This is a genomic window from Cohnella baijiui (genome assembly GCF_020731285.1).
In the GTDB taxonomy this organism is placed as follows: domain Bacteria; phylum Bacillota; class Bacilli; order Paenibacillales; family Paenibacillaceae; genus Cohnella.
This window is the reverse complement of record NZ_JAJFOW010000030.1, coordinates 1-85,801: the sequence shown is the minus strand read 5'-3', so window position 1 is coordinate 85,801 and position 85,801 is coordinate 1. Positions and strand designations below refer to the sequence as shown.

70 protein-coding genes, 1 tRNA gene and 1 pseudogene are annotated in these 85,801 nt (G+C 60.2%); 51 read left to right on the top strand and 21 right to left on the bottom strand.

Annotation, left to right across the window (positions count from 1 at the left end):
* Nucleotides 1-277: 277 nt before the first annotated feature.
* On the top strand, nt 278-865 hold the full coding sequence (locus LKX83_RS22845) for a hypothetical protein (protein ID WP_227885144.1): 588 nt from the start codon (nt 278-280) through the stop codon (nt 863-865).
* Nucleotides 866-927: 62 nt separating this feature from the next.
* Here the strand turns inward: LKX83_RS22845 and LKX83_RS22840 are convergent, their stop codons facing one another.
* Nucleotides 928-1,386 (bottom strand): hypothetical protein, encoded by a 459-nt coding sequence (locus LKX83_RS22840; RefSeq protein WP_227885143.1) that lies wholly within the window; start codon nt 1,384-1,386, stop codon nt 928-930.
* A gap of 268 nt (nt 1,387-1,654) precedes the next feature.
* On the opposite strand from LKX83_RS22840, the gene LKX83_RS22835 reads away from it, so the two are divergent.
* Nucleotides 1,655-2,998: a DRTGG domain-containing protein gene (locus LKX83_RS22835; RefSeq protein WP_227885142.1), complete on the top strand. Its 1,344-nt coding sequence runs from the start codon at nt 1,655-1,657 to the stop codon at nt 2,996-2,998.
* On the opposite strand, the gene LKX83_RS22830 is transcribed toward LKX83_RS22835, so the two are convergent.
* The 3 genes from LKX83_RS22830 to LKX83_RS22820 form a co-directional block, all read right to left on the bottom strand.
* Nucleotides 2,970-3,284, bottom strand: a complete 315-nt coding sequence (locus LKX83_RS22830; RefSeq protein WP_370639113.1) for a YtpI family protein — start codon at nt 3,282-3,284, stop codon at nt 2,970-2,972. The genes LKX83_RS22835 and LKX83_RS22830 overlap by 29 nt on opposite strands.
* A gap of 72 nt (nt 3,285-3,356) precedes the next feature.
* Nucleotides 3,357-3,857, bottom strand: a complete 501-nt coding sequence (locus LKX83_RS22825) for a hypothetical protein (RefSeq protein WP_227885140.1) — start codon at nt 3,855-3,857, stop codon at nt 3,357-3,359.
* A gap of 6 nt (nt 3,858-3,863) precedes the next feature.
* Nucleotides 3,864-4,193 carry a YtrH family sporulation protein gene (locus LKX83_RS22820; RefSeq protein WP_227885139.1) on the bottom strand — a complete coding sequence of 110 codons (330 nt, stop codon included), beginning with the start codon at nt 4,191-4,193 and terminating at the stop codon, nt 3,864-3,866.
* Between the two features lie 95 nt (nt 4,194-4,288).
* Between LKX83_RS22820 and LKX83_RS22815 the strand changes: the two genes are divergently transcribed.
* From LKX83_RS22815 to LKX83_RS22785, 7 genes are all read left to right on the top strand, one after another.
* Nucleotides 4,289-7,885: a DNA polymerase III subunit alpha gene (locus LKX83_RS22815; protein WP_227885138.1), complete on the top strand. Its 3,597-nt coding sequence runs from the start codon at nt 4,289-4,291 to the stop codon at nt 7,883-7,885.
* A gap of 236 nt (nt 7,886-8,121) precedes the next feature.
* Entirely contained in the window at nt 8,122-8,310 is a 189-nt protein-coding gene (locus tag LKX83_RS22810) for a glutamate decarboxylase (protein WP_080833869.1), read from the top strand.
* A 138-nt stretch (nt 8,311-8,448) separates the two neighbouring features.
* On the top strand, nt 8,449-9,336 hold the full coding sequence (gene accD, locus LKX83_RS22805; protein WP_227885137.1) for an acetyl-CoA carboxylase, carboxyltransferase subunit beta: 888 nt from the start codon (nt 8,449-8,451) through the stop codon (nt 9,334-9,336).
* Nucleotides 9,329-10,303: an acetyl-CoA carboxylase carboxyltransferase subunit alpha gene (locus LKX83_RS22800; RefSeq protein ID WP_227885136.1), complete on the top strand. Its 975-nt coding sequence runs from the start codon at nt 9,329-9,331 to the stop codon at nt 10,301-10,303. The genes accD and LKX83_RS22800 overlap by 8 nt, the downstream gene beginning before the upstream one ends.
* Before the next feature lie 120 nt (nt 10,304-10,423).
* The gene (gene pyk / locus LKX83_RS22795; protein WP_227885135.1) at nt 10,424-12,178 is read left to right on the top strand and encodes a pyruvate kinase; all 1,755 of its coding nucleotides are present in this window, start codon (nt 10,424-10,426) and stop codon (nt 12,176-12,178) included.
* Nucleotides 12,179-12,371: 193 nt separating this feature from the next.
* Nucleotides 12,372-12,854, top strand: a complete 483-nt coding sequence (locus LKX83_RS22790) for an acyl-CoA thioesterase (RefSeq protein WP_227885134.1) — start codon at nt 12,372-12,374, stop codon at nt 12,852-12,854.
* Nucleotides 12,855-12,905: 51 nt separating this feature from the next.
* Nucleotides 12,906-13,307, top strand: a complete 402-nt coding sequence (locus LKX83_RS22785; protein WP_227885133.1) for an FxsA family protein — start codon at nt 12,906-12,908, stop codon at nt 13,305-13,307.
* A gap of 14 nt (nt 13,308-13,321) precedes the next feature.
* Here LKX83_RS22785 and ytvI read toward each other — a convergent pair whose 3' ends face one another.
* A complete protein-coding gene (gene ytvI / locus LKX83_RS22780) occupies nt 13,322-14,437 on the bottom strand; it encodes a sporulation integral membrane protein YtvI (protein WP_227885132.1) in 1,116 nt (371 codons plus the stop codon).
* A gap of 237 nt (nt 14,438-14,674) precedes the next feature.
* On the opposite strand from ytvI, the gene ppk1 reads away from it, so the two are divergent.
* The 3 genes from ppk1 (at nt 14,675) to LKX83_RS22765 (ending at nt 17,575) form a co-directional block, all read left to right on the top strand.
* Nucleotides 14,675-16,762, top strand: a complete 2,088-nt coding sequence (gene ppk1, locus LKX83_RS22775; protein ID WP_227885131.1) for a polyphosphate kinase 1 — start codon at nt 14,675-14,677, stop codon at nt 16,760-16,762.
* A gap of 199 nt (nt 16,763-16,961) precedes the next feature.
* Entirely contained in the window at nt 16,962-17,123 is a 162-nt protein-coding gene (locus LKX83_RS22770) for a mechanosensitive ion channel protein MscL (protein WP_227885130.1), read from the top strand.
* A 92-nt stretch (nt 17,124-17,215) separates the two neighbouring features.
* A complete protein-coding gene (locus LKX83_RS22765) occupies nt 17,216-17,575 on the top strand; it encodes a hypothetical protein (RefSeq protein ID WP_227885129.1) in 360 nt (119 codons plus the stop codon).
* A 23-nt stretch (nt 17,576-17,598) separates the two neighbouring features.
* Here the strand turns inward: LKX83_RS22765 and LKX83_RS22760 are convergent, their stop codons facing one another.
* Complete coding sequence (locus tag LKX83_RS22760) at nt 17,599-19,134, bottom strand: Ppx/GppA phosphatase family protein (protein ID WP_227885128.1); 1,536 nt, start codon at nt 19,132-19,134, stop codon at nt 17,599-17,601.
* A 317-nt stretch (nt 19,135-19,451) separates the two neighbouring features.
* Between LKX83_RS22760 and citZ the strand changes: the two genes are divergently transcribed.
* The 6 genes and pseudogenes from citZ (at nt 19,452) to LKX83_RS22725 (ending at nt 26,090) form a co-directional block, all read left to right on the top strand.
* The gene (gene citZ, locus LKX83_RS22755) at nt 19,452-20,564 is read left to right on the top strand and encodes a citrate synthase (protein ID WP_227885127.1); all 1,113 of its coding nucleotides are present in this window, start codon (nt 19,452-19,454) and stop codon (nt 20,562-20,564) included.
* A gap of 121 nt (nt 20,565-20,685) precedes the next feature.
* Nucleotides 20,686-21,978 carry an NADP-dependent isocitrate dehydrogenase gene (gene icd / locus LKX83_RS22750; protein WP_227885126.1) on the top strand — a complete coding sequence of 431 codons (1,293 nt, stop codon included), beginning with the start codon at nt 20,686-20,688 and terminating at the stop codon, nt 21,976-21,978.
* A gap of 105 nt (nt 21,979-22,083) precedes the next feature.
* A complete protein-coding gene (gene mdh / locus LKX83_RS22745) occupies nt 22,084-23,028 on the top strand; it encodes a malate dehydrogenase (protein WP_227885125.1) in 945 nt (314 codons plus the stop codon).
* A 102-nt stretch (nt 23,029-23,130) separates the two neighbouring features.
* A pseudogene (locus tag LKX83_RS22740) lies at nt 23,131-24,193 on the top strand (M24 family metallopeptidase).
* 68 nt (nt 24,194-24,261) lie between these two features.
* The gene (locus tag LKX83_RS22730; protein WP_227885122.1) at nt 24,262-25,494 is read left to right on the top strand and encodes an aminopeptidase; all 1,233 of its coding nucleotides are present in this window, start codon (nt 24,262-24,264) and stop codon (nt 25,492-25,494) included.
* A gap of 182 nt (nt 25,495-25,676) precedes the next feature.
* Nucleotides 25,677-26,090: a hypothetical protein gene (locus LKX83_RS22725; protein ID WP_373238442.1), complete on the top strand. Its 414-nt coding sequence runs from the start codon at nt 25,677-25,679 to the stop codon at nt 26,088-26,090.
* Nucleotides 26,091-26,238: 148 nt separating this feature from the next.
* Here the strand turns inward: LKX83_RS22725 and yfbR are convergent, their stop codons facing one another.
* Nucleotides 26,239-26,826, bottom strand: a complete 588-nt coding sequence (yfbR, locus tag LKX83_RS22720) for a 5'-deoxynucleotidase (protein WP_227885120.1) — start codon at nt 26,824-26,826, stop codon at nt 26,239-26,241.
* A 275-nt stretch (nt 26,827-27,101) separates the two neighbouring features.
* On the opposite strand from yfbR, the gene LKX83_RS22715 reads away from it, so the two are divergent.
* The 4 genes from LKX83_RS22715 (at nt 27,102) to rsgA (ending at nt 32,832) form a co-directional block, all read left to right on the top strand.
* Entirely contained in the window at nt 27,102-28,640 is a 1,539-nt protein-coding gene (locus LKX83_RS22715; RefSeq protein ID WP_227885119.1) for a fumarate hydratase, read from the top strand.
* 37 nt (nt 28,641-28,677) lie between these two features.
* On the top strand, nt 28,678-30,480 hold the full coding sequence (gene pnpS / locus LKX83_RS22710) for a two-component system histidine kinase PnpS (RefSeq protein WP_227885118.1): 1,803 nt from the start codon (nt 28,678-28,680) through the stop codon (nt 30,478-30,480).
* 120 nt (nt 30,481-30,600) lie between these two features.
* Nucleotides 30,601-31,329 carry a response regulator transcription factor gene (locus LKX83_RS22705; RefSeq protein ID WP_227885117.1) on the top strand — a complete coding sequence of 243 codons (729 nt, stop codon included), beginning with the start codon at nt 30,601-30,603 and terminating at the stop codon, nt 31,327-31,329.
* A 390-nt stretch (nt 31,330-31,719) separates the two neighbouring features.
* Nucleotides 31,720-32,832, top strand: a complete 1,113-nt coding sequence (gene rsgA, locus LKX83_RS22700) for a ribosome small subunit-dependent GTPase A (RefSeq protein ID WP_370639114.1) — start codon at nt 31,720-31,722, stop codon at nt 32,830-32,832.
* Nucleotides 32,833-32,990: 158 nt separating this feature from the next.
* On the opposite strand, the gene LKX83_RS22695 is transcribed toward rsgA, so the two are convergent.
* From LKX83_RS22695 to LKX83_RS22685, 3 genes are all read right to left on the bottom strand, one after another.
* Nucleotides 32,991-33,713, bottom strand: a complete 723-nt coding sequence (locus LKX83_RS22695) for an amino acid ABC transporter ATP-binding protein (protein ID WP_227885115.1) — start codon at nt 33,711-33,713, stop codon at nt 32,991-32,993.
* Nucleotides 33,706-35,172 (bottom strand): ABC transporter substrate-binding protein/permease, encoded by a 1,467-nt coding sequence (locus LKX83_RS22690; RefSeq protein WP_227885114.1) that lies wholly within the window; start codon nt 35,170-35,172, stop codon nt 33,706-33,708. Before LKX83_RS22690 ends, LKX83_RS22695 begins: the two co-directional genes overlap by 8 nt.
* Nucleotides 35,173-35,546: 374 nt before the next feature.
* Complete coding sequence (locus tag LKX83_RS22685) at nt 35,547-36,416, bottom strand: AraC family transcriptional regulator (RefSeq protein WP_227885113.1); 870 nt, start codon at nt 36,414-36,416, stop codon at nt 35,547-35,549.
* Between the two features lie 129 nt (nt 36,417-36,545).
* On the opposite strand from LKX83_RS22685, the gene LKX83_RS22680 reads away from it, so the two are divergent.
* The 3 genes from LKX83_RS22680 to LKX83_RS22670 all read left to right on the top strand — a co-directional run bounded on the left by LKX83_RS22680 (nt 36,546) and on the right by LKX83_RS22670 (nt 39,899).
* A complete protein-coding gene (locus LKX83_RS22680; protein ID WP_227885112.1) occupies nt 36,546-37,616 on the top strand; it encodes a Gfo/Idh/MocA family protein in 1,071 nt (356 codons plus the stop codon).
* 166 nt (nt 37,617-37,782) lie between these two features.
* Complete coding sequence (locus LKX83_RS22675; RefSeq protein ID WP_227885111.1) at nt 37,783-38,745, top strand: sugar phosphate isomerase/epimerase family protein; 963 nt, start codon at nt 37,783-37,785, stop codon at nt 38,743-38,745.
* A 20-nt stretch (nt 38,746-38,765) separates the two neighbouring features.
* Nucleotides 38,766-39,899 (top strand): Gfo/Idh/MocA family protein, encoded by a 1,134-nt coding sequence (locus LKX83_RS22670; RefSeq protein ID WP_227885146.1) that lies wholly within the window; start codon nt 38,766-38,768, stop codon nt 39,897-39,899.
* 149 nt (nt 39,900-40,048) lie between these two features.
* Here the strand turns inward: LKX83_RS22670 and LKX83_RS22665 are convergent, their stop codons facing one another.
* Both LKX83_RS22665 and LKX83_RS22660 read right to left on the bottom strand, forming a co-directional pair.
* On the bottom strand, nt 40,049-40,729 hold the full coding sequence (locus LKX83_RS22665) for a DNA-binding response regulator (protein ID WP_227885110.1): 681 nt from the start codon (nt 40,727-40,729) through the stop codon (nt 40,049-40,051).
* Nucleotides 40,730-41,980: 1,251 nt separating this feature from the next.
* Nucleotides 41,981-42,397, bottom strand: a complete 417-nt coding sequence (locus tag LKX83_RS22660; RefSeq protein ID WP_227885109.1) for a cupredoxin domain-containing protein — start codon at nt 42,395-42,397, stop codon at nt 41,981-41,983.
* A 403-nt stretch (nt 42,398-42,800) separates the two neighbouring features.
* On the opposite strand from LKX83_RS22660, the gene LKX83_RS22655 reads away from it, so the two are divergent.
* From LKX83_RS22655 to LKX83_RS22605, 11 genes are all read left to right on the top strand, one after another.
* Complete coding sequence (locus LKX83_RS22655) at nt 42,801-44,543, top strand: pyrroloquinoline quinone-dependent dehydrogenase (RefSeq protein WP_227885108.1); 1,743 nt, start codon at nt 42,801-42,803, stop codon at nt 44,541-44,543.
* Between the two features lie 98 nt (nt 44,544-44,641).
* Nucleotides 44,642-45,814 (top strand): carboxypeptidase-like regulatory domain-containing protein, encoded by a 1,173-nt coding sequence (locus tag LKX83_RS22650; protein WP_227885107.1) that lies wholly within the window; start codon nt 44,642-44,644, stop codon nt 45,812-45,814.
* Nucleotides 45,815-46,044: 230 nt separating this feature from the next.
* The gene (locus LKX83_RS22645; protein WP_227885106.1) at nt 46,045-47,301 is read left to right on the top strand and encodes a methyl-accepting chemotaxis protein; all 1,257 of its coding nucleotides are present in this window, start codon (nt 46,045-46,047) and stop codon (nt 47,299-47,301) included.
* 180 nt (nt 47,302-47,481) lie between these two features.
* Nucleotides 47,482-48,420 carry a phosphate ABC transporter substrate-binding protein gene (locus LKX83_RS22640; RefSeq protein ID WP_227885105.1) on the top strand — a complete coding sequence of 313 codons (939 nt, stop codon included), beginning with the start codon at nt 47,482-47,484 and terminating at the stop codon, nt 48,418-48,420.
* A 154-nt stretch (nt 48,421-48,574) separates the two neighbouring features.
* Nucleotides 48,575-49,549, top strand: coding sequence for a phosphate ABC transporter permease subunit PstC (gene pstC, locus LKX83_RS22635; protein WP_227885104.1), 975 nt, complete (start codon nt 48,575-48,577; stop codon nt 49,547-49,549).
* A complete protein-coding gene (pstA, locus tag LKX83_RS22630; protein ID WP_227885103.1) occupies nt 49,546-50,433 on the top strand; it encodes a phosphate ABC transporter permease PstA in 888 nt (295 codons plus the stop codon). The genes pstC and pstA overlap by 4 nt, the downstream gene beginning before the upstream one ends.
* A gap of 13 nt (nt 50,434-50,446) precedes the next feature.
* Nucleotides 50,447-51,217, top strand: coding sequence for a phosphate ABC transporter ATP-binding protein PstB (gene pstB, locus LKX83_RS22625; protein WP_227885102.1), 771 nt, complete (start codon nt 50,447-50,449; stop codon nt 51,215-51,217).
* A 25-nt stretch (nt 51,218-51,242) separates the two neighbouring features.
* A complete protein-coding gene (gene pstB / locus LKX83_RS22620; protein WP_227885101.1) occupies nt 51,243-51,992 on the top strand; it encodes a phosphate ABC transporter ATP-binding protein PstB in 750 nt (249 codons plus the stop codon).
* A gap of 126 nt (nt 51,993-52,118) precedes the next feature.
* A complete protein-coding gene (phoU, locus tag LKX83_RS22615) occupies nt 52,119-52,778 on the top strand; it encodes a phosphate signaling complex protein PhoU (RefSeq protein WP_227885100.1) in 660 nt (219 codons plus the stop codon).
* Between the two features lie 186 nt (nt 52,779-52,964).
* Nucleotides 52,965-54,842, top strand: coding sequence for a GGDEF domain-containing protein (locus LKX83_RS22610; protein WP_227885099.1), 1,878 nt, complete (start codon nt 52,965-52,967; stop codon nt 54,840-54,842).
* Between the two features lie 68 nt (nt 54,843-54,910).
* Nucleotides 54,911-56,167 carry an EAL domain-containing protein gene (locus LKX83_RS22605; protein WP_227885098.1) on the top strand — a complete coding sequence of 419 codons (1,257 nt, stop codon included), beginning with the start codon at nt 54,911-54,913 and terminating at the stop codon, nt 56,165-56,167.
* Between the two features lie 22 nt (nt 56,168-56,189).
* On the opposite strand, the gene LKX83_RS22600 is transcribed toward LKX83_RS22605, so the two are convergent.
* The 8 genes from LKX83_RS22600 to LKX83_RS22565 all read right to left on the bottom strand — a co-directional run bounded on the left by LKX83_RS22600 (nt 56,190) and on the right by LKX83_RS22565 (nt 64,149).
* The gene (locus LKX83_RS22600; RefSeq protein ID WP_227885097.1) at nt 56,190-58,481 is read right to left on the bottom strand and encodes a stalk domain-containing protein; all 2,292 of its coding nucleotides are present in this window, start codon (nt 58,479-58,481) and stop codon (nt 56,190-56,192) included.
* Between the two features lie 22 nt (nt 58,482-58,503).
* The gene (locus LKX83_RS22595) at nt 58,504-58,854 is read right to left on the bottom strand and encodes an EamA family transporter (protein WP_227885096.1); all 351 of its coding nucleotides are present in this window, start codon (nt 58,852-58,854) and stop codon (nt 58,504-58,506) included.
* Nucleotides 58,851-59,255, bottom strand: coding sequence for a DUF2304 domain-containing protein (locus tag LKX83_RS22590; protein ID WP_227885095.1), 405 nt, complete (start codon nt 59,253-59,255; stop codon nt 58,851-58,853). The genes LKX83_RS22595 and LKX83_RS22590 overlap by 4 nt, the downstream gene beginning before the upstream one ends.
* Nucleotides 59,245-59,967, bottom strand: a complete 723-nt coding sequence (locus tag LKX83_RS22585; protein WP_227885094.1) for a glycosyltransferase family 2 protein — start codon at nt 59,965-59,967, stop codon at nt 59,245-59,247. Before LKX83_RS22585 ends, LKX83_RS22590 begins: the two co-directional genes overlap by 11 nt.
* The gene (locus LKX83_RS22580) at nt 59,964-61,220 is read right to left on the bottom strand and encodes an ArnT family glycosyltransferase (protein ID WP_227885093.1); all 1,257 of its coding nucleotides are present in this window, start codon (nt 61,218-61,220) and stop codon (nt 59,964-59,966) included. Before LKX83_RS22580 ends, LKX83_RS22585 begins: the two co-directional genes overlap by 4 nt.
* A 379-nt stretch (nt 61,221-61,599) precedes the next feature.
* On the bottom strand, nt 61,600-62,829 hold the full coding sequence (locus tag LKX83_RS22575) for a sensor histidine kinase (RefSeq protein WP_227885092.1): 1,230 nt from the start codon (nt 62,827-62,829) through the stop codon (nt 61,600-61,602).
* Between the two features lie 18 nt (nt 62,830-62,847).
* A complete protein-coding gene (locus tag LKX83_RS22570; protein WP_227885091.1) occupies nt 62,848-63,549 on the bottom strand; it encodes a response regulator transcription factor in 702 nt (233 codons plus the stop codon).
* A 117-nt stretch (nt 63,550-63,666) separates the two neighbouring features.
* On the bottom strand, nt 63,667-64,149 hold the full coding sequence (locus LKX83_RS22565) for a hypothetical protein (RefSeq protein WP_227885090.1): 483 nt from the start codon (nt 64,147-64,149) through the stop codon (nt 63,667-63,669).
* Nucleotides 64,150-64,421: 272 nt separating this feature from the next.
* Here LKX83_RS22565 and polA point away from each other — a divergent pair, with 272 nt between their 5' ends.
* The 5 genes from polA (at nt 64,422) to LKX83_RS22540 (ending at nt 70,331) form a co-directional block, all read left to right on the top strand.
* Nucleotides 64,422-67,115 carry a DNA polymerase I gene (gene polA, locus LKX83_RS22560; RefSeq protein ID WP_227885089.1) on the top strand — a complete coding sequence of 898 codons (2,694 nt, stop codon included), beginning with the start codon at nt 64,422-64,424 and terminating at the stop codon, nt 67,113-67,115.
* Between the two features lie 246 nt (nt 67,116-67,361).
* Nucleotides 67,362-68,315 (top strand): DNA-formamidopyrimidine glycosylase, encoded by a 954-nt coding sequence (mutM, locus tag LKX83_RS22555; RefSeq protein ID WP_227885145.1) that lies wholly within the window; start codon nt 67,362-67,364, stop codon nt 68,313-68,315.
* A 102-nt stretch (nt 68,316-68,417) separates the two neighbouring features.
* Nucleotides 68,418-69,113: a sporulation membrane protein YtaF gene (ytaF, locus tag LKX83_RS22550; protein WP_227885088.1), complete on the top strand. Its 696-nt coding sequence runs from the start codon at nt 68,418-68,420 to the stop codon at nt 69,111-69,113.
* Nucleotides 69,114-69,138: 25 nt separating this feature from the next.
* On the top strand, nt 69,139-69,735 hold the full coding sequence (coaE, locus tag LKX83_RS22545) for a dephospho-CoA kinase (RefSeq protein WP_227885087.1): 597 nt from the start codon (nt 69,139-69,141) through the stop codon (nt 69,733-69,735).
* Nucleotides 69,732-70,331 (top strand): lytic transglycosylase domain-containing protein, encoded by a 600-nt coding sequence (locus LKX83_RS22540; protein ID WP_227885086.1) that lies wholly within the window; start codon nt 69,732-69,734, stop codon nt 70,329-70,331. The genes coaE and LKX83_RS22540 overlap by 4 nt, the downstream gene beginning before the upstream one ends.
* 57 nt (nt 70,332-70,388) lie before the next feature.
* Here the strand turns inward: LKX83_RS22540 and LKX83_RS22535 are convergent, their stop codons facing one another.
* Nucleotides 70,389-70,604 carry an alpha/beta-type small acid-soluble spore protein gene (locus LKX83_RS22535; RefSeq protein WP_227885085.1) on the bottom strand — a complete coding sequence of 72 codons (216 nt, stop codon included), beginning with the start codon at nt 70,602-70,604 and terminating at the stop codon, nt 70,389-70,391.
* Between the two features lie 112 nt (nt 70,605-70,716).
* Here LKX83_RS22535 and nrdR point away from each other — a divergent pair, with 112 nt between their 5' ends.
* The 10 genes from nrdR (at nt 70,717) to LKX83_RS22485 (ending at nt 85,300) form a co-directional block, all read left to right on the top strand.
* Complete coding sequence (gene nrdR / locus LKX83_RS22530; RefSeq protein ID WP_227885084.1) at nt 70,717-71,178, top strand: transcriptional regulator NrdR; 462 nt, start codon at nt 70,717-70,719, stop codon at nt 71,176-71,178.
* A gap of 95 nt (nt 71,179-71,273) precedes the next feature.
* Nucleotides 71,274-71,349, top strand: a tRNA-Ala gene (locus tag LKX83_RS22525).
* Nucleotides 71,350-72,059: 710 nt separating this feature from the next.
* Complete coding sequence (locus LKX83_RS22520) at nt 72,060-72,323, top strand: hypothetical protein (RefSeq protein ID WP_227885083.1); 264 nt, start codon at nt 72,060-72,062, stop codon at nt 72,321-72,323.
* A 307-nt stretch (nt 72,324-72,630) separates the two neighbouring features.
* Nucleotides 72,631-76,653 (top strand): hypothetical protein, encoded by a 4,023-nt coding sequence (locus LKX83_RS22515; protein WP_227885082.1) that lies wholly within the window; start codon nt 72,631-72,633, stop codon nt 76,651-76,653.
* A 150-nt stretch (nt 76,654-76,803) separates the two neighbouring features.
* Nucleotides 76,804-77,823 (top strand): LacI family DNA-binding transcriptional regulator, encoded by a 1,020-nt coding sequence (locus tag LKX83_RS22510; RefSeq protein ID WP_227885081.1) that lies wholly within the window; start codon nt 76,804-76,806, stop codon nt 77,821-77,823.
* A 412-nt stretch (nt 77,824-78,235) separates the two neighbouring features.
* A complete protein-coding gene (locus tag LKX83_RS22505; RefSeq protein WP_227885080.1) occupies nt 78,236-79,261 on the top strand; it encodes a LacI family DNA-binding transcriptional regulator in 1,026 nt (341 codons plus the stop codon).
* A 20-nt stretch (nt 79,262-79,281) separates the two neighbouring features.
* The gene (locus LKX83_RS22500; protein ID WP_227885079.1) at nt 79,282-80,739 is read left to right on the top strand and encodes an ABC transporter substrate-binding protein; all 1,458 of its coding nucleotides are present in this window, start codon (nt 79,282-79,284) and stop codon (nt 80,737-80,739) included.
* A gap of 80 nt (nt 80,740-80,819) precedes the next feature.
* On the top strand, nt 80,820-81,710 hold the full coding sequence (locus tag LKX83_RS22495; protein WP_227885078.1) for a carbohydrate ABC transporter permease: 891 nt from the start codon (nt 80,820-80,822) through the stop codon (nt 81,708-81,710).
* Nucleotides 81,711-81,725: 15 nt separating this feature from the next.
* Nucleotides 81,726-82,550 carry a carbohydrate ABC transporter permease gene (locus LKX83_RS22490; protein WP_227885077.1) on the top strand — a complete coding sequence of 275 codons (825 nt, stop codon included), beginning with the start codon at nt 81,726-81,728 and terminating at the stop codon, nt 82,548-82,550.
* Nucleotides 82,551-82,576: 26 nt separating this feature from the next.
* Nucleotides 82,577-85,300, top strand: coding sequence for an alpha-mannosidase (locus LKX83_RS22485; RefSeq protein ID WP_227885076.1), 2,724 nt, complete (start codon nt 82,577-82,579; stop codon nt 85,298-85,300).
* Nucleotides 85,301-85,801: the final 501 nt, after the last annotated feature.

Below are 85,801 nucleotides of genomic sequence, written 5' to 3'. Positions count from 1 at the left end.
GCCGCTTCCGCGTGCCGATGTACGGTAAATGGGTCCGCACATGGCCGCTCTGCCGTTTCCGCAAACCGATGTACGGTAAATGGGTCCGCACATGGCCGCTCTGCCGCTTCCGCAAACCGATGAATGGCATATCTTCCTGCACATTTATCGCTTTTTTCTCAAATCTACTATTATATAGGCGAAAGCTAGCGAATGCCCTGACAGGAAAAAGAAGGGATTTGTCGAAAGGAAGTCGAATGGATAAGAAACCTTATCCTATCGTTGTGGAGGAACACCGATGCAGCGTAAAAGCTTATCTTTGGACATCCAGAAACTGCTTTCCCTTCTGCGCAATCCGTCGGCCGGACTGGCGCTGCGGGGCGTGGAAGATTTTCCGTACGGCGTTGCCGGCGCGGGGTTGTCGATCGTCGGATTTTTCTTGTGGGTGCTGTCCGTTCAGCATCAAATCAAACGGGCCATTTCCTTTTTGTACGATATCGCGGTTATTCCTATTGTGGGTTACGGAGCGGCGTTCAAATATTTGCTGCTGGCGATTCTCTCGCTCGCCGCGCTCGCGGCGTCCTTGTCGCTCGTCGGCAACCGCCTCGGGCGGCGCAAACGCGCCTGGATCAAAGTCGTCACCCATCAAGGCGCTTCCCAACTGCTTTTCGGAGCCGGCTATCTCGTGTCCGCGCTGGTCGCTTTTCTCTCCTTGAATCTTTCATTCGTGTTGACCGTCGGCCTGCTGCTGCTCAGTCTGATCATGCTGACCGTTCACGCGCTGGAGCTGCACGAAGTCGATCGACGTCAGACGTTCCCGGTCATCGCTTCGGCCATCGTGCTGTATGTCGTGCTGTTGTCGGTCGTGTGGATTCTTTTGTTCTAAAACAAAATCGCCCCCGCGGGGGCGATTTGTCAAGCTTATGCTTGGAAAACGAAAGCGCGACTTTAGGAAGTGGTCGTCCCGGCATCCGCGATGCCATTGAAGCTGACGGGGCCTAAGACGGTGACCGCCGTTGCGCCCGTTTTCGTGGCAAACATCGTATAGCGGATTTCCCGGTTGGCGACGAAGATCGACGGCGGGAAGTCGGCGGCCGTGAAAGAAATGAGCTCGTTGCCCGGGCCGTCCTTCAGGTCGATCGTCGCGGTGTAGAATAGAACGCCGGAGCCGAAGACGGCCGAGCCTCCGCGTTGCAAGGTGACCGTAACCGTGTTATCTGACGTCCCGCTTATGCCGATCGTGCCAAAAAGCTCGACCCGGACATCGCCTTGGTTAGCTGTGCCTACGACTGCGGCAGTCTGCAGACCGATGTCGCCAAGCAGGAGCGGCGTAGCCGACAGCGTCTCCGTTCCCGCGCTGTCATTGCGATGCTGGGACAGACGAGCATCAAGAAATTGGATGGTCAAGAGGGTACCTCCTTTCCGGAAGGATAATAATAGGATATGAAGTCGGGGGACTGTCGGACAGGATATCGGCGGACAAAGGTCACCCATTTTAAGGAAAGAGGCGTTTCCCGTTCGGGAAACGCCTCTTTTCCCGCGGCTGCGGCGACGACCGAAGCGTCCACAGCGACGTCGATCAGCTTCGTTTCCGCGCGCGCCGAACTCGACGCCGAAGATAGCGAGTGCTAAAGTAATCATAACTATACATTGAAGCGATCGGAGGCAGTCGAACATGGCGGGAAACGAAACGGCCGGCGGCGAATTAACGAAGCACGAGCAGCTGCTGCAGTACATCCGGGATCTGCCGGTCGGGACCCGCATCTCGGTGCGGCAAATGGCGAAGGAGCGGGAGGTGTCCGAAGGGACGGCCTATCGCGCGCTGAAGGAAGCGGAGCAGATCGGGTACGTGAGCACGAAGGAGCGGATCGGCACGGTGCGGGTGGACAAGCGGCGCCGCAGCCATCCGGAGCAGCTGACGTTCGCCGAAGTGCTGGAGATCGTGCAGGGGAGCTTGCTGGGCGGGGAGGAAGGGCTGTCGAAGACGCTGCACAAGTTCGTCATCGGCGCGATGGAGCTGGACGAGATGGCGGGCTACATCGATGCGGGCAGCCTGCTCATCGTCGGCAACCGGGAGAACGCCCACCGTCTGGCGCTGGCACACGGCGCGGGCGTGCTCGTGACGGGCGGCTTCGGGACGGGCGGGGACGTGAAGCAGCTGGCCGACGAGCGGAAGCTGCCGATCCTGACGTGCAGGCACGATACGTTCACGGTCGCCTCGATGATCAACCGGGCGATGTACGACCGGCTCATCAAGCGCAAGATCATGATGATCGCCGACCTCGTGGAGCCGTCGGCGCGCGCGGGCTCGCTGAAGCAGTCGGCGACGGTCGCCGACTTTCTGAAGACGAGCGCGGAGACGGGCTTCTCCCGGTTCCCCGTCGTCGACGAATGGAACCGCGTCGTCGGCATGATCACGTCGAAGGACGTCGTCGGCTCCGCCGCCGGCCAGTCGGTCGACAAGCTGATGACGCGCCGCCCGATGACGGTGACGATGAACACGCCGATCGCGTCGGCGGCGCACCGGATGGTGTCCGAAGGAATCGAGCTGCTGCCGGTCGTCGACCGCCAGCGCAAGCTTGCGGGCGTCGTCAGCCGCGCCGAGCTGCTGCGGGCGATGCAGTTCGCGAACCGTCCCCAGCAGCTCGGCGAGACGTTCGACGCCCTCGTATGGGCGGGCTTCTCCGAGCGTCGCGACGAGGCCGGACGCCTGCTGTTCACCGGCCTCGCCACGCCGCAAATGTCGGGTCCGCTCGGAACCCTCTCCGAAGGCGTGCTGACGATGCTCATGCAGCAAGCCGCCGCCAAAGCGACGGACGAGCTCGGACGCCGCGAGCATATGCTGGAGAACATGACGACGTATTTTCTGCGGACGATCGCCATCGACGCGACGCTGACGGTCCAGCCGCTGCTGATCGAGGCGAGCCGGCGGCACGTGAAGATGGAGGTTCAGGTGCTGCAGGAGGGAGACGTCATGGCCAAAGCCATGCTCACGGCGCAGACGATCGACGCCTCTTGAAGTAGGCGTGATTGCGGATGCCGGCGAACAGGTTGAAAATGCCGAGCACGAGGAACATCGCGCCCACGATGACGCGCAGGGTCGATCCGCTGTAAAGGAACATCTGAAGAATCGCGAGGAGGACCAGCATGAGCCCGATGCAGATGTTCATCCGGGCGCCGTACAGGCCGCGCATCGTCTGATCGGCGTGGCGGCGCGACCGGTAGCTGAACAGGACGGACAGAGACAGGCTGACGAGAATCGCGAGGAACAGCACCCATTCGAGGGTTGCTTCAAGCGTAGACAAGACGGGCATCTCCTTTTCGATAACGCGGCGCTAGCCGGAATTGCCCCCCATTGTACCACAATCCGCCCCCGATTACCTCACCATCGTACGGGCTTCGACCCACACCGTGAGCCGGCGGTCGACGGCCAGAACGGTGCGGATGCTGACGATATAATCCTTTTTCTCGATATCGGGATACACCCGGCCTTCGATCAGGCTGCGCGCGAGCTGCGCGTCCGAGCCGATGTCGTAGATTTTGCGGCCGAGAAAGATATGCAGGTCGTCTCGCAAGCGCTTCTTCAGTTCCTTTTCCGTCACCGTGTCGAGCGGAGGCTCTTCCTTCGACTTGTCTACCGGATCGACCAGGTAGAGGACGAGGCTGGTGAATGCGGCCTCCTGCGGCTTTTGCGGGCGCTCGAGCTCCTGCCGAATCAGCTCGACCTGTTCCTTCAGCTCGTAGTTTTGCTGCACGATCCGGTTGCTCTGGTCCAGCACCAGCGCGCTGTATACGGCGGCTCCGACGATCAGGCCGCACAGGAAAAACGCGATCGCCTGCATGCTCCCGCGATAGCGTTCGAAGGATGGCACCCGCACGGCGCGTCACCCCGCGTTCCGGCACATCCACACGACGAGCTCCGTCGCGAGATGGGCGCCGAGAAAGGCGCAGAGGATGTAGCCGATCTGCTGGACCGCCGGCGACAAGTACCCGACCATGACGTTGGCCTCGATGACCCGCAGCGGGTCGATCGAACCGCCGATCGCGACGACGACGGCCCAGATCTTAATGCGGCTTGCGATGTCCAGCACCGTCTCCGCCGGCGGACGCCAGAGGAACAGCGCGGCCATGCCCGCGAGCATCGATCCGCCGAGCACGACCCCGAACGCGATGAAGAAATCGAGAATCCCTTGCACGTAGAACTTGTTGCCCATGTCCCATCCCCTCCACTTCCATATGTATGGGACGTGCCCGGCGCCTTATGATACAATTAATAGACAGAGTACACGGGGAAAAAGAGGGATGCGGCATGTGCGGATTCGTCCATTTACACGTTCATAGCGAATACAGCCTGCTGGACGGCGCGTCGCGCATCAAAGAAATGACGGCGAAGGCCGCCGAGCTGGGGATGCGGGCGCTCGCGCTGACGGATCACGGCGTCATGTACGGAGCGATTCCGTTCTACAAGGCGTGCAAGGAGCGGGGCATCAAGCCGATCATCGGCATGGAAGCCTATATCACCGGAGGATCGCGCAGGGAGAAGGCGTCCCGGCGCGATCAGCCCATCTATCACCTCACCTTGCTGGCGAAAAACGAGACCGGCTACCGCAACCTGATGAAGCTGAGTTCGATCGGCCACCTCGAGGGCTTTCACTACAAGCCCCGCATCGACTTCGAGGTGCTCTCGCAGCATGCCGAAGGGCTCGTCTGCCTGAGCGGGTGCCTGAGCAGCGAGCTGTCGCAGCACCTGCTGCACGACCGCTACCCGGAGGCGCTCGCGACGGCTCGGCGCTATCGCGAGCTGTTCGGCGACGACTACTTCCTGGAAATCCAGGATCACGGCGTGCTCGAGCAGAAGAAGGTGAGCGCCGCCGTCATTCGGCTTGCCGACGAGACGGGCATCCCGCTCGTCGCGACGAACGATTCGCACTACCTGAACGAGGAAGACCACGCGCTTCAGGATGTGCTGATCTGCATCGGCACGGGCAAGACGCTGGAGGATGAGGACCGTCTCAAGATCGACACGACGCAGCTCTACCTGAAGAGCGGGGAGCAGATGGAGGCGCTGTTCCGCCATCGGCCGGAGGCCGTGTCGAATACGGTCAGGATCGCGGAGCGCTGCAATCTGGAGATCGACTTCGGCCGCCATATCCTGCCCCGGTTCGACCCGCTGCCGGAAGGGCTGACGGCCAGCGCCTATTTGGCCCGCCTGTGCGAGGAAGGGCTGAACGATCGGTTCGGCGCGACGGAGGACGAAGCGTTCCTGGCGGCCGCCGGGGAGCGGCTGCGCTACGAGCTCGACGTCATCGGTCGGATGGGCTTCGACGATTATTTCCTCGTCGTCTGGGACTTCATCCGATTCGCGCACGAGCACGGCATCAAGACCGGGCCCGGGCGGGGCTCCGCGGCGGGCAGCCTCGTCTCGTACGCGTTGCGCATCACCGACGTCGACCCGCTGAAGTACAAGCTGCTGTTCGAAAGGTTTCTCAATCCCGAGCGCGTCACGATGCCCGATATCGACATCGACTTCAGCGACGAGCGGCGCGACGAGGTCATCCGATACGTCGCGGACAAGTACGGTGCGGAACACGTTGCCCAGATCATCACGTTCGGGACGCTCGCGGCCCGGGCGGCGGTGCGCGACGTCGGACGCGTCATGAACATCCCTTACGGCGAGGTGGACAAGGCCGCGAAGCTCATCCCCGGCATGCCGGGGATGTCGATCGAGCGGGCGATGCGGGAAAACGCCGAGTTCCGCGCGCTCGCCGAAAAGGGCGGCACGTCGGCGTCGCTCATCGCGATGGCGCGGCGGGCCGAAGGGATGCCCCGGCACGCGTCGACGCACGCGGCCGGCGTCGTCATCTCCTCCGAGCCGCTAACCGACTACGTGCCGCTGCAGGAGGGCTCCGAAGGCGTTCCGCTCACGCAGTACTCGATGGAGCACCTTGAGGCCGTCGGCCTGCTCAAGATGGACTTCCTCGGCCTCCGCACGCTGTCGATCATCGAGCGCGCGATGGCCGCCGTACGGGAGGAGACGGGACGCGAGCTTCTCTGGGCGGACATCCCGGACGACGACCCGGCGACCTACGAGCTGATGGGCCGGGGCGACACGACGGGGATCTTCCAGCTCGAGTCGGCGGGCATGCGGCGCGTGCTGCGGGAGATGAAGCCGAGCTCGTTCGAGGACATCATCTCGGTCATCTCGCTTTACCGCCCAGGCCCGATGGAGTCTATCCCCCAGTTCATCAAGGCGATGCACGGCGAGGTGGCGGTCGAATACCCGCATCCGTCGCTCGCTCCGATCTTGGGCGACACTTACGGGATCATCGTCTACCAGGAACAGATCATGCAGATCGCGTCTACGATGGCCGGCTTTACGCTCGGAGAAGCCGATCTGCTCCGGCGCGCCGTCAGCAAAAAGAAGCGAGAGGTGCTGGATGAGCAGCGCGCGCACTTCGTACAGGGCAGCCTCGGACAGGGCTACACCGAGGACGAGGCGAACCGCGTCTACGACATGATCGTCCGATTCGCGGATTACGGCTATTGCCGGGCGCACGGTGCCGCCTATGCGGTGCTGGCCTTCCAGACGGCCTATCTGAAGGCGCACCACCCGGTCGCCTTCATGGCGTCGATGCTGACGGCCGTCATCGGCAACCAGCGCAAGACGGCGGAGTACGTCGACGAGTGCCGCCGCATGGGCATCGCCGTGCTGCCGCCCGACGTGGGCGAAAGCGGCGTGCTGTTCACGCCGGTCCGCCGAACGGAGGAAGGTCGCGAGTCGGCTCCCGGCGGCGCGATCCGCTTCGGGCTGGCGGCGGTGAAGAACGTCGGCACCCAGGCGATCGACTGCCTGCTGCGCGAGCGCGCCGAGCGGCCGTTCGACAGCCTGACGGACCTGTGCCGGCGCGTCGATCCGCGCGTGTGCAACAAGCGCGTTCTCGAGTCGCTGTTGCTCGCCGGGGCGATGGACTCGCTGCCCGGCCACCGCTCGCAGCTGCTCGCCGCGCTCGATGAATCGGTCGAGGCGGCCGCCGCGTGGCGCAAGGAGCGGGAGGAGCTGCAGCTCGAGCTGTTCGATCTCGGCGAGTCGCCGAACTGGAACGTCGACCTGCCCGAGGTGACGCCGTTCACCGCGACGCAGACGCTCGAGCTGGAGCGCGAGCTGCTCGGCCTCTACCTGTCCGGCCACCCGCTCGACGCCTACGACGAGATGTGGGACAAGCTGCGGCTCGACCGGATGGTGGATCTGGCCGAGGCGCCGGACGGCGCGACCGTGCTGACGGCCGGCATGGTCGTTTCGGTCAAGCCGATCGTAACGAAAAACGGCCAGGCGATGGCGTTCCTCGAGCTGGAGGATCGCATCATGGGGGCGGAGCTCGTCGTGTTCCCGTCCGTCTGGAAGACGGCGACGTCCTTTGCCGGCAAGGGCTCGCTCGTTCTCGTGCGGGCCAAGCTGCAGCAGGGCGACGAGGACTTCAAGCTGTTGGCGGACGATCTCGTGCCGCTTTCGGCCCCCGATCTGGAGCTGCAGGCCGCGCGTCTTCGCCGGGCGCCGTCCCGAGGCGCGCCAACGCAGCGCCGCGACGCGGCGGGCGGGAATCCCGCGCCCGTTCGGTCGGCGCCCCGCGAGGACCGGCAGGCGGCAGCCGCAGCCGGACCCGCCGCGGCCATCGCGCCGGCGCAGCGCGTCTACGTGCGCATCGACGCGCAGCACGAGCAGCCCGCCGTGCTGAAGCGGCTGCAGGCGCTGCTTGCGGCGCACCCCGGCAGCCATCCGACCGTGCTGTTCTACGAGCGGGAGCATCGCACGGTCGCCCTGAACGAGACGTATCGCGTCAAGCCCTCCCCTTCGCTGTTCGCCGCCGTGGAGCAGCTGCTGGGCGAAGGCGCCGCCCGGGTCAAATAAATCGGGCCTCCGCCCGGGCGCGGGTCCCGGCCGCAAGCCGTTCCGTAAGACTTTGCGCCTATCCGGCACCGCGTCCCGTCCGTCCTTCCGGCGGTCCCGAACGCGGCCGGGACAAGGCGCTTTTTCCTTTTTGCCTTGGAGGCTCTAGCGTTCGCTCGGTTGCTAGTCCTGCGTCTAGTGTGCTATCATTTCCTTATTGTAGACCTGATCAAGCTATTCATTGGGGGTACCGCTTCATGTGGACGGTCATTTACATTGCGCCGACCGCGAAGATTGCGGAACGGATCCAGAAGCGGCTGACCGAAGAAGGCTTCCTCGTTCAGGTCCGCCCGATCAACCTGACCAAGCCGCAATACGAGATTCTGGTGCCGTCCGGTGAAGTCCAGGAAGTACAAGAAGTGCTCGGCAGTATATTGCATATGTGACTAATGCGGCAGATTGCCGTCCTATTACGGGTCGGATCGTCCTATGCATGTCGCGCCTGATAGCTGCGGATTCCGCCTGCGGCGGGCTTGCCCCGTCCCCGGCCGAACCGCCATTTTTGCGCCTTGTGAGGTGTCGCTGTGTTCAAGGATTTATTTCAGAAGAAGAAATATGCTACCGTGCCGTCCTCGTCGTCCGCGAAGACGCAGGATGATCGTCCCAAACGCGAGATTCCCGAGGGCCTGATGAACCGATGCCCGAAGTGCGGAAACATACAATTCAGCAAGGAACTCGAGAAAAACCTGAAAGTGTGCTCCACGTGCGGGCATCACTTCCGTCTGAACGCCTTAGAGCGCATCGCGATGACGCTCGACGAAGGGCGTCTTTTTGAGATTGACGCGGATCTCGTCTCCGAGGACCCGCTCGAATTTCCGGGCTACAAGTCGAAGCTCGAGCAGCAGAAGATCAGCTCCGGCCTGAAAGACGCGGTCGTTACCGGGGAAGGCGCGATCGGCGGTATGGACGTCGTCATCGGCGTCATGAGCTTCGACTTCTTCAGCGGGAGCATGGGCTCCGTCGTTGGCGAGAAAGTGACGCGGGCGATCGAGCTGGCGCATGCCAAGCGGCTGCCGCTCCTCCTGTTCTCGACCTCGGGCGGCGCGCGGATGCAGGAGAGCATCCTGAGCCTCATGCAAATGGCCAAGACAAGCGCCGCGCTCGCCAAGTTCCAGCAGGACGGCGGGCTGTTCGTCTCGGTGTTCACCGATCCGACGCTCGGCGGCGTGTCTGCAAGCTTCGCGAGCCTCGGCGACTACATCCTCGCCGAACCCGGCGCGATCGTCGGCTTTGCCGGCCGCATCGTCATCGAACAGACGATCCGTCAGAAGCTGCCCGACAACTTCCAGACGGCGGAGTTCAACCTGCAGCACGGCCAGCTCGACAAGGTCGTGCACCGCAAGGACATGCGGACGTTCCTGATCAAGCTGCTGGACATGCACGTAGGGAAGGGAGAACAGACGGATGGATAACAAGCTGCCGTTCGAAGGCCCTCTCTCCGACCTGCGCCGGAAGATCGACCATCTGAAGAAGGTCGGCGTCGAGCAGCAGATCGACTTCACGGACGAGATCGGGCGTCTCGAAGAGAAGTACAAGGAACTGGAAGACGAGATTTACGCCAATCTGTCGGGCGCCCAGATCATGCATCTGGCTCGCGTGCACTCCCGTCCGACGACGCTCGATTACGTCAACGAGATTTTCACCGATTTTATCGAGCTGCACGGGGACCGGCTGTTCGCGGACGATCTGGCGATCGTCGGCGGCATCGCCAAGCTGAACGGCGTGCCGGTGACGGTGGTCGGCCATCAGCGGGGTAAAGATACGAAGGACAACATCCAGCGTTTCTTCGGCAGCCCCCATCCGGAGGGCTTCCGCAAGGCGCTGCGCTTCATGCAGCAGGCGGACAAGTTCGGCCGTCCGATCATCACCTTCATCGACACGAAGGGGGCTTACCCCGGCGATACGGCGGAGGCGAGAGGGCAGTCCGAGGCGATCGCCCGCAACCTGAAGGAGATGGCGCTCTTCAAGGTGCCGGTCATCTGCGTCGTCATCGGCGAAGGGGGCAGCGGCGGCGCGCTCGCGCTCGGCGTCGGCAACCGCGTGCTCATGCTCGAGAACGCGATCTACTCCGTCATCTCGCCGAACGGCGCCGCTTCGATCCTGTGGAAGGACGCCTCGAAGGCCGATCAAGCCGCCGAAGCGATGAAGATCACCGCCAAGGACCTGAAGGCGTTCGGCATCGTCGAGGAGATCATTCCGGAGCCGAAGGGCGGCGCCCACCGCGATCCGGCCTGGCAGGCCGAAGCGATCAAGCAAGTGCTCTGGCGGCACCTGGAGGAGCTCTCCGCCATGTCGCCAGAGGCGCTCATCGAAGATCGCTACCGCAAGTTCCGGGGCGTCGGCAAGTTCGTTTCGCCTGAGCTCGTCCAGCCCACCTAAATCAAACCGCAGCGTCCGCCTGCCGCACTTCGGCGGGCCGCCGCGGATGAGAATAGCTAGACAAACGGGTTCGGCCGCGGGCCGAACCTCACGCGACATTCACGGAGGAATATAGAACCCATGCGCAAAACGAAAATCGTCTGTACCATCGGCCCGTCCAGCGAATCGCTGGAAAACACCAAGAAGCTGATCGCCGCCGGCATGAACGTCGCCCGTCTGAACTTTTCCCACGGCGACTACGTCGAGCACGGCAACCGCATCAAGAACATCCGCGCGGCCTCCGCAGAGCTGGGCAAGACGGTCGCTATCCTGCTCGACACCAAAGGGCCGGAAATCCGTCTCGGCAAGCTGAAGGAAGAGCCGATCGAGCTCGTCCAAGGCGAATACGTCACGCTGACGACCGAAGAGATGCTCGGCGACAAGGACCGCGTTCCGGTCACCTACAAGGATCTGCCGGGCGACGTCCAAGTCGGTTCCACGGTCCTCATCGACGACGGCCTCATCGGCCTGACGGTTGTCGGCATCGACGGCACCGAGATCAAGTGCCAGATCGTCAACAGCGGTCCGATCAAGAGCAAGAAGGGCGTCAACGTCCCCGGCGTCGCCATTTCGATGCCCGGCATCACCGAGAAGGACGCGAACGACATCCGCTTCGGCATCGAGCAGGGCGTCGACTTCATCGCCGCGTCGTTCGTGCGCCGCGCGAGCGACGTGCTCGAAATCCGCGAGCTGCTCGAGCGTCATGAAGCCCGCCATATCCAGATCATCTCCAAGATCGAGAACCAGCAGGGCGTGGACAACCTCGACGAGATCCTCGAAGTGTCCGACGGCCTCATGGTCGCGCGCGGCGACCTTGGTGTCGAGATTCCGGCCGAGGAAGTGCCGCTCGTGCAAAAGAGCATGATCGAGAAGTGCAACCGCGCGGGCAAGCCGGTCATCACCGCGACGCAGATGCTCGATTCGATGCAGCGCAACCCGCGTCCGACGCGTGCCGAAGCGTCCGACGTCGCGAACGCGATCTTCGACGGCACCGACGCGATCATGCTGTCCGGCGAAACGGCGGCGGGCAAATACCCGACCGAATCCGTGCAGACGATGTCCCGCATCGCGGAGCGCGCCGAGTCCGCGCTGCGCTACCGCGAAATTTTCACCAAGCAGGCGCAAGCCCAGCAGACGACCGTGACCGAGGCGATCAGCCAGGCGGTCGCCAACTCCGCGCTCGACCTCGAAGCCAAGGCGATCGTCACCTCGACGGAGAGCGGCTATACGGCGCGCATGGTATCCAAGTACCGGCCGAAGTCGCCGATCATCGCCGTGACGCCGCAAGAGCAAGTGCTGCGCCGCCTGCAGCTCGTCTGGGGCGTCATCCCGGTGCAGGGCAAATCCGCCGAGACGACGGACGAGATGGTCGACATCGCCGTGAAGGGCGCCATGAGCTCCGGCCTGGTTCGCCTGGGCGATACGGTCATCATCACGGCCGGCGTGCCGGTCGGCCGCTCGGGCACGACGAATCTGATCAAGATCCACAACATCGGCGAACTCATCGCCAAAGGCCAAGGCATCGGCTCGCAGAGCGCGACCGGCCGCGTCGTGATCGCGCGCACCGCCGAGGAAGCGATCCGCAAAACGACGCAGGGCGCCATTCTGGTTGCGCCTTCGACGGACAAGGAGTACATGCCCGCCTTCGAAAAAGCGGGAGCCGTCATCACCGAATGCGGCGGCATCACCTGCCACGCCGCGGTCGTCGGCTTGAACCTGGGCATTCCGGTTATCGTCGGCGTCGCCGGCGCGCTGGAGCTGCTGAAGGACGACATGGAAGTGACGCTGTACGCCGAGCACGGCGTCATCTACTCCGGTCAGGCCAAAGTCCTGTAAATCGCATGAACGTCCCGGGAGACGGAAGCGCCAAGTCGCGGCCGCTTCCCGGCGCCAGGGTCCGGGATTCCGGGCCTTTTTTTGTACGCCGCGACCACCCGCGATAAGGTCGGATTGCCGGACTGGCGGAAAGGGCGAAACGGCGCAAGGGATGAGCCGATTGCGGACGCGGGTAAAAGGGAGGAAGAAAGATATGGGCAGCGTATGGCACCTGCATCCGCTGAGGGTACGCTATCAGGAGACGGACCGGATGGGCGTCGTCTACCACGCGAATTATGTGAACTGGTTCGAGATCGGACGGACCGAATGGGTGCGGCAGGCAGGATATACTTATAAGGAGATCGAAGCGAGGGGGCTGCTGCTTCCGGTTATCCATCTGGAGGCGTCGTTCGAGCAGCCGGCGCAATACGACGATTGGGTGACCGTGTGCACCCGCGTAGCCGAGATGACGCCGATTCGCGTACGCTTCGAGTCGCGGATCGTGCGGGGCGATCGGTCGGATGTCGGGCTGAAGGCGCGCGCGGCGGAGGAGCCGCCGGGTGAGACGCTCGTCCAAGGCGGGACGAAGCATGTGTGGCTGAACGCCGCTTGGAAGCCCGCCCGCCTCGACCGGGAGGCGCCGGACGTCTGGGCGGCGATGCGGGCGCTCGTGGAGGCGCCGGGCGGCCGCGGGTGAAACCGGGCGGCGGCTGGACCGTATAACCCAGGAACAAAGGAGGGACGGCCGATGCTGCGCAAATTCGGCATTTTGATCGTGATTGGGGCGTTGATCGAAGTCTGGGGGATATATATGATGAGCCGGTGGATCGGAGGCTGGCCGACGTTCGTCCTGCTCCTGGCCGGGGCGCTGCTCGGCGGCTGGTTCGCCCGCGCCGAGGGACGCAAGGTGTGGGCCGAGGCGCAGCGCCAGCTGGCTCAAGGCCAAATGCCGGGCCACTCGCTGCTCGACGGCATCTGCGTGCTCGTCGGGGGACTGCTGCTCGTCGTGCCCGGCTTCCTCTCCGACATTGTCGGGATTACGATGCTTCTGCCGGCGACGCGGCCGATGTACAGGCTCGCGATGTACGGCTGGCTCGCGAACAAGGTTCGCTCCGGCTCCTTCCGCATCTACGGCGGACCCCGCCGCTAAGCGGGATTCACGCTTTACTTCGCGCCGTTCGCGATATAGCGGCCGAGGTCGCGGAACACGCCCGCGCGATGGCAGGCCGTCAGCACGACGAGGACGAGCGGACCGAAGACGAGGCCCGCGATGCCGAACATTTTGAGCCCGACGAACAGGAAGATCAGCGTTGGGAGCGGATCGAGCCCGATGCTGGAGGAGAGCACCTTGGGCTCGATGATCTGCCGGGCAACGAGCACAACCCCGTACAGAACCGCAAGCGCCGTGCCGAGCCGCCAGTCGCCGACAAGATACTGGTACGCGATCCACGGAATCATCGCCGCGCCGACGCCCAAATAGGGCAGCAGGTCGACCAGCCCGATGATCAGCCCGATCGTGACCGCATTTTCCACGCCGATGATTAATAATCCTAGAGTGACCGCCACCGCGGTGATGGAGATAAGGAGAAATTGGGCGCGCGCGTAGCCGAATAGCGCATGGCGCAGGTCGCGCAGGACGGCGCTCGTGCGTTTTCGCAGGGAGAGGGGGAACCAGCCGTCGATGCGGCTGCTGTAAGTTCGCCAGTCCTTGCTGATAAAGAAGGAGGCGATCAGAATGACGCCCGCGAGCGTCGCTATTTCCGGGAGGGAGGCGAGCACGGTCACGATGCCGTTCAGGATACCCTTGAGCAGATCGGTGCCGGCTTGGGCGAGCGCTTGGCCGGTCTCGGAGATGCGGCTTTCGATCGGCGCCTGATAGCTCGGATTTTGCCGGTAAAAGGAGTTGAGACGTTCCGTCAGGTTCTGCCATTCGGGGCGCGCGAGCAGGCGGTTCAGCGTCGTCTCGACCCAGGCGACGAGATCCTGGAGCGAGCCGGACAGCGTCATGATCTCGTTGATCAGCCGCACGACGAGGGCCGAAACGACGGTCAGCATGGACGCCGCGAAGACGATCAGCGTCAGGACGACGGCCAGCCAGCGGGGGGTGCGGACCTGCTGTTGCAGGAAGTCCACTACGGGGTTCAGCGCGTAAGCGAGCAGCCAGCCAAGCAGGAATGGATAGACGTAAGGCAGCGCCCGTCCGACCAGCCAGCAGCCGCCCGCGAGCCCGGCCGCTACTAGCACGAGACGCCCCCATTGACCCAAGATCTTTCGATCCACGCCGCTTCCCCCTTTTGCCGCTCCCCATCTCCGCCGCCGACAAGCGGACTCCATTATAACCTGCCGTCGATCCGCCGCGCGACGGTCTTCCCGCTCATTCCGTCGACAGCGGCACCCGACGCGTTTTGCGCCTTTTACATTGCGTTAATGTAGAATTAACGCTGCGTTTACATCGCCCAAACATAATGAAGGGAACAAGCTTTTCTACTATCGAAGCTATACGAGGGGGACATAAGGATGTCGGCGTCCAAAAAATACATTAACCGGGATCTGAGCTGGACGGAGTTCAACCGGAGAGTATTGGAGGAAGCGGAGGATCCGCGAACGCCGCTGCTGGATCGGTTCCAGTTCCTGTCGATCGTCTCCAGCAATCTGGACGAATTCATGAGCGTGCGCGTCGCCGGCCTGCAGGATCAGCTCAAGGCCGGATTCAACAAGGCGGACTTCACGGGCTATACGCCGCAAGGGCTGCTGAGGCGGCTCGCTAAGCGGGTCGATCGGCTCGTCCGCCAACAATACAAGACGTACCGCGAGCTGATGCGCTCGCTGTCCAAGGAAGGCGTCGTGCTGTCGGCGTGGGAAGACCTGAACGCGGAACAGCAGGAGGCGCTGATCGACTATTTCCAGGAGATCGTCTATCCGGTGCTGACGCCGATGGCCGTCGACGTGAGCCGCCCCTTCCCGCTGCTGCACAGCAAGGAGTTGTATTTGGCCGTCGTGCTTCGTCCGGACGCGTCGGCCGACCGTCAGGCGGAGGCGAAGCCCTACTGTGCCATCGTGCAGGTGCCCTCCATCCTGTCGCGGACGGTCGCCGTGCCGGGGCGGAGGAACAGCCGGAAACAGGCGTACATTCGGCTGGAAGACCTCATCAAGGAGCGGATCGGCCAGCTGTTCAGCGGCTACGCGACCGAAGCGGTGCACGCATTCCGAGTGACGCGCAATTCGGACCTCGCGCTGAACGAGGAGGCCGCCGAGGACCTGCTTCAGGAGATCGAGAAGGAGCTGCGCCGGCGCCGCCGGGGCTTTCCCGTCCGGATGGAAATCGAGAAGGGCATGCATCCGCACGCCCGCGAGCTGCTGCTCGACGAGCTGGAGCTCGACGAGGAGGACGTCACGGAGATCGACGGCCCGCTCGATCTGACCTTCCTCTCCCGGTTCGCCGGGTCGCTGCCGGGCATGGACCATCTCCGGTACCCGGCGATCGAACCGGCCTACCCGGCCGAATTCGAGGAGGCGGACGACATGCTGTCGGTGCTCCGGGAGCGCGACGTGCTCGTCTACCATCCGTACGAATCGTTCGAGGCGGTGAACGACTTTATTTGCGAAGCGGCGGAAGATCCCGAGGTGCTGGCGATTAAGATGACGCTGTACCGGGTCAGCGTGAACTCGGTGCTCGTGCAGGCGCTGGCCAAGGCGGCCGAGTCCGGCAAGCAGGTGACGGTCGTGGTCGAGATCAAGGCGCGGTTCGACGAGGAGCGGAACATCGCGTGGGCAAGACAGCTCGAGAAGGCGGGCTGCCACGTCGTGTACGGACTCGTCGGGCTTAAGACGCACGCCAAGATCACGCTTGTCGTCCGGCGCGAAGCGGGCGCCCTGCGCCGCTACGTGCACGTGGGTACCGGCAACTACAACGAAAACACCGCGAAGCTGTATACCGACGCCGGCTTGTTTACCTGCCATCCGGATATCGGGGCGGACGCTTCGGCGCTCTTCAACGAGATGACCGGCTATTCGACGCCGCACGATTGGCGCGCCTTCGCCGTCGCGCCGACGGGACTGAAGCCCAAGCTATTCGATCTGATCGACCGGCAGATCGGCTTGGCCAAAGCCGGCAAGCCGGCGCGAATTCTGGCCAAGATGAACTCGCTGTCCAACCAGTCGATGATCGACAAGCTGTACGAAGCGTCCCAAGCCGGCGTTCGGATCGAGCTCATCGTGCGCGGGGTCTGCTGCCTGCGTCCCGGCGTACCGGGCCTCAGCGAAAACGTGCGAATCGTCAGCATCGTCGACCGCTTTTTGGAGCATGCGCGCATGTTGGCCGTCTCCGGCGGCGAGGAGGACGAGGTCTACATCTCCAGCGCGGACTGGATGACGCGCAACCTGAGCCGGCGGGTCGAGCTGCTGTGTCCGGTTTACGACCGGGGGCTGCGGCAGACGCTGCTGAATCTGTTGGAAATGAACTTGCAAGACAACGTCAAGGCACGCGAGCTTCAGTCGAACGGCAGCTATCTGCGCGTGACCAATGCGGAGCCCCCGCTGCGAAGCCAGCTTTACGCGGGGGATATTCCGCTCTGGAAGACGGCGGCCGCGGCGTTGGAGGAGTAGGCGGCGGCTGCGCCTCTGCGGCTACACGCCGGCGCGTGCGGAGGCGTCCCGGAAAGAAGTAAGCGGCACCCGAGTTTTCGGGCGCCGCTTACTTTTTTGTCAAAATTCACAAAATCGACCCATTCCGCTAATCTGCCTCTAACATTCCCCGCATACGATGAGAGAGTGAGTAACGCAATCAAAGACTGGGAGGTTAAGCATGATCGTATTCGACGTGATCGTCGGCGGAGAGGTCAAGGAGACCATCCGGCCGAAAACCGCGAAGCTAAAGGAAATCTACGTCATCGTGGGCGAACAGATGAAGCAGATGAAGCGCAAATACGGCCCGGATGTCGACGTAAAGAGAAGAATGATCTATTAGCAAATAAGGCGGTCATGAGGCCACCTTATTTTTTTTGATCGGAATGCAATTCGCAGGGGCCATTGTGACCGGCCGGGGCGGCGGTTTCCGCGATGCCGGATTCGGCGAATGTATGCGAAAAATCGAATACATTTTCGGCGCAGACGCTGGATTCGGCGAATGTATGCGAAAAATCGAATACATTCTTGGCGCAGACGCTGGATTCGGCGAATGTATGCGAAAAATCGAATACATTTTCGGCGCAGACGCTGGATTCGGCGAATGTATGCGAAAAATCGAATACATTCTTGGCGCAGACGCTGGATTCGGATCATTGTGTTCGAAAAATCGAGTACCCGCGAGCCCCGACTCGTACCGCCGTGCGCGCTGGGGCCGCCAAACTCGCCAATGTCACCAAACTAGCCAAATCCGCCGAACTCGCCAAATCTGCCGATCTCGCCAAATCCGCCTAACGAACCAATGCCGCCAAAGGCCGTCAGCGGACCTTCAGCGAGGGCGTCAGCCCCCAGCTTTTTTTGAAGAGCTTGGCGAGGGCATCGACCTCCATGCGTTCCATCGGGAGCGGATGGTTCGCGGACGCCTCCAGGCGAAGCCGGTTGCCCTTGGCGACGGAGACGTCGAGGGCGTCGATGGCCTGGGCCTCGCTTCGGTCCAGCGCCGCCGCGAGCTGCAGCAGCGAGCCGAGCCGCACGACCGTCTCGAGGTCCCCCTCCCGAAGCAGGGAGCGATAGGGCGTCAGCTTGCGCCGGAGCGGAATCGGCCCCCGGTAGGAAGCGATCGCGGCCGTCAACAGCTTTTCCCGGTGGGACAAGCCGTTCCAATGGGCATGCATGAGCATGTAGAACGTATGGTCCGCGCTGTCGTTAAAGTCGATGACCGCCCCGATGCGGCACAGCCGGGCCGCCGCGTCCAGCAGCCGGCGGACGGAGGCGGGAATGCCCGCGCCGGGCGCCAGCCGATCGAAGAGCGCGAGCGCCAGCCGACGGATCTGATTCAGATGGCCTTCGGTCGCCCCCGGATATAATGCGGTCAAATTGCGTATGCTTTCTTCCAGCACTTGGTGTGCGCCCGGGGTCTCCGGAAGCGGCAGGCAAGTCTCGTAAAACAAGCCGTCGCGCAAGCCGGCCCCGCAGACGACGAGACGGGACGACTTGCTCGCGCGGGCCACCGAGGACAGGATGGCGAGGCCGGGAACGATGACGTCGGCCCGATCCTTGGACAAGCCGGGGAATTTGCGGCGTTTGTCCAGCGGCATGGCGGAGAGCAGCTCGAGCGAAGCGTCGACTACGCGCGTCGACAGCTCGTATCCGTGCAGATGGGCGTACGGATACTCGTCCGTTCGTTGGCGCAGCTTCGCCAGGGCGCGGACGGTGCCGCCGAGGCCGACGAGCGGAAGGCCGGGATGCCGCGACAGCCACTCGCTTCGCAGGAGCTTGTCCCGGATGTCGGACATCATCGCTTCAAGGGCGGACGGAGACAGCGGACCGCCGCTCAAGCCGAAGCGGGAGGCGGTATTGACGCAGCCGATCGGATAGGAGACGGCGGCGACGATTTCGCGTCCGCGGAGCAGCGTGATCTCGGTGCTTCCCCCGCCGATATCGACGACAAAAGCGTCCTGCAGGTCCATCGTCCGCATCACGGCGGCGCTGCCGAGGCGGGCTTCGTCTTCGCCGGACAGCAGCTCGATCTCGAGGCCGGTCTCTTCGTAGAGCGTCTGCAGCACTTGATGGCGATTGGCGGCTTGGCGGATCGCGGCGGTCGCCACCGCGCGGACCCGATCGGCGCCGTGCATTCGGCAGATGCGTCGAAAGTGGCGCAGCACCTCGCCGAGCTCGGCGACGGTTTCGACCGGCAGGCGGCCGTCGGCTCCGAGCTTTTGGCTCAGCCTGGCCGGCCAGCGACCCTGGTCGATAACGCGGAAGGCGCCGTTGTCCTGAAGCTGAAACACCGCGAGCCGAACGGTGTTGGACCCGATATCGATGACGCCGGTCACTTGCGATGAAGATTGCACGCGATTGCCCCTTCCTGCATAGCCGTATCGTGGGCGGCGCTTGCCGCGCCGTATTCTACCTATATTACCATCCGCGGCGCTTCGGCAAAAGAACCTTTATGATGTCGATAAAGACATTTTATGCCGCCTTCGGTTCCATTCGCCGAGCAAATCGTTTATCATGAAAAATAGGTCCGAAAAACCGTAAGAACCACGAGTTTCCACGTTGTAGCTAGCCGGGATTCCCTCCCGCTCGCCCGGAGCCTCCATCGAACAGCCCGGCCGGCGGTTTTTGCCGCGCCCGGACTCGACATTTTGCTTACAAAGGAGAGAAAACCATGACAGCTACCAAAGGCCTGGAAGGCATCGTCGCCGCGGCCTCGTCGATCAGCTCCATCATCGACGGCGTGCTGACGTACCGCGGGTACGACATCGATGAATTGGCTGAAAAGGCGAGCTTCGAAGAGGTCGCTTATTTGCTGTGGCACGGTAAGCTCCCCAATACGTCCGAGCTGGACGCGCTGCAAGCGCAGCTAGATGAATATTCGGCCGTCGCGGCCGATGTGATTTCCGGCATTCGCCTTTATCCGAAGGACACGAATTCGATGGCCGCGCTGCGCACGGCGGTGTCGAGCCTCGCGCTCTACGACGCGGAAGCGGGCGATATGAGCCGCGAAGCGAACATCCGCAAAGCGGTCAAGCTGCAAGCCCAGCTCCCGGCGGTGGTCGCCGCGTTCGCGCGCATCCGCCAGGGCCAGGAGCCGGTCGCCCCGAAGAAGGGCGTCGGCATCGCGCACAACTTCCTGTATATGCTGACCGGCGAAGAACCGGCCGAAGTGGCCGTTCAAGCGTTGGACAAGGCTCTTGTCCTGCATGCGGACCATGAGCTGAACGCGTCTACCTTCGCGGCCCGCGTCACGGTTGCGACGCTGTCCGACATTTACTCCGGCGTCACGTCCGCCATAGGCGCGCTGAAGGGGCCGCTGCACGGCGGCGCGAACGAAGCCGTCATGGTCATGCTGGACGAGATCGGAACGGTCGAGAACGTCGAACCGTACATCCAGAACAAGCTGGGCAACAAAGAGAAAATTATGGGTTTCGGCCATCGCGTCTACAAGAACGGCGACCCGCGCGCCAAGCACCTGCAGCAAATGTCCCGCCAGCTCGGCGAGCTGAAAGGCGACATGCGCCTGTACGAAATGTCCGTCAAGATCGAGGACCTCGTCACCGGCCAGAAGGGACTGAAGCCGAACGTCGACTTCTACTCCGCTTCCTGCTACACGATGCTCGGCATTCCGCGCGACCTGTTCACGCCGATCTTCGCGATCAGCCGCGTATCCGGCTGGACGGCGCACATCCTCGAGCAGTACGAAGACAACCGCCTGATCCGCCCGCGCGCGGAATACGTCGGTCCGGTCAACCAACATTACGTGCCGATCGCCTCGCGCTGACGCGCGAATCCGGCCGATCCGGCGGGCCGCTCCCTTTGCCGTACGTGAGGAGGGGCGGTGCGCCGGTTTGGCGCGATTGAAATCCGACAACAGACAAACCCTATAGGAGGCTATACCCGATATGAAATTGGAGAAATTCGCTCTGCCGACTTCCGGCCAACCGATCACCGTCAACGAAGGCGTCCTGAACGTTCCTAACAACCCGATCATTCCGTTCATCGAAGGCGACGGCACGGGCCGCGACATTTGGCGCGCTTCCCAGCGCGTGCTGGACGCAGCCGTCGAGAAAGCTTATAACGGCGAAAAGAAAATCGCCTGGTACGAAGTGTTCGCCGGCGAAAAGGCGTTCAATACTTACGGCGAGTGGCTCCCGGCCGACACGCTGACGGCTATCCGCGAATACATCATCGCCATCAAGGGTCCGCTGACGACGCCGATCGGCGGCGGCATTCGCTCCCTGAACGTGGCACTCCGTCAAGAGCTTGACCTGTATACCTGCTTGCGCCCGGTCCGCTACTTCAACGGCGTGCCTTCCCCGGTGAAGCGTCCGGAGCTCGTCGACATGGTTATCTTCCGCGAGAACACCGAGGACATCTACGCCGGCATCGAGTACCAAGCTGAAACCGCCGACGCGAAGAAAGTCATCGAATTCCTGCAAAAGGAAATGGGCGTCAAGAAGATCCGCTTCCCGGAAACGTCCGGTATCGGCATCAAGCCGGTGTCGTCCGAAGGCTCCAAGCGCCTCGCACGCGCGGCGATCGAATACGCGATCAAGCACAAGCGCAAATCCGTTACGCTCGTCCACAAAGGCAACATCATGAAATTCACGGAAGGCGCGTTCAAGAACTGGGGCTACGAAGTGGCTGAAACCGAGTTCGCCGACAAGACCTTCACGTGGGGCCAATACGACGCCATCAAGGCGGAGAAAGGCGAAGAGGCGGCTAACGCGGCTCAGAAAGCAGCGCTCGCCGAAGGCAAGCTCCTCGTGAAGGACGCCATCGCCGACATCGCCCTGCAGCAAGTGCTGACCCGTCCGACGGACTTCGACGTCATCGCGACGCTGAACCTGAACGGCGACTATCTGTCCGACGCCCTCGCCGCGCAAGTCGGCGGCATCGGCATCGCGCCGGGCGCGAACATCAACTACCTGACCGGCCACGCCATCTTCGAAGCGACTCACGGCACGGCGCCGAAGTACGCGGACAAAGACGTCGTCAACCCGGGCTCCGTCATCCTGTCCGGCGTCATGCTCTTCGAGCACCTGGGCTGGCTGGAAGCGGCCGACCTGGTTTACAAGGGCCTCGAAAAGTCCATCAACAGCAAGATCGTCACGTACGACTTCGCCCGTCTGATGGAAGGCGCAACCGAAGTGAAATGCTCCGAGTTCGCGAACGAAATCATCAAAAACATGTAAGTGCGTTTATCGCGGGGAGAAGCCGGCTAGGATAGAGCTACACCGCAGGATGCGACGCCCGTAGGGCGAATCGCATCCTGTAGCTGAATGAAGGAGGCTATCCGAATGGCCATCAAACGCGCGAAAATCACCGTCGTGGGCGCCGGCTTTACCGGCGCGACCACGGCGCTGATGCTGGCTCAAAAAGAGCTCGGCGACATCGTCCTGCTCGATATTCCTCAGCTCGAGAATCCGACCAAGGGCAAAGCGCTCGACATGCTGGAGTCCACGCCGGTCCAAGGCATCGACGCCAGAATCGTCGGCACGGCGAACGATCAGGATTCCGCGGGCTCCGACGTCGTCATCATCACGGCCGGCATCGCCCGCAAGCCGGGCATGAGCCGCGACGACCTCGTGAACACGAACGCGGGCATCGTGAAGTCCGTCTGCGAGAACGTGAAGGCCACCAGCCCGAACGCTTACGTCATCATCCTGTCCAACCCGGTCGACGCCATGACCTACGTAGCCAACAAGGCGTTGGGCTTCCCGAAAAACCGCGTCATCGGCCAATCGGGCGTCCTCGATACGGCGCGCTACAACACGTTCCTCGCGGAGGCGCTGAACGTTTCCGTCGAAGACGTGCGCGGCGTCGTGCTGGGCGGACACGGCGACGACATGGTCCCGCTCGTGCGGTACACGACGATCGGGGGCATTCCGGTCGAGAAGCTGCTCCCGAAGGATCAGATCGATGCCATCGTTGCGCGCACGCGCGTCGGCGGCGGCGAGATCGTCAATCTGCTGGGCAACGGCAGCGCCTACTACGCGCCTGCCGCCTCGCTCGTGCAGATGACCGAGGCGATCCTGAAGGACAAGAAGCGCATCCTGCCGGTCATCGCGCTGCTCGAGGGCGAATACGGCTACGACAACCTGTTCATGGGCGTCCTGGCCGTGCTGGGCGGCGACGGCATCGAGAAGATCATCGAGCTCGACCTGACGGCCGAGGAGAAGGCGTCGCTGGAGAAATCCGCCGAATCCGTCCGCGGCGTCATCCGGATCGTCGAGAACGCATAAACTCCGCTTAGAAGACGCCGAACAACTCCAGGGTCGACAGACCTTGGAGTTGTTTAACGTTTGGCGGAGACGAACAACGCGACAAGGAAAGGAGATGCTCTCATGGCATCCGTATGGAACACCCGAAAAAGCAGATTGCTGGCCGCATTGAAAGAACAAGGCGTCGATGTCGCGCTTGTGACGTCGCCGACGAACGTGAATTACTTGACGGGCTTCGCCTGCAATCCGCACGAGCGCTTCCTGGCGCTTGTCCTGGACGCGCGCGCGGAGACCGAATCGCTGTACGTGCCGCTGCTGGACGAGACGGCCGCGCGGGAAAGCGAAGGCGCTGCAGGCATCGTGCCCGTCGCCGATACCGAAGATCCGTACGCGATTCTGAAATCCCGGCTGCCCGAGGGCGCGCGCGTCATCGGCGTGGAGAAGGGGACGGTCAGCCTCGCGCAGGCCGAGCGCTTCGAGGCCGTCTTCCCGGGCGCGCGGTTCGCCGATCTGGAGGAGTCGCTGCTCGGCATGCGGCTGCGCAAATCCGAGGAAGAAGCCGCGAAAATCCAACGTGCCGTCGACCTGATCGAGGCCGTCGTTGCGCACGCGGCGGATTTCGCGAAGATGGGCATGACAGAGCTTGAGCTGGCGGCGGAGATCGAATATCAAATGCGCAAGCTTGGGGCCGATCGTCCGGCGTTTGAATCGATCGTGCTGACCGGGCCGCGGACGGCGCTGCCGCACGGCACGCCGGGACCTTATCCGATCCGCCGCGGCGACTTCGTGCTGATCGACATCGGCGTTCAGATGGACGGCTACTGCTCCGACATCACCCGCACGTTCGTGATGGGCGAGCCGTCCGAAGCGCAGCGCCGCCGCCCGCGCTGGCGAGCCCGCAGGAGCCGTCGACCGGGCGGCGCGCCGGGTGATCGAGGACGCGGGCTACGGGCCGCTGTTCACCCACCGGGTCGGCCACGGCTTCGGCATGGACGTGCATGAGCGGCCGTCGATGTCCGGCCAAAACGAGATGATCATGGAGCCGGGACTCGTATTCACGGTCGAACCGGGCATTTATGATCCCGTCATCGGCGGGGTTCGCATCGAAGACGACATTTACTTGAACGAAGACGGAACGGCCCGGGTAATGACCCGCTATCCGAAGGAGCTCATCCAACTCGGATAGGTATCCCTGCACGGGGAATGCGGAACGGAACAAAACGAGAACGACGACGAGAAAGAGGGGCAGGTCCCATGAGCGGTTTTCAAGTCAAACTGGAGCGGTACGCGGAGCTGATCGTCCGGATCGGGGCGAACGTGCAGCCGGGTCAGACGGTTGTCGTCAACGCCGCGGTCGACTCCGCGGCGCTCGTCCGTCTCGTCGTGCGCAAGGCTTACGAGGCGGGCGCGTACCAGGTCAAGGTCGTCTGGTCGGACGAGACGGTCACCCGGCTGCGCTACGACATGGCACACGGGGACGCGTTCCTCGAGGAGCCCAAGTGGGCCGCGGGCGAAAAGCTCGAGCTGGCGCAAGCCGGCGCCGCGTCCATTACGATCATGTCCGAGGATCCCGATCTGCTGAAGGGCGTCTCGGGCACCCGCATCGCCAACAACCAGAAGACCGCCAGCAAGGCGCTTAAGACGTACCGCGAGCTGTCGCGGGCGTTCAAGTTCAGCTGGAGCCTGTCGACGGCGCCGTCGCAGGGCTGGGCGGACAAAGTGTTCCCGGACGCGCCGCCCGAAGACCGGATCGGCCTGCTCTGGGACGCGATCTTCAAGATGGTGCGCGCGGACCGGGAAGATCCGATCGCCGCGTGGGAGGAGCACCTCGGCCAGCTGAAGCGCCGCGCCGACTCGCTGAACGCGAAGCAGTACCGGCAGCTGCGCTACGTCGGACCGGGCACGAATCTGACGATCGCGCTGCCGAAGGACCATATTTGGCTCGGCGGGCGCAAGCAAAACGCACAGGGCGTCTGGTTCGTGCCGAACCTGCCAACGGAGGAAGTGTACACGGCTCCGCATCGCGGCGGCGTCAACGGCACCGTGACGAGTACGAAGCCGCTCAGCTATGCCGGCAAGATCATCGACGGCTTCACCCTGACCTTCGAGCAAGGCCGCGTCGTGCAGGTGTCCGCCGCACAGAACGAGGAGACGCTGTCCGCCCTCGTCGCGATGGACGAGGGAGCGGCTTACCTGGGCGAAGTCGCGTTGGTGCCGCATCGGTCGCCGATCTCCGATTCGAACCTGCTGTTCTTCAAGACGATCTTCGACGAGAATGCGTCGTGCCATCTGGCGGTCGGGGGCGCTTACTCCTCGTGCATCAGCGGGGGTCCCGACATGACCCAGGATGAGCTGCTCGCGCGCGGGCTCAACACGAGCATCGTCCACACGGACTTCATGGTCGGTTCGGGCGAGCTCGACATCTTCGGCACGACGGAGGACGGCGCAGAGGAGCCGGTGTTCGTGAAGGGCAACTGGGCGTTTTAATCTCGCGGTTCGTCGATGGCAAGACGCCGGACCGGGACGTTATGGCGATTCGTTAATCGAATCGCCCGTCCTGTTTGTTCACTTGTTCGAATAGGGCCGTTTTTACTTGGGCGCTTATTTTGTGTATACTTGTCGTAATCCGATGAAAAATTTGGCTGGGGGGTTCACTGGTGTATAACGTCATGATATTCCTACATATCGTTGGAGCCGTGGGGATGGGGATTTACGCGATTCTGCCGTTTCTGGCGAAGCGCTTCAGGCAGCTGTCCACGCCGGCGCAAGAAGGGCTCGCTAGCGGTCTCGTGTCCGCGGGACGCATCGGCCAGTACGCGCTTATCCTGCAGCTTCTCACGGGCGGTTACCTGATGTCGCAGAACGACTATACGGTCCCTTGGATGATCGTCATCGTCGTGCTGTTCGTCGCGATCGGCGCGCTGTCCGGTATCGTGCAGGCGCCGCTGAAGCGGATCGTCGCCGCCGCGGCGGGCGGACAGGACGCGTCGGGCAACGTCTCCCGCGTGCAGACGCTGAGCGCCATCATCCTGATCCTCTTCCTGGTCATCCTATGGCTGATGAAAAATCCGTGGTATCAATAATCGACGCGGAGCTCGCTCCGGCCTTGCCTTACGCACCTTCGGGCGTATAAGGCAAGGCTTTTTCCTTTTCCGGCGGCCCCGAACGCGAACAGCCCGCCCGCGGACGATGCGTCCGCAGGGCGGGTTGTTTCCGTTTGGGCGCGGACGGTCACTCCTCCGCCAGTTCGTCGATCGTCCGTTCGAAGCTGGGCGCGAGACGCTCGAGGAACCAGTCGACCTCGGGCATGCCCAGTCCCCGGAGCCGCTCCTCGAACTGCCTGCGCGCGGTGGCGAACTCGCGGTTGCCGGCGGACATCTCGCTGACGCATTTGAGATAAGCGTCCAGGACGTCGGCGGCCTTGACGTACTTGGCCAGCTCGGGGTCGGCCGTCTGGCGAGTCAGGAGCGGCCCGTAGGCGTCCTGCAGCTCCGTCGGCACCGTCGCGAGCAGCCGGTCGGCGGCGAGCTTCTCGATCTCCCGGAAGTTCGCCAGGATGACGGGGTTGTGGTGCTTGACGGGCGTCGGGATGTCGCCGGTGAACACTTCGGTCGCGTCGTGGAACAGCGCGTAGGAAGCCGCTTTGTCCGGATCGACGGGATGATCGAAGACGTCGCGGGCGATCGTGCCGAGCAGATGCGCGAGAAGGGCGGTATGGAACGAGTGCTCCGCGACGTTTTCCGTCATCGTGTTGCGCATCAGACTCCAGCGCTCGATGTAGCGGAGACGGTACAAATAAGCCAAAAAATGATGCGCCATCCTGCGCACGTCCTTTCTTCCGCGGAATTCCGGTCCTTTTTTCAACAGACAATATCTCACGATCCCGAGAATTGCGCAAGTCCGCAACGGGCCGCCGCTAGATTCGAGACGGAATCATCGGAGGCGGGATCCCGCTTCCGCGGGCGCGAACGGGTTTCTTTGCCGCGCCGCGAGAAGCGGTAGGATGCATTCCCGCCGCTTTGCCGTCTATGGTATGATAGAGCTATGAATGTTGGATTAATTTTTCCCGAATAGAGAGGAGCTTCCTACCCGCTATGTCCCTGTTTGAAGAGAGCATCTACCGCCTGATCGTCGAAACTTCCACCAATCTCCCGGCCGACGTGCGCCGCACGATCGCCGCCGCCCGCGAAGCGGAGGACAGCGCGACCCGCGCCGGATTATCTTTGTCCACGATTGCCCAAAATATTGAAATGGCGGAATGCAACGTCTCTCCGATCTGCCAGGACACGGGGATGCCGACGTTCGTCGTGCATACGCCCGTCGGCGCCAACCAGATCGTCATGAAGCGGGAAATCCAAAACGCCGTCGCCCGCGCGACCAAAGACGGCAAGCTGCGGACCAACTCCGTCGACTCGCTGACCGGCGCGAACACCGGCGACAACCTCGGCCCCGGCACGCCCGTCATCCATTTCGAACAGTGGGAGCGGGACGAGATCGACGCCCGCCTCATCCTGAAGGGCGGCGGCTGCGAGAACAAAAACATCCAGTATAGCCTACCGTGCGAACTCGAAGGGCTGGGCAAGGCCGGACGCGATCTCGACGGCATCCGCAAATGCATCCTGCACGCGGTCTATCAGGCGCAAGGCCAAGGCTGCAGCGCCGGCTTCATCGGCGTCGGCATCGGCGGCGACCGCACGACCGGCTACGAGCTGGCGAAGCAGCAGCTGTTCCGCCACGTCGAAGACGAGAATCCGATCCCGGAGCTGGGCCGGCTCGAGGAATACGTGTTGGACAAGGCGAACCAGCTCGGCATCGGCACAATGGGCTTCGGCGGCAACGTGACGCTGCTCGGCTGCAAGATCGGCGTCATGAACCGCCTGCCTGCGAGCTTCTTCGTATCCGTCGCCTACAATTGCTGGGCATATCGCCGTCAAGGCGTGCTGCTGGACGGCGGTACGCACGAGATCAAGGAATGGATCTACGAGAGCGGCTCGAACCATCCGATGCGGACGCAGGCCGATTCCGCAGCCGCGCCCGCCTCGGGCGGCGAGCGCCGCGAAGTCGTGCTGACGGCGCCGCTGACGGAAGAGCAGGTTCGCTCGCTGAAGGTGGGCGACGTCGTTATCCTGAACGGCGAAATGCACACCGGCCGCGATGCGCTGCACAAGCATCTCATGGACCACGACGCGCCGATCGACTTGAACGGCGGGGTCATCTACCATTGCGGACCGGTCATGCTGAAGGACGAAGCGGGCTGGCACGTCAAGGCGGCCGGTCCGACGACGAGCATCCGCGAGGAGCCGTACCAGGGCGACATTATGAAAAAGTTCGGCATCCGCGCCGTGATCGGCAAAGGCGGGATGGGGCCGAAAACGCTGGCCGCGCTCCAAGAGCACGGCGCCGTTTATCTGAACGCGGTCGGCGGAGCGGCGCAATACTACGCCGAATGCATCAAAAACGTGAACGGCGTGGACTTCATGGAATTCGGCATTCCGGAGGCGATGTGGCATCTGCAGGTCGAAGGATTCGCGGCCATCGTCACGATGGACGCGCACGGCAACAGCTTGCACGCCGACGTAGACAAGGACTCGAAGGCCAAGCTCGCCCAATTCAAAGACCCAGTATTCGCCTGATCGGGCGGAGCGGGGACGGACAGATATAGGTGCGTAAATGAGAAAACTTCGGTTTAAGCTGACCGCCCTGTTCATGCTGTTGATCGGACTGTCGGTCCTGGCCGCCGGCATTTTCACGGGCAAGTCCTACAAAGACAATCACCAAGACGCGCTCCGCGACCATATGGTCAAGGAGCTGCGCGTGTTGATCGCGGCCGCTCCCTGGCCGCTTGGCGAGACGGAGGCGGCGCAGCGGACGTATTTGCAGGAGCAGGCTGCCCATTTCAAGCAAATCGCCGACATGCGCGTAACCTATATCCGCACGGACGGCATTGTGCTCGGGGACTCGGACCACGCGCCCGAGACGATGGACAACCATTTGACTCGCAAAGAAGTGAAGCAGGCACTCGCGTCCGGGGTCGGCAGCAGCATCCGGCACAGCGACACGCTTGGGCAGAATATGCTTTACGTGGCGATGACGGTTCGGGATGGCGCAGGCCAGACCGAAGGCGTCATCCGGCTGGCGATGAGCCTGAAAGAAGTCGAGCGCAGCCTCGGCAACATGTGGCTCGCGCTGATCGCCGGCCTCGCCATCGTCTTCGCGATCGCCGCGCTCGTCAGCTACCGGGTGGCGCTCGGCGTGACGCGGCCGCTCGAACGCATGACCGATGCGGCCAAGCGGATGGCCGACATGGACTACGCCATTCGGATCCCGGCCGCCGGCAAGGACGAAGTGAGCGAGCTGGCCCGTGCCTTGAACGCGATGGCGGCCAGCCTCCAGGGACAGATGGACGAGCTCCGGCAGAACGAGACGCAGCTCCAGTCCGTGCTCGACAACATGATCAGCGGCGTCGTCATGATCGGCCAGGACGGCAAGATCCAGCTGTACAACCGGAGCGCCGAGCTGCTGCTCGGCAGCAGCGCGAAGGAACGCGTCGGCCGCAGCTACACGGAGGCCAAGCAGCAGTACGAGCTGCTGCAGATCATCCGCGAAGCTTTGGAGACCCACGAGCCACTGCACGAAGAGCTAACGGTTTATTACCCCGAAGAGCGGCTGCTCGAACTGAATCTCGTCCCGATGCGGATGGGCGAGGATACGGAGCCGGGGCTGCTGCTCGTCCTGCAGGACGTCACCGCCATCCGGCGGTTGGAGCGGATGCGCAGCGAGTTCGTCGCCAACGTCTCGCACGAGCTGAAGACGCCGGTCGCCGCCGTGAAGGGCTTTGCGGAGACGCTGCTAGCCGGCGCGGTGAACGATCCGGAGACGGCCCAGTCGTTCCTTACGATCATTCACGACGAGAGCGAGCGGCTCAACCGCTTGATCGGCGACATCCTCGAGCTTTCGAAGATCGAGTCGCGGCGTTCTCCGCTCCAGTTTTCCCCGGTCGACCTCAAAATTTTCCTGGAGCGGCTGATGGAGTTCATGCGGACCGAAGCCGCCAAGAAAAGCATCGAGATGGAGCTGCAGGTCGAGGAGGAGCTGTTTCTCGAAGCCGACGAGGACCGCCTGGGACAGATTCTGCTGAATCTGCTGCAGAACGGCATCAACTACACGCCGGACGGCGGACGGGTGAAGATCGTCGCGGAATACGTCGAGGGAGAAGCGGAAGCCGAGGGCGAGGATCGCGTGCGGATCACGGTTTCGGATACCGGCATCGGCATCCCGAAGAAGGACATTCCCCGCATTTTCGAGCGGTTTTACCGGGTAGACAAAGCGCGATCCCGCAGCTCGGGCGGCACGGGTCTTGGGCTTTCGATCGTCAAGCACCTCGTCGAGCTGCACCACGGCTCGATCCGGGTCGAGAGCACGGTCGGCGTCGGCACGCGCTTCATCATCGAGCTCCCGTTGTTGCAGCCTTGATCAAAAAACGGGTCATTTAACGCAGCGCTAACATTAGGATGACGTGCGTTTTACAGTGGCATGATAAATTGGGCAGAGAGCCCGATACGGGCGGGACTTCCTGCCGGACTGGAGGAGCACATGTCGGACAAGGTGCTGATTATCGAAGATGAACCGACGATCGCGCGTCTGGTGACGTACAACCTTTCGCAAGAGGGATACGAAACGGAAGTGGTCGGCAACGGCGCGGAAGGGCTGCACAACGCGATACACGAAGATTACGCCATTATTTTTCTAGATTTGATGCTGCCGGGAATGAACGGCTTCGAGGTGCTGCAAAAGCTTCGGCAGAACGGCGTCAAGACGCCCGTCATCATCCTCACGGCGCGCAATGCCGAGGAGGAAGTCGTCCAGGGGCTGAAGCTGGGCGCCGACGACTACATCACCAAGCCGTTCGGCGTTGCCGAGCTGCTCGCCCGCACGTCGGCCGTACTCCGCAGGTCCCGCAACGAGGAGACCAAGGAAGCGGAGGCCAGCGGCGGCGAGAAGGTGATCGCGCTCGGGGACCTGCAGATCTTCCCGGACAAATACGAGGTGCTTCTGAACGGCCAATGGATTACGCTGCGGCCGAAGGAGTTCGAGGTGCTCTTGTACCTCGCGGAGCGGCCGGGCATCGTCATCACCCGGGACGACCTGATGAACGTCGTCTGGGGCTTCGACTATATCGGCGGGCAGCGAACCGTGGACGTCCACGTCAGCTCGCTCCGCAAGAAGCTGGAGCTGAACCAGCAGACGGTGCAGATCGAATCGATCCGCGGCGTCGGCTACAAGCTCATGGTAAGCCGCAAGGCGGGCCTGGCCGGCAGATGACGCCGGCTGGGCTTTTTTTTTCTTGGGCGGGGAGCTTGGCGTCCAGATGTTGACAGCAGTGGGATCGTCGCTCTATAATGGACACACTATCGACAAGGAGGCTGATGAATATGAGCAACGTTACGACGATGGACGTTCGGAAGGCTGTCACTTATGCATCGGTCTCGGCGGATCGCGGATAGCGGACGACTTCGGTTGTTCGTAGATCTAGCGTGCCGTGGGAGACCGTAAAGGTCTCCTGCGGTTTTTTTGTGTCTATGGCCGCAGGGGAACCTGCGGTTTTTTTGTGTTTCCATGAATGTCCAAAAAATGAAAACAAGGGGTTATCGAATGAACGAAAAGCAAACTGGCGAGAAGCAAACGAGCGAAAGGCAAACGGCCGAAAAGCAAATGAACGAAAGATTGATGGCTTGGGGCTGGAACGAGTCGTGGGCCGAAGCGTTCGAAGGAGTCGTGCATCCCGGCGGGCGGAAGCTGGTGCCGGCGCGGGTGACGGCGCAGTTCTCCCATCTGTATCAGGTCGTGACGGAAACGGGAGAGCGGCACGCCGAGGTGACGGGGAAATTCGAGTATGAAGCGGAGTCGCGCGGCGACTTTCCGGCCGTAGGCGACTGGGTCGCCGCCGAGCTGCTTGACGGAGAGGCAAAGGCGGTCATTCATGCGCTGCTGCCCCGGCGGAGCGCGATGAGCCGAAAGGTGGCGGGAAACGTCCTGGACGAACAGATCATCGGGGCGAATCTGGACGTCGTCTTCCTCACCAGCTCGTTGAACGAGGACTGGAACGTCCGGCGTCTCGAGCGCTACCTCATCGTCGCGCGGGAGGCGGGCATCCGCCCGGTCGTCCTGCTGACGAAGGCGGACCTGTGCGACGACCCGCAGGCGTACGTAGACGAGGCGGAGCGGGCGGCGCCCGATGTCCCCGTCATCGCCGTCAGCGCGGTGACGGATGTGGGCAAAGAGGCGCTCGCGGCTTATTTGCAGCCGGGCATGACGGTGGCGGCGGCCGGGTCGTCCGGCGTCGGCAAGTCCACGCTGCTCAATTGGCTGGCGGGCGACGCGCTGCAGGAGGTGCAAGGCATCCGAGAGGACGATGCCAGGGGACGCCACACGACGACGCACCGCGAGCTGTTCATCCTGCCGGGCGGCGCCGTCTGGCTCGATACACCGGGCATGCGGGAACTGCAGCTGTGGGACTCGCAGAGCGGCTGGCAGGAGACGTTCGCGGACATCGAGGCGCTCGCCGCGTCCTGCCGGTTCACCGACTGCCGGCACGAGTCGGAGCTGGGCTGCGCCGTTCGCGCCGCCTTGGCGGAGGGGACGCTAGACGCGTCGCGTTACGCGAACTATCGCAAGACGGAGCGGGAGCTGGCGCGGATCGCGCGCAAGGAGCAGTCCGTCAGCAAGCGGCAGCAGAAGCAGGCGGCGTCCCGCGGCGGGCGCCACGGGGCCAAGAGAGCCGAGCTGAGCAAGCGCGACTATCTTGCGGCCTACGACGACGAGTGAAGCGGACCAGTAGGCGTCTCGAGCCGTAACCCGAAAAAGTCGGGTTACAGCCCGCCGAAGGCGCCGCAAGCGCGCTGGCCGCTCAACGGCCCTCGCCGCCAAAATCCAAAACGGCCCGGCCCCTTTCGGGAACCGGACCGTTTTCGTTTCGCAGGCCGTTACAGCACCTGCTCCAGGAACCGTGCCGCGCGCTCGGACTGCGGCCGCGCGAAGAAGCGTTCGGGCTCGGCCTTCTCGACGAGCAGCCCGCCGTCCAGGAAGTAGATCGTGTCCGCCGCCTCGCGGGCGAACTTCATCTCGTGGGTGACGATGAGCATCGTCATCCCCGTAGACGCGAGGTCGCGGATGACCGCGAGCACCTCCTTGACCATCTCGGGATCGAGCGCGGAGGTCGGCTCGTCGAAGAGCATGATCTCCGGATCCATCGCGAGGCTCCGGGCGATCGCGACGCGCTGTTTTTGGCCGCCGGACAGCTTGGACGGGTAGACGTCCGCTTTGTCCTTCAAGCCGACGCGCTCGAGCAGCATGTAGCCCTTGGCGCGCGCCTCCTCCTTGGACAACCCTTTGACGCGCATCAGCGCAAACGTCAGATTGTCCATGACCGTCATGTGCGGGAAGAGATGAAAGTGCTGGAAAACCATGCCGATCCGTTGACGGATGCGGGTGATGTCGGTCTTCGGATCGGTGAGCTCGACGCCGTCGATGACGATGCGGCCCCCGGTCGGGACCTCGAGCAGGTTTAGGCACCGAAGGAAGGTGGACTTGCCGGAGCCCGACGGCCCGATGATCGCGACGACCTCCCCTTGCTCCACCGTTGTCGAGATGCCCTTCAGCACCTCGAGCTTGCCGTACGTTTTCGTGAGCGCTTCGACGTTAATCACTGCGGCGCATCCTCCTTTCAAGCAGTCTGGCGAGCGACGTCAGGATCAGGACGAGCACGTAGTAGATCGCGCCGGCCGCGATCAGCGGCTCGAAGGCGAGGAACGTGTTCGCCCGAATGACCGAAGCCCGGAACAGCAGATCCGCGACGGCGATGACGGAGACGAGCGAAGACTCCTTGAGGAGCGCGACGCATTCGTTCACGAGCGCGGGCAAAATGTTCTTGATCGCCTGCGGCAAAATGATGCTCGCCATCATCGTGCGGTAGGGGATGCCAAGCGCCAGTGCGGCTTCGCGCTGCCCTTTGTCGACGGCCAAAATGCCGCCCCGGATCGTCTCGGACAAGTAAGCCGCCGAGTTGAGGCCGAAGGCGAGGCCGGCCGCAAGGAGCGCCGGGATGGTGTAGCCGAACAGCTGCGGCACCGCGTAGTAGATGAGCAGCAGCTGGAGCAGCAGCGGCGTTCCGCGGAAGACCGACGTATAGACGGTCGAGAACCAGCGCAGCGGCGCGACGTTCGAAATTTTGAAGAGCGACAGGATGGCGCCCCAGACGAAGCCGAACAGCGCCGACACGAAGGTGAACAGCAGCGTCACGTACGTGCCCCGCAGCAGGTAGCCGGCGTACGGCTCGAGACGCTTGAAGTTGAGGCCGCTCGTTGCGGCCGACGGCTCGGCGTCCTTCTCGGTGCCGAACCATTTGTCGATGATCGCCTGGAGCGTGCCGTCCGACTTCATGTCGCGGAGGACGCCGTTGAACTCGGCGGTGAGCGGCGAGCCTTTCGGAAACGCGATGGCGTACCCTTCGCCGCCGACCTCCGCCGGGATCATCTCGAAGTGAAGATCGGCATTCGTTCCGACGTAGCCTGCGGCAACGGCGTCTTCGACAATGGCCGCGTCGATGCGGTCGGCCTTCAGCGACTGCATCAGATCGGGGATCTTGCTCAGCTTGGTGATCTGGGTGTCCTTCATGTCCGCCACGACGGACTCCTGGGTCGAGCCGAGCTGGACGCCGATCCGCTTGCCCTTCAGCTCGTCCAGCGACGCGTAGCTGAATTTTTCCAATGAAACGATCGTATTTCTCGCGTTGTAGTAAATATCGGAGAAATCGACGCTTTTTCGGCGCTCCTCGGTGGCGGACATGCCCGACATGACGAAGTCGACGCGCCGCGACTGCAGCGCCGCGATCAAGCCGTCGAAGTCGGAGCCCGCGATCTGGAGCTTGTAGCCCAGCTTGTCCGCGATATGCTTCGCGATATCGATGTCGAGCCCGACGATCTCGCCGCCCCCCGCGGCATCGACACTTTCGTAAGGGGGATAGTCCGGGGAGGTCCCCATGACGATCGTCTTCCCGGGGCCAGGCTCGGCTGCCTCCGTCCGTTCGGCGAACGCGAGCCAGCAGCCCGCCAGCAGTACCGCGCAGACGAGCGAGACGATCAGGCGTCTTGCGAATTGGTTCCTCATAATGTCCTCTCTCGCTATCTGGATGATGGGATGTCGGCGCTTTCCAATCGGCCGCAACGGAAAATCGCCTTCCGGCGCAGAAGGCGAATTCGGCTGGGCTCCAAAAGCACCTATGTTACTATACCCAAAAGAAAACAATGCCTCAATGTTGAAAAGTTCCCTGATGTGGCGAAGAGAGGGGAGCCGCACAAAAAATGGGGAAGATGGGACGGGAAACGGGAGTCAAAAGGTGCCGGCAACCGTCTGTGCTAACGAATAAGAGCCGCCGGCATGTTGCCGTGCGGCCGTAATGTTGCTTGAACGGGCGCCCGATGCGCGATTCGCCGGCTTGCAGGCGGCGGCCATCGCTATCCAGGCTGACGGACGGTCGGGCGTTACTTGCGTCCCCAGGCCAGCATCTTGCGCTGAAAGTCCTTGGGCGAGCACTGGTTGAACCGTTTGAACATTTTGTAGAAATGGGCCATGTTCGGCATCCCGATCTGGTCGCCGACTTCGCTGACGCTGAGGTCGCGGGTAAGAAGCAGCTGCTCGGCGCGTTTGATTTTGCGAAAGTTCACATACTCCGTAAAGGAGAGGCCCATCGACTTTTTGAAAAACTTGACGAAGTAATAATAACTCATATTGGCGAGACGGCAGGCGTCTTCGACGGTGACGCGTCCCGTGATGCCTTCCTCGACGTAATCGAGCACCGGCTTCAGGCGGATGCGCTCGACGCGGTCCTGGCCTGCCAGAAAGCCCATCGTATCGTTGCGGATCAGCAGGAGGAGGATTTTTTTGATGAGCAAATTGACGGCCAGCTCGTAACCGCTTTCCTTGCGGAGCGCCTCTTCGTAAATGTCCCGGATGCAGTCGGCCACCTGGCGGCGGGCTTCGGCGTTGTCCCGGAAAATATAGTTCATCGCGCTGAGCGGCACCTTGGTCTCGTTGAAATATTGCAGGTAGGGAATGGTGCTCTGGTCGAAAAAGGTCTGGAGGTCGAACTGCAGCACGAGGTACTCGAGCGGACCGGCATGGCTGCGGTCGCGATGCAGCTGCGAGCTGCCAAGCACGACGACGTCGCCTTCCTTCATCGTATGCGTCTCTCCCGCGACGTCCACGTCGAGCTGGCCTTTCAACACGAGCAGGAGCTCGCATTCGGGATGATGGTGCCAGTTGAAGGTACCCTCCCTGTCGCGTCTGGCCAGCCATACCTTGATGGATAGCAGGGGATTCTCGTATTCGACTTTCTCCTGATAGGCCTGCATGCCGCGCGACCCTCCCTATTGCCAAAATCGCATAATGACCGCCCATCATCGCACATGGGAATTCCAATGACAAGTGATATACTTGAATTGTAGATGGATTCTAGCGATCACGCAAGGAGGACACCCCACTTGAGTCATGTTCACGTTGGTATGATCGGCTGCGGCGGCATTGCGCACGGCAAGCACCTGCCGTCGCTCGCCAAAATCCCGGAAGTGAAAATCACCGCTTTCTTCGACGTGTCGGAAGAACGCGCGCAAGAAGCCAAAGCCAAATACGGCACGCCCGACGCCCGCGTCTACGGTAACGTCCAGGAGCTGCTGAGCGACCCGAACGTGCATGTCGTGCACGTGTGCACGCCTAACGATACGCATGCCGAGATCTCGATCGCCGCGCTCGAAGCCGGCAAGCACGTCCTGTGCGAAAAGCCGATGGCGAAAACGTCCGCCGACGCGCTTCGGATGCTGGAGACGGCCGAGCGTACGGGGCGCAAGCTGAGCATCGCCTACCAGAACCGCTTCCGCGCCGACAGCCGCTGGCTGCACGCGGCCTGCCGCAACGGCGATCTGGGCGAAGTATATCTGGCCAAAGCGCATGCGGTACGCCGCCGCGCCGTGCCGACGTGGGGCGTCTTCCTCGACCTGGACAAGCAGGGCGGAGGTCCGCTGATCGATATCGGCACGCACGCGCTGGATTTGGCGCTTTGGATGATGGACAACTACGAGCCGAAGACCGTTCTCGGCACCACGTACCGCAAGCTCGCCGAGCAGGGCAGCCCCGCGAACGCTTGGGGCAATTGGGATCCGGCCAAGTTCACGGTCGAGGATTCGGCGTTCGCGATGATCACGATGAAGAACGGCGCAACCGTATGGCTCGAGTCGAGCTGGGCGCTCAACACGCTCGACGTCGACGAGGCGAAGGTGACGCTGTGCGGCTCCAAAGCGGGCGCCGACATGAAGCAGGGCCTGCGCGTGAACGGCGAAGAGCACGGCAACCTGTATACGAAGGAAATCAGCTTCGGCAACCAATTCGACCCGACGATGCCGAACGATTCGGCCGAGCGCGAAGCGCGCGCCTGGATCGACGCGATTCTGAACGATCAATCGCCGGTCGTCACCGCAAGACAGGGCTATGTCGTACAGCAGATTCTCGAAGCGATTTACGAGTCCGCCGCCAAGGGACAAGCAATTTCCTTCCAATAAAACGCATACGCAAGCATCAACTAGAGGCGCTCCAACGTCATTCGGCAAATTCCGATGCAAATTCGGCAAAATCGGCGGATGACTTCTGGCGGCGCTTCTAGTAAACTATGTTTGATGAATAAACAAAGGCTTGGCCTTCACTCCTGCGAAAGGTAAGGTGAACTTCGTGAAATTAGGCGTATTTCTCGTCTTGTTCGGTCAGCAATCGTTCGAAGAAGCGCTGGACACCGCCAAAGCGGCGGGACTGCAAGCGGTGGAGATCGGCACGGGCGCTTTTCCAGGCACCGCCCATGTGAACGCAGCCACCATCCTGAACGACGAAGCGGCGATCGCCAAGATTAAGTCCGCGGTCGAATCGCGCGGCTTGACGATCAGCGCGCTGAGCTGCCACGGTAATCCGTTGCACCCTGATGAAAGCGTCGCCAAAGCGCATCACGACGACTTCGTCGCGACCGTGCAGCTGGCGGAGAAACTGGGCGTCGAAACGGTCATCACGTTCTCGGGCTGCCCTGGCGAGTCTCCGAACTCGAAATATCCGTCCTGGGTAACCTGCCCGTGGCCGCCGGACTTCCTGACGGTCCTCGAATGGCAGTGGAACGAAGTCGCCATTCCCTACTGGAAGGAACAATCCGCCTTCTGCCGCAAGCACGGCGTCCGCGTCGCGATCGAATCCCATCCGGGCTTCCTCGTGTACAACACGGAAACCGCGCTGCGCCTACGCCGCGAAGCCGGCGACAATATCGGCGTCAACTTCGACCCGTCGCACCTGTTCTGGCAGGGGATGGATCCGATCGAGTGCATCAAAGCGCTCGGGGACTCCATCTTCCACGTCCATGCGAAGGATACGAAGATCGACGCGCGCAATACGGCGATCAACGGCGTTCTCGACGTGAAGCCGTACAGCGACGAAATCAACCGCTCCTGGATCTTCCGAACGGTCGGCTACGGCCATGACGACGACTTCTGGAAGCACATGGTCAGCACGCTGCGCCTCGTCGGCTACGACGGCGCGATCAGCATCGAGCACGAGGACAGCCTGATGTCCGTCGGCGAAGGGTTCCGCAAAGCGGCGAACTTCCTGAACGGCCTCATCCTCGGCGAGAAAGCGGGTGAAATGTGGTGGGCGTAAAGAAAACGTTAAACGTCGGCATGGTGGGCTACAAGTTCATGGGGAAAGCCCACAGCCATGCGTATAAAGACGTAGGCATGTTCTTCGATCTCGAAGCGGGCGTCGCCATGAAGGCGATTTGCGGACGCGACGAGCAAGGCGTCAAGGAAGCGGCCGAGAAGTTCGGCTGGGAGAGCTACGAGACCGACTGGCGCAAGCTGGTCGAGCGCGAAGACATCGACTTCATCGACATCAACGCGCCGAGCGACGCGCACAAGGAGATCGCCCTCGCGGCGATCGCCAACGGCAAGCACGTCTTCTGCGAAAAGCCGCTCGCCCTGAACCTGCAGGACGCGCGCGAGATGCTCGCGGCCGCCGAGCAAGCGGGCGTGAAGCATGCCATCTGCTTCAACTACCGCTTCCTGCCCGCCGTGCAGCTGGCGAAGCAGATCATCGACAGCGGCAAGCTGGGCGATATCCACCACTACCGTGCGACGTACTTGCAGGACTGGCTCGTCGATCCGGAAGCGCCGCTCGCTTGGCGTCTCAAGAAAGAAGTAGCCGGTTCCGGCACGCACGGCGACTTGAACGCGCATAGCATCGATCTCGCCCGGTTCCTCATCGGCGAATTCGATCGGGTCGTCGGACACAGCCGCACGTTCGTGAAGGAGCGTCCCTTGCCGACGTCCACGTCCGGCCTGTCCGGCACGGGCTCGTCAGAGAAGGGCGAAGTCACCGTCGACGACGCGACCGGCTTTCTGGCCGACTTCAAAAACGGCGCGATGGGCGTCTTCATCGCGACGCGTTTTGCGAGCGGCCGCAAAAACGGCAATACGTTCGAAATCCACGGCAGCAAAGGCACGATCCGTTGGGATCTCGAGCGCTTGAACGAGCTCGAAGTCTACTTCCGCGAAGACGAGCCGGAGCTGGCGGGCTTCCGCCGCATCCTGGCAACCGAGCCGCAGCACAAGTACGCGGGCAACTGGTGGCCGGCCGGTCATATTATCGGCTACGAGCATGGCTTCGTCCATATCGTCTACGAATTCCTGCAGCACATGTCGACGGGCAGCCCGTTTGCGCCGACGTTCCTCGACGGCGTCCGCTGCCAAGAGGTGCTCGAAGCGGTGGACCTGTCCATCGAGCGCGGCGCTTGGGTAAGCGTAGAAGAGGTATAATCGCATCGTATCGTATGCCATGTGATCGCCGGCGGCCATTCCGCCGGCGGTTTTTTATGGAACCCTGAATAGCGACAATGCAAGGGATGATTCAACTGCCAAACGGGAGTTGCATTCTACGGCCGCTCCTCGTGCCGGTCATGTCCGTGTTACTCCGACCCCGGCAGCGGGAATCGGTAACGCATCGCTCTTCCGGACGGGGAGCGGCTGGCTTGACACAGTCCTTTGTCGGCGAGGGATTGGAGATGCTTGATGGTCGTCTTTAAGCAGATGCCCAGCTCGGAGCTTGCTTCTTGCGGCGAAAGCCAACCCGATTTCGCATATCCGATTTGAAGCAATGCCCGTTCGTAGACGTTTAAGACCGCTTTCGGCTTCGTGACGGAGCCTCCCCACCTGGCTAATCCCATGATGACGGTCTGTTGGCAGCGGCGCGGCTTCGCCACCAGATCATCATAGGAAAAACGAAGAAGATGCCATCCGTCGATCAAGAGATGATTCTGCCTGTCCAAATCGTCCCCGAATTGCCAGCGGCTAATATCCCGCCAGTGGGGGCCGAAGCCGTCGGATTCCAACGCGAGCCGAATAGGAAGCGGAGGCACGTACGCAAAGTCGGTAAACCTCGATCGGTCCTTGTAATCTTTCACCTCGTACTCCGGATGAATGTAATTCAAATGGCCGACGGCCGGCCACCAAGCGTTGGCCAGTAACGTTTTTTCACCATGACCGTGATTCTCCAACAGCCTTCGTTTTCGCTCCCCTCTGCTCGTCGAGATCGCCTTATCCATCATCTGCTGGTAAGCTGCTTCGAACGCGGCCGGTAGTTCCTCCATTTTTTCCACTCTCCAGGTCGAAATGGCAAACCAAAAAGCCGTCCGCGCGGATCGTCTCCGCGACAAACGGCCTGTTCTTCAGGACAGCAATTCGTTTAAGATGAGCATACCTGATTTTCTCGCGACCATCAAGAAGAAAATCCCAGTCTTCGATGGACGGCGTCCGGCCTTACGACCGGGTGCGGTAAAAAGTACCGTACATCGCGCCCCAGTACCAGTCAGACGCCGAAGAACAGTAAAAGGTACCATACATGGGCGCTCTGGTACCAGTCAGACGTCGAAGAGCAGTAAGAAGTACCATACATGGGTGCTCTGGCACCAGTCGGACGCCGAAGAGCAGTAAGAGGTACTATACATGGGCGCCCCAGCAACAGACAAACGCCGAAGAGTAGTAAGAAGTACCGTACATAGGCGCTCCGGCACCAGTCGGACGCCGAAGAGCAGTAAGAAGTACCGTACATAGGCGCTCTGGCACCAGTCGGACGCCGAAGAGCAGTAAGAAGTACCATACATAGGCGCCCCAGCACCAGACAGATGCCGAAGTGCAGTAAGAAGTACCATACATAGGCGCTCCGGCACCAGTCAAACGCCGAAGTGCAGTAAGAAGTACCATACATAGGCGCCCCAGCACCAGACAGACGCCGAAGAGCAGTAAGAAATACCATACATAGGCGCCTCAGCACCAGTCGGACGCCGAAGTGCAGTAAGAAGTACCGAACATACGCGCTCCGGCACCAGTCAGACGCCGAAGTGCAGTAAGAAGTACCATACATAGGCGCTCCGGCACCAGTCAGACGCCGAAGTGCAGTAAGAAGTACCGTACATACGCGCTCCGGCACCAGTCGGACGCCGAAGAGCAGTAAGAGGTACCATACAAAGGCGCTCCGGCACCAGTCGGACGCCGAAGTGCAGTAAGAAGTACCGTACATACGCGCTCCGGCACCAGTCGGACGCCGAAGTGCAGTAAGAGGTACCATACATAGGCGCTCCAGCACCAGTCGGACGCCGAAGTGCAGTAAGAAGTACCGTACATACGCGCTCCGGCACCAGTCAGACGCCGAAGTGCAGTAAGAAGTACCGTACATACGCGCTCCGGCACCAGTCGGACGCCGAAGTGCAGTAAGAAGTTCCGCACCCGTTGGGCGAATCCATATTACAGGGGAGACGAACTGAACGCTAGAAGGAAATGGACGCATTCCCCCCGAACGCAAAAAGACCGCTCCCGTAGAAGCGGTCTTTCTAAACTAATCCTTACTCGACCGTGATCGTGCCGGTCATGTTGTCGTGGCCGGAGCCGCATTGGATCGAGCAGTTGAAAGCATAGGTACCGGGCTTATCAGCCGTGAACGTAGCGGTTTCGCCATTCTTGAGGTTGATGTTCAGGTCCGGAACGGCAAGGCCGTGGTTGCCGTTTTCGTTTTTCAGCGTCAGCTTGACGGTGTCGCCGACTTTGACTTTGATGTCCGTTTGGTCGAATTCGAAGTTTTTCGCGCCGACGGTGATTTCTTTTGTTTCGCCGCCGCCTGCAGCAGGCGCGCTGGCCGTTCCGGCCGGTGCCGAAGCGGAAGGGCTCGACGCATTGTTGTTGGTTTTGCTGCCGCATGCGCTCAGGGCGAGGACGGCTGCCAGCGCGACCAGCGCCATGAAGAAGAACGATTTTTTGTTCATTTGCGATAGACCTCCTGTTTCTCTGTACAATAGTCGACTGCGTTTGTTGCCTTACTAGTAAGATTCCTGTCAACGAACGAGTATACGCCTGTTGCCGCTTGTTAGTCAACTTTAACATACCCGTGCAGTCATCGTTTTAACCCTTCTGCGCAACATCTTCATAGAAAATTCACAAAACCGGTTGACGATTCAATTAATCAGGAGTAATATACACATTGCTTAACGTCTTATTAGTAAGATGAATGAACAAGCCTGGTTCCTGTCCCGACGCTTGTTCGCCAAAGGAAGTGAAGATTTTCGGCTTTGAACCGCTGTTGCTTACGAAGGAGCAAGCGGTATTTTTGCCGCGTGGAAACGCGGAAACGCACGTAGGCTTCATCATCAACTAGGGGGGTAACACCAGATGAAAAAATCTTATGCGACCATTGGCGCGGTGCTCGCGGCCAGCTTGGCGTTAAGCGCATGCAATAGTGGCAATAGCAACAGCGACGCCGGCGCTTCTCCTTCGGGCAGCGCGAGCGCATCTCCGAGCGCTTCGGCTTCGCCGGCCAGCGTAACGGGCACGTCGTTCGAAAACTGGGGAACGTACGGCTACGATCTGAGCAACACGCGTCATGCGCCGTACAAGGAAATTACGGCCGACAACGTGAAAGACTTGGGCGTCATTTGGTCCGCGGATCTGAAGACGCTGGACAAAGACGTCAAAAACGGCAACCAATCGTACCCTGTCGTCATTGACGGCGTCATTTATATTACAACATCGGGCAACCAAGTATTCGCCTTCGATGCCGTTACCGGCAATCAAATCTGGCACTGGAAGCCTTCGGCCGAGCAAGCGGCCACCTTCAGCAAAGCAGGCATCATCGCTAACCGCGGCGTAGCGGTAGGCGATGGCAAAGTATTCATGCTGACGATCGACAACCAACTCGTTTCGCTCGATCAAAAAACCGGCGAGCTCGTGAAAATGGCGAAGCTGTCCGATTCGGTCGAAGGCGTCACGCTGGAAAACGGCTACTATGAAACGACCGCCCCGGTCTTCTATAACGGCAACGTCTACGTCGGCAGCAGCGGCGGCGACAACGGCGTCCGCGGCTTCGTGATGGCGTTCAAGGCGAGCGACCTGTCGCCGGCTTGGGACGCGCCGTTCTGGACCGTACCTCCGAAAGGCCAAGATTGGCTCGCCAACAGCAAATTCCAAGGCGGCGGCGCCGTCTGGAATCCGCCGGCGATCGACGAAGAGACGGGCATCATGTACTTCTCCGTAGGCAACCCGGCACCGGACTTCTACGGCGAAGATCGCCCCGGCGCGAACCCGTACACGGACTCGGTCGTCGCGGTCGAAGCCGCGACCGGCAAGCTGATCTGGGCGAAGCAAGAAATCAGCCACGACTTGTGGGATTATGACGCCGCAGCTTCTCCGATGATCCTGAACGCGACGGTTAAAGGCAAACAGCAAAAGATCGTCGTCGAAGGCGGCAAGTCGGGTCAGTGGTTCGCATGGGACGCCAAGACGGGCGACGTCGTCTGGGACGGCATCCCGTTCGCGAAGATCTCGCATCCGAAGCCGACGCCGGAAGGCGTGCTTGTCTACCCTGGCGTGCTTGGCGGCGAGAACTACGCTCCAGAAACGTACGATCCGGCTACGAATTACGTCTTGATCCCGGGTGTTGAACAACCTGCATTGATCAAATCGGCGAAAGACCAAGACGAAGCTTCCACGCCTGACATGCCGGGCGCCATGGCGTTCGGTACGACGATGGGCGAGCTTCCGGCCGACGTCGAAACGTACGGCACGATCACCGCGATGGACGTCAACACCGGCAAGCAAGCTTACCAAATCAAGACGAAGGATCCGCAGCGCGGCGGCTTGACGAGCACCGATGCGGGCATCGCCTTCTTCGGCGAGCTGGACGGCAAGATCAACGCCCTCGACATCAAGTCGGGCAAAGTGATCTGGACGTTCCAAACGCCTGGCGACAACATCCAAGCGGCTCCGGCCGTATTCACGGTCGACGGCAAGCAATATATCACCTTTACGTCCGGCGGTGCGAAGCCGAAGGTTTATGTCTTCGCATTGGGCGGCAACAAAACGCAAGGTTCGGAAGGCGCGGCCGATACGGGCAGCGCGCATGCCGAGAAAAAGTAAGACGGCCGAACACGCGCGCATAGCGTAACTCAAGCGATCAGGGCAGGCTTTCCGAAGCCTTGCCCTGATCGTCTACATGCGAAAGGGGATCTGCGCACATGAAGTCCATTTCCAAAGCGGCGGTCATGGCGCTGCTCGCTGCCGGATTGGCCGGATGTACGGGCAACGGGAACGATCAAGCCAGCCCGAGCTCCAACGCGTCGCCTACCGCGGCTTCGCCATCCGCCAGCGCTTCCTCCGTCCTAGGCCAAGAGGCGCGGATCGATATCGACCAAACGACCTTTTCCCTCATTCAATGGAAGATGGACGGGTCTCATAATACGAGCGTCAAAGGGAAGTTCCTGATCGGCGATCAGCCGGTGTCAAGCGCCGTCCTGCATGCCGGCACCAGCAAGAAAAACATCGTGACCGCCCAAGACGGCTCCTTTGAGCTGCTGGTCGACCAAAGCCTGCTGGCGGACGTTCAGGTCCGAATCGTATCGCTGGACGAAGCTAAGGTAAACGGCCAGCCGCTCAGCGCCGATGCGGCCGAACAAGTGAAAGAAACCTCGACTTATATTAGCGTGTATTATCCGATCGAGGTGTCGGATGTGAAGCCTTCTGCAGCCGATCCGAGCCAGGTGGAGGTACATGGCCAGATCAAAAGCGGCAAGGACGACGTCGTTTCGTTCTTCCAGATCGACAAATACCGGATCGGCGGCAAAATCGTCGATGCGGACGGCAAGCCGGTCAAGGATGCCGTCGTCTGGATCGACCGCGACGAGGGCGAAGGCTTCGCCAAGTCTACGCCGACCGATGAGAACGGCGAGTATCAGCTGTTCTATCTGCCGGAGGACGAAGAGACGAACCTCACCGTCACGATCGGAACGACGCGCTATACCCTGCCGGAAAACAAGGTGTACATCATACCCGAAGACACAAGCGTCGAAATCAACATCACGCTGCCGAAGGAAGGCACCGTGATCGATGACAAGCCGCCGACCCTCGTCAGCCACACGTCGAAAGGCGCGATGTACACCGGCGTGCTGGCGGGGCTTAACGTGCCGGCTGATGTGCAGTACACGATTACGATCCCGGATAAGGACGGCCGCTTTGTTCTGACCGTGCCGAAAGAGGTTTGGGATCGGCATCCGAGCTTCTTCGAAACGAAGATGACCAAGTTCGTGGACCAGGAGGAGCAGCTGACCTGGGGCGATACGCTGCCCTCCAGCTTCGTTCAGCCGGGCGCGAACGATCCGAAAAACATCGAAGCCGCCATCCAAGGCGCGTAACCGAACCGCATCCAGGCACCGCATGCTCATCGAGCGTGCGGTGTTTTTTTTACGTGTCGCCGTCTGGGAAGACGAAAAAGCCGTTTTTTCCTTGCGTCCAAACGCATCTTTTTGTTAATTCGCGTGAAAGTTTACAATCCGGCAACGTTCGCCGCATGCCGTCTTGACAAGCAGTTGGTAAGATGGAGCCAAATTCATCCTGGGACCAAAGACCAAGGAGGCCCTTCGATATGACGATATCTCTCCGAGCTCTAACGACGGTTGACCCCGAAGCGACCCGAGCGGCAAATGCGGCTATTTCAGCGGATGCGGGGGCGGACCGATTCGGCGTTCCCGAGCGCGTGATTCCCAGCGGTCCCGAGTCGCGAAATCGGGACAAAGGTCCCGGTTGGACCCGTCCTTTCCAGGCGATCTCGCTGGGAGACTGGCTGCGCGATTGCCCCATTCTGGCGCCGTCGCAAACGTGCGGCGAGCTGGTAGACCTGTTCCGGCATCGCCGGGAGCTCTCCAGCGTGGCCATCTGCGACGAAGCGGGACGGCCGCTGGGGCTCGTCATGAAGCACCGCTTCTTTCGCACCCTCGGCACGAGCTTCGGCATGTCTCTATATGCGGACAAGCCCGTCAGCAAGCTGATGGACGCCGAGGCGCTGACGGCGGAGACGGACCTGTCGCCGCAGGAGCTGATCGACCGGGCGATGGGGCGGGAAGACGAATTCCTCTACGATTCGGTCCTAATGACCCGGGGCGGCCGCTTCGTCGGATTGCTGGCGATCAGCGATCTGCTCCATATCTCCCGCTTGCTGCAGCGGGAGCTGGCCGAACGCCAGATCGCGACCGTACGGGGGACGGAGCGCATGCTTCGGCAGATCGACGAAGCGGTGAAGCGGCTGTCGGACACCGCCTCCGACTCGCGGGAGAGCAGCCTGCAAATCGCGGACATGACGGAGCACGGCCGCGAGGATTTGTCGGGGATGATGGCGCAGTTCCGCTTGTGGACGGCGACGGCGGACCGGCAAGAGCAGGCCGTGAACGAGCTGCTGAGCCGGGCCGCGGACACGCTCGGCATCACGAAGATCATCTCGGAGCTGGCGGACCGGTGCAATTTCCTCGCCATGAACGCCCAGATCGAGGCGGCGCGGGCCGGCGCGCACGGACGCGGCTTCGCCGTCGTGGCGCAGGAGGTGCGGGCGCTGGCCGATCAAACCAAGCGGCAAGCGGAGCAGATCAGCCGACAGCTGCACGGCATGTCCGATGCCGCAGTGGAGGCGGCCAAGCAGGTGAAGGAGGGCAAGCAAGGCGCGGATCAGGGCGTCCGTCGGGTCGAGCAAGCCGAGGGGACGTTCGCGAGGCTGTGGGAGCGCTCGACGGACAACGTCGCCGCCACCGAGCGGCTGGCCGCAGCCTCCCACGAAGCCGAGTCGACGTTCGGGGAGATTCGGCAGCAGATGGTCAAGCTCGTTTCTCAAATGAACGGAACGTCCGCTTGACCGCCATCGTCGAAGGTTAATGTTAAAATGCGCGATATTTTACATTGCGTTAACAAAACGAAAACACGTCTTTTACGAACGGGAAGTAGAATCGTAGATGTGCAAGGGACATGTCGCTAGAGTCGCCAAGTACAAGAAAAACAAAACCAAATGCAAGAAATGGAAGGGGAAACCATCAAGATGAAAAAATCGGTCGTACTGTTGATGACGTTTGTGCTCGCTCTGACCCTCGCCGCCTGCGGCAAGAACAACGACGGCGGGAACGCGGGCGCCAGCCCGAGCGCCAGCCCTAGCGGTTCGAGCGACGCCGGCGCAAGCGTAAGCGGATCGTTCATCGCCAGCGGCTCCACCGCGCTGCAGCCGCTCGTCCAACAAGTCTCCGAAAAATATATGGCCGCCAACGATCAAGTATCCATTCAAGTACAAGGCGGCGGCAGCGGCGCCGGCCTCTCCCAAGTCGCGGAAGGCACCGTGCAAATCGGCAACTCCGACGTCTTCGCGGAAGAGAAGCTGAAAGACGCGGACGCCGATAAGGCGAAGTCGCTCGTCGATCATCAAGTCGCGGTCGTCGCGATGGCAGCCGTCACGAACAAAGACGTAGGCGTCGACAACCTGACGAAGGACCAATTGGTCAGCATCTTCACCGGCAAAGTCACGAACTGGAAAGACGTAGGCGGCAAAGACGAAAAGATCGTTCTGGTCAACCGTCCGGCAAGCTCCGGTACCCGCGCTACGTTCGAGAAGTACGCACTCGGCACGAAGTCGCAAGACCTGCCGGGCGCTATCCAAGAAGACGCATCCGGCACGGTTCGCAAGCTCGTTTCCGAAACCCCGGGCGCAATCGGTTATCTGGCTCTGTCCTACCTGAACGACTCCGTGAAGGCAGTGCAATACGAAGGCGTAGAGGCGAATGCGGATAACGTCGCATCCGGCAAATATCCGGTTTGGGCTTACGAGCACATGTACACGAAGGGCGAGCCGGAAGGCGCGGTCAAAGCGTTCCTCGAGTATATGCTGAGCGACGAAGTACAAAACGGCGACGTAACGGATCTGGGCTACATCGCGATCAACAAAATGCAAGTAACGCGCGACGTAGAAGGCAAGGTTTCGAACAAGTAAGCCGACCATCCGTTCCGAGCGCGGTCCGTCCGCGCTCGGAATTGGCATGACGGGACGCGTTTTTCACCCATCTTCATAACACGGATCTTACGATCAGCGGCGAGAGGCGAACGCACAGTAGCGCCTCTTCCTTGCCGTTAAAGGAGAGGCTTGCATGAATCTACCAGAGACCCGGCCTTCGGCCGATCCGGCTACGCCGAGGAACGCCCCTGCCACGGCAGGCGCGCCCGCCCCGAAACCGGCAGGCAAAGCCGCCAAGCACCGCCTGGAGGAATGGCGGGGACAGGCTTTCGTCTACCTGTGCGTCCTGCTGCTGGTGGTCATTATTTTCTCGATCGTCGTTTTCATCGCCTCGCGCGGGTTGACGCCGTTCGTTTCCCAGGGCGTGAGCGTCAAGGAAATGCTCTTCGGCCTGGAGTGGGCACCGGAAGCGGACCATCCGATGTTCGGCGCGCTGCCGTTTCTCTTCGGCTCGTTCTCGACGTCGCTGCTCGCGGCGATCATCGCGGCGCCGCTCGGCATCTGTGCCGCGCTGTTCATGACCGAGATGATGCCGAAGCTCGGGAAAACGATCCTGCAGCCTGCGATCGAGCTGCTTGCCGGCATCCCGTCCGTCGTCTACGGCTTCGTGGGTCTCTCGGTTATCGTGCCCTTTTTGCGCCATACCTTTCCCGGTCAAGGGGTCGGCATCATGGCGGGAGCCATCGTGCTGTCCGTCATGATACTGCCGACGATCACGACGATCGCGACGGACGCGCTGCGCAGCTTGCCCGCCGGCTTGAAGGAAGGCTCCTATGCGCTTGGCGCCACTCGCTGGCAGACGATCGCCCGCATCATTTTGCCGACGACGCTGCCCGCGCTTCTCACCGGCGTCGTGCTCGGCATCGCCCGGGCGTTCGGCGAAGCGCTCGCCGTCCAGATGGTCATCGGCAACGCGCCGCACATCCCGCATTCGCTGTTCGAATCGGCGACGACGCTGACCAGCATCATCACGTTGTCGATGGGCAATACGACGACGGGTTCGCTGCATAACAACGCGCTGTGGAGCCTGGCGCTGATCCTGCTTCTGATGACGTTCCTGTTCGTCTTTATCGTCCGCATGCTGGAGAGGAGGTCGAAGCACGCGTGAAAGCCAAAACGGTCGACCGCATCATGACCGGCGTCATCGTCGGCGTAGCGGTTCTCATCATCGCGGTGCTCGCGGGATTGCTCGGGTACTTGCTCGTGCGCGGCCTGCGGCACATCAGCCTGGACTTCCTGCTCTCCCCGCCGCAGACGATCAAGGCGGGCGGCGGCATCGGCCCGCAGCTGTTCAACTCGTTGTTCCTGCTCGTGTTGACGATGATCATTACGATCCCGCTCGGCCTCGGCGCCGGTATCTATATGAGCGAATACGCCAAGCCGAACCGGCTGACCGCGTTTATCCGCCTGATCGTGGAAGTGCTGTCCTCGTTTCCGTCCATCGTCGTCGGCCTGTTCGGATTGCTCGTCATCGTGAACATGTTCGGCCTCGGCTTCTCGTTGTTCTCCGGCGCGCTTGCGCTGACGGTGTTCAACCTGCCGCTCATGGTGCGGATCACCGAGCAGTCGCTGCGCAGCGTGCCGCGGGAGCAGAAGGAAGCGGGACTCGCCCTCGGCCTTTCCCGCTGGCGGACGATCACGTCCGTTCTGCTGCCGGTCGCCATCCCGTCCATCGTGACGGGGACGATCCTCGCCGCGGGCCGCGTCTTCGGCGAAGCGGCGGCGCTGCTCTTCACGGCGGGCATGAGCTCGCCGCGCCTCGACTTTTCCGACTGGAATCCACTGCATCACACGTCGCCGCTCAATCCGTTCCGGCCGGCGGAGACGCTTGCGGTTCACATCTGGAAGATCAACAGCGAAGGGCTCGCGCCCGACGCCGCGCAGATCGCGGCTGGCGCATCCGCCGTTCTCGTCATTACCGTGCTGATCTTCAACCTGGGCGCCCGCTGGCTTGGCCGCGTCCTGTACCGCAAATTAACGGCTAGCAAGTAGGGAGGACGATAGCATGAGCACAGTAGCGACCCGCGCCGCGTTTTATACGAAGGATCTGTCGGTCTACTACGGCGAGAAGCAGGCGGTCAAAAAGATCGGCATGGAATTTCCGGACCGGGAGGTCGTCGCCTTGATCGGACCTTCGGGCTGCGGCAAATCGACGTTTCTCCGGTCGCTCAACCGGATGAACGATCTGATCCCCGGCGCCCGCATCGAAGGCGAAGTATGGATCAACGACCAGAACATCTGCGACCCGCGCACCGATGTCGTACAGCTGCGTCAGCAGATCGGCATGGTGTGGCAGCGGCCGAACCCGTTTCACAAGTCGATCTACGAAAATATCGCATTCGGCGCGCGTTATCACGGGATCAAGGACAAAAAAGCGCTCGACGCCATCGTGGAGCAGGCGCTCCGCAAGACGGCGCTGTGGGACGAGGTCAAGGACCGGCTGAACCAGTCGGCGCTCGCGCTGTCCGGCGGACAGCAGCAGCGTCTGTGCATCGCCCGTTCGGTCGCGGTGCGCCCGAGCATTCTGCTCATGGATGAACCGGCTTCGGCGCTCGATCCGGTCTCGACGGCCAAGATCGAAGAACTGATCGCGGAACTCAAAAAGGAATACACGATCGTCATCGTCACCCACAACATGCACCAGGCCGCTCGCGTGTCCGACCGGACGGCGTTCTTCTTCCTTGGCGATCTGGTCGAATACGACGATACCCGCACGATCTTTACGAACCCGTCGCGCAAGTCGACGGACGACTACATCTCCGGCCGGTTCGGCTGAGGCCCGCGCGCGAGGAGGAATCGCAATGATCATCGAGATAGAACGGCTTCAGCTCTACTATAGCGCCTTCCATGCGCTGAAAAACGTGAACCTGTCGATCCCCGAAAACCGCGTCACGGCTTTCATCGGCCCGTCCGGCTGCGGCAAGTCCACGCTGCTTCGGACGCTGAACCGGATGAACGACACGATCCCCGGCGTGCGGATCGAAGGGGAAGTGACGATCCAGGGGCGGAACATTTACGGTTCCGAGACGGAAGTCGAATTTTTGCGCAAGCGCGTGGGCATGGTGTTTCAGCAGCCGAACCCGTTCCCCAAGTCGATCTACGACAACGTGGCGTACGGCCCGCGTCTGCACGGCGTGACGAAGAAGGCGGAGCTGGACGGGATCGTCGAGCGGAGCCTGCGTTCGGCGTCTCTCTGGCAAGAGGTCAAGGACGTGCTGAAGAAATCGGCCTGGAGCCTGTCGGGCGGCCAGCAGCAGCGGCTGTGCATCGCGCGGGCGCTCGCCGTGGAGCCGGAAATTTTGCTCATGGACGAGTCGACGTCGGCGCTCGATCCGATCTCGACGACGAAGATCGAGGAGCTGACCCGCGAGCTGCGGGAAAAATACACGATCGTCATGGTAACGCACAACATGCACCAGGCGGCGCGGATTTCCGACCGGACGGTCTTTTTCCTGAACGGGGAAGTGGTGGAAGCGTCGGATACGGAGGCGCTGTTCCGCTCGCCGGTCGACCAGCGGACGGAGGACTATATTTCGGGCCGGTTCGGATAAGTCGGCGGAGCCGCATCCCGGAAGGCGTGCGTGTGATGAAAACGGACAATCGCTTGTTGCGATTGGACGGCAGGACACGGCCGGATGCTGGCCGACATGAGGATGAGACAAGGGGGACGCGGACAAATGGTCGTTCGCAAGGAGTTCGATATTGGCTTGGAGCAGCTGCAGCAAATGCTGGTGGAAATGGGCAATCACGTGGAGCGCGCGCTTGCCGAGTCGATGGAGGCGCTAGCCACCCTCGACGTAGAACGCGCCCGCGCGATCGTCAAGGAAGACCCGAAGCTGAATCAAATCGAAGAGAAGATTGCGGATCTCGGCGCCAAGCTGATCGCGACGCAGCAGCCGGTCGCGAAGGATCTGCGGCGGATTCTGATCGCGTTCAAGATCTCGTCGGATCTCGAGCGAATGGGCGATCTGTCGGTGGACATCGCCAAGGTCGTGCTGCGCCTCGAGGGCCAGACGCTGGTCAAGCCTCTGCTCGATCTGCCGCGCATGTCGGACATGGTGCGCGTCATGATCCAGGAGTCGATCCGATCCTATATAGACGAGAACGTCGACCTCGCCTACAAGATGGCCAAGGACGACGATCAAGTCGACGCGCTGTACTCGCAAATTTTGCGGGAGCTGTTCTCCCTGATGGCGGAAAATCCGAAAACGGTCGGGCAAGCGATGTATCTGTGCTTCGTCGGCCGCTATATCGAGCGGATCGCGGATCATGCGACCAATATCGGGGAAAACGTCGTCTACCTCGTGATCGGCAAACGGCCGGATCTGAATCAGTAGCTTCATCGTTTCGCTATCCACGCCAAGAAGGCCCCACGCGGGGCCTTTTCGTTATGTCGGCCGGAAATTGACACTGCGTTAACATGGCGAAAAACTTGTACAGATACGGACGTGCTACGTTTAAGACAACTAGGACGATTGGTCCAATACCTTCGTAGGAGCGGAACGTCGATCGGAGGCGGGACGATGGATAGCGACATCCGCGGGCGGCGCGCCCGGTTGAACGAAGCTGCACCCGATAAGAAGAAGCCGCCGGACGCGGCGAGGAGCGCGCGTTCGGCGGACATCGCGCTCGCGCGGGCCCCCGACGAGGAGAAAGCGAAGATGTGGGCGGAGGCCGAGGCGCGTTACGCGCCGATCGTGTCGCTGCTCGACGGCTCTACATACGGATACGAAGCGGTGCCTTACCGCAAGGATACGGGGACGAAATGGCCGGCGGAGGCGTTTTTCGCGGCCGCGGAGGCGGACGGCGCGCTCTATGCGTGCGATCGGCGGTTCCGCGAAGCGGCGATCCGGGGACTGCCGTCCGGACGGGGAGGGACGAAGCTGTTCCTGCCGGTGCCGGCGGGCATCGTGAACGAGGCCGGCATCGCTCCCGGATCTACGCTGCGCCGGATCGAGGCTGCGGGGCTTCGGCCCGAGCACGTCGTGCTCCAGTTCAGCTGCCGCTCCTTCGGGGAAATGGAGACGCTGCGGGCGGCGATGCGGCATTACCGGCTCCAGGGCTTCCGCATCTCGCTCTCGGGCATCGAGCCGGAGCGGGAGTCGCTGCGCCGAATGACGCTGCTGCGGCCGGATTACGCGCAGTTGGAGGGCGGCTGGATCGCGTCGGACGACGGCGCTTCGTCCCCGCCGGACGAACGCGTCTCGGCGGGCGCCGCCCTGGCGAGCCGCGCCGTGGACGAGAGTCTGCTGGGCGCGATCACGGCGCTCGCGCGCAAAGAGCAAATCGTCCTGATCGTGAACGGCATCTCGGACGAGGCGCAACTCGCGCCGCTCGTCGCGGCCGGCGTCGGCTACGGCCGCGGCCGCTGGATCGGCGACGCGCGCGCCGCTCCGGGCACGATCCCGGCCGACGTCGCGGCGCAGATCCGGCAGGAGGTCAGCCGACGCTACCGGGGCGCGGCGGGAACGCTGTCGGATTTGACGCTGTCCGTCGAGACGTTCCGCAGCGAGACGCCGGTGGCCGAGATCGCCCGCCATTTCGAGTACCAGCGCGAGGCGCACGGCTTTATCATCGCGGAGGAGGGACGCCCGGTCGGCCTCCTCATGAAGGACAAGCTCCATCAACTGTTGTCCGGCCAGTTCGGCCTCCCGTTGTACTGGAACCGCCCGGTCGGCAAGATCATGGATATGCAGCCGATGATCGCGGACGAATCGACGCCGATCGACCAGGTGTCCCAGATGGCAATGTCCCGGGAGCCCGACAAGCTGTATGACGCCGTCATCGTTACCCGGGAAGGGCGCGTCGCGGGCATCGCCTCGATCCGGGCGCTGCTCGAATGGGTCACCCATGCCCGCATGGCCGACGCCCAATGGGCGAATCCGCTCACGGGACTGCCCGGTAACGAGCCGATCCGGCGGGAGCTGATGCGCCGCGTCGCGGAGGGACGGCCGTTCGCGGTGCTGTACGCGGATCTGGACCATTTCAAATGGTTCAACGACCGCTTCGGCTTCCACCGGGGCGACGACGTCATCCGATACGCCGGCGAAACGATCGCCTCCTACGTCCGGGAGGCCGCGCCGGACGGGAGCTTCGTCGGCCATATCGGCGGAGACGACTTTATCGTTGTCCTGACTTCGCCCGATCCGGCCGCCCTCGCGCGCGGGCTGCTCGAGCGCTTCGCCCAAGGGATCGGCGCCTATGCCGACCCGGATGCCGGACCCGTCGTGGACCGGGAGGGACGGGTGGTGGACAGCGACGGCGTCTGCCTGTCGCTGGCTTTGCTCGCCTGCGAACGGACGGAGGGCTGGACGCCGGAGCGGCTGTCTGAACGGGCGGCGCTGCTGAAGAAAGAGGCCAAGCGGCAGAGCGGACATTCCCTCGCTTGGGAATCGGTGTAGCGGACGATCTTTCGGCAATCACATAGAGAATTGAATCAACATGGTGCGGAACGGTGGCGGAGCATATGATGAACGACAGATGGGAAGAGCGTCCGATGGCCGCAGCTTGGCAAGGCATGGACTTCGCGCGTTTCGGCGCGCGAATGGCCGAGTCGCCGGAGGGATCCGCGCGGCGCGAGGGAGGGTGCGGCTTTATCGCCATCGATCTCGCGGACCGTGAGGCATCGGCCGGCCCGGCGAGCGAAACGCCCGCCGAATGGAACGCCTGGCTGGCTTGGGCTTGTCCGAGCGAACGGCTCGAATATGCAGACCGCCTGGGCACGCACTTGTGGCTCTGCGCAGAAATCCCGCCGGACGGCCATGTCCCGGCGCACGAGTACTTGACCGGCATCGCCCGCGGCCTGCGCCGCCTGCTGACGGAGCATTGCGGCAGCACGCCTGGCCGATCTGGCGGGGCTTGGCTGCAGGACCGGGGCTTCGGTGTGGCGGCCTTGTCCGACAGAGACGGATTATCCGGCCGGGACGCCGTCTACGAGGCGCTATTCCACGCGGCCGGACAGCTCCGGCAATCCCTGCAGGAGCAGCCTCGGACCGAGCTGCGGGAGGAGATGGAGGAGCTGCTGCGGGCCGGCAGCCTCTACAGCGTCTATCAGCCGATTATCTGGCTCGGCGATCGTCGCGTGTTTGGCTACGAAGCGCTGTCTCGCTGTCCGGCCGGCAGCCGGTTCGGGAACCCGATGGCTTTGTTCGGCTACGCGGAGCGGGAGGGCTACGCCTTCGCCCTGGACCGGCTGGCGCGGGAAACCGCAATCCGCAGCAGCCCGCCGCTGAATCCGCTGCAGAAGATTTTCATCAACGTGACGATGGGCATCATGAACGACGACAGGTTCGTCTCGGGTCAGACGGTGCAATGGCTGCGCCAGCGCGGACTGCACCCGGGGCAGGTCGTGTTCGAGCTGACGGAGCGCAGCTCGATCGACGATTTTGCGGCAGCCAAAAAAATCCTTGGCCACTACCGTGGCCAAGGATACGAAATCGCGATCGACGATGCCGGGGCGGGGTATTCGTCGCTCCAGTCGATTGTCGAGCTTCGCCCCGACTATATCAAGATCGACAAGTCGCTTGTGCAGGATGCCGATCGGGACGAGATGAAAAAGCAAATGCTGCGGACGTTCGTGCGTTTCGCGAAGCGGATGAACATCAAGACGGTGGCCGAGGGCATCGAGCGACCGGAGGAGCTGCGCCTCGTCCGCTCGCTCGGGACCGATCTCGGCCAAGGCTACCTGCTCGGCCGGCCGCAGGAGCACGGGATGGCGAGCGGGTAAGCCGGGACCCGGCGCGGCCGGATCAGGACCGCAGCGGCGGGAGCGGCGTGAACAGGAAGCAGAACGGCAGGTTGCTGCCCGCGGCCGGGGTGATCTGGATCTCCACGGTCTCTTCGGCGTCTCCGGTCCGGTAAAGGACACTCGCCGAGTTGGTCGCTTCGCTCATGCCGAGATGCGCGAAGCTGACGGTTTTGCCGTTTACGAGCGCGGCTCCGCTGTACAGTCCGCCCCGCGGGTTAAACGAAATGAGCGTGCGGGGCGCCACGTGAAGGAGAACGACCTTGTAAAGGACGGCGTAGTTGCCGGAGTTCAAGGCTTCCGTCCCCTTGATGCCGTCCGTCCCTTGCTGGAACGGGTCCGCCGCGTTATCCGTGAGCGACAGCTTCGTCTGACGGGTGCCGACGACATCGCCGTAGGTGAACACCCGGGTCGCGTCCGCGAACGTCCCCCGGACAATGGACTGGTTCGGATCCAGCTTCGGCAGGTTCGGGAGCGAAGCGATCGGATCGCGGCTTGCCTCGACCAGGACGGCCGAATATTGGATCGACGCGTCGCTTTCGACTTCGCCGTGGAACGTGATGATGTCGTCCTGCCTCATCGGTTTGTCGCTCATATCGGCGAAGATCAGCTTGCTCTCGCCCGGCGCCAGCGTAATCCGCTGCCCCGTGCCGCCGCTCGCCTTGGAATCGAAGTAGCGCGCGACCGACATCCGGCCCGCCACTTCCGGGTACGGGGAAGGCCCCGCCATGCCGTCCGCGGTGATTTGCAGGTGCGCCTCCGTGGCGCCCGGATTTTTGGCGATGACGTAGAGCTTGGCGTTCCGGCCGGTTTTGTTTTTATGATGAAGCATGAACCGGGTGCTTCCCGCGATCGTGTCCTGGTACAGAATGCCGTCCGACGTCACCGACTCCGGTCCGCTGCTGCGGAACAGCGTCGTCGGCTCGGTCGTATACGCATAAGGCAGCGCCTCCAGATTCCGTACGGCTCCGCCGTCGATCGCATAGTTCGATCCGACCGGGGTGAACAGCTTGTAGAATTCGTCCGCCGCGTACAGCGTTTCGCTCGTGATCTGCAGCGTCTTGGCGTATTCGGCGGTACCTCCGCGATCGTCCGTCACGACAAGCGATACGGTCACCTGGCCGGGCTCGAAAAAGGCCATTTTATTGTTCGACCACTGACGGGCGACGATTTTCCCGTCGGGGTCGTAGCTCGTGTCGTTAAACGTGATCGGTTCGCCCATGCGGTACGTATCCTTGTCGGTCGTAAACTGAGCGACCGGCGGCAGATTCGGCGCGAGGACACGGATCGTCAGCGTGAAGGGATCGCTCCAAACGCCGGCGGCGTCTTGTACATAGTAGCTGACCTTGTAATCGCCCGGCAGGTCGAAGACGTCCCGCCGTCCTTCCCATCGGTCCGCAACGATCGGCAATCCGTTTGGCGATTTTGCCTGCGTCTCGTAGACGAGCTGGGTTTCGCCGGCGATGATCTCGCCTTTTTGCACGGAGAAGGAGGCGGTCGGCTTGCGCTGGGGCTTCAGCGCGATGGTCTTTTCCTGGTTATTGACGGTATAAGGTATTTTTAACGCTTGCGCGAACGAGACGAGCGGCACCATGAGCGCGCCGCGGTCATCGTAGGCGGCGCCCGCCAGCTTGCCTTGGACGCCGTTCAGCCGGTAGACGGCGCTGCCCGCCTTCAGGCGCAGCTCGGCCGAGCCGAAGCGGACGACCGTCTCTTTGGCTTTCGCGTCGTTCGCGATCGAGGCCCCGATCCGGTCGCTGAGGGCGCGGAGAGGGGCATAAGTGACGCCTTTCTTGACGACAAGGGGGCGGGCCGCTTTGTACGTGTTCCCGTTTTGCTCCATCACCGCGCTGTTCATATGTAGGATGAGATCTCCGATAACGGACGCGGCGAGTGAAGCGGGAGAAGCGGCATCGGCGGGCGGCTCCGCGGCCGGCGGCGTTTCCGTCGCCGCCGGGTCGGCGGGCGCGTTCGGATCGGTAGGCGCGTTCGGGTTTATTGGGGCGTTTGGATCGATCGGGGCATTCGGATCCGCGCGGGTGCCGGCATCCGAAGATGCGGGCGTCTGCGAAGCGGCAGGCGTCGCGTTCGGATCGGGCTGCGCCGCCACGGTAGGAGCGGCCGTCGCCCGCGGTTCGGCGGGTGTCGGCGTTGCGTTCGAGACCGCTCGGGACGGATCGTTCACGGTTTCGGTCGCGCCCGGAAGCGCGGATTCGGCAAAGGCAGGGACGGACGAAGAAAAGGTAGCGAGTGCAAGGGCGGCGGACAGGGCGGGTTTTTTCCAATTAAGCGACATGCTTCCTCCTAAGATGAAAAAGTTATTTGTAGGCGACGACGATAACACCGACGACGATGATAGCGGCTCCGATCCAGCGCGTAAGCGGCACCGTCTCCTGGAACACGCCCCAGGCGATCAAGATACCCAGTACGTAGGCGAGACTTTGCAGCGGGTACGCGGTGCTGAGCGGCAGACGCGAGAGAACGGCAAGCCACACGACCGTGGCTACGCCGTACAGCGCGACACCCAGCAAGATCAACGGAGACGTCAGCGTGGGCATCAGGTTTTGGAGCGTTAAACCGCCCGTCTTGTCCAGTCCCGTCTTCCAGACGAGCTGACCCAGGACGAGCAGCGCGATATTGAGCAGGAGCAGGCCGTAGGAGACGATCATTGGAGATCGCCGCCTTCCGCAGGCTGCGCAGCCGCTTCGATCTCCGCCGCCGTCTCGCGCTCGCCTTGCGACAGTCGCTGCTCCTGCAGCGCGACGGTCTGCGTCAGGACGACGATGCGATGGGTAAGCGAGGAGACGGCGATCGTCAGATGGAGCAGGATGAACAGTACCCCCGCGAGACCGAACAGGTACAACAGCGACGGCGCATAGGCGACGCCGATCAGCCGCGCGACCTTGTCGAGCAAGGAGGGGAAGAGCGAGAGCACCATCATGACGAGGCCGAGCAGCAGCCAGAGCATCGCGTACTGTTCCTTCAGCTTGCGCGCCCGGATCAGGTAGAGGATCCAGGCGGTAAAGCCGATGCTGAGAACGAAGCTGATCGTGAAGATGTCAAGCTTCATAACCCACGCTCCATTTCCGCTTCTTGGTCTTCGTGATCAAGACCGCCAGGATGACCTTGATCATGTAATAAACCGACTTCAGCGAAGAGATGCTGGAGGTGCCGGCCAGGCGTTCTTTCATGACGACCGGGACTTCCCGGAACGTCAAGCCGTGGTTGTCCAGCAAGACGAGCGCCTCCACCTCCGGGTAATCGGTCGGATAGTCCTGCGCGAACAGCGACAGGGCGCGGCGGCCGCAGAGCCGGTAGCCCGACGTCGGGTCGCTGACCTTGCGGCGGAGCAGGCCGGTGAGCAGGCGGGACAGCACCTCGATGCCGATGCGCCGGGCGAAGGTCGACTGAAATCCTTGCTTCGCCAGGAACCGCGAGCCGACGACCATGTCGGCCCCGCTCTCCTGCAGCGCCTTCAGCATATCGGCGAAGTCCGCGGGATTGTGCTGGCCGTCGCCGTCCATCTGCGCGGCATACGCATAGCCGTTCGCGGCCGCGTACCGATACCCCGTCTGCACGGCTCCCCCGATACCCAAATTGTTGCTCAGGTTCACGACCAGCGCGCCTTCCTCGGCGGCCAAGGCGCCCGTTTCGTCGGTGGACCCGTCGTTGACGACGAGGATGTCCGCGTACGGTACGGCATCTCGGATCCAGGCGATCACGCGGCGGATGCCGGCGGCTTCGTTGAAGGCGGGAACAATGATTAATACGTCGTTTCTCATCCGGCACTCCTCCTCGTCTCGGATGCGGCAGCCGGCTTCGGCCGCCGCAGGTTCGCCAGCGCCTTGGCCAGCGCAACGGCGATGAAGCTGTCGATGACGATGATCAGCGGCATGGCCGTAAAGTTGTAGCGGAATTCGGGCACGAAGGCAAGCCGCGTCACCGTGATGACGACCAGCAGCACCGCCAGCAGCGCGGCGGGCTGCCTCCACCGGTAGGCCAAGGCGAGGGTCGAGACGAGCCCCGTCCAAATGAGCAAGAGATGATAGCCGCCCCTCATCGGGATGACCGGATAGAGCGGACCGTGGCCGCTGCCGAAGAACATTGCGCCGTAAATGTATTTGAGCTTGCCGACCGTGTACCATTTGACGAACGTCCACGTATGCTCGGTAAAGCCGACGCGCAGCCGTTCCTTCGCGACTTCCATCTGCGTTTTGCCGTGCCGGTCGACGAGGCCGTCCTCGTAGTTCTTGTTCGGATACGTGCCGGCGGCGAACGGATTGACCTGCGTCGAGGCGACAACCAGTTCGTGCAGGCTGACGGCGTTGCGGATGACCCAAGGCGAGAGCACGATAGCCGTGCCCAGTACAGTCCAGGCGAGCAGCCTCAGCGTGCCGGCGAAGTCCCGTTTCCACAGCCACAAGAAGGCGTAGCTGGCTCCGATCAGGATCAGAAACTCGGAACGCGTCAGCACGGTCAGTCCCATCGCCACGCCGGCCAGCAGGGCGGACAGCTTCGTGCGCCGCTCGAAGGCGATCAATTGCAGGAAAACGTAAAGCGTAAAGAGCAGCGCCGCCATCGTTTCCGTCAGAATCGCGCCCGTCGTCCATACGAAGGGCGGATAGATAGCGGCTGCTAGGGCGGCGATCCACCCGACGGCCTGTCCGCCGAGCTTGCGTCCCAGCAGATAAATCAGGCAGATATTCGCCAGGCTCATGAGTACTTGCAGATAGCGGATGGCGGGATACGGATCGTGGTGACGATAATCGACCGCTTTGTAAACGGCGGCCATCAGGAGCGGGTAACCCGGCGTGACCTGGGCGTTCGGCTTCGTATCCTTGTAGGCGTAAACGCCTTGCTCGAGCAGTTGACGGACCATAATGTCGTAGTTGATCGTGTCGTGCGAAACTTTGTGAGAGACGGACGTGATAAAATCGAGCCTCAGGAATGCGGCCAGACAGATGATAGCGGCCAGAATGGCCAGCGACCAGCGGCCGTCGAGGCCGGCTCCGTCTTTTCTTGCAGCGATGCGCATGGCGGTGTCAAACTCCTCTCCGGGTCTTTGCGGGCGAAAACGGGCCGAGTGCGCCGTCCTCGCGAACAACCATTGCTTCGCATTATAGAAGCGAAAGCTTAACAACCGCCTTGGGCAGTTCTTAACAAATGCTTATCATTCTCTTAGAAATGGAGAGGGACGTTGGGCCCAAGCGCGGAGCCCTACCGAACTCTTACCCACTATGGCGGCGCTTGTCTCGTGGGGCAGGGAGGGGGCGTCAAAATGGCTTGGACCGGAAAATGGGGGACGGAGAAACGCTGCGTTACGATCATCTCTGTAAGCAAAAGGACCTCGTTTTCCGGTGGAAATGAGGTCCTTTTGCTTGTGGGGGGAAGTAGTTTGGCGTTGGGTGAAAATTTTAAGACGAGGGATCCGCGACGAGCGGGAAGCGCACCTCGAACGCGGTCCGTTCGCGGTCGCTCCGGGCAGAGATCCGCCCGCCGTGCACCTCGATGATGCTCTTGGCGATGGCCAGCCCGAGCCCGGTGCCGCCCGTCTCCTTCGAGCGGGACCGCTCGACGCGGTAGAACCGGTCGAAAATGAACGGCAGGTCGCGCTGCGGGATCGGCTCGCCGTAGTTGATGACCGAGACGACCGCCTGATCGTCTTCGGCCGCGATGGCGACGTCCACGAATTGGCCTTCGCGGCCGTATTGGATCGCGTTGGCGATCAGGTTGTCGAAGCTGCGGACGAGCAGGTCCCCGTCCGCGAGGATGTGGACGGTCTCCTGCGGAGCCGCGATCCGGCACGCCATCTCCGCCTGCTCCAGGCTCGGGACGAATTCCTCGGCAAGCTGGCGCAGGAAGTCGACGAGGTCGAGCTCCTCCAGCCGGAGAGGAAGGCCGTTGTTGATGCGCGTATATTCGAACAGGTCCTCGATCAGCTTTTTGAGGGTGATCGCCTTGCCGTAGGCGATATTGACATAGTGGCGCAGCTCCACCTCATCCTGGTAACGGTCCTGCTCGATGACCTCGAGGAAGCCGAGGATGGACGTGAGCGGGGTGCGCAGGTCGTGCGAGACGCCCGTGATCAGGTCGTTTTTCGTTTTCTCGGCGTTCCGTTCCTCCATGATGGACCGGTTGAGCTGCGCGGCCATCCGATTGATGCTTTCGGCCACCTTGGCGAGCTCGCCGGATTCGACGGGGATCGTCCGGTCAAATCGGCCTTCGGCGATCTCCTCGAGACCGCTCGTAATCCGCTTCAAGTATGTGGTGAGCTCGCCCGTCATCCGGTTGACGCTGCTCGCGATCTGCCCGAGCTCGTCCGATGTCTTGACGGGAATCTCGTAATCGAGCCGGCCGTCTCCGATTTCCCGCAGCGCGCCGTCGATCTCCTCCATGTAGCGGATCGTGCTCATGCTGAACGAGAAAAAAAGGAGGAAAAACACGGTCAACCCGATCACGACCATGGTGGGCAAGGAGCCGATGTTGTTGATGACCCAGCGCAGCGGTTGGATGAACGGGGGATACCCGATCAGGTAAGTGGCGAGCTGCCGGCCGATGAGCAGCAGGGCGATCGTAAGCGCCGCGCTGGACAAGCCGTACAGCAAAAACTTCGTGCGGATGGAATAGAGCCATTTCAGCCGCATGCGGAAGCCCTCCATTCCTCAATTTGCTTCCATCTTGTAGCCGATGCCCCAAACCGTCTTGATATATCGCGGATGCTGCGGATCCCGCTCGATTTTCTCGCGGATTTTCCGGATGTGCACCATGACCGTGTTTTTCGATTCCATGAACGGCTCGTTCCATACTTCCTCGTAAATCTTGTCCATGCTGAGCACGATGCCGCGGTTGACGGCGAGCAGCTTCAGGATGGCGAACTCGCGGGGCGTGAGCTTCACTTCCTGCTGATCTACGGTAACGGTATGGGTGGCGAAATTGATGACGAGGTCGTCGATCTGGATCTCGTCGCGGGATTCGGCGGGACGGTAGCTGAATTTCTTGTAGCGGCGAAGCTGCGACTTGACCCGGGCCATCAGCTCCAGCGGGTTGAACGGCTTGGTGACGTAATCGTCCGCGCCGATGCTGAGGCCGGCGATCTTGTCGATATCCTGGCTTTTCGCGGACAGCATGATGATCGGCATGTCCCGCGCCTCGCGGATTCGCATGCAGGCTTCAATCCCGTCCATGCGGGGCATCATGACGTCCAGGATGATCAGATCCACGTCGTGGGATTGCAGCAGTTCGAGCGCCTCCATGCCGTCGGAAGCTTGAAGGAGCCGGTATCCTTCGTTTTTGAAGTAAATTTCCATCAATTTGACGATCTCGCGCTCGTCGTCGACGAGCAGAATGGTCTCTCTGGCAGACATCGGTACCTCCCGTAAAGCTTTCAATCGATCGTTGCAAAGCCTTAAGCGCTGGCGCCCGGCCGTCAAGGCCAATATAGCATAACCCGTTCGGACCAGGGCTTAAATTCTTCTTAATATTCAAGACGTGGAAATGACGGCGGAGGGAACGCCTAGCAGCTCCAGCTTCCATTTCTCGTTCATCGCCAGGTATAGCCTGACGGTCGCCAGATTCATTTGCTGGGACCTGGTAACCGCTCCGCCGTCCATCTCGCTCAACAGCTGATCCAGCCGATGGGACAGCATGGCGATGTTGTTCTCGACTTGGCCCAACGTCAGGTTTTTGGGGCGCTGAATCGTCAGATTCGCCGCCTCCATCTTGACCGCGTCTATGCCGAAGTCGACGTTGAGCCCAAGCCGATCCGCCAACGTCCGCAGCGGAGCGAATGTCTTCCCGTCGATCACGACCGCGGTGCCGATGGCTTCTCCGCCGTACTGAAGCGTCCGCTCGCTCTGAACCCCCTTCCCGATCAGGCTGTCCAGCTTGCCCCGGCTGGCGCCGAGACCGAAGCTGATCATCGTGCCGATAATCATACCGATGAAGACGTAAAGCGCTTTTCTCATCCGAATCTTCCTTCCCATGGCAAGTCCATACTTATTTCAACGCGAAAAAGGTTCAAAGGTTCCGCGACTCGCGTCCCAGGCCGTCCGCCTTCGTGCGCCTCCCTCTCTCATCTTAGGTCCGAATGGCCGCGTTTAACCCCGGTTGCGAGCGTGCGCGCTGCAGCACCAAGCGCATGGCGCTGGATTTGTTTTCCAAACGTCGCTAGGGCATGTGCGAATATGGTATGATGTTTCTATTAAAAGAAGCTGCCGGATGGGGTGGATCGATAACGATGGCCAACGAAAAGACGACCGAGAACGGAACGGACAAGCTGCTGCTGATCGACGGCAACAGCATCATCAACCGCGCCTTTTACGCCATGCCTCCGCTTACGAACAGCAGCGGCATGCATACCAATGCCGTGTTCGGGTTTACGACGATGCTGCTGAAGGTGCTCGAGGAGGAGCGGCCGACGCATCTGCTCGTCGCTTTCGACGCGGGCAAGACGGTTTTCCGTCACGAAGGCTATGCGGATTACAAGGGCGGACGCCAGAAGACGCCGCCGGAGTTGTCCGAGCAGTTCCCGCTGCTCAAGGAGCTGCTGCAGGCATTTTCGATCCCGCAATTCGAGCTGGCGGGCTACGAGGCGGACGACATCATTGGCACGCTGACGCTGCGTGCGGAGGAGCAGGGGCAAACAGCCGTCGTCGTCTCCGGCGACAAGGACATGCTCCAGCTCGCCTCCGAACAGGTGACCGTGCTGCTCACCCGCAAGGGAGTCAGCGAGACGGAGCGCTACGCGCCGGACGAGATCGCGGAAAAATACGGCCTCACGCCGGCGCAGATCGTCGATCTGAAGGGCCTGATGGGCGATTCGTCCGATAATATTCCGGGCATCCCCGGCGTCGGCGAGAAGACGGCGCTGAAGCTGCTGGCCGAATATGGCACGGTCGAGGAAGTGCTCGCGCACGCCGGCGAGATCAAGGGCAAGCTGGGCGAGAACGTGAGGACGAATCAGGACTCCGCCCGCATGAGCAAAGAGCTGGCCACGATCTTCCGCGAAGTGCCGCTGGAGCAGCAATGGACGGAGCTGGCCTGGAAAGGCTACGAGGCCCCCACGCTCGCGGCGGCGCTGCGGAAGCTGGAGTTCAAGTCGCTCCTCGAACGGCTCGATCTGTCGGGCAGCACGGCGGGAGCCGATGCGGCCCAGGGCGCCCCCGCGCCCGCATTCGAGGCGGTGCTCGTGCGCGGCGCCGACGAATGGGCGGCGCTTTCCGATGCGTTGCCGCAGGCGGAAGCGCTGTTGGTCGAAGCCGGCGGGGACAACCCGCATCAGAGCGAAGGGATCGGACTGGCCGTCGTTTGCGGCGAGCGGGTGTTCGTCGTGCCCTATGCGCGTCTGGGCGAGCCCGATGCGGGACCGCTGAGAGCGTGGCTCGCGGACGAGAAGATCGACAAGCGCGGCTACGACCTGCATCGCGCCGAGCTCGTGCTCGCGCGGAGCGGCATCGCGCTGCGCGGCCAGACGTTCTGCATGCAGCTCGCGGCTTACTTGCTCGACCCGACGGAGGCCGATCCGTCGCTCACCGGCTTGCTGTCGCGGTATGGCCTGGCCGGCGTGCCGTCGGACGAGTCCGTCTACGGCAAGGGCGCGAAGTTCCGCGTCCCGGACGAAGAGACGTTGGCGACGCATCTGGCGGCCAAAGCCGACGCCGTCCGCCGGCTCGCCGACCCGCTCGCCGCGGCGTTGGAGGAGGCGGGCATGCAGCGGCTCTACTACGAGCTGGAGCAGCCGCTCGCCGTCATCCTGGCCGGCATGGAAAAGCAGGGCATCGTTGTGGAAGCGAGCGCGCTCGAAGAGCTGGGCAAGGAGTTCCAGAGCCGCATCGAGCAGACGACCGCGCAGATCTACCGGCTTGCGGGCTTTGAATTCAACATCGGCTCGACCAAACAGCTCGGGGACGTGCTGTTCGAGAAGCTCGGTCTCCCGGTCGTCAAAAAGACGAAGACCGGTTACTCGACCGATGCCGAAGTGCTGGAGAAGCTGGAGCCTTATCACGAAATCGTGCGGCTGATCCTTCATTATCGTCAGCTGACCAAGCTGCAGTCGACGTATATTGAAGGGCTGCTGAAGGAAATCCGTCCCGAGGACGGCAAAATCCACACGTATTACCGGCAGACGATCGCGGCGACGGGCCGGCTGAGCAGCCAGTACCCGAACCTGCAAAATATTCCGATCCGGATGGAGGAAGGCCGCCAGATCCGCAAGGCGTTCGTTCCTTCCGAGCCCGGCTGGCTTATCCTCGCGGCGGACTATTCGCAGATCGAGCTGCGCGTGCTCGCGCACATTTCCGGGGACGAGGGACTGAAGGAAGCGTTCCGCAAGGAGATGGACGTCCATACGAAGACGGCCATGGACGTGTTCGGCGTACCGGCCGATCAGGTGGACGCCAACATGCGCCGCCAGGCGAAGGCGGTCAACTTCGGCATCGTTTACGGCATTAGCGACTACGGCCTTTCGCAAAACCTGCACATCACGCGGAAGGAAGCCGCCGCGTTTATCGAGCAGTACTTCAACGCCTTCCCGGGCGTGCGCCGCTATATGGACGATATCGTCGAACAAGCCAAACGGGACGGCTACGTGAAGACGCTGCTGGAGCGCCGCCGCTACTTGCCGGACATCCGCTCGTCGAATTTCAATTTGCGCTCCTTTGCCGAGCGGACGGCGATGAATACGCCGATCCAGGGCACGGCCGCCGACATCATCAAGCTCGCGATGGTGCGGATGGACGAGGCGCTCCGCGAGCGCGGGCTGAAGAGCCGCATGCTCCTGCAGGTACACGACGAACTCGTGTTCGAGGTGCCGCCGGAGGAGCTGGAGACGATGCGCGAGCTCGTACCGACGGTGATGGCTCAGGCGCTGACGCTGGACGTGCCGCTGCTCGCCGAGGTGAGTGCGGGCGTCAATTGGTACGAAGCAAAATAAAGGGCGAAACGGAAGAAGGGCCGGCCAGCGCGTTTCAGGAAAAGGAGGCGTTTTTTGCCTTCAGATGGTACAATGGGTGGCAGGTCCTTTGACCGTTGCATTCTGCGGGAACGACGATACGAGTCATGGGGGCGGAGCAAGTCGGGCCGCCCCTGTTGCCTTTCGGATAGAACATTTAATGTCGTGAATCAAATCGATGATCTCCGCGTCAGCTCGTTGGCGGACAACAAGAAAGAGGTGAAGGAAATGCCTGAATTGCCGGAGGTCGAGACGGTGAGACGGACCCTCGAGCAGCTGATCGTCGGCAAGACGATCCGCGAGGTGACCGTTCGCCTGCCTCGCATCCTGCAGCGGCCGGACGATCCGTTCGCGTTTGCCGCGATGCTGGAAGGACGGACGTTCACGTCCGTCGAGCGCAGAGGAAAGTTTTTACGTCTCGTGATGGACGGGCTCGTGCTCGTGTCGCATCTGCGCATGGAAGGCCGGTACGGGCTGCATCACACGGACGACCCGCTGGGCAAGCATACGCACGTCATTTTTCATTTTACGGACGGGACGGAGCTGCGGTATACCGACGTGCGCCAGTTCGGGACGATGCATCTGTTTGCCCCCGGAGAAGAATTCGAAGCGCCGCCGCTGCGAAAGCTGGGCCTCGAGCCGTTGGACGAGACGTTTACGCCGGAGGCGTTCCGGCGGGCGCTCGGCAAGCGGACGACAAAGATCAAGCCGCTGCTGCTGAATCAGGAAATGATCGTGGGTTTGGGGAATATATATGTGGACGAAGCGCTGCATGTCGCCGGCATCCATCCCGAGCGGCGGGCGGATGCGCTTACGCGCGGAGACCTGAATCGGCTGCACGCCTCGATCGTCGCTACGCTGGCGGACGCCGTCGAAGCCGGCGGATCCTCGATCAAGTCGTACGTCAACGGACAAGGCGAAATGGGCATGTTCCAGCATCGACTCAAAGCCTACGGGCGTACCGGCGAGCCTTGCGAACGATGCGGCCAGCCAATCGTGAAGACGGTGGTCGGCGGCCGGGGGACGCATGCCTGCCTCCGCTGCCAAAAGCCGCCGAGAAGGGCGAGCCATCCCGCGAGCGCGTCGAGCGCCGCCGCGTCCAAACGCTATGGCCACGGGAGCGTCGCACCCGGCACGAACGCCGTCAAACGCCGGTTGGACGGAGATACGGCCGTAGAATAGAAGAATCCGGGGCATTCGCCCTCCTCCATGCATAGGATGAACGGAGCCGATCGCGGCAAGCCTGCGGTCGGCATCGCTTCTGCGTGCAGGAGGGATACGGAAATGCTGGCACACCTGGCATCATTGTTGATACTTGCATTCGCGGTTAGCCTGGACGGGTTCGGCGTCGGCATCACGTACGGCTTGCGCAAGATTCGCATTCCGCTCGCGTCGGCCGCGATCATCGCCGGCTGCTCCGGGATCGTCATTCTCGTTGCGATGCTGGTTGGCGTGTTTATCGCGCGGTGGCTGTCTCCGGACGGCGCGAGAGTGATCGGCGCGATCATCCTGATCGGCATCGGCGTATGGGCGCTGATCCAGTTCGCCCGCAATCGTCGCCGCGAAGCCGGCGCTGCTGATCGCGCAGATGACAGCAAGGCCGAAAGCAGCGCCTCCGAGGCCGCGGTGCAGATGAGATCCGCCGTATGGACGCTGGAGATTCGCCGTTTAGGCGTCATTATTCAAATTTTGCGGACGCCGTCCGCCGCCGATGTGGATCGTTCCGGAATCATTACGGCGGGGGAAGCCTTCTTGCTGGGCCTGGCGCTGTCGCTGGACGCGTTCGGCGCCGGCATCGGCGCCGCGCTTGTCGGGTTCTCTCCCGCGCCGACCGCGATTCTGATCGCGCTCGCGAGCGGCACGTTTTTGTGGGCAGGCATGCGCGTCGGATTTCTCGTTGCCGGGTTGCGATGGGTCCATCGCCTTACCGTATTGCCGGGCATCATACTCGTCCTCATGGGCATTTCTAAATTGTTTTAAGCGGAAGCAGAGAAGAGGTGGCCTATTGAACATCGGATTGACCGGGGGAATCGCCACCGGCAAAAGCACCGTCGCCCGCTTGCTCGTCGAGCGGGGGGCGGCGCTCGTCGACGCGGATCGCATTGCCCGGGAAATTGTCGAACCCGGACAAGCCCCTTTGGCCCAGATCGCCGACCGCTTCGGGCCCGAAGTCCTGCAAGCGGACGGTACGCTGGACCGACGGCGGCTGGGACAAATCGTCTTCGCAGATGCAGCGAAGCGCAAGGAATTGGAAGCGATCACGCACCCGGCGATTCGCGCCCTTATGCGCGAAAGGGTGGAGGCATTGGAGCGAGAGCGGCCGGATCGGCTCGTCGTCGCGGATATCCCATTGTTGTACGAATCCGGGCTCGCATCTCTATATGATGCTGTCTTGGTCGTCTATGTCCCAAGAGCACTCCAACGCCAGCGGTTGATGGCCCGCGACGGGCTGACCGCAGAGGAAGCGGACAAGCGGCTTTCCGCCCAGATGGACATCGAAGAAAAGAAAAGGCGCGCCGACTACGTAATCGACAACAGCTCAAGTCTGGACGATACGGCGAAGCAAGTGGAGCGTTTCTGCCTGGAAATGGGGTTGCGATGAAGCGGCGGCCCAGACGTAAACGTTGGTTCCTGCTCCTCTTGCTCATCGTTCTGGCGATTCTGTTTATCCGGTCGGACTGGATCGGCAAGATGATCTACCCGATCTCGTACAAGGAAGAGATCGCGCGCAGCGCCGAGCAGTACCGGATTGACCCGCTGCTGCTCGCGGCGATCATCCGGGTCGAGTCGAATTACAAGCCCAAGGCGGTATCGCCCAAAGGCGCGGTCGGCATCATGCAGATTATGCCGGATACGGCGAACTGGATTTTGAAGCAGGACAACTTCGGAGGCGTCACGGTGCAGCAAGCCGGAGAGCGGGCGGATGCCGGCATCCGCTTGGGCGCCTGGTACGTGCGGGAGCTTCAGAGGCAATTCAAGGGCGATCTCGTCCAGACGCTCGCTGCCTACAACGCGGGGCCAGGCAAAGTCCGGCAGTGGCTCGAGCGCCGCACCTGGGATGGCAAGGAAGAGACGCTGCGCGACATACCGTACGGGGAAACCCGACATTACGTACAGCGCGTGCTGTTTTATCATAAAAAATACAAGCAGTTATATGACGGAGAGCTCGAATCGGGTAAAATGGAGAAGAAGCCTTGAAGCGCTTCGTCTTCAAGGCCTCCGTTATTTAAGACTTGTGGAAAAATAGCATCGTACTTATTTGCCGGCAAGTTGCTGCTCGGCGATCTGAACCAGACGCTTCGTGATTTGACCCCCGATGGAGCCGGTCTCACGGGTAACCATATTGCCGTAGTATCCGTCCTGCGGGATCGCGATACCCAGCTCTTGGGCCACTTCGTACTTCAGTTGCTCCAGAGCACCGATCGCTTGAGGGACTACCAGCTGGTTGCTGCTGCGGTTACCTGCTGCCATTGTTGTTCACCTCCTTGCGGTTGGTATCCGTATTATGTGCGATCTGTGAGCGTTCAATGTAAGGGAAGGTCTGGCAAAATAAAAGCATACGCAAGAAAGGAGCGGTAGAAGCTTGAAATGCCCATTTTGTGATTACGGCGGCACGAAAGTGCTGGATTCGCGGCCCGCGAACGACAACAAGTCGATCCGCCGCCGCCGGGAGTGCGAACAGTGCAGCCGGCGGTTCACCACGTTCGAAATGGTCGAGGAGACGCCGTTGATCGTCATCAAGAAAGACGGAGGCCGCGAAGAATTCAGCCGGGATAAGGTGCTGAGAGGGCTGCTGCGCGCCTGCGAAAAGCGCCCGGTATCCGTTGGCCAGCTGGAGGTTATCGTGTCCAATGTCGAACGCGAGCTGCGCAACACGGCCCAAGCCGAGGTCGAGAGCCGCGTCATCGGCGAGATCTGCATGGAGGAGCTGTACCCGGTAGACGAGGTCGCGTACGTCCGGTTCGCCTCCGTTTACCGTCAATTCAAGGACATTAATATGTTTCTCAAGGAACTGAACAACCTGATCTCCAAGCACGGCATATAGCCGCGTCGATGCGCGAAAAATCTTCGAAAATCCCGTTGACATGCCCATGTTTCGTATGATACACTCATTCTTGTCGTCACGATCCAGTGACACTTGGGGCCATAGCTCAGCTGGGAGAGCGCATCGCTGGCAGCGATGAGGTCAGGGGTTCGATCCCCCTTGGCTCCACCAAATGCAACCTTCAGACACGCCAAATAAAGGCGTGTTTTTTGCATTTGGTGGAGCCCCGTAGGGGGCGAACCCCAGGGGTTCGTTCCACGCGCACGGAACGGAGTGGAGGAGCACGGCATCGATATTCACCGCTGCGCTCTGCTTCCTCGGATATACTTCGGCAGCAACTTTAATGAAGATATCGATATGCCCCGATTTGGCTCCACCAAACAAACGACCACCTACCACGTCCGTTCGGACGTGGTTTTTTTGTTGTTTGGTGGAACATGCCAAGGGGGTGATGAACCCCTAGATGGGGTTCGTTCCGCGCGCACGGAACGGAGTGGAGGAGCACGGCATCGATATTCACCGCTGCGCTCTGCTTCCTCGGATTTACTTCGGCAGCAACTTTAATGAAGATATCGATATGCCCCGATTTGGCTCCACCAAACAAACGACCACCTACCACGTCCGTTCGGACGTGGTTTTTTTGTTGTTTGGTGGAACATGCCAAGGGGGTGATGAACCCCGAATTAGGATTCGTTCCGCGCGCACGGAACGGAGTGGAGGAGCACGGCATCGATATTCACCGCTGCGCTCTGCTTCCTCGGATCGATTGTGTTTGGAAAGCACAAGCCTTCTGAAGTGAAGCAGTTGAGAACAAAGATCATGTAATAACGAAGGCTGACGATCTCGATACACTGGGCAGATCCGCCGCGGCAACGGATGGCTTGATTCATCTGGCGTTCGCCAACGATTTTTCCGGCTTTGAAGGCGCGCTGGCTCTGGATTTGCGGGCTGTTGAAGTCATAGGAGCGGCGCTCTATGATGATCAACATCGCCCGGCGAAGGTCTTCGCCGTCGGCGGCGGAACGAATCGCTGGCCGACGCTTCACCGCCCGAATGCGGCGGTTCTATACCGTCTGGCGCTGAAATCCGCCCCGGCGGGCTCGCGGCTGCTTGGCGCAGACGATGAAGGCATTTCCGTTTCATGAGATTGCCGCGGGAGGTGTACCCAAAGCCCATCCGGCAGCTCCCTTTATGAAGAGAGTTAAAAGGCGGATCCGGTTTTTCTTATTAAGAAGCCGTTTTTATTGTGAACGATATCATTGTGGGAAAATAATTTTATATCTAATAAATCTTATAAATTACAATTATTTTTGTAAATCGATTGACGCCGCTTTTAATAAATTTTATAAATAATGTGAACGCTCACATAAAAAAAGATTTAAGAAAGGAGCTGAAGACCCAGCGTTGATTTATTGCCATAATTAGATTCATCCATTTCAGAAGGGAGTGCTCATGTTGTTGAATACGAGTAAAAGGAGATTAACCGTTGTTTTGGCTGGAATCGCTTTATTTGCCTCTGCCGTTCCTGCTTACGGAGAAACGACGGCAAAGGTGGACGGTACTGCCGAGAATGCGGCGCAGACGGCCACGGTCCCAACGGCCTGGGATATGAGCGGAACACATTTCATCTTCGGCGATATTGTGGGCGAGAAGTTGAAGAGGCTGTCCGTGAAAGGAACTTCAAAAGTTGCAACCGTTTCCACCCAAGTCGGAGAACTGAAGAACGATTACCGTGTAAGAACGTTGGAGGGGAAAGGCAGCGAGCTCTCTTTTCAACTGTCGGATCTGACGCCGAACAAGACGCTTACACTGGAACTGGAAGAGATCCATACGCGAAGCGACGACACGATGTATTATTCGATTTACGTAAACGGACAGAAAGTGTATGTCAGAACTTACAGCGAGGTTTCGGAAGGGCCTAACCACTATTTCGTCCAAATACCGGCAAGCGTCGTTGGCAACCGTAACAGCGTCGCCGTCAAGCTTCATAACGAAGGCGGAGCGAGAATCAATTTCGGCAGAGTCTGGGCATACAGCGACTTCGAAAACATGCTGGCGAGCCAGCATGTTGGCGGCCAGATGGCGGTAGGCTTGTTCCAACCCAATCTGAAGTGGGACGATTACGCCTCCGATTTGGCCTTGCTGAAGCAGCTCAAGACGCAGTACTCGAATTACAGCATGTATAAGCCGAGCGTCGCGTTCGACATCTATTACATGCATTGGAGCGAGGAAAAGACGAAATCCCGTCTGAAATATTTGATGAACTTATCGCACGATTCCGGATTGGCGCTGAACTTGAGCATCAATTCTTGGTGGAGCGGGACGCCTGGCGGCCCCGACGGGAAAGGGGAGCTCTGGGGCGATATCCCCTATAATCAAGTAGTGTACGATCCTTTGAACGTCGACGGCCGAGGAAATTGGAAGCTGTCGACACCGAACATCTGGGGCAGCACGCCTTGGCTGACCATGAATGACGAGCATTACAATCAGGTGCGCGCGGACAAGGTGAAGGACATCACCAGTTATATTTCTACAAAATCTGCCGAGATGAAGCTGGAGGGCAAGCCGGTTCCGACCGTCTCGATCTTCACCGAGAACGAGCCGTTGTACTGGCCATACTTCGCCTTCAATGCTTCCCCGGATGCCGGAGCTGATTTCAGCCCGCTTGTCATTGCGGCAGCCGCGAAGGACGGAGTGACGTTGGACCCGGAGGATGGCCTTTCCGACAAAGAGAAAGATTGGCTGTCAAACCATTTGACCTCCTATATCTCCCAATTGTCACGTTCGATCGCGGACGGGTATGGCTATAACGCGGTAACGGTGGACAACGGAAACGTCTCGCTTCCGGACACACAGCTTGTCGAGAAAGCTTACACCCATATGTTCGTCATGCCGAACTACCCCAATTGGGACGAGAAGAAGGCTGCCTGGGAGACGCACATGGTGAACGGAATTCGCTACGGAGCGGAGTGGGCGGGGGATCTGGATCCCCGATATTTGGACTACATTATCGCCCGCGGCAAATTCTCGGACGTAAATGCGGAAAGAAGCTCCATATCGGACATGGCGACCCTGGAGAAGGCTTATATGGCCGGGGCCGACTATGTGAATATTTATAACTTCCGCGATGGGGACCAGCGGTTAATCCAATCTTTCGACGGGAAGTCGAACGAGCTCGTGCCGACAGCCTCCTATGGTCAGACGTTTCTCGATTACGATTTCGCGGGCGAAGATTCCTTGAACACGAATGCAACGTTGATCGGCGCAGAGCATGTCAAAAGAGATGCTTTAAACGGCTATCACATCGTGACAGCCGATAACGGCGATCCGGGAGGAGGGACGCTTACTTACAAGCTCGACCATCAAGGGATTCCGTTAACGAACGGAGCTGCAGTCGAAATCGAAGGTCGGGCACTCTCCGATTTGAATGCCAATTGCAAGGTGGAAGTATGGGCGGGCCCGAGCCCGGATCAATTGAAGCTGGTCAAGACGTTGAAGAACTTCAGCGACGAGAAGGTGGATATCACCGATGCGATCGACCGCGCCTCTGACACGGCCTATTTGCAACTGAAACTGTTTTCTACGGGATTGTCTAGCAGCTTGTATAGCTGGACGTCCGTCTGGAACGTGAAGGCTGAGTCCCTCTGGGATCAGAAAAGCGGGCATACGAACGGCTTCCAGTATACAGAAGCGCAAACACGGGAGAGAAACCAGTGGATTGCCTATCGGGCGGATGTGGAGAGAATGCTTGAAGATTACAAAGAACGTGCGGGTGCGGATGCAACCTATACTCGCATTCTTGCGCAGTATCTCGCCGACCGCTATGCTACCGCCTATGCCATGTTGACGCAGGAGCTTTCCCAGACGCTGCCCGCGAAATTTGCCGTCAAAGGAAACGGAGCGTTGGGACGGTATCCAGTCTCGCTGAAGGTTACAAACCCTGACGAAGTTGTGAACGCCGTGCTTTACGAAGCAGACGAAACAGTCAGTCTTAGCTTGAAGGCGGAAAACGCCACAGCGGTAACGGCAACCTTAACGGGACTGCGCGGAGCGTATTACAAGGCTGTCGACGAAGGCAACGGCAGCTTCTCGATCGTCCGCGCAACAGGGAAAGAGGCTACGGCCGTCAAGGTTCAGGGAGGCAGAGCGGCTTTCGTTCTGAACGCGGCGGACGAGACGGCGAAACGTTATCCGCAACATTTTGAAGCGTCTTACGTCAGCATCGATCAGGAAACGAAGCAGGCGGCGCCAGAAGGTTATCTGTATATTCGCTCTCAAGATCCGGCTGTTGGAGAATATGTGAATTTCGTTCAGCTCAAGCTTGCGGAAAACGCGGTTATTGTTCGCGGTTCAGACGGAGCGTCGGACGATAAACTCAAGGCTGTACCTGCCGCGATGCTGTTCGACGGGGATAAGCTCGACATTACGATGAACGACCGGAATGAGGCTGTGCTTGTTAAAGCTTATTATGGTAAAGAAGCTGGTAAAATTGCCTCCGTATCGCCAATCTCCATTCAAGGGAAACGGAGTGATGCTTTCATCCAACTGGAAGGCCAAGAGCCGCTGGAGATCGGTTCGGAGGCGGTATTCGATTCGCCGAAAGCGACCGGAACGAATATTTTTACGGCTCGAGTAGACGACTTGGGGTTCCGCCCGGGGGATGAAGTCACCGTTTATTACAGTCCTTATACGTACCAAGGAAGCTCCAAACGCGCGTTGAGGATCGCCGAAGTATTCGATACGCTGACATCGGAGACATTCGAAAACGACGATTGGTCCGATCGAATCTACCGAGCGGCGAATGTCAAAGTCGTTCCGCTCGACACCAATTATAAGAATAAAGTCGTGCGACCAGATGATATTTCTGCCCCCGGCGAGTTGGAATGGAAGTTGGACAGCGTGACGCCGTTTACCGACTTGACCATCCAGTATAGCGGAAGAGCCATTATGGGCAGCGATCAGAGCGTCAAGTGGTATGTCAGCGACAACGAGACGAATTGGAAAGAAGTGGGAGTCATCAATCAGCAGGACGGAAACGACGGTAATTTCAACTTGCTGAGAAGCATTGCGTTGCAAGACGAGGTGAAGGGACTCAACACGGTGTATGTGAAATGCGTGTTGAAGACATCCACGAACGACACATGGGCCAGCGTGAACGACGTGAAAATTGTTAAGAAAGCTTCGGCCCGGGACCTTTCATCCGCTACTCTGTCCCTGGGGGACGGCGCTTTGGCTGTCGGTCAGAGCGTTCCCTTGAACGTGGATGCCGTATTTGACAATGGAGACCAAGTCTCCGTCGGCGACGTTAAAACGGTTTACGTAATCGGTGATCCTTCGATCGCAACGATTGAAAATAGAAAAGTAAAGCTGCTCAAGCCGGGGGCGACGACGATCCAAGCTTATTTATCGGAAGGTGGAGTCGTTGTCCAATCGAATGTTCTTCCCATAGTCGTCACTGACGGCTCGGAAGGATAACAATCGGAGCTTCGAGGGAGAACCGCAATGGAAGTTCGAAAGCCAGCATTATCCGGGCCTATGCAAGCAGCCACAAATATTGACAAATGCGGCACGATAGGGCTACCCTGAAAAGGATAACAATCCGCTTAGGTTAAGGAGTCCTCTCTCGTGACCAGTACGATAAATGACGTGGCAAAGCTGGCCGGTGTGTCTCGGCAAACCGTGTCGAGGGCGGTAAACCAACCGGGCCTGCTTCATCCCGAAACGCTTGCTAAAGTCAAAAAAGCGATCGAATTGCTCGACTACCACCCCAATGTAACGGCACGAAATTTGGCCAACAATTCGGTGAGGTCGGTCGGTTTGTTTATGCCTTTCGGCGCGAGCCAAGTCAGGCAAAACTTGTTTTTCTCCACGTTGTCCGCGACGATCTGCCATTTCTGCGCGGAAAATGATTTTGTGCTGCAGCTCTTCACTTCCGTGCAAAAGGAAAGCTACAGCGACTTGTTTAAAAAGCTGTATCGGGAGAAGAGGGTGGGTGGGCTAATATTGACATGCCCTACTGTTAACAACAATGAGATCGTTGACCTGCTATCGGCCCACATTCCGTTTATTCTGGTTGGCCGCCCGGGGATCGATCTGGAGCAGATTCATTATGTGGATGTGGACAACGTGGATGCGGCTTATCAAGCCACAAGCTATTTGTTGCAGCTCGGACACCGCAGGATCGGTTTTCTCAATGCGCCGCCGTTCATGACGCTTTCTGAGGATTTGAGAAAAGGCATGCACCGTGCCTACCTCGAAATCGGACAGTCGCCTACCGATATTATAGAGATCCATACCGATCTGACGTTGGAGTCGGGCTTTGAAGAGTCCCTCAAGCTTCTATCTGATCCGCAGCGGCCGACCGCCATATTCACGACGGACGATCTGATGGCGATCGGCGTCTCCAAAGCGGCCGATCAGCTTAGCTTGGGAATCCCGAACGACCTATCCTTGGTGAGTGCCGCTAAGAACGGATGGGGCGAATTGATGCGGCCGGATCTGACCTATGTGGATACCGGATTCGAAAAGCTAGGTGTGCTGTCCGCTGCGTTTATGATGGAGTTGATCGAAGGGCGGACAGAGGCCGCATATAAGCAAGTGCTTCCCGTTCGGCTCGTACAAGGGGGCAGTTGCAAGGCATTGTAAAGGCGATGAGTCGGTATGTATTTCTAATGTCTTCATATTGGGATTCGGACCGCTTTTGCAGTACCCTTACAAACAATGGGTATTGCAAAGCGGTCTTATGTTTTCCAAACGATGAGGCACTCGCGCTCCATGAAGCGGCGATCGGATTGTGCCAAGATAAATGTGAACGGTAACTTGGCGTCGTCCGGCACAGTGGATTCCGCTCTTCTGTTCAGATGTATACATTCACCCGGCGAGCAAATCGCTGTATTAAGGAACAATAATGCAAAAAATTGTGCCCCCTATGGGTACTCTTTCTGCTGCGGGCGGCTTCCATCCAAAAAATGTCCCAAAATGTTGACAACAAGAAAGAGCTTTCATATACTCTAAATGTGAACGTTCACATGAATTCGCATAAAAAGGAATTTTTTTTATGGCAAGCACGATCAACGATGTCGGTAGGCTGGCAGGAGTTTCCCGGCAAACCGTATCCCGGGCGCTCAACGATCCTGACAGTCTGCATCCAACGACGCTGAAGAAGGTCATGAGAGCGATACGAATGCTGGACTATCACCCCAACATCACTGCAAGGAACTTGGCAAACCGGTCGGTACGAAGTATCGGTCTGTTCATGCCGTTTACAGTGGAGCAGATGCGTCACAATCTCTTCTTCCCTGTCATTTCAACTTCCATTTGCCAGCATTGCGCGGAAAACGACTTTATGTTCCAACTGTTTACGGCCGCACCGGAAGAAGAGGGCTTCAGCGGGTTGTTCAAAAAATTGTACTACCAGAAAAAGGTTGGCGGACTCATTCTTGCGCTGCCGTCCATTAAAACTCGAGACATCGTCGAGCTGATCGGATCCCGCATTCCATTCGTTCTAATCGGCAGGCCGGCGTTTGATCTGGAGCTTGTCCATTATGTCGATGTGGACAATGTTCAAGCTTCCTATATGGCTACCCGCCATTTGCTGGATTTGGGGCATCGATCCGTCGCCTTGCTGAGCGCTTCACCGTCCCTGACACTTTCCGAAGATCTTCTCGCCGGATTTCGGAAGGCTTACGAGGACAAAGGGATTCCGACGGGGAAGGCTTATGTCGCGCATACCGATTTGACCTTCGGTTCCGCACGTTGGGAGATGGAGAAGCTTCTGGATCTGACCGACCCGCCTACCGCAGTCGTGTCGGCGGATGATCTTCTTGCACTCGGTGCTGTCCGGGCGGCGGAAGAGCGAGGAATGTCGGTACCGGGAAATTTATCGATCGTCTGCGCTACCCACAATGGCTGGGGGGACATTGCCCATCCCAAATTTACTTACATCGCGACTGGCTACGAGCAATTAGGTCATTTGGCCTCTAATCACATGATCTCCAGCATTTTGAAGCAAGACATGCCAGCCCTGCGGCAGATTTTGCCTGTCCGGTTGGTTGAATGCAGCAGTACCGCGAAATGCAACTAATATTGAAAAGAGGTCACGCTATGAAAAGAGCTTGGTCAGCAGCACTGGTTCTAACGATGGCGCTTGGAACTGTAACCGCTTGCTCCAATAACGATTCAAGTAACGACTCGAATGCCGGAGCATCCTCTTCCTCCATGGACTCATCGGCTCCGTCCGCTTCGGAGTCGAAAAAACCCCAAACAATTACCGTTGCTTATAATCAAGGGGAGTTTTCGTGGCCAACCTATCAGAAGATGGCTGATGCTTACAAAGAGAAAACCGGGAATACAGTCGAATTCAAATATATTCCGGCCGGCCAATTCGACAATTGGGTTCAGACCCAATTCGTCGGTGGTACGGAGCCGGAAATCATTATGACATCGGATGGCAACAAAGCAGACTGGTTTAAGAATGGTTGGATCGTTGACCTCTTGCCTTCCTTGGAAGAGAATAGTCCGTTCACGGGCGGCATATGGAAGGATTCCTTTCTCGATGGCGTAATCGATTCCGCTCTCGACAAGACGGATGCCGCCAATCCGAAGCTTTACGGCGTGCCGGATCAATTGGTAACCGTAAATTTATACTACAATAAGGACATCTTCTCCAAGATCGGAGTTACGCAGCCGCCGGCCACGATTACCGACTTTTTCGAAGTTGCCAAAAAAGCGACAGATGCAGGCTATGTTGGCTTCAGTATTCAAAATTCGATGGACTGGAATCTCGGTTGGTTCGAGGACGATATCAACCAGACGATTTGGCGTTCCGAGTTGTCGAACCTGGATACGAACCAGTCCGGACAAATCGAGCTCAGCGAATGGGCTGCGGCAGTTAAGAACGGAAAGATTACTGCAGATACGCCGCAACTGAAATCGTTCCCGCAGTTCCTAAAAGATTTGGCCCCGTATTTAAACAAAGGGTTCAATACGGCAAGCTGGGAGTTTGAGGGGCTGTTCAACGACGGCAAGTCGGCCATGACCCTGAACGGCAGCTGGTATCCAAACCAGCATTTGCAAAGCAAATTCCCTGTTAATTACGGTATCGCTCCAATTCCTTACATGGATCAAGGCTATTCTTCTCTCGGCGATACCGAACGGCACAATTATGTTGTGGGCGGAACGCCGTCGCTGACCGTGACCCGCAATGCGAAAAACAACGGAAAGCTTGACGCCGCCATCGATTTTCTTCGATTCTGGACCGACCCGATTGGCGGAGCCAAAATCTTGACCGACGGGTTGTATCAAATACCGGTTGTCAAGAACGTTCCAGTTCCAGAGTTGTTGACGCCGATCATGGAAGGTTTTGGTTCGGATAAGAAGCCGCTTACCGATACGGTCGTCAACTTTACAGCCGAACAAAAGGACGGTTACTTTAAGATGAAGCAACAGTTGCTCGACGGCAAACTAACTCCCGATCAAGTTGTGAAATCCGAGTCCAAAGATATCGATAAGTACGTGAACGATGCGATAAAGGCACATCCGGAATGGAATTTGGATGGTTGACGGCAAATTTCTGTTGACAATCAGGCAAGGGTGCGAAAGCATCTCTGCCTGATCGTCGCAAAGACGGAGAGGTGAACGACATGCGTCTAGGATTGATCAGGAAAAATGGACTTGTCTACATGTGTTTATTGCCTGGATTTTTCTTTATCGGCCTGTTTCTCGTCTATCCTGCTTGGGAAGCGTTCCGCATGTCTTTCCTGGACTGGAATATGCGGAATTACTTGCATCCGGAGTACGTGGGATTTGCAAATTACGTACAGGTTCTCGGGGATCCGGTTTTCAGAAAATCATTTGCCGTGCTATTGGTGTTCGTGATGTGGGCACTCGTTATCTTTCAAGGCGCATCTATCATTGGTGCGTACCTTATTTATTTACTGGGAAACGGCAGAATCGGTGCGATCGCCAAGGCCGCGTTCACGGTGCCGATGGTCGTCCCCGGCATGGTGATAACGCTGTTCTGGCTGTTCTTCTATGAACCTAACTATGGGATGCTAAATCATATCTTAAGTTCAATCGGTCTGGAGAGTTGGACGATGGTGTGGCTTGGTCAGAACCAGGCCAGCGCAATCGGTTCCATCTTGATGAAGGGATTTCCTTGGATCAGCGGCATGGGTTTTCTGATTTATTTGGCGGGATTTCAGGCGATCGACGAATCGGTGAAGGAGGCCGCGGTTATGGATGGCGCCTCTCGTTGGAAGCTGTTTACGAAAGTGGATTTTCCGATGATCCTGCCTCAACTTCGGCTAACGACCATTCTTGTCTTGGTCGGCGGCATTCAGCAATTCAGCGACCAAATGATTATGACCAAAGGTGGACCGGGATACGATACGACGGTTCCAGGCCTGTTTATGTACAATAATGCGTTCAGTTACGGGCAACTCGGCATCGGTTCGGCGATTGGCGTTATCTTATTCTTGATCATTATGCTGCTTACGTTCTTAAATATGCGTTTTATGCGGGAACAGTCCTAGGGGGCGAGAACAACCATGAAAGCACAATCTGCAAGATTTCGTTACGCGCTTATTGTCGTACTCGCCATCTTATTATTTTTTACGATATTTCCGCTTTATTTCATGCTCGTCTCTTCGCTGAAGACGAACTTCGAACTACAAACGAACTTTTTCGGATTTCCGGGAGATCCGCAATTCGAATATTATTCGGAAGCTTTTGCCAAAGTAAAGACCTACTTGCTCAATTCTACCTACATTTCGGGAACGGCTGCGATCGGCGCCGTTTTCGTATCGTGCTTAAGCGCCTACGTCTACGCCCGGTTCCGATTTCCTTTTAAAAACTTGCTTTTTGGTATTAATCTGGCGTTTCTCATGATTCCAGGTGTACTCATGCTGGTTCCTCAGTTTGTTCTGGTGACGAAATTGGGCTTGATGAATAGCCCATGGGCGGCGATTCTTCCTTACATCGCGTCGGGGCAATTGGTCATCACCTTCGTGCTCCGTACCTTTTTCGAGGAAATTCCCAAGGAACTATTTGAAAGCATGCGAATCGACGGCAGCGGTGAAGTTCGGATGTTCTTCCAATTATGCGTGCCGTTTGCGCTACCGATCATTCTGTCGATGGCGCTCCTTAACATCTTGAATTCCTGGAACGATTTCATCTGGCCGCTGCTCGTATTGCCGGATCAGAAGCATATGACACTAACCGTTGGACTTTTTCGGTTCATGGATCAGCAGCAAATTTTATATGGCAAAATGTTTGCGGGAATGACGCTTGGTACGATTCCCCTCATGATTCTGTTCGGGTTCACGATGAAGTATTTCGTTCAAGGAATGACGTCTGGAGCAATCAAGGCCTAGGAGAGATAAATGGAGGGACTCGAAGGATGGGAGAAGGAAGATTGGACTACCTGAAGAAGCTGCATTTGGTGACGCACACCCATTGGGATAGGGAATGGTATCTCCCGTTTGAAGTGTTCCGCTACCGGCTGGTCGGTTTGATGGACCGTCTGGTCGAGACGATGGAGCGGGAACCCGACTATCGATTTCATCTGGACGGCCAGATGATCATCTTGGAAGATTATTTGGCCATTCGCCCGGAAAAAAAGGACCGTCTTGAACGACTCGTCCGCAGCGGCCGGCTTACCATTGGTCCTTGGTACGTGTTGGTGGACGAATATTTAGTTAGCGGCGAGTCGATCATCCGTAATCTGGAGGAAGGCAGCCGATTGGCTGCCGGCTTCGGAGAGACGATGAAAGTCGGCTATTTGCCGGATACGTTCGGCCACATCGGTCAAATGCCGCAAATCCTGAAGCAATATGGGTTGAACCACGCCTTGATCTGGAGAGGATTAAACGGCTCGCCGGGCAGCAATCCCTCCGAATTCTGGTGGGAAGCGCCGAGCGGAGACAAGGTGTTGACGATTCACCTCCCGCATCTATACGGTTATACGAGCGCGATGAGTCTGCCGGAAAATCCCTCCGAAGCAGCGGATCGCATTCGCGAATTGGCTGTGACAATCGGAGAGCGAACGATGACCGGCCACGTGTTGCTGATGAACGGATTCGATCACCTGGAGCCTCAACGAAACGTGCAGGCGATCGTCGATCACTGGAACCGGTCAGAGAACGTTCCGATCACTCAGACGACGATCGAGGACTACATTCGCGAATCGGTAGGAAACGAAAGTGCGGAAAAGTCAAGCCTTCCCGTTCTGGCGGGCGAGTTCCGCAGCACCAATCATCAGCCGGACGGATGCATCAACGCCATTTTGCCCGGGGTACTGTCATCGCGAGTCTATCTAAAGCAGCAGAACGCGGAAATGCAGACCCTACTGGAAAAAAGCGTGGAGCCTCTGCAAGCGATTACTTACTCGCTATGGGGCGAGAATGACGCCGCCTTCGTTCGCGAAGCGTGGCGGTTGATTCTGCAAAACCATCCTCACGACAGTATCTGCGGCTGCAGTGCCGACGAGGTGCACGACGAAATGGAAACTCGGTTCTTGAAAGCCGGACAAATCGGCCGCCAGCTTGTGCTGGAGAGCCTGCACAGGGTGGCCGGGCGCATAGAATTGTCATGGGTTCCGTCCGGGGCGATTCCCGTCATGGTGTACAACCCGCTGCCATGGCGCAGGGACGCGGTTGTCGATATTGAACTGGACAGCGACGATTTAACCGTGTACCGGTCGGTTCGCGTGCGGAACGAGGCAGGCGACGAGACAATTGGCGAAATCGTCTCGTTCAAGCCGGTCTGTCCGATTCAGCCCTACTCGGGTCGGTATCCGCTCGGCAAAGCCGAGACATATCGGCATACCGCCCGAATCCGCGTCGACAATATGCCCGCGTTCGGTTATCAACTGCTTGCGGTTGAACTGAGTTCGGTACCGCGTCTTGCATCGTTGCCGGAATTAACGGCGCGTAAATTCATTGCGAACGAATTTGTCCGTATCGAAGTGGAAGCCGACGGCAGCCTGACATGGACGGACCTGAAGTCTGGAGAAGTTTGGCGGGGACTGCACTGGTTCGAAGATGGAGGAGACGCAGGCGACGGATATACCTACTCACGGCCAATTCTGGACGAGAAAATCGTTTCCTGCTCTGTCCAAAGTGTGAGTACGGCAGGTGAAACGGACATCCAATGCCGGATGACCCTTGTGACTGCACTCAGCGTGCCAAAGGAGCTTCGGCCTGACGGCAAAGGGAGAAGCCGGGAGATGGTGACGATGACGATAACGACGCATGTGATGTTGTCCGCGGGTTCCCGTACAGCGGCGTTTCGAACGGAAATCGACAATCCGGCTCGTGATCATCGCGTCCGGCTGTTGTTCCGAATGGCGAAGGGGGCAACTCCCGTACTCGCGGGAGGCGCATTCGACATTGTCGCCAGGAGCGAGAACGTGCGGCAGCCGAATGCCGAATCATGGTTCGAGAACGAGCCGACGACATTCCCGTTCCAACAGTTCGTCTATGCGGACGGGCCATGCGGAAGATTCGTTCTGACGGCGCAGGGGCTTCACGAATACGAATGGGTGGCGGACGGTGATTCGCAGACGGGAGAAGGGACGCTCGCGATCACCATGTTCCGAGCAGTATCTCATATGGCGAGAGCAGACCGCGGGATGAGCACCAGCAATCGGGCGGGGCCTGGTTTGCCGGCAGAAGGTGCGCAAGTGCTGCGTAAGCTCGTTTTCGATTATTCACTCACGATCGGATCGGCAGCTGCTGCCATCGTCCCTTGGCGGATTGCGGACGAGCATGCGGTTCCGGCGCTCTCTTGCCGGCTCGATGCAGGCGAGACGGCCGCGGGAGCTAAGCTCCCCAGCAAACGCAGCTGGCTGGAAGTCGATTCCTCTCAGGTATATGTTTCGTCCATTCGTCCAATGACGGATGGCAGCGACGGCTTCGAGCTGCGGCTTGTTAACTTGAGGGAGGCGTCCGTCCGCACAGTCGTGAAGATTCGGATGCCGGTCAAGAGCGTGCAGGCCGGATCGGTAACAGGTAAGCAACTGTCGACGATTCCGCTCAGCATAACGCCGGAATCCGCCGATATCGAAATCGATCTGTCACCCAAAAAATTCGTAACCCTGTTCGTGGAAACGGAACGGAACTGAAGTTTTTGCAGGGAGGAAGATGTTGGAAATGGTTCACCGTTGCGCTCTGCTTCCATGGATATACTTCGGCAGCAACTTTAATGAAGATATCGATATGCCCCGATATGGCTCCACCAAACAAACGACCACCTACCACGTCCGTTCGGACGTGGTTTTTTGTTGTTTGGTGGAACATGCCAAGGGGGTGATGAACCTCGATTAGGGTTCGTTCCGCGGTCGGAAAACTCTAACGGGTACAACAGCGCTTATTTTGCTCGAAATGCTACAATATTCATTCTAACGGTTGCTGACGAGCTTATTCGGTAGATTATTCACCAAATCTATCTTATTTTGTTCAAATAGCGTCGCTCAGAACCGTTAGAATTTTTAAAAGCTAATATTACCAATGATAGCCTCTGTGGCAACCGTTAAAATAAGCTGCACCCATCGCGCCCATCATCACCCCAATCACCCCAATCACCCCAATCACCCCAATCACCCCAATCACCCCAATCACCCCAA

Coding starts and splice junctions, on each gene's coding strand:
- LKX83_RS22815 (WP_227885138.1), top strand. CDS start 4,289: ATGTGCGGATTCGTCCATTTACACGTTCATAGCGAATACAGCCTGCTG.
- LKX83_RS22585 (WP_227885094.1), bottom strand. CDS start 59,967: ATGAGAAACGACGTATTAATCATTGTTCCCGCCTTCAACGAAGCCGCC.
- LKX83_RS22820 (WP_227885139.1), bottom strand. CDS start 4,193: ATGGGCAACAAGTTCTACGTGCAAGGGATTCTCGATTTCTTCATCGCG.
- pstB (WP_227885102.1), top strand. CDS start 50,447: ATGAGCACAGTAGCGACCCGCGCCGCGTTTTATACGAAGGATCTGTCG.
- LKX83_RS22490 (WP_227885077.1), top strand. CDS start 81,726: ATGAAAGCACAATCTGCAAGATTTCGTTACGCGCTTATTGTCGTACTC.
- LKX83_RS22665 (WP_227885110.1), bottom strand. CDS start 40,729: ATGGAGGAACTACCGGCCGCGTTCGAAGCAGCTTACCAGCAGATGATG.
- LKX83_RS22765 (WP_227885129.1), top strand. CDS start 17,216: ATGCCGGATTCGGCGAATGTATGCGAAAAATCGAATACATTTTCGGCG.
- pstB (WP_227885101.1), top strand. CDS start 51,243: ATGATCATCGAGATAGAACGGCTTCAGCTCTACTATAGCGCCTTCCAT.
- LKX83_RS22655 (WP_227885108.1), top strand. CDS start 42,801: ATGAAAAAATCTTATGCGACCATTGGCGCGGTGCTCGCGGCCAGCTTG.
- LKX83_RS22600 (WP_227885097.1), bottom strand. CDS start 58,481: ATGTCGCTTAATTGGAAAAAACCCGCCCTGTCCGCCGCCCTTGCACTC.
- pstC (WP_227885104.1), top strand. CDS start 48,575: ATGAATCTACCAGAGACCCGGCCTTCGGCCGATCCGGCTACGCCGAGG.
- LKX83_RS22670 (WP_227885146.1), top strand. CDS start 38,766: ATGGTGGGCTACAAGTTCATGGGGAAAGCCCACAGCCATGCGTATAAA.
- LKX83_RS22570 (WP_227885091.1), bottom strand. CDS start 63,549: ATGTCTGCCAGAGAGACCATTCTGCTCGTCGACGACGAGCGCGAGATC.
- mdh (WP_227885125.1), top strand. CDS start 22,084: ATGGCCATCAAACGCGCGAAAATCACCGTCGTGGGCGCCGGCTTTACC.
- LKX83_RS22640 (WP_227885105.1), top strand. CDS start 47,482: ATGAAAAAATCGGTCGTACTGTTGATGACGTTTGTGCTCGCTCTGACC.
- LKX83_RS22500 (WP_227885079.1), top strand. CDS start 79,282: ATGAAAAGAGCTTGGTCAGCAGCACTGGTTCTAACGATGGCGCTTGGA.
- LKX83_RS22505 (WP_227885080.1), top strand. CDS start 78,236: ATGGCAAGCACGATCAACGATGTCGGTAGGCTGGCAGGAGTTTCCCGG.
- LKX83_RS22800 (WP_227885136.1), top strand. CDS start 9,329: ATGGATAACAAGCTGCCGTTCGAAGGCCCTCTCTCCGACCTGCGCCGG.
- LKX83_RS22495 (WP_227885078.1), top strand. CDS start 80,820: ATGCGTCTAGGATTGATCAGGAAAAATGGACTTGTCTACATGTGTTTA.
- LKX83_RS22535 (WP_227885085.1), bottom strand. CDS start 70,604: ATGGCAGCAGGTAACCGCAGCAGCAACCAGCTGGTAGTCCCTCAAGCG.
- phoU (WP_227885100.1), top strand. CDS start 52,119: ATGGTCGTTCGCAAGGAGTTCGATATTGGCTTGGAGCAGCTGCAGCAA.
- LKX83_RS22835 (WP_227885142.1), top strand. CDS start 1,655: ATGGCGGGAAACGAAACGGCCGGCGGCGAATTAACGAAGCACGAGCAG.
- icd (WP_227885126.1), top strand. CDS start 20,686: ATGAAATTGGAGAAATTCGCTCTGCCGACTTCCGGCCAACCGATCACC.
- LKX83_RS22660 (WP_227885109.1), bottom strand. CDS start 42,397: ATGAACAAAAAATCGTTCTTCTTCATGGCGCTGGTCGCGCTGGCAGCC.
- rsgA (WP_370639114.1), top strand. CDS start 31,720: ATGAACGAAAGATTGATGGCTTGGGGCTGGAACGAGTCGTGGGCCGAA.
- polA (WP_227885089.1), top strand. CDS start 64,422: ATGGCCAACGAAAAGACGACCGAGAACGGAACGGACAAGCTGCTGCTG.
- pnpS (WP_227885118.1), top strand. CDS start 28,678: ATGAGAAAACTTCGGTTTAAGCTGACCGCCCTGTTCATGCTGTTGATC.
- LKX83_RS22540 (WP_227885086.1), top strand. CDS start 69,732: ATGAAGCGGCGGCCCAGACGTAAACGTTGGTTCCTGCTCCTCTTGCTC.
- pyk (WP_227885135.1), top strand. CDS start 10,424: ATGCGCAAAACGAAAATCGTCTGTACCATCGGCCCGTCCAGCGAATCG.
- LKX83_RS22590 (WP_227885095.1), bottom strand. CDS start 59,255: ATGAAGCTTGACATCTTCACGATCAGCTTCGTTCTCAGCATCGGCTTT.
- yfbR (WP_227885120.1), bottom strand. CDS start 26,826: ATGGCGCATCATTTTTTGGCTTATTTGTACCGTCTCCGCTACATCGAG.
- LKX83_RS22785 (WP_227885133.1), top strand. CDS start 12,906: ATGCTGCGCAAATTCGGCATTTTGATCGTGATTGGGGCGTTGATCGAA.
- LKX83_RS22845 (WP_227885144.1), top strand. CDS start 278: ATGCAGCGTAAAAGCTTATCTTTGGACATCCAGAAACTGCTTTCCCTT.
- LKX83_RS22685 (WP_227885113.1), bottom strand. CDS start 36,416: ATGCAGGCCTATCAGGAGAAAGTCGAATACGAGAATCCCCTGCTATCC.
- LKX83_RS22810 (WP_080833869.1), top strand. CDS start 8,122: ATGTGGACGGTCATTTACATTGCGCCGACCGCGAAGATTGCGGAACGG.
- LKX83_RS22595 (WP_227885096.1), bottom strand. CDS start 58,854: ATGATCGTCTCCTACGGCCTGCTCCTGCTCAATATCGCGCTGCTCGTC.
- LKX83_RS22730 (WP_227885122.1), top strand. CDS start 24,262: ATGAGCGGTTTTCAAGTCAAACTGGAGCGGTACGCGGAGCTGATCGTC.
- LKX83_RS22580 (WP_227885093.1), bottom strand. CDS start 61,220: ATGCGCATCGCTGCAAGAAAAGACGGAGCCGGCCTCGACGGCCGCTGG.
- ytaF (WP_227885088.1), top strand. CDS start 68,418: ATGCTGGCACACCTGGCATCATTGTTGATACTTGCATTCGCGGTTAGC.
- LKX83_RS22715 (WP_227885119.1), top strand. CDS start 27,102: ATGTCCCTGTTTGAAGAGAGCATCTACCGCCTGATCGTCGAAACTTCC.
- mutM (WP_227885145.1), top strand. CDS start 67,362: ATGCCTGAATTGCCGGAGGTCGAGACGGTGAGACGGACCCTCGAGCAG.
- LKX83_RS22485 (WP_227885076.1), top strand. CDS start 82,577: ATGGGAGAAGGAAGATTGGACTACCTGAAGAAGCTGCATTTGGTGACG.
- LKX83_RS22770 (WP_227885130.1), top strand. CDS start 16,962: ATGATCGTATTCGACGTGATCGTCGGCGGAGAGGTCAAGGAGACCATC.
- ppk1 (WP_227885131.1), top strand. CDS start 14,675: ATGTCGGCGTCCAAAAAATACATTAACCGGGATCTGAGCTGGACGGAG.
- LKX83_RS22725 (WP_373238442.1), top strand. CDS start 25,677: ATGATATTCCTACATATCGTTGGAGCCGTGGGGATGGGGATTTACGCG.
- LKX83_RS22645 (WP_227885106.1), top strand. CDS start 46,045: ATGACGATATCTCTCCGAGCTCTAACGACGGTTGACCCCGAAGCGACC.
- LKX83_RS22705 (WP_227885117.1), top strand. CDS start 30,601: ATGTCGGACAAGGTGCTGATTATCGAAGATGAACCGACGATCGCGCGT.
- LKX83_RS22575 (WP_227885092.1), bottom strand. CDS start 62,829: ATGCGGCTGAAATGGCTCTATTCCATCCGCACGAAGTTTTTGCTGTAC.
- LKX83_RS22565 (WP_227885090.1), bottom strand. CDS start 64,149: ATGAGAAAAGCGCTTTACGTCTTCATCGGTATGATTATCGGCACGATG.
- citZ (WP_227885127.1), top strand. CDS start 19,452: ATGACAGCTACCAAAGGCCTGGAAGGCATCGTCGCCGCGGCCTCGTCG.
- LKX83_RS22610 (WP_227885099.1), top strand. CDS start 52,965: ATGGATAGCGACATCCGCGGGCGGCGCGCCCGGTTGAACGAAGCTGCA.
- LKX83_RS22650 (WP_227885107.1), top strand. CDS start 44,642: ATGAAGTCCATTTCCAAAGCGGCGGTCATGGCGCTGCTCGCTGCCGGA.
- LKX83_RS22605 (WP_227885098.1), top strand. CDS start 54,911: ATGAACGACAGATGGGAAGAGCGTCCGATGGCCGCAGCTTGGCAAGGC.
- LKX83_RS22515 (WP_227885082.1), top strand. CDS start 72,631: ATGTTGTTGAATACGAGTAAAAGGAGATTAACCGTTGTTTTGGCTGGA.
- LKX83_RS22790 (WP_227885134.1), top strand. CDS start 12,372: ATGGGCAGCGTATGGCACCTGCATCCGCTGAGGGTACGCTATCAGGAG.
- LKX83_RS22690 (WP_227885114.1), bottom strand. CDS start 35,172: ATGAGGAACCAATTCGCAAGACGCCTGATCGTCTCGCTCGTCTGCGCG.